This is a genomic window from Sphaerotilus sp. (assembly GCF_031429695.1).
Lineage (GTDB): Bacteria > Pseudomonadota > Gammaproteobacteria > Burkholderiales > Burkholderiaceae_C > Sphaerotilus.
This window is the reverse complement of sequence record NZ_JANPAB010000058.1, coordinates 1-113,985: the sequence shown is the minus strand read 5'-3', so window position 1 is coordinate 113,985 and position 113,985 is coordinate 1. Positions and strand designations below refer to the sequence as shown.

99 protein-coding genes (1 of these 99 only partly in view) are annotated in these 113,985 nt (G+C 68.5%); 51 read left to right on the top strand and 48 right to left on the bottom strand.

Annotation, left to right across the window (positions count from 1 at the left end):
- From RMP06_RS10935 to RMP06_RS10915, 5 genes are all read left to right on the top strand, one after another.
- Nucleotides 1-432 carry the 3' portion of a type II toxin-antitoxin system MqsA family antitoxin gene (locus RMP06_RS10935; protein ID WP_310461811.1) on the top strand. Its footprint begins 135 nt before the window's first position, so 432 of the gene's 567 nt are visible here — the last part of the coding sequence; its start codon lies off the left edge, out of view; the stop codon is at nucleotides 430-432.
- Nucleotides 423-842 (top strand): hypothetical protein, encoded by a 420-nt coding sequence (locus RMP06_RS10930; RefSeq protein ID WP_310461810.1) that lies wholly within the window; start codon nucleotides 423-425, stop codon nucleotides 840-842. The genes RMP06_RS10935 and RMP06_RS10930 overlap by 10 nt, the downstream gene beginning before the upstream one ends.
- 105 nt (nucleotides 843-947) lie before the next feature.
- A complete protein-coding gene (locus RMP06_RS10925) occupies nucleotides 948-2,411 on the top strand; it encodes a class I SAM-dependent DNA methyltransferase (protein ID WP_310461809.1) in 1,464 nt (487 codons plus the stop codon).
- The gene (locus RMP06_RS10920) at nucleotides 2,408-3,487 is read left to right on the top strand and encodes a PDDEXK nuclease domain-containing protein (protein WP_310461808.1); all 1,080 of its coding nucleotides are present in this window, start codon (nucleotides 2,408-2,410) and stop codon (nucleotides 3,485-3,487) included. Before RMP06_RS10925 ends, RMP06_RS10920 begins: the two co-directional genes overlap by 4 nt.
- Nucleotides 3,477-4,817 carry a restriction endonuclease subunit S gene (locus RMP06_RS10915; protein WP_310461807.1) on the top strand — a complete coding sequence of 447 codons (1,341 nt, stop codon included), beginning with the start codon at nucleotides 3,477-3,479 and terminating at the stop codon, nucleotides 4,815-4,817. Before RMP06_RS10920 ends, RMP06_RS10915 begins: the two co-directional genes overlap by 11 nt.
- Before the next feature lie 42 nt (nucleotides 4,818-4,859).
- Here the strand turns inward: RMP06_RS10915 and RMP06_RS10910 are convergent, their stop codons facing one another.
- The 7 genes from RMP06_RS10910 to RMP06_RS10880 all read right to left on the bottom strand — a co-directional run bounded on the left by RMP06_RS10910 (nucleotide 4,860) and on the right by RMP06_RS10880 (nucleotide 13,621).
- On the bottom strand, nucleotides 4,860-5,876 hold the full coding sequence (locus tag RMP06_RS10910) for a YeiH family protein (protein ID WP_310461806.1): 1,017 nt from the start codon (nucleotides 5,874-5,876) through the stop codon (nucleotides 4,860-4,862).
- Nucleotides 5,877-5,885: 9 nt separating this feature from the next.
- Nucleotides 5,886-6,710: an AMP-binding protein gene (locus tag RMP06_RS10905; RefSeq protein ID WP_310461805.1), complete on the bottom strand. Its 825-nt coding sequence runs from the start codon at nucleotides 6,708-6,710 to the stop codon at nucleotides 5,886-5,888.
- 23 nt (nucleotides 6,711-6,733) lie between these two features.
- Nucleotides 6,734-7,705 (bottom strand): quinone oxidoreductase family protein, encoded by a 972-nt coding sequence (locus RMP06_RS10900; protein ID WP_310461804.1) that lies wholly within the window; start codon nucleotides 7,703-7,705, stop codon nucleotides 6,734-6,736.
- A 61-nt stretch (nucleotides 7,706-7,766) separates the two neighbouring features.
- On the bottom strand, nucleotides 7,767-8,756 hold the full coding sequence (locus RMP06_RS10895; RefSeq protein ID WP_310461803.1) for a Bug family tripartite tricarboxylate transporter substrate binding protein: 990 nt from the start codon (nucleotides 8,754-8,756) through the stop codon (nucleotides 7,767-7,769).
- A gap of 54 nt (nucleotides 8,757-8,810) precedes the next feature.
- On the bottom strand, nucleotides 8,811-9,866 hold the full coding sequence (locus RMP06_RS10890; RefSeq protein ID WP_310461802.1) for a beta-keto acid cleavage family enzyme: 1,056 nt from the start codon (nucleotides 9,864-9,866) through the stop codon (nucleotides 8,811-8,813).
- Nucleotides 9,867-9,934: 68 nt separating this feature from the next.
- Entirely contained in the window at nucleotides 9,935-10,783 is an 849-nt protein-coding gene (locus RMP06_RS10885; RefSeq protein WP_409050147.1) for a TauD/TfdA dioxygenase family protein, read from the bottom strand.
- Between the two features lie 183 nt (nucleotides 10,784-10,966).
- A complete protein-coding gene (locus RMP06_RS10880; RefSeq protein WP_310461800.1) occupies nucleotides 10,967-13,621 on the bottom strand; it encodes a winged helix-turn-helix domain-containing protein in 2,655 nt (884 codons plus the stop codon).
- Between the two features lie 161 nt (nucleotides 13,622-13,782).
- On the opposite strand from RMP06_RS10880, the gene RMP06_RS10875 reads away from it, so the two are divergent.
- Complete coding sequence (locus RMP06_RS10875) at nucleotides 13,783-14,799, top strand: porin (RefSeq protein ID WP_310461799.1); 1,017 nt, start codon at nucleotides 13,783-13,785, stop codon at nucleotides 14,797-14,799.
- 28 nt (nucleotides 14,800-14,827) lie between these two features.
- On the opposite strand, the gene RMP06_RS10870 is transcribed toward RMP06_RS10875, so the two are convergent.
- The 3 genes from RMP06_RS10870 to lipB are packed head-to-tail and all read right to left on the bottom strand — an operon-like array spanning nucleotide 14,828 to nucleotide 17,585.
- Nucleotides 14,828-15,871 carry an AraC family transcriptional regulator gene (locus RMP06_RS10870; protein ID WP_310461798.1) on the bottom strand — a complete coding sequence of 348 codons (1,044 nt, stop codon included), beginning with the start codon at nucleotides 15,869-15,871 and terminating at the stop codon, nucleotides 14,828-14,830.
- A gap of 29 nt (nucleotides 15,872-15,900) precedes the next feature.
- Complete coding sequence (lipA, locus tag RMP06_RS10865; RefSeq protein WP_310461797.1) at nucleotides 15,901-16,866, bottom strand: lipoyl synthase; 966 nt, start codon at nucleotides 16,864-16,866, stop codon at nucleotides 15,901-15,903.
- 17 nt (nucleotides 16,867-16,883) lie between these two features.
- Nucleotides 16,884-17,585: a lipoyl(octanoyl) transferase LipB gene (lipB, locus tag RMP06_RS10860; RefSeq protein ID WP_310461796.1), complete on the bottom strand. Its 702-nt coding sequence runs from the start codon at nucleotides 17,583-17,585 to the stop codon at nucleotides 16,884-16,886.
- 102 nt (nucleotides 17,586-17,687) lie between these two features.
- On the opposite strand from lipB, the gene RMP06_RS10855 reads away from it, so the two are divergent.
- From RMP06_RS10855 to RMP06_RS10835, 5 genes are all read left to right on the top strand, one after another.
- Nucleotides 17,688-19,241, top strand: a complete 1,554-nt coding sequence (locus tag RMP06_RS10855) for a DUF4331 domain-containing protein (RefSeq protein ID WP_310461795.1) — start codon at nucleotides 17,688-17,690, stop codon at nucleotides 19,239-19,241.
- Nucleotides 19,242-19,287: 46 nt separating this feature from the next.
- Nucleotides 19,288-19,530: a hypothetical protein gene (locus RMP06_RS10850; protein WP_310461794.1), complete on the top strand. Its 243-nt coding sequence runs from the start codon at nucleotides 19,288-19,290 to the stop codon at nucleotides 19,528-19,530.
- Nucleotides 19,527-20,753, top strand: coding sequence for a hypothetical protein (locus RMP06_RS10845; protein WP_310461793.1), 1,227 nt, complete (start codon nucleotides 19,527-19,529; stop codon nucleotides 20,751-20,753). Before RMP06_RS10850 ends, RMP06_RS10845 begins: the two co-directional genes overlap by 4 nt.
- 12 nt (nucleotides 20,754-20,765) lie before the next feature.
- Entirely contained in the window at nucleotides 20,766-21,923 is a 1,158-nt protein-coding gene (locus RMP06_RS10840) for a HupE/UreJ family protein (protein ID WP_310461792.1), read from the top strand.
- Nucleotides 21,924-21,988: 65 nt separating this feature from the next.
- A complete protein-coding gene (locus tag RMP06_RS10835; protein ID WP_310461791.1) occupies nucleotides 21,989-22,687 on the top strand; it encodes a tetratricopeptide repeat protein in 699 nt (232 codons plus the stop codon).
- On the opposite strand, the gene RMP06_RS10830 is transcribed toward RMP06_RS10835, so the two are convergent.
- The 5 genes from RMP06_RS10830 to RMP06_RS10810 form a co-directional block, all read right to left on the bottom strand.
- Entirely contained in the window at nucleotides 22,594-23,181 is a 588-nt protein-coding gene (locus tag RMP06_RS10830; RefSeq protein WP_310461790.1) for a hypothetical protein, read from the bottom strand. The two genes, RMP06_RS10835 and RMP06_RS10830, sit on opposite strands and share 94 nt — an antisense overlap.
- A gap of 142 nt (nucleotides 23,182-23,323) precedes the next feature.
- A complete protein-coding gene (locus RMP06_RS10825; RefSeq protein ID WP_310461789.1) occupies nucleotides 23,324-24,583 on the bottom strand; it encodes a hypothetical protein in 1,260 nt (419 codons plus the stop codon).
- A gap of 144 nt (nucleotides 24,584-24,727) precedes the next feature.
- Complete coding sequence (locus tag RMP06_RS10820) at nucleotides 24,728-25,390, bottom strand: protein-methionine-sulfoxide reductase heme-binding subunit MsrQ (RefSeq protein WP_310461788.1); 663 nt, start codon at nucleotides 25,388-25,390, stop codon at nucleotides 24,728-24,730.
- 32 nt (nucleotides 25,391-25,422) lie between these two features.
- Entirely contained in the window at nucleotides 25,423-26,442 is a 1,020-nt protein-coding gene (gene msrP / locus RMP06_RS10815) for a protein-methionine-sulfoxide reductase catalytic subunit MsrP (RefSeq protein WP_310461787.1), read from the bottom strand.
- A gap of 63 nt (nucleotides 26,443-26,505) precedes the next feature.
- Nucleotides 26,506-26,895, bottom strand: coding sequence for a hypothetical protein (locus RMP06_RS10810; protein ID WP_310461786.1), 390 nt, complete (start codon nucleotides 26,893-26,895; stop codon nucleotides 26,506-26,508).
- A 126-nt stretch (nucleotides 26,896-27,021) separates the two neighbouring features.
- Here RMP06_RS10810 and RMP06_RS10805 point away from each other — a divergent pair, with 126 nt between their 5' ends.
- Genes RMP06_RS10805 through RMP06_RS10785 form a run of 5 tightly spaced genes read left to right on the top strand, consistent with a single transcriptional unit; the run spans nucleotide 27,022 to nucleotide 35,975 of the window.
- Nucleotides 27,022-29,445 (top strand): type I restriction-modification system subunit M, encoded by a 2,424-nt coding sequence (locus RMP06_RS10805; protein ID WP_310461785.1) that lies wholly within the window; start codon nucleotides 27,022-27,024, stop codon nucleotides 29,443-29,445.
- Between the two features lie 8 nt (nucleotides 29,446-29,453).
- Complete coding sequence (locus RMP06_RS10800) at nucleotides 29,454-30,668, top strand: restriction endonuclease subunit S (RefSeq protein ID WP_310461784.1); 1,215 nt, start codon at nucleotides 29,454-29,456, stop codon at nucleotides 30,666-30,668.
- Nucleotides 30,665-32,029 carry an ATP-binding protein gene (locus RMP06_RS10795; protein ID WP_310461783.1) on the top strand — a complete coding sequence of 455 codons (1,365 nt, stop codon included), beginning with the start codon at nucleotides 30,665-30,667 and terminating at the stop codon, nucleotides 32,027-32,029. Before RMP06_RS10800 ends, RMP06_RS10795 begins: the two co-directional genes overlap by 4 nt.
- Nucleotides 32,026-35,199, top strand: a complete 3,174-nt coding sequence (locus RMP06_RS10790; protein ID WP_310461782.1) for a type I restriction endonuclease subunit R — start codon at nucleotides 32,026-32,028, stop codon at nucleotides 35,197-35,199. Before RMP06_RS10795 ends, RMP06_RS10790 begins: the two co-directional genes overlap by 4 nt.
- A 14-nt stretch (nucleotides 35,200-35,213) precedes the next feature.
- A complete protein-coding gene (locus RMP06_RS10785) occupies nucleotides 35,214-35,975 on the top strand; it encodes a M48 family metallopeptidase (RefSeq protein ID WP_310461781.1) in 762 nt (253 codons plus the stop codon).
- On the opposite strand, the gene ccsB is transcribed toward RMP06_RS10785, so the two are convergent.
- The 3 genes from ccsB to RMP06_RS10770 form a co-directional block, all read right to left on the bottom strand.
- Nucleotides 35,960-37,309 carry a c-type cytochrome biogenesis protein CcsB gene (gene ccsB / locus RMP06_RS10780; RefSeq protein WP_310461780.1) on the bottom strand — a complete coding sequence of 450 codons (1,350 nt, stop codon included), beginning with the start codon at nucleotides 37,307-37,309 and terminating at the stop codon, nucleotides 35,960-35,962. The genes RMP06_RS10785 and ccsB overlap by 16 nt on opposite strands.
- Nucleotides 37,306-39,423, bottom strand: a complete 2,118-nt coding sequence (locus tag RMP06_RS10775; protein WP_310461779.1) for a cytochrome c biogenesis protein ResB — start codon at nucleotides 39,421-39,423, stop codon at nucleotides 37,306-37,308. The genes ccsB and RMP06_RS10775 overlap by 4 nt, the downstream gene beginning before the upstream one ends.
- Before the next feature lie 124 nt (nucleotides 39,424-39,547).
- Nucleotides 39,548-40,180, bottom strand: a complete 633-nt coding sequence (locus RMP06_RS10770; RefSeq protein ID WP_310461778.1) for a c-type cytochrome — start codon at nucleotides 40,178-40,180, stop codon at nucleotides 39,548-39,550.
- Nucleotides 40,181-40,231: 51 nt separating this feature from the next.
- Here RMP06_RS10770 and yihA point away from each other — a divergent pair, with 51 nt between their 5' ends.
- Nucleotides 40,232-40,984, top strand: a complete 753-nt coding sequence (gene yihA / locus RMP06_RS10765) for a ribosome biogenesis GTP-binding protein YihA/YsxC (RefSeq protein ID WP_310461777.1) — start codon at nucleotides 40,232-40,234, stop codon at nucleotides 40,982-40,984.
- Nucleotides 40,968-42,017: a LacI family DNA-binding transcriptional regulator gene (locus RMP06_RS10760; protein ID WP_310461776.1), complete on the top strand. Its 1,050-nt coding sequence runs from the start codon at nucleotides 40,968-40,970 to the stop codon at nucleotides 42,015-42,017. Before yihA ends, RMP06_RS10760 begins: the two co-directional genes overlap by 17 nt.
- Here RMP06_RS10760 and RMP06_RS10755 read toward each other — a convergent pair whose 3' ends face one another.
- Nucleotides 42,018-44,336, bottom strand: a complete 2,319-nt coding sequence (locus tag RMP06_RS10755; RefSeq protein WP_310461775.1) for a patatin-like phospholipase family protein — start codon at nucleotides 44,334-44,336, stop codon at nucleotides 42,018-42,020.
- A 37-nt stretch (nucleotides 44,337-44,373) separates the two neighbouring features.
- On the opposite strand from RMP06_RS10755, the gene RMP06_RS10750 reads away from it, so the two are divergent.
- The 6 genes from RMP06_RS10750 to RMP06_RS10725 all read left to right on the top strand — a co-directional run bounded on the left by RMP06_RS10750 (nucleotide 44,374) and on the right by RMP06_RS10725 (nucleotide 52,492).
- Nucleotides 44,374-45,612 carry an NAD(P)/FAD-dependent oxidoreductase gene (locus tag RMP06_RS10750; RefSeq protein WP_310461774.1) on the top strand — a complete coding sequence of 413 codons (1,239 nt, stop codon included), beginning with the start codon at nucleotides 44,374-44,376 and terminating at the stop codon, nucleotides 45,610-45,612.
- A 122-nt stretch (nucleotides 45,613-45,734) separates the two neighbouring features.
- Nucleotides 45,735-48,035 carry a putative bifunctional diguanylate cyclase/phosphodiesterase gene (locus RMP06_RS10745; RefSeq protein WP_310461773.1) on the top strand — a complete coding sequence of 767 codons (2,301 nt, stop codon included), beginning with the start codon at nucleotides 45,735-45,737 and terminating at the stop codon, nucleotides 48,033-48,035.
- Nucleotides 48,036-48,086: 51 nt separating this feature from the next.
- On the top strand, nucleotides 48,087-48,839 hold the full coding sequence (locus tag RMP06_RS10740; RefSeq protein WP_310461772.1) for a class II glutamine amidotransferase: 753 nt from the start codon (nucleotides 48,087-48,089) through the stop codon (nucleotides 48,837-48,839).
- On the top strand, nucleotides 48,839-49,777 hold the full coding sequence (locus RMP06_RS10735; protein WP_310461771.1) for an ABC transporter permease: 939 nt from the start codon (nucleotides 48,839-48,841) through the stop codon (nucleotides 49,775-49,777). Before RMP06_RS10740 ends, RMP06_RS10735 begins: the two co-directional genes overlap by 1 nt.
- 11 nt (nucleotides 49,778-49,788) lie before the next feature.
- Complete coding sequence (locus tag RMP06_RS10730) at nucleotides 49,789-50,838, top strand: ABC transporter permease (RefSeq protein WP_310461843.1); 1,050 nt, start codon at nucleotides 49,789-49,791, stop codon at nucleotides 50,836-50,838.
- Between the two features lie 4 nt (nucleotides 50,839-50,842).
- Entirely contained in the window at nucleotides 50,843-52,492 is a 1,650-nt protein-coding gene (locus RMP06_RS10725) for an ABC transporter ATP-binding protein (RefSeq protein ID WP_310461770.1), read from the top strand.
- 695 nt (nucleotides 52,493-53,187) lie between these two features.
- On the opposite strand, the gene RMP06_RS10720 is transcribed toward RMP06_RS10725, so the two are convergent.
- From RMP06_RS10720 to add, 3 genes are read right to left on the bottom strand one after another with little or no spacing between them, the layout of a single operon-like run.
- Nucleotides 53,188-54,102 carry a pseudouridine-5'-phosphate glycosidase gene (locus RMP06_RS10720; protein WP_310461769.1) on the bottom strand — a complete coding sequence of 305 codons (915 nt, stop codon included), beginning with the start codon at nucleotides 54,100-54,102 and terminating at the stop codon, nucleotides 53,188-53,190.
- 11 nt (nucleotides 54,103-54,113) lie between these two features.
- Nucleotides 54,114-55,049 carry a carbohydrate kinase family protein gene (locus RMP06_RS10715; RefSeq protein ID WP_310461768.1) on the bottom strand — a complete coding sequence of 312 codons (936 nt, stop codon included), beginning with the start codon at nucleotides 55,047-55,049 and terminating at the stop codon, nucleotides 54,114-54,116.
- The gene (gene add, locus RMP06_RS10710) at nucleotides 55,046-56,077 is read right to left on the bottom strand and encodes an adenosine deaminase (RefSeq protein WP_310461767.1); all 1,032 of its coding nucleotides are present in this window, start codon (nucleotides 56,075-56,077) and stop codon (nucleotides 55,046-55,048) included. Before add ends, RMP06_RS10715 begins: the two co-directional genes overlap by 4 nt.
- A gap of 190 nt (nucleotides 56,078-56,267) precedes the next feature.
- On the opposite strand from add, the gene RMP06_RS10705 reads away from it, so the two are divergent.
- From RMP06_RS10705 to RMP06_RS10650, 12 genes are read left to right on the top strand one after another with little or no spacing between them, the layout of a single operon-like run.
- Nucleotides 56,268-57,248 carry a BMP family lipoprotein gene (locus RMP06_RS10705; protein ID WP_310461766.1) on the top strand — a complete coding sequence of 327 codons (981 nt, stop codon included), beginning with the start codon at nucleotides 56,268-56,270 and terminating at the stop codon, nucleotides 57,246-57,248.
- Nucleotides 57,249-57,260: 12 nt separating this feature from the next.
- Nucleotides 57,261-58,289 (top strand): LacI family DNA-binding transcriptional regulator, encoded by a 1,029-nt coding sequence (locus RMP06_RS10700; RefSeq protein ID WP_310461765.1) that lies wholly within the window; start codon nucleotides 57,261-57,263, stop codon nucleotides 58,287-58,289.
- Complete coding sequence (locus RMP06_RS10695) at nucleotides 58,286-59,833, top strand: ABC transporter ATP-binding protein (RefSeq protein WP_310461764.1); 1,548 nt, start codon at nucleotides 58,286-58,288, stop codon at nucleotides 59,831-59,833. The genes RMP06_RS10700 and RMP06_RS10695 overlap by 4 nt, the downstream gene beginning before the upstream one ends.
- Nucleotides 59,830-60,963, top strand: a complete 1,134-nt coding sequence (locus RMP06_RS10690; protein ID WP_310461763.1) for an ABC transporter permease — start codon at nucleotides 59,830-59,832, stop codon at nucleotides 60,961-60,963. Before RMP06_RS10695 ends, RMP06_RS10690 begins: the two co-directional genes overlap by 4 nt.
- Nucleotides 60,956-61,885, top strand: coding sequence for an ABC transporter permease (locus RMP06_RS10685; RefSeq protein ID WP_310461762.1), 930 nt, complete (start codon nucleotides 60,956-60,958; stop codon nucleotides 61,883-61,885). Before RMP06_RS10690 ends, RMP06_RS10685 begins: the two co-directional genes overlap by 8 nt.
- Nucleotide 61,886: 1 nt before the next feature.
- Nucleotides 61,887-62,297: a cytidine deaminase gene (locus tag RMP06_RS10680; protein ID WP_310461761.1), complete on the top strand. Its 411-nt coding sequence runs from the start codon at nucleotides 61,887-61,889 to the stop codon at nucleotides 62,295-62,297.
- On the top strand, nucleotides 62,294-63,100 hold the full coding sequence (locus tag RMP06_RS10675) for a purine-nucleoside phosphorylase (RefSeq protein WP_310461760.1): 807 nt from the start codon (nucleotides 62,294-62,296) through the stop codon (nucleotides 63,098-63,100). The genes RMP06_RS10680 and RMP06_RS10675 overlap by 4 nt, the downstream gene beginning before the upstream one ends.
- 14 nt (nucleotides 63,101-63,114) lie before the next feature.
- A complete protein-coding gene (gene deoC, locus RMP06_RS10670) occupies nucleotides 63,115-63,888 on the top strand; it encodes a deoxyribose-phosphate aldolase (RefSeq protein ID WP_310461759.1) in 774 nt (257 codons plus the stop codon).
- Between the two features lie 8 nt (nucleotides 63,889-63,896).
- Nucleotides 63,897-65,210: a thymidine phosphorylase gene (locus RMP06_RS10665; protein WP_310461758.1), complete on the top strand. Its 1,314-nt coding sequence runs from the start codon at nucleotides 63,897-63,899 to the stop codon at nucleotides 65,208-65,210.
- Between the two features lie 18 nt (nucleotides 65,211-65,228).
- Nucleotides 65,229-66,173, top strand: coding sequence for a carbohydrate kinase family protein (locus RMP06_RS10660; RefSeq protein WP_310461757.1), 945 nt, complete (start codon nucleotides 65,229-65,231; stop codon nucleotides 66,171-66,173).
- A 16-nt stretch (nucleotides 66,174-66,189) separates the two neighbouring features.
- The gene (gene rbsK, locus RMP06_RS10655; protein ID WP_310461756.1) at nucleotides 66,190-67,116 is read left to right on the top strand and encodes a ribokinase; all 927 of its coding nucleotides are present in this window, start codon (nucleotides 66,190-66,192) and stop codon (nucleotides 67,114-67,116) included.
- A 23-nt stretch (nucleotides 67,117-67,139) separates the two neighbouring features.
- Complete coding sequence (locus RMP06_RS10650; protein ID WP_310461755.1) at nucleotides 67,140-68,093, top strand: nucleoside hydrolase; 954 nt, start codon at nucleotides 67,140-67,142, stop codon at nucleotides 68,091-68,093.
- 11 nt (nucleotides 68,094-68,104) lie between these two features.
- Here RMP06_RS10650 and RMP06_RS10645 read toward each other — a convergent pair whose 3' ends face one another.
- Nucleotides 68,105-69,103, bottom strand: a complete 999-nt coding sequence (locus RMP06_RS10645) for a Bug family tripartite tricarboxylate transporter substrate binding protein (protein WP_310461754.1) — start codon at nucleotides 69,101-69,103, stop codon at nucleotides 68,105-68,107.
- 119 nt (nucleotides 69,104-69,222) lie between these two features.
- Here RMP06_RS10645 and RMP06_RS10640 point away from each other — a divergent pair, with 119 nt between their 5' ends.
- Both RMP06_RS10640 and RMP06_RS10635 read left to right on the top strand, forming a co-directional pair.
- Entirely contained in the window at nucleotides 69,223-69,696 is a 474-nt protein-coding gene (locus RMP06_RS10640) for a DUF3237 domain-containing protein (RefSeq protein ID WP_310461753.1), read from the top strand.
- Between the two features lie 43 nt (nucleotides 69,697-69,739).
- Entirely contained in the window at nucleotides 69,740-71,605 is a 1,866-nt protein-coding gene (locus RMP06_RS10635) for a tannase/feruloyl esterase family alpha/beta hydrolase (RefSeq protein WP_310461752.1), read from the top strand.
- 90 nt (nucleotides 71,606-71,695) lie between these two features.
- On the opposite strand, the gene RMP06_RS10630 is transcribed toward RMP06_RS10635, so the two are convergent.
- The 8 genes from RMP06_RS10630 to RMP06_RS10595 all read right to left on the bottom strand — a co-directional run bounded on the left by RMP06_RS10630 (nucleotide 71,696) and on the right by RMP06_RS10595 (nucleotide 82,068).
- A complete protein-coding gene (locus tag RMP06_RS10630) occupies nucleotides 71,696-72,448 on the bottom strand; it encodes a histone H1 (RefSeq protein ID WP_310461751.1) in 753 nt (250 codons plus the stop codon).
- 151 nt (nucleotides 72,449-72,599) lie between these two features.
- A complete protein-coding gene (locus RMP06_RS10625; protein ID WP_310461750.1) occupies nucleotides 72,600-73,733 on the bottom strand; it encodes a ribonucleotide-diphosphate reductase subunit beta in 1,134 nt (377 codons plus the stop codon).
- Between the two features lie 128 nt (nucleotides 73,734-73,861).
- Nucleotides 73,862-76,780, bottom strand: coding sequence for a ribonucleoside-diphosphate reductase subunit alpha (locus tag RMP06_RS10620; protein ID WP_310461749.1), 2,919 nt, complete (start codon nucleotides 76,778-76,780; stop codon nucleotides 73,862-73,864).
- 158 nt (nucleotides 76,781-76,938) lie between these two features.
- A complete protein-coding gene (gene ampD, locus RMP06_RS10615; RefSeq protein ID WP_310461748.1) occupies nucleotides 76,939-77,565 on the bottom strand; it encodes a 1,6-anhydro-N-acetylmuramyl-L-alanine amidase AmpD in 627 nt (208 codons plus the stop codon).
- Entirely contained in the window at nucleotides 77,562-79,064 is a 1,503-nt protein-coding gene (locus tag RMP06_RS10610) for a sigma-54-dependent transcriptional regulator (protein ID WP_310461747.1), read from the bottom strand. Before RMP06_RS10610 ends, ampD begins: the two co-directional genes overlap by 4 nt.
- Nucleotides 79,061-80,926 (bottom strand): sensor histidine kinase, encoded by a 1,866-nt coding sequence (locus tag RMP06_RS10605; RefSeq protein ID WP_310461746.1) that lies wholly within the window; start codon nucleotides 80,924-80,926, stop codon nucleotides 79,061-79,063. The genes RMP06_RS10610 and RMP06_RS10605 overlap by 4 nt, the downstream gene beginning before the upstream one ends.
- A 12-nt stretch (nucleotides 80,927-80,938) precedes the next feature.
- Nucleotides 80,939-81,196 (bottom strand): PP0621 family protein, encoded by a 258-nt coding sequence (locus RMP06_RS10600; RefSeq protein WP_310461745.1) that lies wholly within the window; start codon nucleotides 81,194-81,196, stop codon nucleotides 80,939-80,941.
- Complete coding sequence (locus RMP06_RS10595; protein WP_310461744.1) at nucleotides 81,193-82,068, bottom strand: cytochrome C assembly family protein; 876 nt, start codon at nucleotides 82,066-82,068, stop codon at nucleotides 81,193-81,195. The genes RMP06_RS10600 and RMP06_RS10595 overlap by 4 nt, the downstream gene beginning before the upstream one ends.
- A 38-nt stretch (nucleotides 82,069-82,106) precedes the next feature.
- On the opposite strand from RMP06_RS10595, the gene ffh reads away from it, so the two are divergent.
- The 4 genes from ffh to RMP06_RS10575 all read left to right on the top strand — a co-directional run bounded on the left by ffh (nucleotide 82,107) and on the right by RMP06_RS10575 (nucleotide 86,762).
- The gene (gene ffh, locus RMP06_RS10590) at nucleotides 82,107-83,489 is read left to right on the top strand and encodes a signal recognition particle protein (RefSeq protein ID WP_310461743.1); all 1,383 of its coding nucleotides are present in this window, start codon (nucleotides 82,107-82,109) and stop codon (nucleotides 83,487-83,489) included.
- A gap of 117 nt (nucleotides 83,490-83,606) precedes the next feature.
- Complete coding sequence (locus RMP06_RS10585; protein ID WP_310461742.1) at nucleotides 83,607-84,410, top strand: DUF2726 domain-containing protein; 804 nt, start codon at nucleotides 83,607-83,609, stop codon at nucleotides 84,408-84,410.
- 242 nt (nucleotides 84,411-84,652) lie between these two features.
- Nucleotides 84,653-85,657: a porphobilinogen synthase gene (gene hemB, locus RMP06_RS10580; protein ID WP_310461741.1), complete on the top strand. Its 1,005-nt coding sequence runs from the start codon at nucleotides 84,653-84,655 to the stop codon at nucleotides 85,655-85,657.
- A gap of 13 nt (nucleotides 85,658-85,670) precedes the next feature.
- Entirely contained in the window at nucleotides 85,671-86,762 is a 1,092-nt protein-coding gene (locus RMP06_RS10575) for a magnesium transporter CorA family protein (RefSeq protein ID WP_310461740.1), read from the top strand.
- 7 nt (nucleotides 86,763-86,769) lie between these two features.
- On the opposite strand, the gene RMP06_RS10570 is transcribed toward RMP06_RS10575, so the two are convergent.
- Nucleotides 86,770-87,546, bottom strand: a complete 777-nt coding sequence (locus RMP06_RS10570; protein ID WP_310461739.1) for an IclR family transcriptional regulator domain-containing protein — start codon at nucleotides 87,544-87,546, stop codon at nucleotides 86,770-86,772.
- 144 nt (nucleotides 87,547-87,690) lie between these two features.
- Here RMP06_RS10570 and RMP06_RS10565 point away from each other — a divergent pair, with 144 nt between their 5' ends.
- From RMP06_RS10565 to RMP06_RS10540, 6 genes are all read left to right on the top strand, one after another.
- Complete coding sequence (locus RMP06_RS10565) at nucleotides 87,691-88,545, top strand: shikimate dehydrogenase family protein (protein WP_310461738.1); 855 nt, start codon at nucleotides 87,691-87,693, stop codon at nucleotides 88,543-88,545.
- A gap of 65 nt (nucleotides 88,546-88,610) precedes the next feature.
- Nucleotides 88,611-89,762, top strand: coding sequence for an ABC transporter substrate-binding protein (locus RMP06_RS10560; RefSeq protein ID WP_310461737.1), 1,152 nt, complete (start codon nucleotides 88,611-88,613; stop codon nucleotides 89,760-89,762).
- 95 nt (nucleotides 89,763-89,857) lie between these two features.
- Nucleotides 89,858-90,733 carry a branched-chain amino acid ABC transporter permease gene (locus tag RMP06_RS10555; RefSeq protein WP_310461736.1) on the top strand — a complete coding sequence of 292 codons (876 nt, stop codon included), beginning with the start codon at nucleotides 89,858-89,860 and terminating at the stop codon, nucleotides 90,731-90,733.
- A gap of 31 nt (nucleotides 90,734-90,764) precedes the next feature.
- Nucleotides 90,765-91,763, top strand: coding sequence for a branched-chain amino acid ABC transporter permease (locus RMP06_RS10550; RefSeq protein WP_310461735.1), 999 nt, complete (start codon nucleotides 90,765-90,767; stop codon nucleotides 91,761-91,763).
- Nucleotides 91,764-91,766: 3 nt separating this feature from the next.
- Nucleotides 91,767-92,528, top strand: coding sequence for an ABC transporter ATP-binding protein (locus RMP06_RS10545; protein WP_310461734.1), 762 nt, complete (start codon nucleotides 91,767-91,769; stop codon nucleotides 92,526-92,528).
- A 3-nt stretch (nucleotides 92,529-92,531) separates the two neighbouring features.
- Nucleotides 92,532-93,299 carry an ABC transporter ATP-binding protein gene (locus tag RMP06_RS10540; protein ID WP_310461733.1) on the top strand — a complete coding sequence of 256 codons (768 nt, stop codon included), beginning with the start codon at nucleotides 92,532-92,534 and terminating at the stop codon, nucleotides 93,297-93,299.
- 51 nt (nucleotides 93,300-93,350) lie between these two features.
- On the opposite strand, the gene RMP06_RS10535 is transcribed toward RMP06_RS10540, so the two are convergent.
- The 5 genes from RMP06_RS10535 to tsaB are packed head-to-tail and all read right to left on the bottom strand — an operon-like array spanning nucleotide 93,351 to nucleotide 97,029.
- The gene (locus RMP06_RS10535; protein WP_310461732.1) at nucleotides 93,351-93,917 is read right to left on the bottom strand and encodes a hypothetical protein; all 567 of its coding nucleotides are present in this window, start codon (nucleotides 93,915-93,917) and stop codon (nucleotides 93,351-93,353) included.
- A 60-nt stretch (nucleotides 93,918-93,977) separates the two neighbouring features.
- A complete protein-coding gene (locus RMP06_RS10530; protein WP_310461731.1) occupies nucleotides 93,978-94,958 on the bottom strand; it encodes a glycosyltransferase in 981 nt (326 codons plus the stop codon).
- A 3-nt stretch (nucleotides 94,959-94,961) separates the two neighbouring features.
- Nucleotides 94,962-95,774, bottom strand: a complete 813-nt coding sequence (locus RMP06_RS10525; protein WP_409050146.1) for a uracil-DNA glycosylase — start codon at nucleotides 95,772-95,774, stop codon at nucleotides 94,962-94,964.
- Nucleotides 95,765-96,271 (bottom strand): ribosomal protein S18-alanine N-acetyltransferase, encoded by a 507-nt coding sequence (rimI, locus tag RMP06_RS10520; RefSeq protein ID WP_310461730.1) that lies wholly within the window; start codon nucleotides 96,269-96,271, stop codon nucleotides 95,765-95,767. Before rimI ends, RMP06_RS10525 begins: the two co-directional genes overlap by 10 nt.
- Nucleotides 96,271-97,029 (bottom strand): tRNA (adenosine(37)-N6)-threonylcarbamoyltransferase complex dimerization subunit type 1 TsaB, encoded by a 759-nt coding sequence (gene tsaB / locus RMP06_RS10515; RefSeq protein WP_310461729.1) that lies wholly within the window; start codon nucleotides 97,027-97,029, stop codon nucleotides 96,271-96,273. Before tsaB ends, rimI begins: the two co-directional genes overlap by 1 nt.
- 48 nt (nucleotides 97,030-97,077) lie before the next feature.
- Here tsaB and dacB point away from each other — a divergent pair, with 48 nt between their 5' ends.
- Nucleotides 97,078-98,469, top strand: coding sequence for a D-alanyl-D-alanine carboxypeptidase/D-alanyl-D-alanine endopeptidase (gene dacB, locus RMP06_RS10510; protein ID WP_310461728.1), 1,392 nt, complete (start codon nucleotides 97,078-97,080; stop codon nucleotides 98,467-98,469).
- A 24-nt stretch (nucleotides 98,470-98,493) separates the two neighbouring features.
- On the opposite strand, the gene RMP06_RS10505 is transcribed toward dacB, so the two are convergent.
- From RMP06_RS10505 to purE, 4 genes are read right to left on the bottom strand one after another with little or no spacing between them, the layout of a single operon-like run.
- Nucleotides 98,494-99,453, bottom strand: coding sequence for an SGNH/GDSL hydrolase family protein (locus RMP06_RS10505; protein WP_310461727.1), 960 nt, complete (start codon nucleotides 99,451-99,453; stop codon nucleotides 98,494-98,496).
- A gap of 33 nt (nucleotides 99,454-99,486) precedes the next feature.
- On the bottom strand, nucleotides 99,487-100,509 hold the full coding sequence (locus RMP06_RS10500; RefSeq protein ID WP_310461726.1) for an L-threonylcarbamoyladenylate synthase: 1,023 nt from the start codon (nucleotides 100,507-100,509) through the stop codon (nucleotides 99,487-99,489).
- A gap of 12 nt (nucleotides 100,510-100,521) precedes the next feature.
- On the bottom strand, nucleotides 100,522-101,727 hold the full coding sequence (locus tag RMP06_RS10495; RefSeq protein WP_310461725.1) for a 5-(carboxyamino)imidazole ribonucleotide synthase: 1,206 nt from the start codon (nucleotides 101,725-101,727) through the stop codon (nucleotides 100,522-100,524).
- A 5-nt stretch (nucleotides 101,728-101,732) separates the two neighbouring features.
- Nucleotides 101,733-102,209, bottom strand: coding sequence for a 5-(carboxyamino)imidazole ribonucleotide mutase (gene purE, locus RMP06_RS10490; protein ID WP_310461841.1), 477 nt, complete (start codon nucleotides 102,207-102,209; stop codon nucleotides 101,733-101,735).
- Between the two features lie 126 nt (nucleotides 102,210-102,335).
- Between purE and RMP06_RS10485 the strand changes: the two genes are divergently transcribed.
- The gene (locus RMP06_RS10485; protein WP_310461724.1) at nucleotides 102,336-103,280 is read left to right on the top strand and encodes a tetratricopeptide repeat protein; all 945 of its coding nucleotides are present in this window, start codon (nucleotides 102,336-102,338) and stop codon (nucleotides 103,278-103,280) included.
- A gap of 4 nt (nucleotides 103,281-103,284) precedes the next feature.
- On the opposite strand, the gene RMP06_RS10480 is transcribed toward RMP06_RS10485, so the two are convergent.
- From RMP06_RS10480 to RMP06_RS10465, 4 genes are all read right to left on the bottom strand, one after another.
- Nucleotides 103,285-104,193 carry a phosphoribosylaminoimidazolesuccinocarboxamide synthase gene (locus tag RMP06_RS10480; protein ID WP_310461840.1) on the bottom strand — a complete coding sequence of 303 codons (909 nt, stop codon included), beginning with the start codon at nucleotides 104,191-104,193 and terminating at the stop codon, nucleotides 103,285-103,287.
- A 130-nt stretch (nucleotides 104,194-104,323) separates the two neighbouring features.
- Complete coding sequence (fba, locus tag RMP06_RS10475) at nucleotides 104,324-105,388, bottom strand: class II fructose-bisphosphate aldolase (RefSeq protein WP_310461723.1); 1,065 nt, start codon at nucleotides 105,386-105,388, stop codon at nucleotides 104,324-104,326.
- Nucleotides 105,389-105,473: 85 nt separating this feature from the next.
- Entirely contained in the window at nucleotides 105,474-106,904 is a 1,431-nt protein-coding gene (gene pyk, locus RMP06_RS10470) for a pyruvate kinase (protein WP_310461722.1), read from the bottom strand.
- A gap of 68 nt (nucleotides 106,905-106,972) precedes the next feature.
- Nucleotides 106,973-109,276, bottom strand: coding sequence for an NADP-dependent malic enzyme (locus RMP06_RS10465; RefSeq protein WP_310461721.1), 2,304 nt, complete (start codon nucleotides 109,274-109,276; stop codon nucleotides 106,973-106,975).
- 265 nt (nucleotides 109,277-109,541) lie between these two features.
- Between RMP06_RS10465 and RMP06_RS10460 the strand changes: the two genes are divergently transcribed.
- Nucleotides 109,542-109,865, top strand: coding sequence for a hypothetical protein (locus RMP06_RS10460; RefSeq protein WP_310461720.1), 324 nt, complete (start codon nucleotides 109,542-109,544; stop codon nucleotides 109,863-109,865).
- A gap of 6 nt (nucleotides 109,866-109,871) precedes the next feature.
- On the opposite strand, the gene RMP06_RS10455 is transcribed toward RMP06_RS10460, so the two are convergent.
- From RMP06_RS10455 to RMP06_RS10445, 3 genes are all read right to left on the bottom strand, one after another.
- A complete protein-coding gene (locus RMP06_RS10455; RefSeq protein WP_310461719.1) occupies nucleotides 109,872-111,497 on the bottom strand; it encodes a TonB C-terminal domain-containing protein in 1,626 nt (541 codons plus the stop codon).
- A gap of 121 nt (nucleotides 111,498-111,618) precedes the next feature.
- Entirely contained in the window at nucleotides 111,619-113,535 is a 1,917-nt protein-coding gene (locus tag RMP06_RS10450) for a class I SAM-dependent DNA methyltransferase (protein WP_310461718.1), read from the bottom strand.
- 41 nt (nucleotides 113,536-113,576) lie between these two features.
- Nucleotides 113,577-113,804 (bottom strand): hypothetical protein, encoded by a 228-nt coding sequence (locus tag RMP06_RS10445; protein ID WP_310461717.1) that lies wholly within the window; start codon nucleotides 113,802-113,804, stop codon nucleotides 113,577-113,579.
- Between the last annotated feature and the right edge of the window lie 181 nt (nucleotides 113,805-113,985).

The window sequence follows — 113,985 nt, the reverse complement described above, 5'->3', positions numbered from 1 at the left end:
GACTTTGCAGGAGCGGCTCAGGCCAAGCTGAACAAACGTGCCCTGATGGCCTGGCGCAAGCAGGTGGAGGGTCTGCTGACGGGCGCCGAGGTCGCCGCCCTGCGCGATCAGTACCACCTGACGCAAGCACTTGCCGCGCGCCTCTTTGGTGGCGGTCCGGTGGCGTTCAGCAAGTACGAGAACGATGACGTCGTCCAGTCCGAATCCATGGACACGCTGCTGCGCCTGGTGCGCCGCAGCCCGGAAGCCTTTCGGGCGCTGGCGGAAGAGAAGGGCATGACCGACGAACTGGCGCTGACGCGTCCGGTCAGCCATGTGACGCGGTCGGCCACGGTGATTGCCATCAACCGCCGGCAAGAGGAGCCGTCTCCCCACTACGTCCCCAGGGAGTTCAGAACCTTCACGGCAGCAGGAGCGCAGTCATGCAAGTAGCCGAATTGCGTCCCAGGCTGATCACGTTCCGTGTGGCAGCCTTCCAGTCCGACAACCGGGTAGAAGACAGCGGATCGCCCTGGTCACTCGAACTACAGCAGGAGATCCAGGTAGGACTGGCCGTTCCCACAGACTCCAATGGGCCGCTGCAAGCCATCGTCAAGATCACCCTCGGCGCGCAGGCGCACAGCGAGCAAGCCGCCAGCCAGACCGCTTCGTTCAAGGGCGAGTACGTCGCCAAGTTCCACTACCCGCCGGGCATCACCGAGTCAGCGGTCACACCCTTGCTGGACCAGGAACCGCACCAGTATCTGCTGGTTGCCCAGGCCTTCCCGCTGGCCATGAGCCACTTCCGGCGCGAGTTGCAGTCCACGGGCTTCGACGCACGGCAGTTGCCGCTGGGCGTGTGATGCCCCATTTGCCTGCTGGCCCAGCCTGAAACCAGGCAGCCGGATCTTCATCCCGAGCCTGGGTGCGGTTGACCGCGCACCAGGCCGTCTTTTCACTGCTGCCCCATGACCCAAAACGACATCGTCCAGAAACTCTGGAACCTCTGCGACGTGCTGCGCGACGACGGCATCAACTACAGCGACTACGTGACCGAGCTGGTGCTGCTGCTGTTCATCAAGATGGAGCAGGAGAACGCGGACAACGGCGTGCTGCAGGCGCACAAGCTGCCGGAGTTCGCGCGCTGGAAGACGCTGCTGGGCCTGAGCGGGCTGAACCTGCTGAACCACTACCGCAGTGCGTTGCTGCAGTTGAGCCAGAGCACCGATCCGCTGATCGCCGCGATCTACGCCGACGCGCAGACCCGGTTGAAGGAGGCGCGGCATCTGGAGCAGCTCATCAAGAGCCTGGAAGGCATCGACTGGTTCAGCGCGGCCAAGGACGGGCTGGGCGATCTGTACGAAGGGCTGCTGGAGAAGAACGCCAGCGAGACCAAGAGCGGCGCGGGCCAGTATTTCACCCCCCGGCCGCTGATCGACAGCATCGTCCACCTGATGCAGCCGCAGCCGGGCGAGACGATCCAGGATCCGGCGGCGGGCACGGCGGGTTTCCTGATCGCGGCCGACCGCTACATGCGCGCGCACACCGACGACTACTTCGACCTGAACGACCGCGACCGGGCGTTCCAGCGCAACCGGGCCTTCCTCGGCATGGAGCTGGTGTCGGGCACGCGGCGGCTGGCGTTGATGAACTGCCTGCTGCATGGCATGGAGGGCGATGACGCCGGGGTGGTTCACCTGGGCAACACGCTGGGCAGCGCGGGGGCGAGTTTGTCCAGGAGCGACATCATCCTGAGCAACCCGCCGTTCGGCACGGCCAAGGGCGGCGGCGGGCCGACACGCGATGACCTGACCTACCAGACCAGCAACAAGCAGTTGGCGTTCGTGCAGCACATCGTGCGGCACCTGAAGGACGACGGGCGGGCGGCGGTGGGGCTGCCGGACCCGGTGCTCTGCGTGGCGGGGGTGGGGGCGGAGATCCGGCGCGACCTGATGGACAAGTGCCGGCTGCACACGATCCTGCGGCTGCCGACGGGGATCTTCTACGCGCAGGGCGTGAAGACCAACGTGCTGTTCTTCCACAAGATCGGGCAGGCGGCCACGGGCAGCACGGACGAGGTCTGGGTCTACGACATGCGGGCGAACGCGCCCAAGTTCGGCAAGCGCACGCCGCTGACGCGGGCGCACTTCGCCGAGTTCGAGGCGGTGTTCGGCGAGGACTGCAACGGCTTCAGCCCGCGCACGGACCAGGGCGAGGCGGGGCGCTGGCGCCGGTTCAGCCGCGAGGAGGTGCGTGCGCGGGGCGACAGCCTGGACATCAGTTGGCTGAAGGACGACAACGCCGAGGACGCCGCCGACCTGCCGGAGCCGGCCGTGCTGGCGCGGGAGGCGATGGACGAGCTGAACGGGGCGCTGGAAGAACTCGAAGCGATCCTGGCGGAGCTGGGTGAGGCTCAGGAGGTGGCGGCATGACGGCGCCCATGCCGCTCGAACCGGCCGCACCGGAGACGCTGCACACCGAGCTGCGCGGGCTGATCGCGGCCAGCCAACAGCGGGTGGCCGGGGCAGTCAATGTCGAGCTGACGAGGCTTTACTGGACGGTGGGCGAGCGTCTGGGGCGCGAGGTGCTGGGACAGCAGCGCGCCGGTTACGGCGAGCGGTTGATGCAGCGGCTGGGCGGACAACTGAGCGAGGAATTCGGGCGCGGGTTTGATGCCAAGAACCTGCACCGGATGGTCCAGTTCGCCGAGGCATGCCCGGATCCGCGGATTGTCGCGACACTGTCACGACAATTGAGCTGGAGCCATGTGGTGGCGATCCTGCCGATCAAGAACACGCAGGCACGCAGCTTTTACTTGGACAGGGCGGCAATGGACGCCTGGAGCGTGCGCGAGCTGCGTCAGCAGATCACACGCAAGGCGTTCGAGCGCCACGCGATCGCGCAGGCGCAGGCCGAGACGGGCGGCGGTGGCGCCGTCGTGCCAGCCGATGCGGCGGCGGTGGGGCTGTCACCGGCGATGGTGTTCAAGGATCCCTACTTCTTCGAGTTCCTGGGACTGCGGGCGGACCATGACGAGGCGGACCTGGAAAACGCCATCCTGCGGCAGATCGAGGCGTTCATCCTGGAGCTGGGCCGGGGCTTCGCGTTTGTGGAGCGCCAGAAGCGCATGGTCATCGATGGGGAGGATTTCCATCTGGACCTGCTGTTCTTCCACCGTCGCCTGCGGCGGCTGGTCGCCATCGAGCTGAAGCTCGGGCGCTTCAAGGCGGCGCACAAGGGGCAGATGGAGCTGTACCTGAAGTGGCTGGACCGCTTCGAACGCCAGCCGGGCGAAGAGGCGCCGATCGGGCTGATCCTGTGCGCCGAGTCGAGCCGGGAGCAGGTCGAGCTGCTGGAGATGCAGCGGGACGGCATCGTCGTGGCCGAATACTGGACCGACCTGCCGCCCAAGGCGGAACTGGAGCGGCAGTTGCATCAGATGCTGGTCGAGGCGCGGGAGCGGCTGGCGCGGCGGGGTGTGCTTTTGGGAAAGACCAATGAAGAATAATGAAATTCCTACTGGCTGGGCACAGGCTGCAACCAGTGATATTTGTCAATTCAATCCCAAGACAGAAATTGCAGATGAAATCATCTGCGGATTTGTGCCCATGCAAGGTTTAGGCACAAAATTCCGCGCCCGCTTGATGGTAGAAAAACGATCTTGGGGCGAAGTAAAAAAGGCTTACACCCACTTCCAGACAGGCGATGTCTTGGTGGCCAAAGTTACCCCTTGTTTTGAAAACGGAAAAGCTGGGATTGCCAGTGGGCTGCCCAATTATATTGGAGCAGGCAGCAGCGAATTTTGTGTATTTCGTCCGTTTGCAGGTATCGACCCCCGGTATTTACTTGGTTGGTTCAGCACGGAAAATTTCAGGCAACGCGCTACAGTTTCCATGACCGGATCGGTCGGATTGAAGCGTGTACCGAAAGACGTTTTCTTATCCGAAAAATTGCCGCTGGCTCCACTGGCCGAGCAAACCCGCATCGCCGACAAACTCGACACCCTCCTCACCCGCGTGGACGCCTGCCGCGACCGCCTCGCCCGCGTGGCGCCCTTGCTCAAGCGCTTCCGGCAATCGGTGCTGGCGGCGGCGACTTCGGGGCGGTTGACGGCGGATTGGCGCACTGCGGGGGCAAATGGTTGGCGAAAAATCAGGCTGGGTGAATTAGGTGAATTGGGCAGGGGAAAATCCAAGCATCGTCCTAGAAATGATTTAAGGCTTTTTGGCGGCGCTTATCCATTTATTCAGACAGGCGACGTTGCGAATTCCAATGGGTGCATAGAACGGCATTCACAAACGTACAGTGAATTTGGCCTACTTCAGAGTAAATTATGGCCTGCCGACACTCTGTGTATTACGATTGCTGCAAATATTGCGGATACGGCAGTGCTTTCGTATCCAGCCTGTTTTCCTGATAGCGTTGTTGGTTTTGTTCCCGATCAATCACTCTGCAAGGTTAAATACATCAAATGGTCGATAGATGTATTGAAAGATGATATTGAGCGCCTTGCTCCGGCGACGGCGCAAAAGAACATCAATCTAGGGATATTGGATGATGTGAAAATAAATCTTCCATCCATCGAGGAGCAAACCGAAATTGTCCGCCGCGTCGAAACCCTGTTCGCCTTCGCCGACCGCCTCGAAGCCCGCCTGAAAACCGCTCAGACCGCCGCCGACCGCCTGACCCCCGCGCTGCTGGCCAAGGCGTTCCGGGGCGAGCTGGTGCCGCAGGATCCGAACGACGAACCGGCGGCCGAGTTGCTCCAGCGCCTGGCCGCGAGCCGCGACGCCGCGCCCAAGGCCAAGCGCGGTCGCCGCAGCGGCGCAACGGCCTGAGCCACGCTAGCCGCAAACCAGGTCATCCCGTCGGATTCCGCCTCACACCGGCCAGCCCCGCAGCGTCAGCACCCCCAGCACCAGCGCCGCCAGGAACACCGTTTCCCCGAACATCAGCAGCACCGGCCGGAGACCGACCGTCGCCAGCTCGCGCAGTTGTGTCTTCATGCCGATGGCGGCGATCGACGCGACCAGACACCAGCGCGACGCCTCGTGGCCCAGGCCGCGCACGACGTCCGGCACGACGCCCGTGCTGTTGATCGCCACCAGCACGGCAAACGCCACCGCGAACCACGGCAGCAGCGGCGGGCGGGTGCCCCCCTCGGCGCCGCTGCGTGCCCGGGTCACCAGCGCCGCGAAGACGATCACCGGCAGCAGCATCGCCACCCGCATCAGCTTGACCAGCGTGGCGACGTCTCCCGTCTGGGGCGAGAGGCTGTAGCCGGCGCCGACGACCTGGGCCACGTCATGGATGGTGGCGCCCAGGAAGATGCCGGCCGGCACGGGCCCCAGGTCGAGCGCCCTGGCGATCATCGGGTAGGCGATCATCGCCAGCGTGGACAGCGCCGACACGCCGATCACGGTGAACAGCGTGGCGCGTTCCTTCATCGGGTGCTGGGGCAAGGCCGCGGCCAGCGCGAGGGCAGCCGATGCGCCGCAGATCGCCGTGGCGCCGCCGGTGAGCAGCCCGAACAGGTCCTGGAAACCCATCAACCGTGCCACCGCCATCGACACGACGATGGTCACCACCACCGAGCCGACGACCAGCGCCACCGGTTCCCAGCCCAGCGCGGCGACCTGCGCGGTCGTGATGCGCAGCCCGAGCAGCGCCACGCCGACGCGCAGCACCTGGCGGGCGGTGAACTCGATGCCAGCGACGCAGCGCCCTTCGGTGGACAGGAAATTCATCGCCATGCCGAGCAGCAGCGCGAACAGCATGACCGGCGCGCCGTAGTGCTCGGACAGGAAGGTGGCGGCGGCGGCCACCACCACGCTGGCGATCAGGCCGGGGCCGAGGCGGTAGAACACGGGGCCGACGGCCGGGAACAGGGCGGGCATGGCAGGCTTTCAGAGGGGCCGGGCATCGCCCGGCGGTTGCACGCGGACGCCGTAGCGTGTGCGGAACACCTGTTCCAGCGCGGGCGGGCAAGGCTCCGGGCCGGTCACCAGCCGCTGCAGCGAACCGAGCCGCAGCCCGTGGGACTCGACGTGGGCCAGCAGCGCCTGCCAGGCGGACGCCGGGCCGATCGCCGCCGTCACGCCCTCGTGTGCGATCAGCCCGTGCAGCGACCGGCCGTCCAGGAACGGCCCGGGCAGCACCAGCCGGGCGGCCGACCCCCAGGTGGCCGACCCCATCGGCTGCACCAGCAGCAGCACGTCGGCCGCGTCAGGGTCCGGGTCCGGGTCACCCGGGCCATGCCGGACCCCGTGCAGCACGCCGTCGCAGGCGCTGTCGAGCCAGTCCTCGTAACACTGCAGCCCGGGCACCCGGGCCTCGACGGGCCGCCGGCTGCGGTCGCTCATCAGCACGAAGCGGCACGCCGTGCGGACCCGCGGCGCCACCGCCTCGACCAGCGGCAGGAAGCTCAGGTCGAAGAAGAGCGCCCGGGCGTCGGCGCGGTCGAGGGCGTGGGCGATCTCCGCCGGGTGCTGCCGCGGGTCGAGCGGCAGCAGCGCGGCCCCGACGGCGGGCACGGCGCAGCACAGCTCCAGGTGGCGGTGGCCGTTCCACGCGAGCGTGGCCACGCGCTGGCCAGGGCCGAGGCCGGCGGCGGTCAGGGCGCCGGCCAGCCGCCGGATGCGCGCATCGAGCTGCGGGCGGGTCAGCCGATGCACGTCCCCTTCGACGCGCCAGGACACCACGCAAGCCTCGGCGATCAGCGGTGGCTGCATGGTCCCGGCCTGCCGTTGCCGTGTCAGGGCACCAGCACGGTCGAGCCGACCGTCTTGCGCGATTCGAGCGCCCGGTGCGCCTCGGCCGCATCGGCCAGCGCGTAGCTCTGCCGCGGCTCGCCGACGATGCGCCCGGCCAGCACATGGTCGAACAGCTCCTGCGCCATCGCCAGCATCTGCGGACGCGGCGTGGCGTAGTGGACCATCGCCGGGCGGGTCAGCCACAGCGAACCCTTCACGGCCAGCAGCGTCGTGTCGATCTGCACCGGCCCGGACGAGGTGCCGTTGCTCACCAGCGTGCCGCGGGGCTGCAGGCTGTCGAGCGAGGCCATCAGGGTGTGCTTGCCCACCGAGTCGTAGACCACCGGCACGCCGCGCCCGTCCGTCAGCTCGCGCACGCGGGTGGCGATGTCCTCGCGGGAGGTGACGATGGTGTGGGTGCAGCCGTGGGCGCGGGCGACCTCGGCCTTCTCGTCGGTGGAGACGGTGCCGATCATCGTCACGCCCAGCGCCCGCGCCCACTGGCAGGCCACCAGCCCGACCCCACCGGCGGCGGCGTGGTACAGGATGGTCTCGCCGCCCCGGAGCGGGTAGACCTGCCGGAACAGGTACTGCGCCGTCATGCCCTTCATCATCAGCGTCGAAGCGGTGCGGTCCGACACGCCGTCCGGCAGCGGAATCAGCACGTCGGCCGGCATGACCCGCACGTCCGCATACGCCCCCTGCGGCCCGAGCAGGTAGCCCACCCGGTCGCCAGGTTGCAGGTCGGTCACGCCCTCGCCGACCGCTTCGACGACACCGACCGCGTCCGAGCCGAGACCGCTGGGCAACGCCGCCGGGTAGCGCCCGGTGCGGACATAGATGTCGATGAAGTTGACGGCGACATAGGTGTGGCGCACGCGGGCCTGGCCGGGGCCGGGTTCGCCGACCTCCACGGCTTCGTGGCGCAGCACGTCGGCGCCGCCGGTTTCATAAAAGCGGATGGCGTGGGCCATGTCATGAACTCCTGGGAACTCTGGAAAAAGGGGATTCAGCGGCCCGGCACGGCCACGGCGGTCACTGGTTGAGCTGGATGTTGAACGCCTTGACGATGGCGGCGTTGCGCTCGTAGTCCGCCCGTACCGACTTCGCCAGCTCCGCCGGACTCAGCGGCGTGTTCGGCTCGAAGCCGGCGGCCACCAGCCGGTCGCGCACCTTGGGCGAGCTGGCCGCCTTCAGCGTGGCGGCACTGATCTTCTCGACAAGGTCGGCCGGCACATTGGCGGACACCACCGTGCCCAGCCAATTGGAGAAGTCCAGCTCCGGGTAGCCCAGCTCGGCCGTCGTCGGCACGTCGGGCAGGTGGTGCGAGCGGGTCTTGGCGGCAACCGCGTAGGGCTGGACCTTGTTGCCACGGATCTGCGGCAGCGAGGTGACGATGCCGTCGAACATGATCGCGATCTGGCCGCCCATGACCTGCTGCAGCGCCGGGGGCGAGCCGGCGAAGGGAACGTGGGTCAGGTCCAGGCCGGCCTTCTGGTTGAGGATCATGCCGGCGTAGTGTGAGCTGGTGCCGGCGCTGTAGGAGGCGAAGCTGAGCTTGCCGGGGTTGGCCTTCAGGTACGCGATCAGGCCCTTGAAGTCCGGCGGCAGGCCAGGCGCGCCGACCAGCACGATCCCCGCCCGCGCCAGCGTGGCCACCGGGCGGATGTCCTTCAGCGGGTCGAAGGCCGTCTTCATCACATGCGGGATTTCGGTGATGACGTTGCTGGCGGTGACCATCAGCGTCTGGCCGTCGGGTGGCGCGGCGTTCATCGCCTGCACCGCCAGCGCCCCGCCCGCGCCGGGCTTGTTGTCCACGATGACCGGCTGTTTCAGGTCGCTGGAGAGCTGCTCGGCCAGGATGCGGGCCACCACGTCCATGGTGCCGCCGGCCGGCGCGGGCACGATCAGCTTGATGGGCTTGTCGGTCCAGGCGAAGGCACTGGTGCCGGTCAATGCGGCGGCCAGTGTCACGGCGAGGGTCGGCAGGTGCTTCAGGGCGGTGCGGCGGGTCAGGGTGCGCATGGGGTGGTCCTTGGTGTGCGGGGTCGAGGATCGGCGGGCGAGCGGTCAGGCGGATCAGGCGTGGTGCAGGAAACCGCGCTGGCCCGGCCGGCGGTTCGGGGGGAAGCCGTTGCGGGCCAGGGTCTCGTCGGCGCTGCCGTAGAACTCGCCGATCCGGTAGATGCGCCGCGCCTCCTGGCCGTCGGCGACCTCGCGGCCACATTCCCGCGCGATGCGCACAAGCTGCTCGATCTGCCGCACGCTGCCCATCTTGGCCTTGCGGTCCTGCTGCCAGAGGTTGTCCTCGTTGCCGCAGCGCACATGCAGGCCCAGCGCGATCGCCATCATGTTGATCGGCAGCACGTTGAGCATCGACGTTTCCAGCGTCAGCACCGCCCCGTCCGGCACCGCCCGCACGAAGTTGGCCAGGTTGTAGAGGTTGGGCGCGTCGAAGCCGCCGCCGATGGCCACCCAGGTCAGGATCAGCGGCACGTTGCACACCCCGCGGCGCATCATCCGCTCGACCGTTTCGAGCTGGGTGATGTTGGCGAGCTGGAACTGGGTCTGGATGCCCTTGGCCGACAGGCGCCGGATGTGCTCCTCGACCCACTCCGGCCCGGCCGGGATGGTCATCTCGCGGTACGCCCTGTACAGCGCCGGCTCGGCCAGCGAGGTGCCGGCGAGGTCGGCTTCGCACATCTGCTCGACCACGTTCATCTGGTTCGAATTGATGGCGATCGTCACCTGGTCAGGCACAGGGGTCAGCTCGGCGAGCATGTGGCGCGTGTCGTCGCTGAGCCACTTGGCGGACTCGCCGTCACCTTCCGGCGCGAAGCTGATCGAGCCGCCGACCTGGATCACCATGTCGGGCACCGCGTCGCGCACACCGGCGATCAGCTCGTTGAACTTCGACAGCCGCTTGCTGCCCTTGCCGTCGAGTTCGCGCACATGCAGGTGCAGCACCGTGGCGCCGGCGTGGTAGCAATCGACGGCTTTCTGGATGTGCTCGGCCATCGTCACCGGGAGGTCTTCGGGGAAGTCGGCGGGCATCCACTCGGGGCCGTAGGGGGCACAGGTGATGACGAGCTTGTCCTGGTTCTCGGGGAAGAGGGATCCGTCTTGGAAATGCATGGCGTGTCCTTGGGCAGCGAGGGCAGAAGGGGTTCTGGGTTCGGGGGCTGGGCGGGCGTGGTGCCGGGTCAGAACGGCGTGTCGCCGACGATGCCGGCGCGTTCCATCTTGCGGTGGCAGGGCGGGTAGTCCATGACCGCGTAGTGCTGGGTCGAGCGGTTGTCCCACATCGCCACGCTGTTCGGCTTCCAGCGCCAGCGGACCTGGTACTCGGGAATCTGCACCTGGCTGACGAGGTAGTTCAGCAGCAGGCTGGCGCCGGGCGCGTAGTCCAGGCCGCAGCGCACGTTGGCCGCAGTGTGGAAGTTGGTGAAGTGGGTGGTGAAGGCGTTGACGAAGAGGATCTGCTCGCCAGTCTCGGGGTGGGTGCGCACGACCGGGTGCTCGGCGTCGGGGAACTGGGCCTTCAGGGCGAGGCGGCGCTCGATCGGCATCGCCGCGCCGAAGGTCGCCTCGATGCTGTGGCGGGCGCGCAGCCCGGCGATCTGTTCCTTGAGGTGCCAAGGCAGCCGCTCGTAGGCCAGCGCCATGTTCGCCCACATCGTGTCGCCGCCCACCGGCGGGCACTCGACGCAGCGCAGCACGCAGCCGAAGGGCGGCTTGTCGCGCCAGGTGGCGTCGGTGTGCCAGCCGTTCTCGTAGCGGTCGTTGGGGGCGTCGGGCGACTTGTAGATGCGCACCAGCCCCGGGTGCTCCGGGTCGCTGCCGGCCACCGGATGGTCTTCCAGCTCGCCGAAGTGGCGGGCGAAGGCGACGTGCTCGGCCCGGGTGATGGCCTGGTCGCGGAAGAACAGCACCTTGTGGCGCAGCAGCAGCGCGCGGATCTCGGCCATCGCCAGCGGGTCACGCGAGGCCGCACCCAGGTCGAGGCCGGACAGCTCGGCGCCGATGGCACAGGTCAGCGGCTCGACGCGGATCGAGTCCGGCAGCGACGCGGCGCGGACGATCGCCGGGGCGGTGAGGTCAGGGGACATGGCGCGGGCTCCTCGGGGGACGCGGTGGACAGTGCTTGACCGCAAGGTTACCCAGCAGCCCTCCCCAAAGCCCCCCCACCGGGGAGGGGGCGCTTGCCTGGGGACAACCCCAGGCCGCGCCGACGTTCAGCCCGGCAGCGGTTCGAGCAGCCCCAGCAGCCGGGCGCGCTGCACCACCTGCTGCCGTGTGCCGGCGTCGAGCTTGGCGAAAAGGTTCTTCAGGTGCCACTTCACCGTCTCCTCGCCCACCTGCAGCGCCCGCCCGATCTCCTTGTTCGACAGGTGCCGGGCCAGCAGCGTCAGCACCTCGCGCTCCTTGGGGGTCAAGGCCGTGCCGTTGGCCGGCGCCATGGTGCGCAGCAGCGCCGGCGCGGCAGGGGGTGGCGCGGCGGCGGGCGCGGTGGTCTGCGCCTGCGCCTGCACCCAGTCCCCGAGCGCCGGATGGGCGTCGGCGAACACGCGGCGCAGGCCGTGGGCGTCGGCCAGCCCGATCGCCTCGTGCAGCAGCGCATCCGCGGGTTCGCCGCAGCGTGCCAGCACCCAGGCGCGCAGCCCGAGCAGCTCGATGTGCTGGCGCCCCAGCCGCACGGCACACGCCACCGCGTCGGCCGCGGTGAAGGCCGCCAGCGCGCCGCGCCAGTCCTGCCGGGCCAGCGCCGCCTGACCGACGGCGAGTTCGCGCAGCAGCGACGTGCTGCGCCACCACAGCGGGCCGTGCGGATGCGTGCGCTGCGCTTCCGTGCAGACACTGTCGAGGCGCTGGCACAGCGTGGTGCAGGTCTCGGTGCGCCCTTGCCGGGCGTGCAGCCGGACCTGCTCGGACAGGCTGGCCACGCACAGCCGGGGCAGGCGGCGCGCCACCCCGACGGCGTGCAGCGCCTGCAGCAACTCCAGCGCCCGGTGCTCGGCGCCGTTGGCCAACGCCACGCGGGCCAGCGTCCGGTAGGCCAGCAGCACGATCTCCGGCAGCGCGCTGTGCTCGATCACGTCGAGCCGGTTGGCCAGCAGCGCGGTGGCCTCGTCGGCCCGGTCGCGCTCCCAGCAGGCCGAGGCCAGCAGCGCTGCCAGCATGCAGGCGAACAGGCTGCGCCGGCCGAGCTGGCCTTCGGCATGGGCCAGCGTCGGGCGCAGCAACTGCTCGGCCAGCAGCACCTGCCCTTCCCACAGGTAGGTCAGTGCCGTGACCAGCTCGCCCCAGCGGTTGACGTACCCCAGCGCGGGTCCGTCGTGGCCCTGGCGCGGCGCCTGCTGCTGGCGCAGGCGGGCCAGCGCCGGGTCGCCGTCGAGCAGCGTGCGGAAGGCGGTGCGGTTGGCGTGGACCTGCAGCAGCAGCGGGTCGTGCAGGGGCGGGTGCTCGGCCCAGGGGTCGTGCAGGGCCGCGAAGCGGTCGGGTTCGTCGGCGAACACGGCCGCGCCGCCGAGGATCAGCGCACATTCGCAGCGCAGCGCGGCGTCCTCGCCCCCCGGCAGCCCCAGCAGGCGCTCCACCAGCCGGCCGGCCTCGTCGTGGCGCTCGCTCAGGGCCAGCGACCAGGCCGCGGCCAGCAGCAGGCGGGGGCGCCGCTCGACCTCTTCGGCGGGCAGCCGGGCGAGCCACTCCAGCACGGTGCCCTGGCGACCGAAGGCCATGAAGGATTCGTAGAGGCTGCGCTCGGCCAGTTCGCAGGCCAGCGCGGGGTCGCCGCAGGCGTAGGCGTGGCGGGCGGCGGCCTCGGGCTGGCCGTGCGCGGCGAGCCAGGTCGCCGCACGGGTGTGCAGCGTGGTCTGCACCGCCACCGGCAGCGCGGCAAACCGCTCGCGCAGCGCCTCGCGGGCCAGCCGGTGCATGCGCAGCCAGTCGCCCTGCTCGTCGAGCAGGAACACCGGTGTGTCGCGGGCGAGCCGGGCCAGGCGCTCTTCCGCCCCGGCGTCCGGCAGCAGGGCGCGGCACAGCGCCGGGTGCAGCGGGTCGAGCAGCGCCACCCGGATCAGGAATTCGGTGTCGGCCGGATCGAGCTTGTCGAGCAACTGCCCCACCAGCGCCTCCCGCAGCAGCGGCGCCCCGCCACCGCGCAGGTCGGCCCCCGTGGCCTGCACCGACAGCGCGAGCTGCAGGCCCAGCGGCCAGCCCTCGACCTGCTCGTGCAGCCAGGCGGTGGCATCGGCGCCGAGGCCCCCGCCATGCAGCCGCACCAGCTCGATCGTCTCCTCCAGCCGCAGCCGCAGCGCCGACGCCCCCAGCCGCACGCACAGGCCGTAGTGGATCAGGTCGTCGATCTCCACGGCGCCATCCGGCCGGGCCGCGACGATGCAGCGCAGGTTGGCGGGCAGGTTGCGCAGCAGGTAGGCCAGCGCGTGGCGACCTGCCGGGGGCAGCCGGTCGGCCTCGTCGATGAGCAGCACCAGGTCCAGCGCGGTCTGGGCCACCTCTGCCAGCCACACCGTCATCGCGGCCAGGCCGTCCGGGTCGTGGCGGCCGTCCGCCCCCTCCAGCAGCGTGTGGCCGAAGGTGGGCCGCCCGGCGCCGATCCGCACGGCCAGGGCGAGCGCCTGCACCAGCCGCGCCGGCTCGTCGCGGGACTGCGCGGACAACCACGCCACCGCACGGCCGTGGGAAAGGTGTTCGCGCCGCCACTGCGCCAGCAGCGCGGTCTTGCCGAAGCCGGGCGGGGCCTCGACCAGCAGGATCGGCGTGTCGCGCAGGGCTTCGCCGTCGACCCGCCACCGCTGGCGCACCACCAGGTGGCGCGGCGCCCGCGGGGGCATCACCTTCAGCAGCAGTTCATCGGCGGCAGTGGACACGTTCGGGGACAGCGTGGGGGCCAGGGCATGGTAGCGCCCAGCCCGGACTTTCCCGAAGCTGTCACGAAACGGCAAGTCGGCGTCACGGATTGCGCATCGGCGCCGGCCGGTGTTCCGAAGAATGGGCACAACCCCCTTCCGTTCCGATCAGGAGACCCGCCATGACAACCAAGACCTCTCGCGCCCTTCCGCTGGCCGCCTGCCTGCTGTGGGCGCTGACCGGCAGCGCCGCCGCCCAATCGACCGTGACGCTCTATGGCGTCGTGGACACCAATGTCACCTACGGCCACGGCTCGCTGCGCACCGAGAAGGCGGTCGGCACCGGCGGCCTGGCGGGCAGCCGGCTCGGTTTCCGCGGCACCGAAGACCTGGGCGGCGGCCTGCGCGCCAACTTTGCCTTCGAACACGGCTTCAACAGCGACATCGGCACCGCCACTGCGGTCTTCTGGAACCGCCAGAGCCTGATCGGGCTGGCCAGCCCCGCGGGCGAGGTGCAACTGGGCCGCCTCTACACCCCGACCTTCATGGTCCACGCGACCTACGACGCCTTTGGTCCGCAGGGCGTGGCGGCCCAGCAGGTGCTGCTGAGTTCGCTGGAGGTCAGTCAGGCCGCCAACATCCGCGCCAACAACGCGGTGCAGTACCAGACGCCCGCGACGCTGGGCGGGTTCGTGGCGCAGCTGATGACCACCGACAGCGACGGCACGCCCGGCAAGTACACCGGTGCGCGTTTCGGCTACGCAGGCGGCGCGCTGGCAGCCGATGTCGCGTTTGGCAACTACGACAACAACCCGATCGGTGACCTCAAGACCCTCACCGTGGGCGCCCGCTACAAGGTCGGCGCGCTGGCCGTGTTCGGCCTGTACGACCGTGCCCGCAGCGGGCTGGCCTCGCGCACCCAGGGCCTGCAGATGAGCATGTCCTGGACGATGGGCAGCACCGAGCTGAAGGCGTCGGTGGCCCAATCGTCGGTCCAGTCGGCGGCGGGCGCGGACATCGGCACCACGCGGCGCATCGGCGTGGGCGCGGTGCATAACCTGTCGCGCCGCACGGCCCTCTACACCTCGATGGCCCGCGTCACCAACAGCAACGGCGCCTCGACCGCGCTGAACGGCTCGGCGACTGCGGTCAACCAAGGCTCGCACGGCATCGACGTGGGCATCCGCCACGCCTTCTGATCGATCGCCCCGCCCTCACGGGGGCACGTCACAAGGGGGCGCTGGTGTCCTGACGTGCGGCGGCCCGGCTGTGCGACGGGCTGCAGCCGCACTGGCTGGTGTACCAGCGCGAGAACCCGCTCGGCACGGCAAACCCGAGCAGCGCCGCCACCTCGTGCAGCGGCCGGTCGCTCTGCGTGACATGGCGCACCGCCAGCTCCAGGCGCAGGCTGTTGACCAGTTCCGAGAAACTCAAGCCCTGGTCCGCCAGCCGGCGCTGCACCGTGCGGCAGGCCACGCCGAGGTGCGCCGCCACCTGCTCGATGCGGCAGCGCCCGCTCGGCAGCAGCAGCAGCACCGTGCGGCGCACGTCATCGAGCACGGTCGGCGCGGCGGTCGGCAGCGTGCCGCGCAGCAGGCGCTCGGCATAACGCGCCATCTGCGGATCGGCCGAGGGGTTGCGGGCGTCGAGTTCGGCCCGCGAGCAGACGAGTCCGTTGAAGTCCTGGTTGAACTCCACGCACGGCCCGAAGACCCGCAGGTGGACGCCGGGGTCGCGGGGCGCCGCGTGCATGAAACAGACCTGCCGCGGCTGCCAGTGCGGCCCCAGGAACTGCTGCACCATGCGCAGCAGCACCCCAAGGGCCAGCTCCGTCGCTTGCCGAACCGGCCGGGCCGCACCGACGATCATCTCCTCGCGGATCACCACGACGCCACCGCTCTCCTCCATCATCATCGCCAGCGACCCGTTGAGCGCCGCGTGGTAGCGGATCAGCACGGCCATCGACTCCCGCAGCGTCGGCTGGTCACGGATCACCAGGCTGACCGGGCCGAGGTTGGAGAGCTGACGCGACTCGGCCATGCGCAGGCCGAAAGTGTCCGTGCGGCTCAGGGTGGCCGAATGCTCCAGCAACTGCCGCACCCGCTCGGCCGGCACCATCAGGTCCGGCTCGTCCAGCACGCTGGCGCCCAGGCCCGCATCGGCCAGCATGCGCAGCGGGTCGAGCCCCAGGCTGCGGGCGACTTCGGGGTAATGGGTCAGGCTAGCGGCGCGGACCAGGGGGGTCTGGTGTGCTGGCGTGTCAGCGGACATGGGGTTATCCGAAGCAACACCCGGTCGGATCAAACCCCGGCGTGCGCCGCCTGCTGATCCGCGTGATAAGACGAACGCACCATGGCCCCCACCGCCGCGTGCGAGAACCCCATCTTGTACGCCTCGGCCTCGAACATCTTGAACGTGTCCGGATGCACATACCGCCGCACCGGCAGGTGGTGCCCGGACGGCGCGAGGTACTGGCCGATGGTCAGCATGTCGATGTCGTGCGCCCGCATGTCGCGCATGATCTCCAGGATCTCCTCGTCCGTCTCGCCGAGGCCCACCATCACGCCGCTCTTGGTCGGCACGTTCGGGTGCAGCGCCTTGAACTTCTTCAGCAGGTTGAGGCTGAACTGGTAGTCCGACCCCGGCCGCGCTTCCTTGTACAGGCGCTGCGTGGTTTCCAGGTTGTGGTTCATCACGTCCGGCGGCGCGGCCTTGAGAATCTCCAGCGCCCGGTCGTCGCGGCCGCGGAAGTCCGGTACGAGGATCTCGATCTGCGTCTGCGGCGACTGCTCGCGGATCAGGCGGATGCATTCGACGAAGTGCGCCGCGCCACCGTCGCGCAGGTCGTCGCGGTCCACGCTGGTGATGACCACGTACTTCAGCTTCAGCGCGGCGATCGTCTTGGCGAGGTTGGCCGGTTCGTTCACGTCCAGCGGGTCGGGCCGCCCGTGGCCGACATCGCAGAACGGGCAGCGCCGGGTGCATTTGTCGCCCATGATCATGAAGGTCGCCGTGCCCTTGCCGAAGCACTCGCCGATGTTCGGGCAGCTCGCCTCCTCGCAGACCGTGTGCAGCTTGTGCTCGCGCAGGATCTCCTTGATCTCGTAGAAGCGCGTGCTCGGCGAGCTGGCCTTGACGCGGATCCAGTCCGGCTTCTTCAGCGTCTCCGCGGGCACGATCTTGATCGGGATGCGCGAGGTCTTGGCCTGGGATTTCTGCTTGGCGGTGGCGTCGTAGGGGGCGGGGGACTGCGGATCGTGGGACATGCGGGGGGCCTCGGCGGTCAGGGGCAGAGCAGCCGGCCGAGCTGTCCGCCCAGGTGCGCGGCCACCTCGCCGGGGTCGGCGTGGACGCCGAGTGTAGCCAAATCGACCGTCTGCAACCCGGCGTAGCCGCAAGGGTTGATGCGCAGGTAGGGCGACAGGTCCATCGCCACGTTGAGCGCCACGCCGTGGTAGGTGCGGTGGTTGGCGACCTTGATGCCCAGCGCCGAGACCTTGCCCAGCCCGCGGAAGGGGTCGCGCGGATCGGCCGGCCCGCGCAGCGCGCCATGCGCGAACGGATCGTCCAGCCGCACGTAGATGCCCGGCGCACTGGCGACGCGGTGGCCGGTGACGCCGAACCCGGCCAGCGTGCGGATCACGGCTTCCTCGATGCGGTAGACGTATTCCTTGACGTAGATGCCCTGGGGACCGATCCGCTTCAGGTCGATCAGCGGGTAGGCCACGACCTGCCCGGGGCCGTGGTAGGTGACCTGGCCGCCGCGGTTGGTCTGCACGATGGGCACGCCCTCGGGGGCGAAGACGTGTTCCGGCTTGCCGGCGATGCCCTGGGTGTAGACCGGGTCGTGCTCGCAGAGCCAGAGTTCGTCCGGCGTGTCGGGCGTGCGGGCGTCGGTGAAGGCGCGCATCGCGGCGTAGGTCGGCGCGTAGGGCACGTGGCCGAGGACACGCAGCAGCGGCGAGGCGGGGGCGTCGGAAGTCATGTACGAATTTTCACACCTTGTGCCCCTGATGGCTGCATCCGATCGGCGATGGCCCGCGTAAGGAGATCTGCACCCCCACCGATCCACCCCAGGAGCTTCACCATGACCCTCGCCCTCCGCACCGCCCGCCCCCGCCACACCACCCTGGCCATCGCCGCCGCCCTGACGCTGGCCACCGGCCTGAGCCTGGCCTCCAGCCACCGCGAAGCGCCCTTCATCACCACCGCGCCCAAGGTGGACGCGACCGACTTCTACCTGTTCCGCAGCTACGAGACCGGCCGCAGCGACTACGTGACGCTGATCGCCAACTACCAGCCGCTGCAGGACGCCTACGGCGGCCCGAACTACTTCTCGATGGACCCGAACGCGCTGTACGAGATCCATGTGGACAACAACGGCGACGCGGTCGAGGACATCAGCTTCCAGTTCCGCTTCAAGAACACGCTGGCCGGCAACGGCGCGGGCGTGAATCTGCCGGTCGGCGACAAGATGGTCAACATCCCGCTGATCCAGGCCGGCCAGGTGGCCAACGTCAAGGACGCCAGCCTGCAGCTTGCCGAGACCTTCACCGTCGAGGTCAAGCGCGGCGACCGCCGCAAGGGCAGCAGCGGCGCGCTGACCAACGCCTCCAGCGGCAGCGCCACCTTCGACAAGCCGGTGGACAACATCGGCGTGAAGACGATTCCCGACTACGCCGGCTACGCCGCCAAGCACATCAACACGGTCAACATCCCCGGCTGCAGCCAGCCCGGCCGCCTCTTCGTGGGGCAGCGCCAGGATCCGTTCGCGGTCAACCTGGGCACCATCTTCGACCTGGTCAACGCGCCGGTCAGCGTCATCACCAACCCGGCCCTGATCGGCGCCGTCCCGAACCAGCTGGGCGACAAGAACGTCACCACGCTGGCGCTCGAAGTCCACAAGAGCTGCCTGACCGCCGGCAGCGAAACGGTGATCGGCGGCTGGACCACGGCCAGCCTGCGCCAGGCCCGCCTGCTCGACGGCAAGCCCGGCTCCGGCCACCACATGGGCGAGAAGGCCGGTGGCGCGTGGACGCAGGTGTCGCGCCTGGGCATGCCGCTGGTCAACGAGGTGGTGATCGGCCTGAAGGACAAGGACAAGTTCAACGCTTCCAAGCCGAAGGACGACGGTCAGTTCGCCGACTACGTGACGAACCCGACGCTGCCCAAGCTGCTGGAGATCGCGCTGAACATTCCCGGCACCGCGCCGACCAACTACCCGCGCACGGACCTGGTCACCACCTTCCTGACCGGCATCAAGGGCGTGAACCAGCCCGCCAACGTGGTCGCCTCGGAAATGCTGCGCCTGAACACGGCCATCGCGCCGGTGGCGTTTGCGCAGCAGAACCGCCTGGGCATCGTCGGCAACGTGCTGGCTGGCGGCAGCGACAACGCGGGCTACCCGAACGGGCGCCGCCCGAAGGACGACGTGGTCGATATCTCGCTGGTGGCGGTGATGGGCGGGCTGTGCATGGCCAACGGCGACACCAACGCCTTCGGCTTCGGTGCGGCGTGCAAGCCGTCGGCGGTGCCGCTGGGCGCGACGGCGTTCAAGCTGCATGACGCGGTGGACCAGGCCGTGGTCCCGCTGCTGGCCGGTTTCCCCTACCTGAACACGCCGGTCGGCGGCACGAAGTGATCCGGCCCGCCCACAGGACCAACCAGAACCCTCCAGGAGTGATGCCATGAGAACCCTTGCCCTTCTCCCCCTGCTGTTCGCCAGCGCCACGCTGGTGGCCTGCGGCGGCGGCAGCGACGACACCCCGGTGACCGCCACGGCCAACGAGGTGCCCGCCACCGCCATGGTCAGCGTCGCCGCCTTCGCCAGCTACGCCGGCATGCTGGGTGCGAGCGACGGCGCGGAGCCGCTGGACGTGTCCAGCCTGACGCCGCCGACCAGCGACACCGACGAGCCGGTGACGCTGTGAACACGCCGCTCGCCCGCGCCCTCGTGGTGGCCTTGATCGCCACCGGCCTGAGCGGGCCGAGCGGCGCCGCACCGCACACGCCCACCGACGACCAGTCGGTGGTCGCCACCCTGCCCGGCACGACCGCCGCCCGCCGACAGGCGCGGCAACTGGCGCGCCAGGTCCACGCACTGGGCACGTCGCCGGCCGCCCTGCCGGCGGCGCTGCAACAGGCCCGCGCCGCCATCGACCGCTTCCGCCGCGACGGCGATCCGCGCGAGATCGGCGTCGCCCAGGCGGCGCTCGCCCCGTGGTGGACCCAAGCCGCACCACCGCCGGCCGTGCGGCTGCTGCGGGCGTCCATCCGCCAGACACAGCATGACTTCGGCCCTGCGCTGGTCGATCTGGACGCGCTGATCGCATCGCCCCAGACGCCGCTGGCGCTGCAGGCCCAGGCCGAGCTGATCCGCCTGGCGCTGCTGCAGGCGCAGGGCCGGCTGGACGACGCCCGCCTCGGCTGCGAACGGCTGGGCAGCGCCCGCTACGCCGCGCTCGGCGATGGCGTGCGGCTGCCGGCGGCGGTCTGCGCGGCCGAACTCGCCAGCCTGATGGGCGACGAAGGCCGCGGTGCCCGCGCACTCGCTGCACTCGCCGCCCAGGTCACGCCGCAGTCCGACCCCGGCACCGCCGCCTGGCTGGCGCTGGTGCAGGGCGAACTGGCGGAGCGGCGCGGTGATCCTGCGGCACTCGGCCTGTTCGAACGTGCCCTGCAACTGCAGCCCGAGGCCTACACCCGTGCGGCGCTGGCCGACTGGCTGCTCGATCACCAGCGCCACGCCGAGGTGCTGCGCCTGACCGAGGGGCCGCTGGAAGACCTGCCCGACAGCGTGCTGCTGCGCCGCGCCATCGCGCTGAAGCGCCTGGGTGACCCGCGCGCCGCGGCCGCCGCCGACCTGCTCGGCCAGCGCCTGGACGCCACCCGCGCCCGCGGCGACACGACCCACCAGCGCGAGCAGGCGCGTTACCTGCTGGAACTGCGCGGCCAGCCGCAGGCCGCGCTGCCGCTGGCCGTGGCCAACTGGGCCGCGCAGAAGGAGCCGGCAGACGCCCGCCTGCTGCTGGACTGCGCCACCGCCGCCGGCCAGCCACAGGCGGCACACGACGTGCTGCGCCACCTGCGCGTCTACCATCAGCGCGATGCACGGCTGACCGCTGCGCTGGTCCCCCAACCGCCCAAGAACTGAACAGATCCGGCCATGTCCCAACGCCTCCTTGCCTGGCTGCTCGCGCTGACCGCTCTGTCGATCAGTCCGCTCGCCCAGGCCCACAAGCCGAGCGATGCCTACCTGAACCTGCAGGTCGAGGGCACGCAGATCGTGCAGCGGCTGGATGTCCACCTGCGCGACCTCGACCGCGAACTGGTGCTCGACCGCGACGACGACGGCCGCCTGCAATGGGCCGAGGTGCGCACCCGCTGGGACGAACTGCAGCGCTACACCGCCGAGCGTGTGCGCCTGAGTGCCGACGGCCAGCCCTGCCAGGACACCGCCGACGGCACGCCGCAGCTCGACGAGCACACCGACGGCGCCTACGCCGTGCTGCGCCGCCACTGGACCTGCCCGGCCGGCGCGCAGGCGCTGGCCATCGACTACCGCCTCTTCGCCGACAGCGACGCCAGCCACCGCGGCCTGCTGCGCCTCAGCCACGGCAATGCGGCGCCGCAGACTGCCGTGCTGGTGCCTGGCGCCGCAACCGCGGCCCTGCCGCTGAACGCTGGAGCGGCCGGCGCCGGGCCGAGCAGCTTCGCCGGCTTCGTGCTGGAGGGCATCCACCACATCCTGATCGGCACCGACCATGTGCTGTTCCTGCTGGCGCTGCTGCTGCCGGCGGTGCTGGTCACAGGGGTGGCCGGCCGGCGCGAGTCCGCACTGCAGTGGCGCCCGATGCTGGTCGAGGTGCTGAAGATCGTCACCGCGTTCACCGTGGCGCACTCGGTGACGCTGGCGCTGGCGGTGCTGGACATCGTCGATCCGCCGTCGCGCTGGGTCGAGTCGCTGATCGCCGTCTCGGTGGTTTTCACCGCGCTCGACAACCTGCGGCCGATGCTCGCACCGCGCCACCGCTGGCGGCTGACGCTGGTGTTCGGGCTGGTGCATGGCTTCGGATTCGCCGGAGCGCTGAAGGATCTGGGGCTGGGCGGCGGCTCGCTGGCCGCGTCCCTGCTGGGCTTCAACCTCGGGGTGGAGCTGGGGCAGTTGTCGCTGGTGGCGCTGTTCCTGCCGCTGGCCTGGTGGGCACGCAGCACGCGCTTCTACCAGCGCGGCGTGCTGGTCGGCGGTTCATCGGCGGTGGCGCTGATCGCGCTGGCCTGGGTGGTCGAACGGGTGTTCGACGTGACGGTCCTGGGGTCTTGACCGGCCCGGCTGACAGGTCGATCGGGCTGCGCTACCGTCAACGCATCGTCCACGGAGTGCCTCCCATGTCCTTGTCCACACCGGTTTCCCGTCCTGCCCTGCGGCGGGTCACGCTGCTCGGCTGCCTGCTGCTCGCCCTGTCGGGGCCGGCGCTTGCACTGGCGGCCACGCCGGTCCAGCAACAGCAGCTTGAGCGGGCACTGGAGGACCACGAGCAAGGCCGTTTCCTGCAGGCGCGGGCAGCCTTCGAGCGGCTGGCACGGGCCGGCATGCCCGCGGCACACCACAACCTGGCCGTGATGCACCTGAACCACGAACTGCCCGGCGCCCGCATCGCCACGGCACGGCGCCATCTGGAGGCGGCGGCCGCCGCCGGTTTTGTCACCTCGCAGGTGGCGCTGGCCGAGTTCCACGAATCCGGGCGCCATGCGCCGATCGACCTGCCGCGCGCGATGGCCTGGTACCTGCAGGCGGCCGAAGCGGGCAGCGTCGATGCGCAGGTAGCCATCGCCACCGGCCACTACCTCGGCCGAGGCGTGCCGCGGGACGAGGCCCGGGCGCTGCACTGGTACCGGATCGCCGGGCAAGGCGGCGATGTCGGAGCGCAGTACCTGCTCGGCTCGATGTACGAAACCGGCCTGGGCACCGCGCCGGACCTGCGGCTGGCGCGTTACTGGTACGACCTGGCCGCGCAGCAAGGCGACGAGGCCGCCTCGGTCAAGCGCGACGAGGTTTCGCGCAGGCTGGCCGCACCCAGCTTGTAGAACGCCCGAGCCCGCAGCGCGTGGGCGTCGCTCAGATCACCCAGCGTGTCCAGCACCTCGGCGGCCCGCAGCACCACCGAGACGCGCAACCCCAGGTCCTCGGTGCGGGCAGCGCGGCTGGACACATCGAAGGCCAGATCCCGCACCCGTTCGCGTGCCGTGTGGCATTGGCCGGGATGACCGAGCCGCTCCCAGCATTGCGAGAGCCAGCACTGGCGCTCCATCAGCTCGCACAGCAGCGTCAGGCATTCCGGATGCGTGCCACAGGCGTCGAGCGAGCACTGCGTGCGGGTGAGCAACCACTGCGCCCACTCCAGCGATTCGTCGTCATCGGCCTCCGCCATGGCAGTGTCGGCGCCATCCAGCAGCAGCCGGGCCATCTCGCGGTGGTTGCGCTCCTGGCAGGCGCGCTCCAGCCGCCGTGACCAGCCCTCGCTGCGGGAATCGTTGCCCGCGTCTGGTCGGTCGGTGTTGGTGTATTCCCTGGAAAACATGGATCCCCCCGCATTTTGGTTGCACGGTCGGCGCCTGGCCAACCGTCATCGGGACCATGTTAAGAAGGGGGAAAAAGGTGGGGAATCCCTCGCATCAGGGAGGATCCCATGCGCAAAACAGCGTGGTGTGTGATCCGCACGCTCAAAGCTGGCTGTAGGAAAGCGTCGCCAGCGTCAGGCTGACCAGCGTCCAGACCACCGCGCTGCGCATCAGGGCGTCGCGCATGTTCGGACGCTGCGCCCCCCAGCGCACCAGGCGCATCAGCAGCAGCGGCCAGAAGAAGAAGTCGATGTCTTTCAGGTACAGCGCCTGCCCGGTGGCCAGCACGGCAGCGCAGAGCGTGATCTGCGCGGTAGAGAGCCGGTAACCGACCAGCGAGGTCCAGCTCCACGCCACCACCGCCGCCATCAGTGCCGGACTGACAACGGCCACGGGCAGGAGGCCACCCTCCAGCACATCAAGCCGCGAGAAGATGAACCCGCCCCCGGCAAACGGCACCGACACCGCATAGACCGCCGTGAACAGCGGCCACAGCAGGGCGAACCGCGCCAGCAGCACGACAGCGCGGGTGCGCGTGTTGAGCCGGTCCCAGGCGTGCAGGCCGAGCGCCAGCAGCGTGAACGCCATCAGGAAGGCGCGGGTATTGATCTGGGCGGCGCGCTGCAGCGAGGGGGGCGTGAAGCCGTCCCAGACGCGGTACAGCAGATAGAGCATGGCGGAGGTGACCAGCAGCTTGAGCGCCATGTCGGCGTAGCGTTTCAGGCGCAGATCGTCCAGACAGGACGCCGCCACGACGGCAGCACCCGCCTGGTGGACCAGCACCGTCACCGGCAGCAGCCCGATCGAGACCGAGCGGTGCGCCCCCCGGCCGGCCAGCATCGTGGCGCCCAGACCGAGCATCATGAGCAGCGTCGCGAGTGCGTCCGGGTGGCCCCAGAGCGCCGGTCCGAACTGGAAGGGCGAGGCAAAGAACGCCGCCGACAGCAGCGCCGCCCGCGGCCAGGGCGCCCCGATCCGCAACGCGACCTGCAGCAACACCAGCGTGGACAGCAGGTGCATCACCAGACCGACGGCGCGCACGCCCTCGGCCGGCAGATACAGGCTGCCCACCAGCGCGTAGAACGCCGGTCCGTAGGTCGTGTGCATCTCATGCAGGAAACGGTCCCAGGGCAAGGTCTGGAACTGGTGCAGCGCGACCCGGTGGAACTGCTCGAAGGCGAATTGCGCGCCGTGGCTGGGGTTGTACGACACCGCCAGCGCCATCCAGCCGAAGACGATGAACGCCAGGGTCAGCAGGGCGATCAGATCCCAGGGCGGCTGTCCTTCGAGCGCAGCCTCTTCCCCGGGAAAGAAGCCATCACCCGGACCCACCATGCTGTTCACGTCCGCAACGCTTGCCACGCTCGCCTCCTTAACACACTGTTACGTTTGCGTTCATCGTAAGTGGGCAAAAATCACATGTCAACGATTTTGCCAACTTTGTCACGCTCACGGGTGTTTTTGTGCGAACTCAACCCCTCATTCAAGGGAATTCCGGCGAATTCATCACCCTGTTACATGGGGGTGCTGCGAAGTGATGGCGGGCTTCACCGCGCCGGCTGTCCGGAACCGGCGCCATATCCGCACACCTAGCAGCACACCGATGACCACTGCGTAAACCAGCACCTCGCCGTAGCGGTGTTTCGAGGAGCGCATCCAGAAGAAGTGCAGCAGGCCGAGGGCAGCGATGGCGTAGACCAGCCGGTGCAGACGCTGCCAGCGCGCCGCGCCCAGCGCTTTGATGGCGCGGTTGAACGAGGTCGCCGCCAGCGGGATCAGCAGCACGAAGGCAAGGAAGCCCACCAGCGCAAACGGCCGCTTGCCCAGATCCTTGGCGACCGCGGCCGGATCGAACCCCATGTCCAGCCAGGCGTAGGCCAGGAAATGCAGCACGCTGTAGAAGAACACGTACAGGCCCAGCATGCGGCGCCAGCGGGCCAGCGCGTTCAGGCCGGTCCACTGGCGCAGCGGTGTCACGGCCAGCACGACGCACAGGAAGCGCAGCGTCCACGACCCGGTGCCGCGCAAGATGGTTTCAGCGGGATTGGCACCCAGTCCGTTGTGGAAACCACCCCAGATCCAGCCAGCCAGCGGCACCAGGCACAGCAGCCACAGCAAGGGTTTGGCCGCCGGATGCAGCAGCACCCGGTTCAGAGCAGCTCGGTTCATGGCGCGGTCCGGTCAACTATCGGTCAGAAGAGTCAGAAGAACTTGCGCAGGTCCATGCCGGCGTAGAGCGACGCGACCTGCGGACCATAGCCGTTGAACATCGGCGTCGGGCGCTTCTTGGCGAACAGGCCGTCCTCGCCGATGCGGCGCTCGGTGGCCTGGCTCCAGCGCGGGTGATCGACCTCGGGGTTGACGTTGGAGAAGAAGCCGTATTCCTGCTGCGCCGCCTTGTTCCACGCCGTGCCCGGCTGCTTGTCGGTGAAGCGGATCTTGACGATCGACTTCGCGCTCTTGAAGCCGTATTTCCACGGCACCACCAGCCGCACCGGCGCGCCGTTCTGGTTCGGCAGCACCTCGCCGTACATGCCGAACGCGAGCATCGCCAGCGGGTGCATCGCCTCGTCCATGCGCAGCCCTTCGACATACGGCCAGTCGAGCACGCGCGAGCCGACCATCGGCATCTGCTTCGGATCGGCCAGCGTCACGAACTCGACGTACTTGGCGTTGCCGGTCGGCTCCACCTTGCGGATCAGCTCCGCCAGCGAGAAACCGACCCACGGGATCACCATCGACCAGCCCTCGACGCAGCGCAGGCGGTAGAGGCGCTCCTCCATCGGCGCGAGCTTGAGCAGCGACTCCAGATCGAGCACGCCGGGTTTTTTCACCTCGCCCTCGATCGCCACGGTCCACGGACGGGTCTGCAGCTTGCCGGCGTTGCGGGCGGGGTCGGCCTTGTCGGTGCCGAACTCGTAGTAGTTGTTGTAGGTGGAGGCGTCGGCGTAGGCGGTGGGTTTGTCCATCGTCATCGCGCCGGGCACCGCGCTGCGGGCGCCGGGCAGTGCCGCGAGCTTGCCGGGGCGGCCCGCCGGGCTGCTGGCGGCCTGGGCCAGCGCGTCACGGGCGGCCCAGCTGGCAAGCACCGCGCCACCCGTGCCGGCGGCAAGCTGGCGCAGCCACTGGCGGCGGCCTGCGTAGACCTCGCGCGGCGTGATCTCGCTGGGGACAGGGTGGAGAAAACCGTGGTCGGGGTGGCCGTGCGATCGTGCGGACATGGGGGGCTCCTGGGCTTGGGACTCTCCCTCAGTCGCGGCAACCGCCCGGTTTCTTACACCGGATCAGGCCCGCCGCTTCACCCGGGTGGGGGCGATCGGCATGGCGACCGTGGGAATCAGCGAATCATGGCCCAAGGGCACTTCCGGCGCACTGAGCTGCAAGGCATTCCGCTCGAAGCGCTCCCGGAAATGCTTGCGTGCGAACAGCTTCTGCTGCGCCTCGGCCGGCAGGTCGGTGATGCGCAGCACGTTGTGCCCCACCAGCACATCGACCAGATCCTCCAGCACGCGGATCAACCCGGTGTCCAGATGCGCAAAGTTCGCGCCCTTGGCCGAACCGCCCACCATCTGAATCAGCTCCGGATGTTCCGGCGGCAGGAACTCCGCGCCCGTCACGGCGTCGCGGTGGATGCGGTCGATCTGGCCGCGGGCATCTCGGTGAACGTAGGGCATGGCAGAACCTCTCTGCTCTGCCTATCGGCCGTGGGCGCGGGGGCTTGAGCCGGTGCCGCGCAGACCAGCCCTGGGACAGAATGGCGACCTTTCTTCACGCGCTTCACTCAGCAGACCGCCCGACCCATGGCCCTCAGGAAATCAGAACTCTATTCATCCCTCTGGGCCGGCTGTGACGAACTGCGCGGGGGCATGGACGCCAGCCAGTACAAGGACTACGTGCTGGTGCTGCTGTTCATCAAGTACATCAGCGACAAGTTCGCCGGGCAACCGTATGCCCCGATCGAAGTGCCGAAGGGCGCCAGCTTCGCGGACCTGGTGGCACTGAAGGGCCGCACGGACATCGGCGACCAGATCAACAAGAAGATCATCGCGCCGCTGAAGCAGGAGAACCGGCTGGCGGACCTGCCCGACTTCAACGACGCGACCAAGCTCGGCAGCGGCAAGGAGATGGTGGACCGGCTCACCAACCTGATCGCCATCTTCGAGCGGCCGGAGCTGAATTTCTCGAAGAACCGGGCCGAAGGCGACGACATCCTCGGCGATGCCTACGAATACCTGATGCGCCACTTCGCCACCGAGAGCGGCAAGAGCAAGGGGCAGTTCTACACGCCGGCCGAGGTCAGCCGGGTGATCGCGCAGCTTCTGGGCATCCGCAAGGCAAGCACCGGTCCGGACACCAGCGTGTACGACCCGACCTGTGGCTCAGGCTCGCTGCTGCTGAAGGTCGTGGACGAGGCACGCACCAAGGTGACGCTGTACGGCCAGGAGAAGGACGCCGCCACCAGCGGGCTGGCGCGCATGAACATGATCCTGCACGACAACGCCACCGCGGTCGTGCTGCAGGGCAACACGCTGGCCGATCCGAAGTTCACCGAGGGGCCGGGCGTCCTGAAGACTTTTGATTACGTCGTCGCCAACCCACCCTTTTCGGACAAACGCTGGGGGACCGGGCTGGACGCGGAACACGATCCGTTCGGCCGCTTCAGCACCTATGGCGTCCCACCGGCCAAGCAGGGCGACTATGCGTATCTGCTGCACATCGTGCGCTCGCTGAAATCCACCGGGCGCGGGGCCTGCATCCTGCCGCATGGCGTGCTGTTCCGGGGCAATGCCGAGGCGGTGATCCGGGCGCAACTGGTCAAGCACGGGCTGATCCAGGCCATCATCGGTTTGCCCGCCAACCTGTTCTACGGCACCGGCATTCCCGCCTGCATCCTCGTCCTCGACAAGGCGGGCGCCGTGTCCGGGCGGGACATCTTCATGATCGACGCCAGCCGGGGCTTCATCAAGGACGGCCCGAAGAACCGCCTGCGCGAGCGCGACCTGCACCAGATCGTCGATGTCTTCGAGCGGCGGGCGGAGGTGCCGCGCTATGCCCGGAAGGTGACGTTCGAGGAAATCCGCCAGAACGATTTCAACCTGAACCTGCCGCGCTACATCGACAGCCAGACGCCGGAGGACGTGCAGGACATCGCCGGCCACCTGCAGGGCGGCATTCCGCAGGCGGACATCGATGCGTTGCAGCCGTACTGGGCGCTGTGCCCGACGCTGCGCAAGACGCTGTTCCGTCCGTCGCGGGCGGGGTATGTCGAGCTGGCGGTGGCACCGGCGGCGATCAAGGCGACGGTCCACGCGCACCCGGAGTTCGTCGCGTTCACGGGGCGGATGCAGGCGCATTTCAAGACATGGCTCGATCAGCAGTCGGCGGGGTTGAAGGCGCTGAAGGAAGACGTGCATCCGAAGGACTTCATCGCGACGCTGGCCGATGGGCTGCTGGCGCATTACCGCGATCAGCCGCTGGTCGATCCGTATGCGGTCTACCAGCACCTGATGGACTACTGGGCGGCGACCTTGCAGGACGATGTGTACATGATCGCGGCGGAGGGCTGGAAGGCCGAGGTGCGGCAGCTCGTCGAGGTGAAGAAGGGCAAGGACGGGCAGGCGGGGAAGTCGGTGGACCGGGGCTGGGTCAACGACCTGGTGCCCAAGGCGCTGATCGTGGCGCACTACTTCGGCAAGGAACAGGCCGCCATTGATGGGCTGGCTGTGGCGCTGGAAGCCGCGTCGGCGGCGCTGGCCGAGATGGAGGAGGAGCACGGTGGCGAGGACGCGGTGTTCTCCGGTTACGACAAGATCAACAAGGCGGCGGTGGACGAGCGGGTCAAGGAAATCGGCCGGGAAGCGGATACGGACGCGGCCGAGGAACTGGCCGTACTGAAGCGGTGGTTGGCGCTCGCGGCGGATGAAGCGAAGTGCAAGAAGAAGCTCAAGGATGCCGAGGCGGCGCTGGATGCTGCTGCCAAGGCGAAGTACCCGAAGCTGAGCACGGCCGAGGTGCGGTCGCTGGTGGTGGACGAGAAGTGGCTGGCGGCCTTGCGGGCGGCGATCCACGGCGAGATGGAGCGCGTCAGCCAGCGGCTCACGCAGCGGGTGAAAGAGCTGGCCGAACGCTACGAAACGCCGCTGCCGCAGCTTGCCGACCGGGCGGCCGGGCTGGAGGCGCGGGTGAAGGCGCACCTGCTGAAGATGGGCTTCGCGTGGGCATGAGCGGACAAATGGACAGCGACATGCAGGTGAGCGAGCCGAGCGCGAAATACATGGTGAAGGCCGAGGAATACCAGCAGCCTGAAGCTGGCATCATTCCACATGAATGGACAGTCAAGCGATTGGGCGAGATCGTCACTTTTCAACGCGGGTTCGATCTTCCTCATCGGAATCGAAAATCGGGCGATTACCCGATTGTCACATCATCGGGATTTGAAGAATTTCATAATGAGTATCGCGCAAAAGCACCCGGAGTTGTCACGGGTCGATACGGGACGATAGGGCAGGTTTTTCTTGTTGCAACGGACTACTGGCCACTGAATACCACGCTTTATGTGCGAGATTTTCATGGCAATGACCCAAATTTCATTTCCCATTTACTTAGAACGGTAGATTTTCATTCGCACAGCGGAAAAAGCGGAGTTCCTGGCGTCAACAGGAATGATCTTCACGAAATCAAAACAGCCTATCCAGCAGATATAGCCGAACAACAAGCCATCGCCACCGCCCTGAGCGACACCGACGCCCTCATCGACGCGCTGGAGCAGCTCCTCGCCAAGAAGCGGCAGGTCAAGCAAGGGGCGATGCGTGAGCTGCTGACAGGCGAAAAAAGGCTCGCCGGATTTCATGGCGAATGGGCCATCAAAATTCTGGGGGATTGCCTATCAAATCCACCAGAGTATGGAATCAATGCCCCTGCAGTTGATTTTTCGGATCAATTACCAACATACATTAGAATCACAGACATCACTGACGACGGGGAATTCAGACCAAACCCTAAAGTTTCAGTCAAAACTCACAACCTCGAACAATACACTCTAAAACAGGGCGATATTTTATTCACCAGAACCGGCGCAAGCGTAGGTAAATCTTATTTGTACACAAAAAAAGATGGTCCACTTATATTTGCAGGATTCCTGATACGAGTCAGGGCCAAACAAGAAGAGTTGCTCCCCGAGTTTCTATTCGCTCTCACCAAGACAGAGAACTACTGGAAATGGGTCACTGTTATGTCTATGCGCAGCGGCCAACCAGGGATAAACGGAAACGAGTACAAGCAATTACCGATACCCGTTCCATCTATTGAAGAGCAAGCCGCCATCGCGGCGATCCTGTCCGACATGGACACCGACATCACCGAACTAGAAACCCGCCTCGGCAAGGTCCGGCAGGTCAAGCAAGGGATGATGCGCGAGCTGCTGACGGGAAGGACGCGGCTCGCATGACCAAAGAGCACCAGCACGTCGAATGGAAAGAGTCGTGGCGCGACGAGTACCTGAAATGGATCTGCGGCTTCGCCAACGCCGAGGGCGGCGTGCTGGAGATCGGCCGCAATGACGCCGGCACCATCGTCGGCCTGACCGACGCCAAACGCCTGCTCGAAGAGATCCCGAACAAGGTCCGCGACCTGCTCGGCATCCTCGTCGAGGTCAACCTGCACCAACACGCCCCCACCGGCCGCGAGTTCGTGCAGATCGTCGTCGAACCCTATCCCTACCCCGTCAGCTACAAGGGCCAGTACCACGTCCGCAGCGGCAGCACCAAGCAGGAACTCAAGGGCGCCGCGCTCGACCGCTTCCTGCTGCGCAAGCAGGGCCGCCACTGGGACGGCGTGCCCGTGCCGCATGTGGCGCTGTCCGACCTGTCCGCCCCCACGCTGGCCGACTTCCGCCAGCACGCCGCCCGCAGCAAGCGGCTTTCGACCGACCTGCTGGCCGAGCCGGACGCCGACCTGATCCACCGCCTGCACCTGACCGACGGCGCCTACCTCAAGCGGGCCGCCGTGCTGCTGTTCCACCCCGACCCGGAACGCTTCGTGACCGGCGCCTGCGTCAAGATCGGTTTTTTCCAGGCCGAAGCCGACCTGCTGTACCAGGACGAGGTGCATGGCCCCCTGTTCGAGCAAGTGCGCAAGACGCTGGAGCTGCTGCTGTCCAAGTACCTCAAGGCCCGCATCTCCTACGAGGGCGTGCAGCGGGTGGAAACCTGGCCAGTGCCCGAGGAAGCCTTGCGCGAGGCGGTGCTCAACGCCATCGCCCACAAGGACTACGCCAGCGGCGTGCCGATCCAGATCAGCGTGTTCGACGACCACCTGATGCTGTGGAACCCCGGCCCGCTGCCGCCGAACTGGACCGTGGCGCGGCTGCTGGACAAACACGCCTCGCAGCCCTTCAACCCGGACGTGGCGAATGCCTTCTTCCGCGCCGGGATGATCGAAGCCTGGGGGCGCGGCATCGAGCGGATGCGGGCGGCCTGCGTGGCGGCGGGGGTGCCGGAGCCGACATTCCGCGCTGACGATGGCAACGGGCTGTGGAGCGTCTTCCGGTTTCTACCGTCACCGGACAACGCCATGCCGGTAGAAACGCGGGTAGAAACGCGGGTAGAAATTCCCGCCACGCCGGCAGGAACACCCGCGCGCATCCTGGCCCTGCTGGCCGCAAACCCCCAGATGACACTCGTCCAGGTGGCCGCCACCCTCGGCCGCGCCCGCAGCACCATCGAGCGGGCCGTTGCCCAGCTCGTGCGCCAATCCCGCCTGCGCTTCGTCGGCCCGCGCAAGGGCGGCCATTGGGAAGTCCTGCCATGACCACCACCCCACCCAGCCCAACCGAACGCGCCACGCAGCGCCGTGTCATCCACCTGTTCCAGCACGAACTCGGCTACCGCTACCTCGGCGACTGGAGCGAACGCGGCGAGCGCAACCAGCCCGTCGAGGACGAGTTGCTGACCGCCTCGCTCGCCCACCGCGGCTACACCCCCGCCCAGATCGCCCGCACCCTCGACCTGCTGCACCGCGAAGCCGACCACCCCACCCGGCCGCTCTACGACAGCAACAAGGCGGTGTACGGCCTGCTGCGCTACGGCGTCCCGGTGAAGACCGACGCCGGCCAGCCCACCGAAACCGTCCACCTGATCGACTGGCAACACCCCGAGCGCAACGACTTCGCCCTCGCCGAAGAGGTCACGCTGCGCCGCCAAGGCACCCGCGAGCGTCGCCCCGACCTCGTGCTCTACGTCAACGGCCTCGCAATCGGCGTGCTGGAGCTGAAGAACAGCCGCGTCAGCCTCAGCGAAGGCATCCGCCAGAACCTGTCCAACCAGCAGCCCGACTTCAACGCCTGGTTCTTCACCGCGGTGCAGTTCGTCTTCGCCGGCAACGACTCGCAGGGCCTGCGCTACGGCACCCTCGGCACGCCCGAAAAACACTTCCTCGCCTGGAAGGAGGACGAACAGGACAACACCCGCTTCAAGCTCGACAAGTACCTGCTGAAGCTCTGCGCCAAGCCCCGGTTGATCGAGCTGATGCACGACTTCGTGCTCTTCGACGGCGGCGTGAAGAAGCTGCCCCGCGTCCACCAGTATTTCGGTCTCAAGGCGGCCCAGCAGCACGTCCGCGACCGGCGCGGCGGCATCCTCTGGCACACCCAGGGCGCGGGCAAGAGCATCCTGATGGTGCTGCTGGCGAAGTGGATTCTTGAAAACCGCCCCCAGGCCCGCGTGGTCATCGTCACCGACCGCAATGAACTCGACCAGCAGATCGAGCGCGTCTTCACCGACGCAGGCGAAACCCTCCAGCGCAGCCGCAGCGGCCGGGATCTGCTCGCCCAGCTCGGCCAGCCCGCGCCGCGTCTGCTGTGTGCGCTGGTCCACAAGTTCGGCCGCCGCGACGTGGACGACATCGACGCCTTCGTCAAGGACATGGCAACCCGGCCCAGCCTGACCCTCGGCGAGGTGTTCGTCTTCGTGGACGAGTGCCACCGCACCCAGGGCGGGCGGCTCAACCGCTTCATGAAAGCCGCCATGCCACAGGCGGTGTTCATCGGCTTCACCGGCACCCCGCTGCTCAAGCAGGACCAGCAGACCAGCCGCGAGGTCTTTGGCGGCTACATCCACACCTACAAGTTCACCGAGGCGGTCCAGGACGGCGTGGTGCTCGATCTGGTCTACGAGGCCCGCGACATCGACCAGCAGCTCAGCTCGCCCGAGCGGGTCGATGGGTGGTTCGAGGCCAAGACCCGCGCCTTGAACGACTGGCAGAGACACGCGCTCAAGGAACGCTGGGGCACGATGCAAAGCGTGCTCAGTTCGCGCTCGCGCATGGAGAAAGTCGTCTGCGACATCGAATACGACTTCAGCGTCAAGCCGCGCCTGTCCACCCAGCGCGGCAACGCGATCCTGGTCGCCGCCAGCATCTACGAAGCCTGCAAATACTTCGTTCTCCTGCAAAAGACCCCGCTGCGCAGCCACTGCGCAATCGTCACGTCCTACAACCCGCAAGCCCAGAACATGACCCGCGAGGAAACCGGCGCCAACAGCGAAACCGATCGGCAGTTCGTTTTCAACACCTACACCGAGCTGCTCAAGGACACGCAGCCCCGCCCCGGCCTGACCCGCACCGAAGCCTACGAGGAGGCCGTGAAGCAGCAGTTCATCAAGGAGCCGGCGCGCATGAAGCTGCTGGTGGTCGTGGACAAGCTGCTGACCGGCTTCGACGCCCCACCCTGCAGCGTTCTCTACATCGACAAGTCAATGCAGGACCACGGGCTGTTCCAGGCCATCTGCCGCACCAACCGGCTCGACGGCGACGACAAGGATTTCGGCTACATCGTTGATTACAAGGATCTGTTCAAGAAGGTCGAGAAGAGCATCGCCGTCTACACCTCGGAGATCGCCCGCGACCCGGCCGCCGGCAGCGCCGACCCGGAGGTGCTGCTGCAGACCCGGCTGAAGGCATGCCGCGAGAAACTCGATCAGGCCGTCGAGACGCTGGCGCTGCTGTGCGAGCCGGTCGAGCCGCCCCGCGACGAGCTGGCGCACATCCACTACTTCTGTGGCAACACCGACATGGCCAATGACGTGCAGGAACGCGCCCCGCGACGGGCCGGGCTGTACAAGGCCACCGCGGCGCTGGTGCGCGCCTGGGCCAACCTGGCAGACGAGATGACGGCTGCCGGCTATAGCCCTGAAGACACTGAGCGCATCCGAGCCAAGGTCAACGCCTGTGTCGATCTGCGCCAGACGATCCGCAACGCCAGTGGCGAGACGATCGACCTGAAGGCGTATGAGGCCGACATGCGCCACCTGATCGACACCTACATCGAAGCCGGCACGCCGCGCCGGATCTCGCCCTTCGATGACCTGAGCCTGCTGGCGCTGATCGTCAAGACCGGCATCGCCGATGCGGTCGCCGAACGCCTGGCCAACCTGAAGGGAAATCGGGAAGCGGTCGCCGAGACGATCGAGAACAACGTCCGCAGCAAGATCCTCCAGGACCACCTGAACGACCCGGCCTACTACGAGAAGATGTCGGCCCTGCTCGACGAACTCATCCAGACGCGCAAGGCCAAGGCGGTCGAGTACGAGGCTTACCTGAAGCAGATCGCTGAGCTGGCGGCCAAGGTCGAGACGGGCCACACCGACGAGACCTCGCAGCGGCTGGACACGCCGGGCAAGCGGGCGCTGTACAACATGCTGGTCAAGCTCAGGCAACACAGCCCATCAGCGTCGAGTCACGTCGCAGTGCATGAACCAACACCCACCGGTTTGGGCGCAGCAACGGGCGATGCGGAAGATGCCTTGCTGGGATTGGCCGTGCAGATCCACGAGACCGTCCAGCGCGTGCGCCCGGACGGCTGGCGCGGCAATCGCCCCAAGGAGCGAGTGATCCAGGGGGCGCTCTTCACGCTGCTGGGTCAGTCCAGCGAGGTCGAGCAGGTTTTTCCGATCATCCAGTCCCAACCCGAATACTGGGGTTGAAGCGGTTGAAGCCCATGCCTGCACCGACCGATGCCCCCACACCCAGCCGGCTGACGCTGGGGGACATCACGATCGACGTGGTGTTCAAGGACATCAAGAACATCCACCTGAGCGTGCATCCGCCCCTGGGTCAGGTCAGCATGGTGGCGCCGCAGCGCCTGCAGCTCGACACCCTGCGCCTGTTCGCCATCGCCCGGCTGGGTTGGATTCGCCAGCAGCGCCAGAAGATGCAGACGCAGGAACGGGAGACGCCCCGCGAGTACCTGGAACGCGAGAGCCATCGCGTCTGGGGGCAGCGTTATCTGTTGCAGGTGATCGAGACTGCCGCAGCCCCCACGGTGGCGCTGACCCCGCGCTATCTGCAACTCACCTGCCGACCAGGAACCGATGCCGCTCACCGGCAGGAGATTCTCGACGAGTGGTACCGGCAGCAGCTCCGGCAGGCGGTCACACCACTGATCGACCGATGGGCTTCAGTGATGGGGGTGCAGGTCCGCAAGGTGTTCGTGCAGCGCATGAAAACCCGCTGGGGAAGCTGCAACCCGGTGCAGGGGCATTTACGGCTCAATACCGAACTGGCCTGCAAACCACCCGAGTGCCTGGAATACATCGTCGTGCATGAGATGGCGCACCTGCTGGAGCCATCGCACAACGCCCGCTTCCACGCACTGCTGGACGGGTTCATGCCGTCATGGCGGCATCGGCGCGATCAACTCAACCGCCTGCCCGTGCGCCACCAGGACTGGACGCAGGGTCAGGCTCACAGCTCCCCGTAGGAATGCAGCCCTGACAGGAACATGTTGACCCCCAGGAACGCAAACGTCGTCACCACCAGCCCGACCAGCGCCCACCATGCCGACACCCGGCCGCGCAGGCCCTTCATCAGCCGCATGTGCAGCCAGGCGGCGTAGTTCAGCCAGACGATCAGCGCCCAGGTTTCCTTCGGATCCCAGCTCCAGTAGCCGCCCCAGGCTTCCGCCGCCCAGAAGGCGCCGAGGATGGTGGCGATGGTGAAGAAGGCGAAGCCCAGGGCGATGGCGCGGTACATCACGTCGTCGAGCACTTCCGGTGCCGGCGTGCGCGCGTTGAGGACACCCCGCACCGAAATCGTGAAGGCGAACAGCGCCACGCAGCCACCCAGCATCCGCATCGACTTCATCACTGCCGCCGAGGTCTGTGGCGTCAGGTTGCCCAGCAGCCAGAATCCCGCCAGCACCAGCAGCAGCACGCCCGGCACGCCCACCAGTCCGGTCCACAGCGAGCGCGCCGTCGCCGTCTTGACGAGGTAGGCCAGCGCCACCATCGCCGACAGCGCGAAGGTGCCGTAGCCGACGAAGTTGGCGGGAACGTGAATCTTCATCCACCAGCTCTGCAGCGCCGGCACGAGCGGCTGGATCTGGTCCGCACCACGCGACAGCGAGTACCACAGCAGGAAACCCACGGCGGCGCTGACGATCAGCATGACGAAACCACCCAGCGCGCGGGTCTTGTAGTGGCTTTCGATGTGCAGGTAGATCAGCGTGGTCAGCCAGATGAAGAGCACGAACACTTCGTAGAGGTTGCTCACCGGGATGTGGCCGATGTCGGGGCCGATCTGGTGGCTCTCGAACCAGCGCACGAAGGTGCCGACCAGCGCCATGAAGACGGCCGACCACGCGAGCCACGAACCGATGCGCTGCGCGGTGTCGCTGCCGCGGCCGATCAGCAGGCCGATCCAGTACGACAGCGTCGACATGAACACCAGCACGCACATCCACATGATGGCGCTCTGGCTGGACAACAGGTACTTGAGCCAGAACACCTTGTCGGCCGCTGCCAGATCGGCGCCAAAGGCATCCGTTTGCCGCAGGTAGAGCGAAATGGCCAGCAGACTCACCGCCCCGACCCCGAGGCTCAGCGAGCGCAGCGGCGCCCAGAACCAGCCTAGCGCGATCAGCGCCGGCACGGCGCACAGCAGGATGCCGCGCTCGTAGCCGTCCATCGAGCCGCCGTAGCGTTGCCAGACGAAGCCGGCGCCCGCGATCACGAGCAGCGCGAACAGCCAGTCGAAGGCGCTGCGCCGGCTGAGCGGCGACGCCCGGCCGAGGGTCAGGGTGGTGGTCTGGTTCATGTCTGCAGCATCCTGGTTTTCAAGGCGTCGAAATCCTTGTCCGTGTCCAGCGTCTGGCGGGTGGCCGACAGGGCCAGGGTCACGGTGGTGGACGGGGCGTCCGCCGGGCCTTCGATCCAGATCCACAGGCGGCGTTCGCGAATGTAGAGCATCGAGAACACCCCGAGAATCAGGAAGGCGCAACCCAGATAGACCAGCTTCTGGCCCGGCGCCCGGGTCACCTGGAACACGCTGGCCTGCACCTGGTCGAAATTGGTCAGCGACAGCAGCAGCGGCGCCGGGTAGGCGAACGAATCCGACAGCGACAGCACCGCCTGGCCCATGAACCGCTGGGCCTCCTCGCCGGGCACCAGCGCCGCCTGCCCGGCGCGCTCGCGCACGAGGTTGAGCAGCTCGAACAGCCCGCCGTTGAGGATGCGGATCAGCACCTCGGAAGTGCGACCGCGGTCCGCTTCCGGCACGTTGGTCTCGATGAAGTCCTGCAGCGCCTGCAAGCCGGCGCTGGGCGCGTCCTTGCGCACCACCTCGGCACCGGCGAACAGCGTCATGCCGCGCAGCACCGAGGCTTCGAGCTGCTGCGCCAGTTCGGGCTTGTCGGCCGGCGCGGACTTGCGCACGTAGCGGCGGGCGGCTTCCAGGCGGCTGGCGGGGTCGGCCAGCGCCGCTTTCATGCCCATCCAGTCGTCCAGCGTGCTGCGTTCATCCGCGGGAATGCGCAGGTAGCGGAAGGCCTGGTCTGGCGTGTCGCGCACCCCGGCGAGGAACACCTTCAGGCCATCCAGCTCGACCGGGATCATGTAGTTGCTGTATTCCCGCGCCTGGCCGGACGCATCGCGCAGCTTGTAGGTCACGGAGGGTCCGACGTTGTGCAGCTTCTTGTCGGCCTTGACGCGGGCGCCAGAGCCGAGGTGTTCGCCCAGCGAGCCGACCAGATCGACCTTGCGCACATCAGCGCCGGAGTTCGACCCGCCCGGGTTCTCGGCGGCGAGGTTCTCGACGTTGATGGTGCGCAGGCCCGTGAATTCGAGCTGGAGCCTGTCGGTCTGCGAGGCGGCGTTGGTCAGCGTGGTGGTGCCACCGACTTCACCCGTGACCTCGAACGGCGTGCCGGGCCGCCCCATCGGGCGGGCCATCAACGTCAGCTTCGAACCACCGTCCTCGAAGCTCGACTGGTAGATGGCGATGCCCTTGTGGATGAAGGGTTCGTTGACCTTGACCTTGGCCTCGGTTTTCGTGCCATCCGGGTCGTGGACGATGATGTCGCTGGCGAACAGCTTGGGCATGCCGGTGTCGTAGTACTCGACGACGAACTTCTTCAGCTCGACCTGGAACGGCAGATCCTGCAGCACGATGCCGCTGGTGAGGTTGATCACCGCAGTCCCGGCGACCGCCTTTTCGGGCACATAGAGGTTGGCGCGGAAGGTGGGGTTCGCGGTGGACAGCCGGTGCTCGGGCGCCACGTCCTTGATCAGGCCGCCACCGGCGTAGGTCGACTTGCCCAGCAAGGCCATCTGGGCGTTGACGATCAGGTCGCCATCCAGCAAGCCGCCGATGCAGATCAGCACGATGGCGCTGTGCGCGGCGATGTAGCCGAGCTTGTTGGCCGCGCCCTGGCGCGCAGCGACCATCACGCCGCCCTCGCGCACCTGCGCCTTGCCCTTCCAGCCGTCGTTGGCCAGCACCTCGTTGACGCGGGCCAGTGCCTGTTCACGCGACAGCGGCACGACGCCCTTGCCCTTGAGGTGGAACGCCAGCAGCGCGGACTCGCGGATGTTTTCCTTGTAGTTGCGCAGGTCGCCGAGGATCTTGGGGGTGTGCCGCGCCACGCACAGGCTGGTCGAGGTCACCAGGAACACCAGGATCAGCAGGAACCAGCCCGTGCTGTAGACCGCGTACAGCCCCAGGCGGCCGAACACCTCGGCCCAGAAGGGGCCGAACTGGTTGACGTAATTGACGGGCGGCTGGTGCTGCTGGACGACGGTGCCGATCACCGAAGCGATGCAGATGACCGTGAACAGCGCGATGGCAAAGCGCATCGACGACAGCAGTTCCACGGTCTCCTGCTTCCAGCGCGAACCCGCCTGGACCTGTGGGCTGGAAGGGGATGCGGACATGGCGGACGGAATTATGCGAATGAAAGCTGAATGCAGCGTAAAGAAGCAGAAAGGCCGGTCAGGGACCGGCCTTATTGATCTGCATCAACGGCGGCGGCCGTGCAGGCCAGCCGCCGTGGGGATCTCAATGCAGCCCGGCGATGTAGTCGGCGACGGCCTTGATTTCGCGGTCGTTCATCTTCGCGGTCACGCCGGTCATCACGGCGTTGTTCTTGCGGATGCCGTCGCGGAAGGCGGTCAACTGCGCAGTGGTGTAGTCGGTGTGCTGACCGGACAGACGCGGGTACTGGGCAGGGATGCCAGCGCCGGTCGGGCTGTGGCAACCGGCACAGGCGGGCACCTTGCGATCGGCGATGCCACCGCGGTAGATCTTTTCGCCCAGGACGACGAGGTCCTTGTTCTTGGCAGCGCCTGGCTTGGCCTGCTTGCTGGAATAGAAGGCGGCAACGTTCTTCATGTCCTCGTCGCTGAGCGCGGAGGCGAAGCCCTTCATGATGGCGTTGTCGCGCTTGCCGGCCTTGAATTCGGTCAGTTGCTTGACGAGGTATTCCGGGTGCTGGCCTTGCAGGATCGGGTTGGCGGGCGAACCACGCGAACCGTCAGCGGTGTGGCAGGCGCCGCAGACTTGGGTGGAGATCGCCTGCCCCTTGGCCGGATCGACCTTGGCAGCGGCGGGTTGGGACTCATTGGCAGCGAGCGGGGTGGCCATGGCGGCCGCCGCGAGCAGGGCAAGAAGCGACTTGACGTGCGATTTCATGGTTGAGCGGCGCAAAGGCAGACGTGAAACCTGAAGATTTTACAATGGCGAATGATCACCCCCCCACTTGCCCCTCTCGTCGGTGGCGCCGATGCCACGCGAACCGCCCTCGCCTGGACCCACACGGCCCGCTTTCTGACCACCGCGAGCCGTCTGGACCAGCTTCCGGCGCACGAATTGCCCGAGATCGCCTTCGTCGGCCGGTCCAACGCGGGCAAGTCCACCGCCATCAACACGCTGGCCCAGCAACGACAGCTGGCCTATGCCTCCAAGACCCCCGGCCGCACGCAGCACATCAACCTGTTCGAGGTCGGCCCGAAGGAGGCGCCGCAAGCGTACTGGGCCGACCTGCCCGGCTACGGCTACGCGGCGGTGGCCAAGGCCGCCAAGGCACGTTGGCAGGAGGTGATGGCCGATTACCTGCGCGTGCGGCGCAACCTGTCGTGCGTGGTGCAGATGGTGGATTCGCGCCACGGCTTCACGGACCTGGACCGGCAGTTGCTGGAGTTCGTCGCACCGCGGCTGGCCAATGGCGAAGTGCGGCTGCTGGTGCTGCTGACCAAGGCCGACAAGCTCAACCGCAACGAAGCCGCCGACTCGCTGCGCAAGGCGCAGGCGGTGCTGACCGCGCTGGCCACGGACCAATCCGACCTCCGCATCACGCTGTTCTCGTCGCTCAAGCGCCAGGGCGTGGGCGAGGTGGCGGAGATCCTGCATGGCTGGATGGTCCCGACCGACGCACCTGTGCCCGTGCCCGACCCGGCCCCCACCACCGACACCCCGGACCATGACCCCATCGCCTGACCCAGCGCCCGCCGAGCGCCCCGAACGCCAGCGCCTGCAGATGGCCGACATCGCCCGCATTGCCGGGGTGTCGGTTGCCACGGTGTCGCGGGCGCTCAACGGCAGCCCGGAGGTCAGCGCCGCGACGCGCCAGCGCATCTCCGAGCTGGCACGCTCGCTGAACTACACCATCAACATCGGCGCCAAGAACCTGCGACTGCGCCACAACAGGACGGTGGCGGTGGTGATTCCGTACGACCGGCGCGCGCGCCAGCATGTCTCGGACCCGTTTTTCCTGGCCATGCTCGGCAGCCTGGCCGACGCGCTGACCGACCGCGGCTTCGACATGCTGGTGTCGCGGGTGGACGCGGACCGGCTGGAACTCACCTCGCAGGCGTGGGACACCGGCACCGCGATGGGCGTGATCCTGATTGGCCAGTGGCACAGCCACGAGCAGATCAACCAGATGGCCGAGCGTGGCGTGCCGCTGGTGGTGTGGGGTGCGCAGATTCCCGTGCAGCGCTATTGCTCGGTTGGCGGCGACAACGCCACCGGTGGCTCGCTGGCCACGCAGCACCTGCTGGAACGCGGCTGCCAGCGCATCGTCTTCATGGGGGATCCGGAGCTGCCCGAAGTGGCCCAGCGCCTGCGCGGCCATCGGCAGGCACTGGCAGAAGCCGGGCTGGCCGCCGTGCCGGCGCTGGAACTGCATACCCCCTTCGATGCCAGCCAGGCGCGTGCCGACCTGTCGCGGCTGATCGAGTCCGGCACGGCCTTCGATGCGGTGTTCGCCTGCTCGGACGTGCTGGCGATGGCGGTGGTGCAGGTGCTGCGCGCACATGGCAAGGACGTGCCGCGCGATGTGGCCGTGGTCGGCTACGACGACATCGAGTGGGCCAGCCACGCCTACCCACCGCTGACCACCGTGCGCCAGCCGGTGGCGGTCGCCGGGGTCGAGATCGTCAACGCGCTGCTCGACATCGTGGCCGGCGAGGTGGTGCCGCCGCGCACGCTCGCGGTCGAGCTGGTGGTGCGGCGCAGTTCCCTGCGCTGATCAGGGCCGACCGAGCATCAGATACACGCCGGCCCGGCCCCGCGGCGCCCAGGTCAGCCCCAGGTACATCGGACCCAGCCCCGTGTCAGCGCCCAGGAAAGCACTGCCCCCCCAGCGCAGATCGCGCAGGCTGACCGCACGCGACGAGATCCACGCATTGCCCGCCTCCAGCGTGGCGCCCGCGAACACGCCGCGGGTCAGCACCGGCTGGCGGTTGAGCCGCAGCATCCAGGTCAGGCGCCCGAGCAGTGCGTCGTTGCCGGCGAGCTGGTCGATCTCATAGCCCGAGAGGTTGTGGAAGCCGCCCAGGGTGTAGTGCCCGACCTGTCCGATGGCCTCGCGCTGGCGGGCATGCCGCAGCCGCAGCGTGGTCTCCACCGTCTGGCGACCCCGGCTGGCGACCTGCGTCACATCGGCCTCGATGCGGTGGAAGGCGGCGCTGCTGGCGCCGTCCGCCGAACCACTGAGCCAACGGCGACCGGCCTGCACGCCCAGCTTCATGCGCCAGCCCTGGCGTGGAAAACTCGCGTGGTCAAGCTGGTCGATCACCAGCCCGCTGCGCAACGCCCATTCGCGGCTGCGGCCGGCCGCGAGGCTGGCGGCATCGGCGGTGCCCGCGGTGATTTCCGGATCCAGGCTCAGCACGTCGCGCACCACGCCCACGCGCCACTCGCCCAGGTCGCTCAGCGGCTGACCCAGGTCGACCCCCATCCGCACCTGTCCGCGCACCTGCCGGCCCAGCACCGTGAGCGAACGTGCGCTCTGGTCGGGCTGCAGCGGCTGGTAGGTGGTCAGGCGGCGGCGCTCGATCTCGCCCCAGCCAGCGACAAACCAGTCGCTCGCCGGACCGCTGCCGGCGCCGAGCGGCACGTACAGCTCGCTGAACCAGCGCGGCACCGAGCCGATCTGGGCCCGGTTGCGCCACTCGCTGCCGCTGTCGTCTAGCCAGTGGCGGTTGTGGCTGAGCTTGACGTTGAACTCGCCACGGCCGGCGAAGTCGCTCTGAACGTCCAGCCCGAGCCGGAAATAGTGCGGCCCCCAGGGCTTCTCCTCCACGCGGTAGACCAGCCCGGTACCGGCCGGCAGGTCTTCGACGCGGTAGTCCACATGCAGGTAATCGCCACTGGCGGCCAGCGTGCGGCTGTCGCGCTCGGCGCGTTCGACCGAGAAGGGCTGGCCGGGCTGGACGGTCAGCACGCCACGCAGCCGCTCCGGCTCGGTGATGTCCTGGCCCTCGAAGCGCACGGAGGCGATGGCCTGCGGCGGATCGTCCGGCCGGGCCTGGGCACGGCGCATCGCCTGCCAGTCGGCGTCGCCCAGACGAAGGGCCGCGAGTTGCGGCAGCAGCCCGAGGGTGTGCTGCTCACCAGCGGCGACCAGATCCACGGCACGGTCGAAGTCGCCGGAGGTGAGACGGCCCAGCGGCGGCGCGACCAGCACGTCGCGCGCCGGGTCCAGCGTGGCGATCGAGCGCTGCACGTTCTGCTCGGTGAGGATGTTGACCATCTGCGAAGTCAGCCCGAGCACGGTGCCCAGGCTGTCGCGCCCGGCCAGCGGCGTGCCGATGTTGACGGCGATGACCAGGTCCACGCCCATCGCCCGCACGACGTCCACCGGCAGGTTGTTGACCAGCCCGCCGTCGCCGAGGATGCGGTGGTCGACCTCGGTCGGCGGGAACACGCCCGGCACCGACATGCTCGCCCGCAGTGCCTGCGCCAGATCGCCCTGGCGGAAGATCACCGCCTCGCCGGATTCCATGTCGGTCGCCACCGCACGGAAGGGGATGGGCAGCGCGTCGAAGCTCGGCAGCTGCCGCACCGGCAACGTGTAGCGGCGCAGCAGCAGCTCCAGCCCCCGGCTCGACACGGAGCCCAGCGGCAGCATCAGCTCGCCGGTGACACGGCTCAGGCCGACTTCCAGCGCGGGCGAGATCTCGAAATCCTCTTCCTTGCGGCGCTCGCTCAGGGTCTCGCGGGGCAGGCGGTTGGCGAACAGCGTGGTCCAGTCCAGCGCCAGCAGCTCGCGCTCCAGGTCGTCGGCACGCAGGCCGCTGGCGTAGAGGCCGCCGATGATCGCGCCCATCGAGGTGCCGGCGATGGCGTCGATGGGGATGTGCGCGCGCTCCAGCACCTTGAGCACACCCACATGCGCCAGCCCGCGCGCCCCGCCGCCCGACAGCACCAGGCCGATGCGCGGACGGCCCAGCGTGGGGCCGACCTCGACGGTGACCAGCTCCGCAGCCACTGCCGCCCCGGGAGGCGTGAGCAGACCCATGACCACGGCAAAGCTGAACAACAGGGAGGAGCACGGACCACGCATGGCGCGGATTGTGCCGCCCGATCCTAGAATTCGCGCCATGACGCTACCCGCCCCCCTGCCCGCTCCGGTTCCTGTCGGTGAACTGCCCCCTGCCTGCGACGTGCTGGTCATCGGCGCCGGCCCGTCCGGCAGCGCCTGCGCGGCCACGCTGGCCGCGGCCGGCTGGTCGGTGTGCCTGATCGACCAGCACGACTTTCCGCGCGAAAAGATCTGCGGCGACGGCCTGATCCCGGATGCCCATGCCGCGCTGCGGCGGCTGGGCGTGCTCGACGAGGTGATGGCGCACGCCGAACACGTCGGCCATGTGCGCTGCGTGGCGCCGCGCGGCGGGCAGGTCGATGTGCCGGGCACGCTGGCCGTGCTGCCGCGCCGGGTGCTGGATTTCCTGCTGGTGCGGCACGCGCAGCGCCAGGGCGTGCGGCTGGTGACCCCGGTGAAGTTCGACGCGGTGATCGAAGAGGACGGGCGTGTCGTCGGTGCCCGCTTGCGCCAGGGCGAGGCGCGGCCTGAAGTGCGCGCGCGCTGGGTGGTGCTGGCGACAGGCGCCGGCGTGCAGCCGCTGGTCGCCACGGGCCTGTGCACGCGCCGCACGCCCAGCGGCATCGCGCTGCGCGGCTATGTGCGCAACCCGTCGCTGGCGGGCCGACAGACGACGATGGACGTGGTGTGGGACAAGGCGCTGCGGCCGGGCTACGGCTGGATCTTCCCGTGCGGCGATGACACCTACAACATCGGCGTGGGCGCCTTCTTCCGCCAGGGACAGGCCGCGGACGCCAACCTGCGCCAGATGTTCGACGACTTCACCCGCGTCTACGCCCCGGCGCGGGCGCTGATGGACGGCGGCACGCTCCAGGGCGATCTCAAGGGCGCCCCGCTGCGCTGCACGCTGGATGGCGCCGAGAGCGGACGGCCCGGCCTGCTCGCCACCGGCGAGACGCTGGGCTCGACCTACGATTTCACCGGCGAAGGCATCGGGAAGGCCCTCGAAACCGGGCTGATGGCCGCCGATGTGCTCTTGAAGGGTGCTCGCGATGGGCTGGATGAAGCCGCGGTGCGGCGGCTTTACGACACGCAGCTCGCCACGCTGCGGCCCAAGTTCGCGCTTTACGAAAAGGCCAACAGCGTCAACCGCCACCCCTGGCTGGCCGATCTGGTGATCTGGCGCGCCCGCCACAGCGCCTCGCTGCTGCTGCGCATGAGTGGCGTACTCGACGAGACCTCGAATCCCGGACACCTGCTGTCGGTGCGCGGGCTGTTCCGGCTGTTGACGCACTGAGTGCCCTCCAGGCGGAGCGCTTCAGTCGGGCAGCGCACTGCCGATAGCGTTCGCAGGCGCCACCCTTCCCTGGCGCCGCCCCGATGCTGCGCCTGCCCGCCCCATTTGCCAAAACCTCGTCCGTGTCGACCTCTTCGGGGTCGGGCATGGACGCGGCCGAGGCATGGGACCAGACTCTGCTGCTGACCCACTACCAGCACACGCCGCAGGCCGTCGTCTCTGGCATGGCCCTGTCGGCCCTGACCGCCTACGTGCTGTGGAATGCGGCGCCGCAGCAGATGCTGCTGACATGGCTGGTGGTGGTCGAGACACTGATGGGCTTGCGCCTGCTGGTGGCCCGGTATTTTCTGCATGGAGGCGGCCGCACGTGCTGGTCGATGCTGCACTGGCGCGTGGTCACACACGTGCAGACGTTTACGAGCGGCTTGGGATGGGGTTCACTGGGTCTGTTCTATGGCGTGATCGACGAACCGGTGACACGCACTGCAGTGATGATGACCTTGATGGGGGCCTGTGCGGGCAGCGCGGCACTGATCGGCGCGCTCCGAGGAACACTGCTCACCTTCGGCGTGTTGGCCATGGGGCCACTGATCGGCGTGCTGCTGACCCACGGCGCACTGGTCCAGACCTACATGGGCGTGGCATTGGTCTATTACGTCTACATGGTCATGGTCAAGGGCCCCTCCCGGATCAGCCTCGCGATGGCAGCACAGCACGCCGATCGCTGCGACCGTGACCGCCTGGTCGCCCGGCTGGAAGACGCCGAACGGGTCGGCCAGATGGGTCACCTGATCTGGCAACAGGCGTCGAAGCTCTCCACGTTGTCCGCCGAGGCACAACGCCAGCTCGGCTTTGACGGTCCGACCGTCACCGAGGCCCGCCAGATCTGGAACCGTGTCATCGATCAGGACCGCGAGCGCGTGGTCCAGCTCTCCTCGCAGGCCGTGGCGCGGGGTGACCTTGAGCTGCGCTTCGACACCACGATCCACGGTCCCTTCGGCCTGCGCGACCTGCGGGTGGTGCAGCGCTTCGACTACGACCCGCAGGGGCAGATCGTCCAGACGATGACCACCACCCAGGACATCACCGAGCTGAAGACCACCCAGCGCGAGCTGCATACGCTGGCTTTCGAGGACGTGCTGACCGGGTTGGTCAACCGCGCCGGCTTCACGCAGCGGCTCCATGAGCGTCCGGTCCAGGCGGTGCTGATGCTGGACCTGGACCACTTCAAGTACGTCAACGACACGCTCGGTCACGCCACCGGGGACCGCCTGCTGGTGATGATGGCGCAGCGCCTGGGCACCTGCCTGCGCAGCCAGGACACGGTCGCGCGGCTCGGCGGCGACGAGTTCGCCGTGCTGATCCACGATGCGGTGGACCTTGAACAGCTCGACCGCATCGCACGCCGGCTGGTCGAGGCACTCTCGGCGCCCTGCCGCATCGACGACCACGACATCTTCGTCTCGGCCAGTGTTGGCATCGCGGTGCGGGGCTGCGGGGGTGAGGCCCTCGCCGCCACCGACCCTGACACGCTGATGCAGCAGGCCGATACCGCGCTGTTCGCCGCCAAGGCGAGCGGGCGCTCGCGCCACCAGTTCCATTCCGAGGACCTCAGCCAGCGCACCCGCGATCGGGTCTCGATGGAGGCCGATCTGCGCCGCGGTCTCTCCGATCGGCAGTTCAGCGTCCATTTCCAGCCCAAGGTGGCGCTGGTCGACGGCCGCATCGTCGGCGCCGAGGCCCTGCTGCGGTGGAACCACCCGGTGCGCGGTAACGTCTCGCCCGAGGACTTCATCCCGGTCGCCGAGGACAGCGGCCTGATCGTGGCCATCGGGGCCTGGGTACTGCGCGACGCCTGCGCGGCGGCGGCCGAGTGGAACCGCGCGCGGGCGCCGGGCGAGCCGCCGCTGTGCATCGCAGTCAACCTCTCGCCGCGCCAATTCCTCAACCACGACCTGATCGGCACCGTCACTACCGCACTGGCACGCACCGGCTGCCGCGCCGAGTGGATCGAGCTGGAGATCACCGAGCGGCTGCTCCTTGACGAACGCGGCCAGGCAGGAGAGACGCTGGACGGCCTGCGCGCCATGGGCCTGACGCTGGCCATCGACGACTTCGGCACCGGCCACTCGGCGCTGAGCTACCTGACCAAGTACCCGATCAGCACGCTGAAGATCGACAAGTCCTTCATGCGCGACATCACCACGCGCACCGACCAGGCCGGTGTGGTGCGCGCCATCATCTCGATGGGACACAGCCTGCAGCTGGGGCTGGTCGCCGAAGGCGTCGAGACCACGGAGCAGGCCAATTTCCTGCGCGAACAGGGCTGCGAGCTGGCGCAGGGCTGGCTCTTCGGGCGCCCGATGCCACGCAGCGAGTTCACCGCCCTGCTGAAACAGCACACGCGGACACTGCCGGCGTGACCGCCAGCGCCAGCGCCAACGCCGCCAAGCGGCGTGGTAGTGTCTCGCCCCATGTGTCAGCTCCTCGGACTCAACGCCAACACCCCGACCGATCTGGTCTTCAGCTTCACCGGTTTCGCCCACCGCGCCGCCGAGCACAAGGACGGCTTCGGCATCGCCTTCTTCGAGGGACCGGGCGTGCGGCTGTTCGTGGACCACCAGAGCGCCGCCGAATCCCCCGTGGCCGAGATGGTTCGCCGCTACCCGATCCGCAGCCGCCACATCGTCACCCACATCCGCAAGGCCACCCAGGGCAGCGTCGCGCTGGAAAACACCCACCCCTTCATGCGCGAGTTGTGGGGCCGCTACTGGGTCTTCGCGCACAACGGCAACTTGGTGAACTTTCATCCCAAGCTGCACGCGAACTTCCATCCGGTGGGTGACACCGACAGCGAGCGCGCCTTCTGCTGGCTGCTGCAGGAACTGGCCAAGAACCACGCCCGCATGCCCAGCATCCCCGACCTGACGCAGACCCTGGCCGAGCTGACCCCGGCCATCGCCCGCCACGGCACTTTCAACTTCCTGCTCAGCCAGGGCGAGGCACTCTGGGCGCACTGCTCGACGAAGCTGCACTACGTGTTGCGCCGCCACCCCTTCGCCGCCGCGCAGCTGCAGGACGCCGACCTGACCGTGGACTTCGCCGACCTGACGACGCCGCAGGACCGCGTCGCCATCGTCGTCACCGAACCCCTCACCTGCAACGAGGACTGGGTTGCCCTGCAACCGGGCGAGCTGGCCGTGTTTGTCGATGGAGACCGACTCTGATGGGTGCCTACCTGATCCGCCGCCTCTGGCAGATGGTGCCGACGCTCGTCGGCGTCGTGCTGCTGGTGTTCTTCCTGTTCAAGTCCTTCGGGGGGGATCCGGCCGAGATCCTCGCTGGCCTGAACGCCTCCACCGCGCAGGTGGACCAGATCCGCGAGCAGCTCGGCCTGAACAAGCCGGTCTGGGAGCAGCTCTGGATCTTCGTGCAGCAGATCCTGCGCTTCGACTGGGGCAAGAGCTGGGCGACCAACGAATCGGTGTCCAGCCTGTTCGCCTCGCGGCTGCCGGCGACGCTGACGGTGATGACGCCGATCCTGGTGCTGGACGCCGTGCTGGCGATCCCGTTCGCGCTGGCGGTGGCGGCGGTGCGCGGCTCGCTGACCGACCGGGCGATCATGGTCGTGACGACGGTGGCACTGTCGATCAGCTTCCTCGTCTACGTCATCGTCGGGCAGTGGCTGTTCGCGTTCCAGCTCGGCTGGTTTCCGGTGCAGGGCTGGACCCGCAGCGTCTGGACCAACCTCACCACCTACGCACCGCTGCCGGTGCTGCTGGCGGTGATGGTCGGGATCTCGCCGCAGATGCGCCTGTACCGCAGCTTCTTCCTCGACGAGATCGGCCACGACTACGTCCGCACCGCACGCGCCAAGGGCCTGAGCGAACCGGCGGTCCTGCTCAAGCACGTCCTGCGCAACGCGCTGATTCCGATCCTCACCAATGTCTCGATGCAGTTGCCCGGCATCTTCATCGGCTCCTTCCTGATCGAGGTGTTCTTCTCGATTCCCGGCCTGGGGCGCGAGGTGTGGATGGCGGTCAACCGCAGCGACTATCCCGTCATCCAGGCGGTGACGGTCTATCTGGCGGTGATCACGATGGTCATCAACCTGCTCACGGACCTGCTCTACAAGGCGGTCGACCCCCGGGTGACGCTGAAATGAAGGCCGTGACGATGATGATGGCGTCCCACACACGCTCCGAAGGCGTCTGGTCTCTGGCCTGGAAGCGGCTGCAAGGCGACCGGGTCGGGCTGGTGTCGATGGCGGTGGTGGGACTGTTCGTGCTCCTGCTGCTGGCGGCGGCCAGCGGGCTGGTGGCGGCGAACTGGCAGGTCGAACGCGGCGTCTCCTACGCACCTCCCACGCTGCTCGGCCCCGCGCCGGAATTCGCCGCGATGCCCGGCATGGCCGCATCCGCTGCATCCGGCCCCGTGCAGCCGCTGCTCGACCTGACCTCGGTGGACCCGCTCGCCCCACGCTACGCCGAGTGGGACGCCGCCACCCAAAAGCAGTCGATCGAGACCACGGCCCAGTCGCCCACCCTGCCCTTCGGCGGCGACCGGCTGGGCCGCAGCGTGCTCGACAAGGCGATCAAGGGCTCGCAGATCTCGATCCTGGTCGGCGTGCTGGCCGCCGTGGTCGCGGCGGTGATCGGCACGGTGCTGGGGGCCTTCGGCGGCTTCTTCGGCGGGCGTGTGGGTGACCTGCTGGAGTGGGTCTACAACGTCTTCACCTCCATCCCCGGCATCCTGCTGATCCTCGCCTTCGCGGCGGTGTTCGGACGCGGCGTCACCAGCGTGGTGCTCATCCTCGGCCTCACGGGCTGGACCGGCATCTACCGGCTGGTGCGCGCCGAGTTCATGAAACACGCCGGCCGCGACTACGTGCGCGCCGCCGAGGCGATCGGCGCCAGTCCGCTGCAGCGCATGTTCCGCCACATCCTGCCCAACGTCAGCCACATCGTGCTGGTGCAGCTCTCGATCCACGTCGTCGGTTTCATCAAGTACGAGGTGATCCTGTCCTACCTGGGCCTGGGCGTGAGCGTCGACCAGGTGAGCTGGGGCACGATGCTGGCCGAGGCGCAGAGCGAGCTGATCCTGGGCTACTGGTGGCAGCTGGCCACCGCGACCGCGTTCATGGCAGTGTTCGTGACGGCGTTTTCGCTGATGACGGACACGCTGCGCGACGCACTCGACCCGAAGCTGCGCGGGCTGGAGGATTGATGCGATGAAAAATCCCGCCACATTGCTGCGCATCGACGACCTGCGGGTGCGCTTTCGCCTCGGACGCGAGCAGGGCCAGCTCCGCTGGGGCCGCGCTGTCGGTGACACGGCGGGCGGTGTCAGCTTCGACATCCCCGAGAACACCACCGTCGCCCTGGTCGGCGAATCCGGCTCGGGCAAGAGCGTCACGGCGATGTCGATCGTGAACCTGCTGCCCGATAACGCCGAACGCACCGGCCGCATCCTGTTCGACGGCCGCGATCTGCTGCAGGCCACGCCCGCAGAGGTGCGCGCGCTGCGTGGCAGCGCCATCGCCTGCGTGTTCCAGGATCCGATGGGCTCGCTCAACCCGGTCTTCACCGTCGGCGCCCAGATCGCCGAGCCGCTGCGGCTGCACCTCGGCCTGGGCCGCCGCGCCGCGCTGGCCCGCGCGGAAGAACTGCTGGCGGAAGTCGGCCTGCCCGAGCCGAAACGGCGCCTGTCCGCCTATCCGCACGAGCTGTCCGGCGGGCAGCAGCAGCGCGTGATGATCGCGATGGCGCTGGCCTGCGAACCGCGCCTGCTGATCGCCGACGAGCCGACCACCGCGCTGGACGTCACCGTGCAGCGCCAGATTCTGGAGCTGCTGGCGCGGATCAAGACCGCACGGCGCATGAGCATGCTGTTCATCAGCCACGACCTGGGTGTCGTCGGGGAGATTGCGGATCAGGTGGTGGTGCTGCGCGACGGCCAGATCCGCGAGAGCGGTCCGGTCGCCGCCATCTTCACCGCGCCGCAGGACGCCTACACGCGCGCGCTGCTGGACAGCCGGCCGCGTCTGGACGACCCGCTCCCCGCCCGATCACGCGACGCAGACGCACCGGTGCTGATCGAGGCACGCGGGCTGTGCAAGTCCTTCCCGATCCGTGCAGGGCTGTTCCGCCGGCGCGACTTCCAGGCGGTGCAGGACGTGAGCTTCACGCTGCGGCGCGGGCACACGCTGGGCGTGGTCGGCGAGTCCGGCTCGGGCAAGACGACGATGGGGCTGACGCTGCTGCGGCTGCATCAGGCGACGGCCGGCCAGGTGCTGTTCGAGGGCCGTGACCTGTTCGCCCTGCAGGGGCCGGAGCGGCAAGCGCTGCGCCGGCGCATCCAGATCGTGTTCCAGAACCCGTATGCGTCGCTGAATCCCCGCTTCACCATCGGCCAGACGCTGCTGGAGCCGATGCAGATCCACCAGATCGGCGCCGACGACACGGCGCGCGAAGCCCGGGCGCTGGCGCTGCTGGAGCGTGTCGGGCTGGATGCAACGGCGTTTGGCAAGTATCCGCACGAGTTCTCCGGCGGCCAGCGCCAGCGCATCGCCATCGCGCGGGCGCTGACGCTGTCGCCGGAGGTGCTGGTGCTCGACGAGGCGGTGTCGGCACTGGACGTGTCGGTGCAGGCCCAGGTGCTCCAACTGCTGCGGGAACTGCAGGACGAACTCGGACTGGCCTACGTCTTCATCAGCCACGACCTGGCGGTGGTGCGCAGCATGGCCGACGAGGTGCTGGTGATGCAGGACGGCCGCGTGGTCGAGCGCGCCGACGCACAGGTGCTGCTCGCCGCGCCGCGCGAGGACTACACGCGCCGGCTGCTGGGGGCGATTCCGCGGGGCTACGTCGCCGCGCAATAGCGATTCCATCCACCCCCTGTTCAGGGGATATGCAAGCACACGGTCTTGCGAAGATCTCGGCACTGAACCACGAACTCGCCGTTGCCGAGCACTGCCATGAAACCTCGCTGGACCGACTGGCTGGCCGCCGCCGCCATTGCCTTCACTCTGAGCGCCGGGGCCGCGACGACCCTGGTCGACGACCTGCCGCGGATCGCGCAAAACCGCTGAGCAGGGGTCAAACGCGATACCCGTGAGTACCGACCGTGTACTAGTGCGCGCGCACTCGATCCGGCTTGCAACAGGATGGAAAAGCCTGCACCGACTCCGTTTACGCTGATCGCTCGACTTGCCCACCCCGCAGTGCCCTGCACAACCGGAGACTGTCATGAAGTTTCGCTGGTCCGAATGGCTCACCGCCGCAGCGCTCGTCCTGGCCTTCAGCGCCTTTGCCGGCGCGGAAGCCGCTGAACAGGTGTCGGTCGAGACCGAAGCACACTGACTGACCGAACCGTGCACTGTGTCGCGACGCTGAAGATGACAATCTCGCCGCACCGGTTCATCATCGAATCTTCTCGTGTGACTCCTCCTCAGAGAAGCCTTAGGGACTGAGTTCAGTCTCAAGTCCCAGGGAGGCGGGCGTTCCGGGCTTTTGAGAGCGAGCCCCCGGAGTCCCGTCCCGCCTCCCTTCTTTTTTCCCCCAACCAGATTCCTTGTCAGACCTGCGCCAGAGCCATGGCCAGATCGGCCCCCACCTGCGCGTTGTGCTTCACCAGCGCGATGTTGGTGACCAGACTGCGGCCCTCCGTCAGCTCCTTGATGCGCGCCAGCAGGAACGGTGTCACCCGCTTGCCACTGACACCCTGCGCCGCCGCCTCGTCCAGCGCCTGGCGGGTGATGGCCTCGATCTCGACCGGCGGGATCTCGTGCGCCAAGGGCACCGGGTTGCTGAACACCACGCCGCCGCCCAGCCCCAGCGCCCATTTGGTCCGGACGAAACGCGCCTGATCGGCTGGCGCGTCGATCCGGAAATCGCACGGCAGCCCGCTGTCGCGGCTGTAGAACGCCGCGAACCGGTCCTGCCCCACGCCGACCACCGGCACGCCGTGCGTCTCCAGATACTCCAGCGTCAGCGGCAAATCCAGCACCGACTTCGCCCCCGCGCAGACCACTGCCACTGGCGTGCGGGCGAGTTCCTGCAGGTCGGCGGAGATGTCGAAGCTCTCGGGCGCGCCGCGGTGGACCCCGCCAATGCCCCCGGTCACGAACACCTCGATGCCCGCCCGCGCCGCGCAGACCATCGTCGCCGCCACCGTCGTCGCCCCTGCCCGGCCCATGGCCACGGCATACGGCAGGTCGCGGCGGCTGAGTTTCATCACGTCGCCATCGCTGGCCAGCCGTTCGAGCTGGTCGTCCGACAGCCCGATGCAGATCTGGCCGTCGAGCACGGCGATCGTGGCGGGCGTGGCGCCACGGGCGCGGATGATCGCTTCGACCTCGCGGGCGGTCTGCACGTTCTGCGGGTACGGCATGCCGTGGGCAATGATGGTGGACTCCAGCGCGACGATCGGGCGGCCGGCGTCGCGGGCGGCCTGCACCTCGGCAGAGAAACGCATCAGGGGATCGGACATCGGGGTTCCTTTCAGAAGGGAATCGGGGGAAATCGTTCGGTGTCAGGCACGACGGTCTCGGCGCTCTGGACCGTCAGCGCCGCCCGTCCCAGTGCGTGCACGCAGGTGCGTGACCAGCCTTGCTCGGCCACCGCGCCCGTCCAGAGTCCGTGGCACAGCCCGGCAGCCAGCGCATCACCGGCCCCGGTCACATCGACCACGGCCTCAGGTGGCACAGACGGCGCGGCAAGGCAGACCAGTTCGCCTGCCGCCGTGGTGTGGCAGAGCCCGGCCTCGCCCAGCGTGACGACCACATCGCGCACACCCGCTGTCCGCAGGCGTGCCACGCCGTCGGCGAGTGCGTCGGTGTCGGCCCACGCAGCGAGTTCCCCGCGGTTGAGCACCAGCAGGCGCACCCCATGCAGCCGCGGCGGCAGGCGGGCCATCTTGGCTTCGGACACGGCGACCAGCACCAGCGGCGGTGCAGCCGCCTCGGCCGCCGCCGTCACCAGCACGGCCAAGGTTGCCGCCGGCAGGTTCAGATCGGCCACCACCAGGGCCGCGCCACGGCACACGTCCGCGTGCTGCGCCAGCCAGTCCGGCGTGAGCTGCTCGCACAGGTCCATGTGGGCGAGCGCAACAAAGAGGCTGCCATCGGTGTCCAGCACGGCGGTGTAGCTGCCGGTGAGCGCACCGTCGATGGACTGCACCGCGTGAACGTCGATGCCCGCGTGTGCCGCACCGTCCAGCAGCGCGCGGCCAGCGGCGTCCTGTCCCACCGCGGAGAGCAGTTGCACCGGGACGCCGCAGCGGGCGAGGTTTTCCGCGACATTGCGGGCAACGCCGCCGAAGGTCTCGCGGGCCGTGGCCGGGTTGGAGCTGCCCGGCCGCATTGGCGCCGCCACACGCAGCTTGCGGTCCACGTTGGCGCCGCCGAGGCAAACAACGGAGCGTGTCCCCACCGTCATGCCGCGTCGATCCGCGCCAGCGCGGCAGACTTGAGCGCGTCCCCAAGGAAAGACGCCTGCACCGCCGCGCGCTGCTGCTGCATCAGCGTGTCCACGGTCAGGCCCTGGTGGACTTGCAGCGCGGCCAGCTCGCCACTGAGCGTCACCTGCGAGATCAGCCGGTTGTCCGTCGAGCACGACAGGTTCAAGCCCGCTGCGGTCATCGCGCCAAACGGGTGCGCGGCCAGGCTCGCTGCCGCCCCAGTGTGGACATTGCTGGACGGACAGACCTCGAAATGCACCCCCGACGCCCGCGCCTGCTCGACCCAGACCGGGTGGTCCATCACCCGCACGCCGTGCCCGATGCGGGTCGCGCCAAGGCGGATGGCCTCGATGACGCGGTGGCCGTCGTCCGCCTCGCCCGCGTGGCAGGTCAGGCCGAGGCCGGCGTCGTTCGCCAGATGCAGCGCCTCGCGGTGGCGCGTTGGCGGAAAGCCCCGTTCAGCGCCGGCCAGGTCGAAGCCGACCACGCCGCGGTCGGCGTAGCGCCCGGCCATCCGCGCCGCCGACGCGGTGCGCGCAGGATCGTTCATCCGCATCGCACAGACGATCAGCCCGCACGGCAGCGCACTGCGCGCCAGCCCCGCCAGCAGCGCCTCGATCGCCGCTTCCGGGCGCAGGCCGAGCGGCGCGAACAGGCTCGGCGCCATGCGGAACTCGGCCAGCACGCAGCCGTCCGCCAAGGCGTCCTCGGCCGCCTCGAAGGCCACGCGCTCGCACGCCGCCGCGCTGGCCATCGCGCCCACCGTCAGCGCGAAGCCGGCCAGATAGCGCTCCAGGCTGCCCGTGTGGGCGTTGGCCGCGAACCAGTCGCCCAGCGCATCGGCGGTGTCGGCCGGCGGTTTCAGGCCGCGGGCGCGGCACAGGTCGAGCAGCGTCTGCGGGCGCAGGCCGCCGTCCAGGTGCTCGTGCAGCAGCACCTTGGGCCGGACCGACCACGCAGCCGCATCGAGTGGCGGGCATGGGTTCTGCTTGTTGCTGGCTGACATGAACCGCCCCGGCTAGGGAAAACATGAATCGCCCGCCCGATTCGGCGAACGTTAGGATGTTGTCGATCGAACGGGAAGCAAACGTTTGCGCACCACCCGAACGCGGCATTTCACCCCATCCCGACGACCAGCGTCAACTCCGCGCCCGACACACCACGCCGCTTGCGGCACCACTTCAGCGAGACCCACGATGAAGACCCCGAAAACCCTCCTTCGCCTTGCCACGCTGTCCGTCGCCCTGAGCGCCGCCCTGTCCGCCCACGCCGACCCGGCCGTCATCTTCGACATGGGCGGCAAGTTCGACAAGTCCTTCAACGAGGCCGCCTACCGGGGCATCGAGCGGTGGAAGAAGGAAACCGGCAAGCCCTACCTCGAATTCGAGATCGCCAACGAGACCCAGCGCGAGCAGGCCATCCGCCGCATGGCCGAACGTGGCGCCAGCCCGATCATCGGCATCGGCTTCGGTCAGGCGTCGAGCATCGAGAAGGTCGCCAAGGAGTTTCCGAAGCTCAAGTTCGCCATCATCGACATGGTGGTGGACGCCCCCAACGTGCAGTCGGTCGTGTTCAAGGAGCATGAAGGCAGCTTCCTCGTCGGCATGATGGCCGCGCAGGCGAGCAAGACCGGCAAGGTCGGCTTTGTCGGCGGCATGGACATCCCGCTGATCCGCAAGTTCCAGTGCGGCTACGAGCAGGGCGCGAAGTACGCCAACCCGAAGGTCGAGACCTACGCCAACATGACCGGCACCACCGGTGCAGCCTGGAACGACCCGGCCCGTGGCGGCGAGCTGACCAAGGCGCAGTTCGCCAAGGGCGCGGACGTCGTCTTCGCAGCGGCGGGCGGCACCGGCATTGGCGTCTACCAGGCCGCCAAGGACGCCGGCAAGCTGGCCATCGGTGTCGACAGCAACCAGAACCACCTGCAGCCCGGCACGATGCTGACCTCGATGCTCAAGCGCGTGGATGTGGCCGTGTACAACGTGGCAAAGAACCACACGCCGGGCATCGCCTCGCTCGGTCTGGCCGAGGGCGGCGTGGACTACGCGGTGGACGACAACAACGCCAAGCTGGTCACCGCCGACATGAAGGCCAAGGTCGATGCGGCAAAGGCCGACATCGTCAGCGGCAAGCTGAAGGTCATCGACTACATGGCCGCCAACGCCTGCAAGTGAGCCAGTGAGTCAGTGAGCCCGAGTCCCACCATCAAGGATGTCGCGGCCCGGGCGGGCGTGTCGTTCACGACCGTCTCGCATGTGCTCAACGGCACCCGCCGGGTGAGCGAGACCTCGCGCCAGCGGGTCGAGCGGGCGGTGTCCGAGATGGGGTATGTGCCCAGCGCACTGGCACGAGCGCTCAAGACCAGCGAGACGCATGTGCTGGGCGTGCTGGTGCCCAACATCACCAATCCCTTCTTCGCCGAGCTGACGCGCGGCGTGGAGGACGCGGCGCGCGGCCAGGGCTACTCGGTGTTCCTGTGCAACTGCGACGACGAACCCGCGCGGCAGCTCGGCTATGTGCAGAGCCTGCTGGCGCGGCGCGTGGACGGGCTGCTGCTGGCGAACTCGGCCGCCGAAGCCTCCACGGTGGCGGACGCGCTGAAGCAGACCCCGGTGCCCACCGTGGTGGTGGAGCGCGCCGTCGCCGGGCTGGACGCCGACCTCGTCCGCCTGGACAACACCGGCGGCGCCCGGCTGGCGACCGAGCACCTGCTCGGCCTAGGCCACCGCCGCATCGCCTGTCTGGCCGGACCGCTGGCCTTCGAGGTCAGCCGCGCCCGCGTGGCCGGCTGGCGCGAGGCGCTGGCTGCGGCGGGCATCACCCCCGCGCCCGGCTGGCTGGTCGCAGGCCCGTACAGCCCGGCACAGGGCCACGCCGCCACGCTCGGCCTGCTCGCCGACCACCCCGAGATCACCGCGATCTGCGCCGGCAACGACCTGCTCGGCATCGGCGCGCTGCGCGCTGCGGCCGAGCGCGGTGTCGCCGTGCCGGGGCAGCTCTCGGTGATCGGCTTCGACGGCATCGAGCTGGGTGGCTTCGTCCACCCGGGCCTGACGAGCGTCGGCGAGGACATCCGCGCCATCGGTGCCCGCGCCGCCGCGGTGCTGATCGAGCGCATCCGCCGCGCCGCCACGCACCACCACGGACCGGCGCGCGAACTCGTGGTGACTCCCGCGCTGATCCTGCGCGAATCGACCGGACCCGTACCCGCATGACGCCCTACCCCGCCATCGCCGTACGCATGACCGGCATCGGCAAGCGCTTCGGCGCCGTCGCCGCCAACCAGAACGTGGACCTGGTGGTGCAGACCGGCTCGGTCCACGGCCTCGTCGGCGAGAACGGCGCCGGCAAGAGCACGCTGATGTCGATCCTCTACGGCTTCTACACCGCCGACGCGGGCAGCATCGAGGTCTTCGGCCAGCCCGCGACGATCCGCAACGCCCAGGACGCCATCGCCCGCGGCATCGGCATGGTCCACCAGCACTTCATGCTCGTGGACACGCTCAGTGCGCTGGACAACGTGATGCTCGGCGCCGAGCCGCACGCGCTGCTGCACAAGGCGGAAGGCCAGGTGCGCGAGCGGCTGCGCGGGCTGATGCAGCACACAGGCCTGAACGTGGACCTCGACGCCTTGGTGGGCGACCTGCCGGTGGGCGACCAGCAGCGGCTGGAGATCCTGAAGGCGCTGTACCGGGGCGCCCGCGTGCTGATCCTCGACGAGCCGACTGCTGTGCTGACGCCGCAGGAGACGCTGCAACTGTTCGAGGTGCTCGCCCGGCTGCGCGAAGCGGACACGACGATCATCCTGATCACGCACAAGCTCAAGGAGGTGATGCGGCTGTGCGACCGCGTCACCGTGATGCGCGCCGGGCAGGTGGTGCATGAGAGCGAGATCGCCGACGCGAGCGTGGAGTCGCTGGCCGAGGCGATGGTCGGGCGCAAGGTGGCGATGGGGCGGCAGGCGGACCACGCCCTCCAGCGCGGCGCGGTGCTGGTGCAGGCGCGTGGGCTGGGGCTGCGCGACAAGCAGGGCGTGGTGCGGCTGCGGGAGTTTTCGCTGGACCTGCACGCGGGCGAGATCGTCGGCGTGGCGGGTGTGTCGGGCAATGGGCAGAGCGAGGTGCTGGAGCTGCTGTCCGGGCTGCGGGCGTCGGCGGGTGGGACGCTCCAGGTCGGCGAGCGGCAGTTCACGCCGTCGCGCTGGCTCGACCCGCGCACCGCCCGCCGCCTCGGCATCGCCCATGTGCCCGAGGACCGCTACGCCCGCGCGATGGTGATGGGCTTCGAGGCATGGGAATCCGCCGTGCTTGGTTATGAAGGTTTGCCCGGCTACAGCCAGGGCGGCTGGATGCGCCGCGCCGCGATGAAGCTCGCCACCGCGCAGATGATGGACAAGTTCGACGTGCGTCCGCGGGATCCGCAACTGGTCAGCGGCAAGTTCTCGGGCGGCAACCAGCAGAAGCTCGTGCTGGCCCGCGAACTCGGCCAGGCACCGAAGATCCTGCTGGTCGGCCAGCCGACCCGCGGCGTGGACATCGGCGCGATCGAGTTCATCCACGGCCGGCTGCGGGCGATGCGGGACGCGGGCTGCGCGGTGCTGGTGGTGTCGAGCGAGCTGGACGAGATCCTGGCGCTGGCGGATCGGGTGCTCGTGATGAACCAGGGGCGGGTGACCGGCGAGCTGCCGATCGCCGACTGCACCGAGGCGCGGCTGGGGATGCTGATGGTCGAAGGCGCAACGGAAGGGGCTGCGGCATGAGCGCGGGTCGAAGTGCGAACGCGCCGTTGCCGCGCTGGGCGGATGTCGCACTGATGCCGGCGATCAACCTGCTGGTCGCCCTGATCGCGGCGGGCGTGGTGGTGGCGCTGGTCGGGCAGAGTCCGTGGGAGGTGCTGTCGGTGCTGATCCGCGGCGCGTTCGGCACGCCGCGCGGACTGAGCTACACGCTGTACTACGCGACGACCTTCACCTTCACCGGGCTGGCGGTGGCGGTCGCCTTCCACGGCGGGCTGTTCAACATCGGCGGCGAGGGGCAGGCCATCCTCGGCGGGCTGGGCACCGGGCTGGTGGCGCTGTGGCTCGGGCCGCACCTGCCGGCGGTGGCGGTGCTGCCGCTGATGCTGGTGGGCGGGGCGCTGTTCGGGATGGTGTGGGCGGCGGTGCCGGCGTACCTGCAGGCGTACCGGGGCAGTCACGTCGTCATCACCACCATCATGTTCAACTTCCTCGCCAGCAGCCTGCTGGTCTACCTGCTGGTGAACAAGCTCAAGCCGCCGGGGTCGATGTCGGTGGAAAGCAAGTCGTTTGCCGCGTCGGCCAAGCTGCCAGCCATGCACGAACTGCTGGGCGCGCTGGGCATCGAGTGGCCGTCGTCGCCGCTGAACCTGAGCGTGGTGCTGGCGCTGCTGGCGGCGGGGGCGGTGTACCTGTTCCTGTGGCGCAGCCGGGCGGGGTACCGGCTGCGGGCGGTCGGCTCCAGCGAAAGCGCTGCCGCGTATGCCGGGATCGAGCCGAAGCACCAGGTGCTGGTCGCGATGGGCCTGTCGGGCGCGCTGGCCGGGCTGGTCGGCATGAACGAGATCGCGGGCGTGGCCGGGCGGCTGCAGCTCGACTTCGTCGGCGGCGCGGGCTTCACCGGCATCGCCGTCGCGCTGATGGGGCGCAACCACCCGGTCGGCATCCTGCTGGCGAGCCTGCTGTTCGGCGCGCTGTTCCAGGGCGGGGCCGAGGTGGCGTTCGAGGTGTCGGGCTTCAGCCGCGAGATGGTGGTGACGCTGCAGGGCTTCATCGTGCTGTTCTCGGGCGCGATGGCGTATGTGATCGCGCCGAGGGTGGCGCGACTGCTGTTCAGTCGGATGAAGGTGCAGCAGGGAGCCGCCCATGGATGAGGCGCTGATCGGGGCGCTGGTCGCGTCCACCTTGCGGGTCGCGGCGCCGCTCATCCTGTGCGCGCTGGCGGGGCTGTTGTCCGAACGGGCCGGGGTGATCGACATCGGACTGGAGGGCAAGATGCTCTTCGCCGCCTTCGCCGCTGGCACGATCGGCGTGTGGAGCGGTTCGACGGCGGTGGCGCTGCTGGCGGCGATGGGGGTGGCGGTCGTGCTGTCGTGGCTGCATGGCGTGGCGTGTGTCAGCCACCAGGGCGATCAGGTGGTCTCGGGCGTGGCGATCAACATCATCGCGGCGGGGCTGACGGCCGTGCTCGGCATCGCGTGGTTCAAGCAAGGGGGCCAGACGCCGCCCGTCAGCGACGCCGTGCGCATCCGGGCGGTGTTCCCGTCGATGGCGGACTCGCCGCTGTTCGGCCACAACGCGCTGGTGTACCTGGCGCTGCTGCTGGTACCTGCTGTCTGGTGGCTGGTGTACCGCACGCGCTTCGGCCTGCGCCTGCGGGCGGTCGGCGAAAACCCGGCGATGGTGGACGCGGCCGGCGTGTCGGTGACGCGGCTGCGCTACGCGGCGCTGACGCTGAACGGGATGCTCTGCGGGCTGGCCGGCGCCTACCTCGTGCTGGCGCAGAACGCCTCGTTCGTGCCGAACATGACGGCAGGGCGTGGCTTCATGGCGCTGGCCGCGATGATCTTCGGGCAGTGGCACCCAGTGCGGGCGCTGTGGGCCTGCCTGCTGTTCGGGGCGCTGGACGCGATCGCGATCCGCTTGCAGGGGGTGAGCCTGCCGATGGTCGGCGAGGTGCCGGTGCAGACGGTGCAGGCGCTGCCGTATCTGCTGACTGTCGTGCTGCTGGCGGGGTTCATCGGCAAGTCGGTGGCGCCGCAGGCGCTGGGTCGGGCGTATCTGAAGGAGCGGTGACATGGTGGATAAAGCTGTCTGGAACGCCTTGATCGACGCCGCCCGTGCCGCACGCCTGCAGGCACACGCCCCCTACTCACGCTTCTTGGTCGGCGCGGCCGTGCTCGACGAACACGGCCGGCTGCACGCCGGCTGCAATGTCGAGAACGCTGCTTATCCACAGGGCGTCTGCGCTGAAGCCGGGGCACTGTCAGCCATGGTGCTGGCGGGCGGGCGGAGGCTGCAGGCTGTGGTGGTGCTGGGCGACGCAGGCAGTGCGCTGGTCACGCCCTGCGGCGGCTGCCGACAGAAGCTGCGCGAGTTCGCCGCACCCGACACGCCCATCCTCATCGCCGATCCACTGCATTCCCGCGCCCTGTTCACGATGGACGAATTGCTGCCGCACAGCTTCGGCCCGGACCACCTGACATGACCGACACAGCCCTCGACCGACTCCGCGCCCGCTGCGCCGACCAGCCGCCCCGCATCGCCGTCGTGCTCGGCTCCGGCTGGGGCGGGTTGACGGCGCGGCTGCAGGACGCCGAGCGCATCCCCTATGCCGAGCTGCCCGGCTTCCCCGTCTCGACGGTGGCCGGCCACGACGGCGCACTGTGGCTCGGCCGGCTCGGCGCGCACCGGCTCGCGGTGATGAGCGGGCGCAAGCATGTCTACGAGACAGGCGAGGCGGATGGCATGAAAACCCCGCTGCGCACGCTGCGGGCGCTGGGCTGCGAGGTGCTGGTGCAGACCAACGCGGCCGGCAGCCTGCGCCCCGCGATGCCGCCGGGCAGCCTGATGGCGATCAGCGACCACCTGAACCTGTCGCAGCGTTCGCCGCTGGTCGGCGAGCCGGGGTCGGAACGTTTCGTCAGCATGGTTGACGCCTACGACCCCGCGCTGCGTCGGCACGCCCAGACCGTCGCGCAATCACTCGGCACGCCGCTGCACGAAGGCGTGTTCGCCTGGTTCCTCGGGCCGCAGTTCGAGACGCCGGCCGAGATCCGCATGATGCAAGGCTTCGGCGCCGACGCGGTCGGCATGAGCACGGTGCCCGAGACGATCATCGCCCGCCACGCCGGGATGCGCGTGCTGGCGCTGTCGCTGCTGACGAACATGGCCGCCGGGCTGTCGAACGAACAGCTCAGCCACGCCCACACGCTGGCCCAGGCGCAGGCCGCTGGCGACACGGCGGGCGATCTGCTGGCCGCCATCCTTTCCACCTTGCCGCTGCCTTGACCTTGATGACCGCCATGACGCCCACCGAAGCCGCCCGCCTGTCGCTGGCCTGTCTCGACCTCACCAGCCTCAACGACGCCGACACCGAGGCCGACATCGCCCGCCTGTGCGAGCGGGCGCAGGCATCGATCGGGCCGGTCGCCGCCGTGTGCGTCTGGCCACGGCTGGCGGCGTTTGCGCGGGCGCATTTGCCGGCGCATATCGGCGTAGCGGCGGTCGCCAACTTTCCGGAGGGCGGCACGGACGTGGAACGCGCCGTGCGGGATGCTGGCGAGATCGTGCAGGCGGGCGCGCAGGAGGTGGACGTGGTGCTGCCGTGGCGGGCGCTTCAGTCAGGGGATGACGCTGCGGCAGCGGCGGTGCTGCGGGCCGTGCGCCGGGCGTGCGAGGGGCTGACGCTGAAGGTGATCCTCGAATCGGGCGAACTCGGTGCCACCGGCGACACGGCGCTGATCACCCGCGCCAGCCGGATCGCGCTGGCCGAAGGCGCCGACTTCCTCAAGACCAGCACCGGCAAGACCACGCGCCACGCCAGCCTGAGCGCCGCCGAGGCGATGCTGGCCGCCATCGCCAGCGATGCGCAGGCACGCGAGCGTGTCGGGCTGAAGCCGTCCGGCGGGCTGCGCACGGTGGCGGACGTGCAGCCGTATCTGGCGCTGGTGGCGCAGCACCTCGGCACCGGGGCGCTGAACCCGCAGCGGTTCCGCATCGGGGCGAGCAGCCTGTATGCGGACATCGAGGCGATCCTGTCCGGCAACAGCAACGCACCGACCGGCAGCACCTACTGACTCTGCCCATGCTCCCCCAGGAAATCATCCGCACCAAGCGCGACGGCCACCCGCTGACCGCCGCGCAGATCGACGCCTTCGTGGACGGCCTCGTCACCGGCGGCTGGAGCGATGCGCAGGCGTCCGCGCTGGCGATGGCCGTCGTGCTGCGCGGCATGGACGCCGCTGAAACCGTCGCGCTGACCCAGGCGATGACGCGCAGCGGCGAAGTCCTGCGCTGGGACGATCTCGGCGACCACCCGCCGATCCTCGACAAGCACTCGACCGGCGGCGTCGGCGACAAGGTGAGCCTGATGCTGGCGCCGATCGTGGCGGCCTGCGGCGGCTGGGTGCCGATGGTGTCGGGGCGCGGCCTCGGGCACACGGGCGGCACGCTGGACAAGCTGGAGAGCCTGCCCGGCTACCGCACACAACTCACGCGGGACGAACTCGTCGCCACGCTGCGCTCGGCCGGCTGCGCCATCGTCGGCGCCTCGCCCACCGTCGCGCCCGCCGACCGGCGGCTCTACGCGATCCGCGACGTGACCGCCACCGTCGAATCCACCGCGCTGATCACCGCCAGCATCCTGTCCAAGAAGCTCGCCGCCGGGCTGCAGGCGCTGGTGATGGACGTGAAGACCGGCGACGGGGCCTTTGCATCGACACCTGAACACGCCCGCGAACTCGCGCTGAGCCTGGTGCGCGTGGCCGAGGGCGCGGGGCTGCCGACGCGGGCCATCATCACCGACATGAACCAGGTGCTCGGCCACACCGCCGGCAACGCGCTGGAGGTGCAGGAAGCCCTCGACTACCTGCGCGGCACCCGGCGCGATCCGCGGCTGCACACGCTGACCCGCACGCTCTGCGCCGAGCTGCTGGTGCTGGGCGGACTGGCCGGCGACATGGCCGACGCCGAAACGCGGGTCGATCGCGCCCTGCGCAGCGGCGAGGCGCTGGAACGGTTCGAGCGCATGGTCCACGCACAAGGTGGCCCGGCCGATGTCGGCAGCCGCAGCCGCTTGCCCAAGGCGCCGGTGCAGCGGGTCGTGGTGGCGCCGCACGCGGGTTGGGTGCAGTCGATGGCGGTGCGCGAACTGGGGGTGCTGGTGGTGACGCTCGGGGGCGGGCGGCGCACGGCCGGAGACGTGATCGACCCCAGGGTTGGATTGAGCGAGGTGTGCCAGATCGGCGATCGGCGCGAGACCGGCGAGCCGCTGGCGATCGTCCATGCCGCCACGGAGGCCGCTGCCGACGAAGCGGTTGCGCAAGTGCGGCGACTCGTCACGTTGAGCGAGGCGCCGGTCGCAGCAGGCTCGGTTATTCTCGCCGCCGCCTGCCACTGAACCCTTGCGCCCACGCCCATGACCACCCGCGCCGCCATCGCCGCCTCCATCGCCTACGACACCATCATGGTGTTCGAGGGCCAGTTCACCGACCACATCCTCCCGGACCAGATCCACAAGATCAACCTGTCCTTCCTGTCGCCGAAGATGCGCCGCGAGTACGGCGGCTGCGCCGGCAACATCGCCTACAACTACGCGCTGCTCGGCGGCGAGGCGGTGCCGATGGGCATGGTCGGCGACGACTTCGGCCCTTACCGCGAGCACAACACCCGCACCGGCGTGGACCAGAGCTGCATCGTCACCGCCGCGGACGCCTACACCGCGCAGTGCTTCATCGTCACCGACCTGTCGAACAACCAGCTCGCCGGTTTCCACCCCGGCGCGATGGGCCGCTCGGCCGAGATCCCTCTGGCGCAGGCCGGCGCGGTCACCTGCGGCCTCGTCGGGCCGGATGCGCCGGACGCTATGACGCTGCACACCCGCGAGATGGCCGAGGCGGGCATTCCCTTCGTGCTCGATCCGGGCCAGAACATCCTGCTGTTCAGCGGCGAGCAACTGCTGGCGATGATCGACCAGGCGCCGGTACTGGTCTGCAACGACTACGAGGTCGAGCTGATCTGCGACAAGACCGGCCTGACGCTCGCTGCACTGGCCGAGCGCGTCGAGACGCTGATCGTCACCCGCGGCGGCGAAGGCTCGAACGTCTACCAGCGCGGCGAGGTCCACGCCGTCGCCCCGGTGCCGGCCGCGCAGGTGAAAGACCCGACCGGCTGCGGCGACGCCTACCGCGCCGGCCTGCTGCTGGCGCTGGCGGAAGGCAAGCCGCTGCTGCAGGGTGCGCAGCTCGGCAGCGTGCTCGGCTCGATGAAGATCGCCGTGCTGGGCTGCCAGAACCACCGCCCGAGCCGCGCCGAGATCCGCGCGCAGTTCGAGCAGCACTACGGCCCCTGGCCCTTCGCCTGACCCGGAAAGCCCCGCCATGCCCGCATCGCCCACCGTCGCCGTCATCGGCAGCCTCAACATGGACCTGCGGGTGCAGACCCCGCGCCTGCCCGTCCCGGGCGAGACGCTGATCGGCACCGGCTTCAGCACCGACAGCGGCGGCAAGGGCGCCAACCAGGCGGTGGCGGCGGCGCGGATGGGGGCGGCGGTGGCCATGCTCGGCCGGGTCGGGCGGGATGCGCATGGCGCCGCGCTGGCGCAGGCACTGCGCACGGACGACATCGACACCACCGGCGTCGGCGAGGACACCGAGGCGCCCACCGGCACTGCCGTGATCGTGCTGATGCCCGATGGCGAGAACAGCATCATCGTCATCCCTGGCGCCAACCACCGCTACACGCCGGCACACGTCACGGACAGCGCCGAGGTGCTCCGGAACGCCAAGGTCGCCGTCGCGCAACTCGAGTGCCCGCTCGACACAGTGCGCGCCGCGCTGACGTTGGCGCATGGCGCAGGCGTCTGCACGGTGCTCAACGCCGCGCCCGCGCAGCCGCTCGACGACGCGCTGCTGGCCGCCGTGGACTGGCTCGTCGTCAACGAGATCGAAGCCGCGATGCTCACCGGTCTGCCCACCGACACGCCCGTGCAGATCGAAGCCGCCGCGCACGCCCTGCGCCGGCGCGGCCCGTCACAGGTCGTGGTGACGCTCGGCGCGGCTGGCCTGCTGCACATCGGCCCGGACGGTGTGCTCGCCCTGCCCGCGCCGCGGGTCACGGCGGTGGACACGACCGGCGCGGGCGATACCTTCGTCGGCGCGCTGGCGGCGGGGCTGGCCGACGGCTTGCAGATCACCGCCGCACTGACCCGCGCCCAGGTCGCCGCCGCGCTGGCCGTGACCCGGCTCGGCACCCAATCCGCCATGCCCACCCGTGCGGAGGTCGAGGTCTTCGCGCCTGCCTCCTGAATCCTGAAGCCCGAGCCGTTCCCATGACCAAGATCCTTTTCGACACCGACCCCGGCATCGACGACGCAATGGCGCTGTACCAGCTCGCCCGCGACCCGCGCGCCGAGCTGGTCGGCATCACCACCGTGTTCGGCAATGCGTCGATCGACACCACGACCCGCAACGCGCTGGCGCTGCGCGAACGTTTCGGGCTGCGCGGGGTGCCGGTGGCGCGGGGCGCGGCGCGGGCGCTGGTCAAGCCTTCCGAGGGCTTTGCGGACTTCGTGCATGGCCAGGACGGGCTGGGCGATGCCGGCACGGCCCCGGCCTCGTCCGGACACGACGCGCTCGACGGCCGCGCCGCCGCACTGTTCATCATCGAGATGGCCCGCCGCCACTCGGGCGAGCTGGTGCTGGTGCCGGTCGGCCCGCTGACCAACATCGCCCACGCGCTGCAGATCGACCCGGAGCTGCCACGCCATGTGCGCGGCGTGGTGCTGATGGGCGGCGCGTTCGGCACCCTCGGCCACGGCGGCAACATGTCCCCGGTCGCCGAGGCCAACATCCACGGCGACCCGCACGCCGCGGACCTTGTCGCCACAGCGGACTGGCCCGTCACCTTCGTCGGGCTGGACGTGACGCACCAGATCCGCATGAGCACCGCCTACCTCGACGAGATCGGCCGAGAGGGGGGCGCGCACGGCCGCTACCTGCGCGACATCACGCGCTTCTACGAGCGTTTCTACGAACCGCGCACGGGCGGTGGCATCTACAGCCACGACGCCAGCGCGGTGGCCTGCGCGCTCGACCCCGGCCTGTTCACGCTGCGCCACGGCCCGGTGCGCGTCGTCACCGACGGCATCGCCTGCGGCCAGACCGTCCAGCGCCTGCCCGGCCGGCCCGATCCGTCGCCGCACTGGGACGGCCTGCGCGACCAGGCGGTGTGCGTGGACGTGGACAGCGAGCGGGTGTTGCGGGAGTACCGGGCGCTGTTCTGAAACCGGCGGGGTCAGTCGCCCTTGAACCCGGTCGCCTTGACGGCCGCCGCCCAGCGCGTGGCCTCGGCCTTGAGCATGCGCTCGGTGTCGGCGCGCGAAGTCCCTGACACGCTGAAGCCGGCTTCCTGCAACTTGCTGCGGGTCTCCGGCGCCTGCACGGCGGCGACGATCTGGCGGTTGAGCTGATCCAGCACCGCGGCGGGTGTCCCGGCCGGCGCGAACACCGCGAACCACGCCGAGAAGTCGATCGCCGGCATCCCGGCCTCCGCGAAGGTCGGCACCTCGGGCAGCAGCGCCGAGCGTTGCGGGGCGGTGGTCGCCAGGGCGCGCATCTTGCCGCCCTTGATCTGCGCCGCGCCGAGCGCGGTGGACACGAAGGCGCCGGACACGTCACCCGCCACGATCGCCGTGACCGCATCGCCCGTGGCGCGGTAGTGGATCGGCTCGATCTTGAAACCGGCCGCGTCCGCGAACAGCTCGGCGCCAAAGTGCCCCGGCGTGCCGGCCCCGAATGTCCCCATGTTGGTCTTGTCGCCACGCGCCTTGCTCGCCTTGACCAGATCGGCCACGGTCTTGTGTGGCGACGTGGCCGGCACGACGAGCAGGAAATCCGCCCGCACCACCTCGCTCAACCCGACCAGCTCACGCGCCGGGTCGTAGGGCAGCTTGCTGAAGGCGGGCGGCGCGATGGCGATGGAGCCGACCTCGCCGAGCAGCAGGTTGTAGCCATCCGGTGCGCTCTTGGCAACCGACTGCGCGGCGATCTGGCCCCCGGCGCCGGCCTTGTTGTCCACCACGACCTGCTGCTTGAGCAGCTCGCCGAGCTTCTGCGCCAGCAGCCGGGCCACGACGTCCGGCCCGGTGCCCGGGGGGAAACCGACGGTCAGCTTCACCGGCTTGTCGGGGAAAGCGGTCTGGGCGTGTCCGGACAGCGGCAGCATCGACGCCAGCAAGGCGGTGACGGCGGCCAGCACGCGGCGGCGGGGATGGTGGGGTGAAGAGGCGTTCATGCGGGTAACTCTCGGCGAAGGTGGCGCACCGCCGCAGCGGCGGTGCCAGAACGGGCGATGATCGCGGCTGCGGTGGAGCTGTCCATAGGGGATGGCCTGATGCCGCCCGGAGTCCCGCCATGTCCGATGCCTTTCCCCCACCCCCGCCGCTCGTGCCGATGACGCGCATCGCGTGCGAAGTCGCCAGCGTCATCAGCCTGGGCGCCCTGCCGATCGGCGAGCGGCGCTATGTCCCGCTGCGGGGCGGGCGGGTCAGCGGGCCGGAGCTGAACGGCGAGATCGCGGAAGGCGGCGTCGATTGGCAGATCCTGCGCAGCGACGGCGTGATCGAGATCGCCGCGCACTACGTGATCCGCACCGACGATGGCGCGCTGATCGAGGTGCGCAGCGAGGGGCTGCGCCACGGCTCGCCCGAGGTGCTGGCGCAGTTGGCCCGTGGCGAGCCGGTGGAGCGCGACGCGATGTACTTCCGCACCGTGGTCCGCTTCGGCACATCGGCCCCGGCGTGGCAGCATCTGAACAAGGTGCTGGCGCTGGCCTGTGGTGCGCGGGAGGCCCACCTCGTGCGGCTGGATCTGTACCGCATCACCTGACCCGACACCCGACAACCGACACCTGAGAACGAGGAGACAACCCATGAACCACACCCCCTTCCGCCCGCTCCTGGGCATCAGCATCAGCATGACCCTGGCGACGGCGCTGCTGTTGTCCGCCTGCGGCACCACAAGACCCGACCTGCCGGCCGTGGCGCTGCCGCCCCCTGGCTGTGACGACAGCCTGAAGACCGCGTTCAAGCCCGACGCGCAGACCACCGTGGTGTCGGTGCGCTCGGTCAAGAAGGGCGAAAAGCTGATCGCCGTCGACTCCCCCGCGCCGATCACCACCGCCGTGGACCTGTGCCTGGTCAAGCTGCTGGTCGGCCCCGGCTTCACCGCCGAGAAGGACAAGACCGCCCGCTCGTACTCGGAAGGCATCGGCATCGAGGTGTGGCTGCCCGCCCCGGTGCAGTGGAACGACCGCATCCGCAACTACGGCGGCGGCGGCTGGGTCGGCGGCGGCCACCGCGTCTCCGACCAGATCGGCAGCAAGGTGCCCGCCCTCGTCAACGCCAACCTGGGCTACGCCGTCGGCACCACCGACGCCGGCCAGCCCTGGTCGCAGGACGGCTCGTTCACCTTCCTCTCCAGCGGCCAGATCAACCGCGAAGGCTTCCGCGATTTCTCGTGGCGCGCGATGGTCGAGCAGGCGGTCAAGACCCAGGCGCTGGTCCGGCTCTACTACGGCCGCGCCCAGCGGTTCGCCTACTACGACGGCCATTCGCAGGGCGGGCGCCAGGGCCTGAAGGTGGCACAGGAGTACCCCGAGCTGTACGACGGCTACATGATCGCCCAGCCGGCCCTCAGCATCCCCAGCTTCGGCCCCACCGGCCTGTACGCCCAGGTGGTCATGAAAACCGACCTGGGCTACAACGCCACCGACAAGCCACGCGCCGCCGCCTTCGCCAGGAAGCTCAACGAGGCCGCGGCCCGCGCCGTCGCCCAGTGCGACCAGGCGAAGCTGGGCTTCCTGCTCGACCCCTTCAGTTGCAGCTACAACCCGGCCCGCGATGCGGCGGCGCTGTGTGCGGGTGTCGCGGGGGATGGCGTGACCGGCAGCGGCGCCGATCCGGCCGTGTGCCTGAGCCGCCCGGAGGCCGACGCCATCAACAAGATCTGGTACGGCGCGACCCGCGACGGTCGCTTCGACCCGAGCCAGACCGCCGCCGCCCGCAGCGGGTTGGCGCTCGGCGACGGCCAGCTCTGGTGGACCTTCACCCGCGGCACTGGCATCGGCGGCCTGGCCACCGGGGCCGGCACCGACAACGTGGCCACGGCACTGCAGGACGTGCGCTACGCCGCCGACGCCAGCGTGACCCGCGCCGCGCCGATCCTCAACACCTCGACCCCCGAGCGCAACCGCTGGACGCAGCTCAACTACGCCGGTCTGGCCGAGGCCGTGGACCGGGGCGTGGCACAGCAGGAACTCTTCAGCCACCTCGCCACCGACAACCCGGACCTGCGCAAGCTGCGCGACCTCGGGCGCAAGGTGGTGATGTACAACGGCCTGGCCGACGACGCCATTCCACCGGCCACCGCCGTCCACTACCTCGACCGCGTGCAGGCCCGGATGGGCGGCCATGCCGAGGTGCAGAAGTTCCTGCGCATGTACATGGTGCCCGGCATGGCCCACAGCTCGCAGGGCCGGGCGCACACCGTCGGCGGCCAGAACAACACGGTCCCGATGCCGATGCTGCCCGGCAACGCCAACCAGACCCCGACCCGTGCGCAGGATCAGATGTTCAGCGCGCTACAGGACTGGGTGGAGCGCGGCGTGGCGCCCGAGGACATGCTGATCACGTCCCGCGATGGCAGCGTCAGCTATCCCGTGTGCGTCTACCCGAAGAAGACCACCTGGAACGGCACGGGTTCGGCGAAGCTGGCCAGCAGCTACACCTGCCAGTGACCGGATGATCGGGCGTGCCCCATGAAAAAAGCCCGGCGCGAACCGGGCTTTCGATGACACGTCAGCGCAGGACGCTGGCGCGCAGGCTCCTCAGGGCTTCTCGCCCGTCGGGAACGGCCAGGCAGCTTGCGGGCTGAGCGTGGTCTTGGCGGTCGAGGACGACGCCGAGGCCGGCACCGCCTTCTTGGCGGTCTTCTTCGCGGCAGGCTTGGCAGCAGCGACTTCCTTGACGGCAGCGGCCGCCTTCTTCGGTGCAGCAGCCTTCTTGGCCGGCTTGGCGACCGGCGCGGGGGCCGGTGCTTCCACAGGCGCAGGTGCGGGTGCCGGGGCGGCGACCGCTGCGGCTTTCTTGGCAGCAGGCTTCTTCGCAGCCGTCTTGGCTGGTGCCGGTGCCGCAGCAGGCGCAGGTGCGGGTGCCGGCGCAGGGGCGGGGGCGGGGGCGGGAGCCGCCACTGCAGCGACCGGTGCAGCCTTCTTCTTCGCGGCAGCCTTCTTCGGCGCAGCGGCAGGTGCAGCCACAGCCACCGGTGCAGCGGCGACTGGCGCCGGAGCGGGTGCAGCCACCGCGGCCTTCTTCGCCGAGACCTTCTTTGCAGCGGCCTTCTTGGCCGGCGCGGCGGGTGCAGCGACCGGAGCGGGTGCAGGAGCCGGAGTGGCGGCTACCGGAGCCGCCGCCTTCTTCGGCGCAGCCTTCTTCACGGCCGCCTTCTTCACAGGCGCAGCAGCAGGCGCCGGAGCCGGCGCAGCGGCCTTGGCGGCCTTTTTCGCGGGCTTGGCAGCAGGGGATGCGGCCGGTGTTGCCGCAACAGCCTTGGTGGCCGCAGCCGTCTTCTTCGATGCCATCACAGTTCTCCTAGATGAGGATGATTTTGAACACAACACACCCGGGCGCCTGAGGGTGCTCCGGGTGATCCTCGGTCCGCGAAACAGTCTGCGGGAGACGTTCGGGTGCCTTGAATGGGGGAGCGGTCAGGCTGCACGGGATGGTGTTTCATCAATCCCAGGACAGCGCGCCGCCGGTTTGGTACTCGATCACGCGGGTCTCGAAGAAGTTCCGTTCCTTCTTCAGGTCGATCATCTCGCTCATCCACGGGAAGGGGTTCTCCTCACCCGGGAACAGCTCGTCGAGACCGATCTGCACCGCACGCCGGTTGGCGATGTAGCGCAGGTAGCCCTTGAACATCGCCGCGTTCATGCCCAGCACGCCGCGGGGCATGGTGTCTTCAGCGTAGGCGTACTCCAGATCGACCGCCTTGTGGAACAGCGCAATGATCTCGGCCTTGAACTCGGCCGTCCACAGGTGCGGGTTCTCCATTTTCAGCGCGTTGATCAGGTCGATGCCGAAGTTGCAGTGCATCGACTCGTCGCGCAGGATGTACTGGTACTGCTCGGCCGCACCGGTCATCTTGTTCTGGCGGCCCAGGGCGAGGATCTGCGTGAAGCCGACGTAGAAGAACAGACCTTCCATCAGGCACGCGAACACGATCAGCGACTTCAGCAGCGTCTGGTCGGTCTCGGGCGTGCCGGTCTTGAAGTGCGGGTCCATGATCGCCTCGATGAAGGGGATCAGGAACTCGTCCTTGTCGCGGATCGACTGGACTTCGTTGTAAGCGTTGAAGATCTCGCTCTCGTCCAGACCGAGGCTCTCGACGATGTACTGGTAGGCGTGGGTGTGGATCGCCTCCTCGAACGCCTGGCGCAGCAGGAACTGGCGGCACTCGGGCGCCGTGATGTGGCGGTAGGTGCCCAGCACGATGTTGTTGGCGGCCAGCGAGTCGGCGGTGACGAAGAAGCCGAGGTTGCGCTTGACGATGCGGCGCTCGTCTTCGGTCAGACCATTCGGGTCTTTCCACAGCGCGATGTCGCGGCTCATGTTCACTTCCTGCGGCATCCAGTGGTTGGCGCAGGTGGCGAGGTACTTGTCCCAGGCCCACTTGTACTTGAACGGGACGAGCTGGTTGACGTCGGTCTTGGCGTTGATGATGCGCTTGTCGGCAGCATTGACGCGGCGCTGGCTCACGCTGGACACGGCCGTCGAAGTGGTTTCCGAAGCGGGATGAGCACCGTTCGGTTCAGCGAAATTCGAGGGGGTGGGCGCGGAGCGCGGGGTGTCTTCCCAGACCAGCATGGCTGACTTCCTAGTGGGGGTGAATTATCGGAATGTTGTGTCCAAACACCAAGCGTTTCTTGGGAGTTTCAGGCCCCGAAGCGCTGGTGTTCGGACAGTTTCATTCCGCGGTCATGGTCAGGGTCGGATCACTGGCAGGCTTCGCAGCCCGGATCGTCGATCGCGCAGAACTTGACATCGGTGGCCGGGGTCGCGTCCGCCGCTGCCGCCATCATCGCCTGGGCCGCTGCTGCCGCCTTGTCGAAGGCGGACGGCGCACTGGCCGATCCACCCGAGCTGACCGCGTTGTGCGAGCCGGCGCCGACGGTGGACTTCTCGGCGCTGGTGGCGCTGGTCGTGCGGAGGTAGTAGGTCGTCTTCAGGCCGCGCAGCCACGCCAGCTTGTAGGTCTCGTCGAGCTTCTTGCCCGAGGCACCCGCCATGTAGATGTTGAGCGACTGCGCCTGGTCGATCCACTTCTGGCGACGCGCGCCGGCCTCCACCAGCCAGCGCGGCTCGACCTCGAACGCCGTCGCGTACAGGCGCTTCAGCTCCTCGGGCACGCGGTCGATGCGGCGCAGCGAGCCGTCGAAGTGCTTGAGGTCCATCACCATGATGTCGTCCCACAGGCCGAGCTTCTTCAGGTCGCGCACGAGGTACTCGTTGACGATGGTGAACTCGCCCGACAGGTTGGACTTGACCGACAGGTTGCCGAAGCTCGGCTCGATCGAGGCGTCCACGCCGATGATGTTGGAGATCGTCGCCGTCGGGGCGATGGCCACGCAGTTCGAGTTGCGCATGCCGACCTCGCCGATGCGGGTGCGCAGGGCGTCCCAGTCCAGCGTGGACGAGGTGTCCACCTCGACATAGCCGCCGCGCTGCTCGAACAGCAGCTTGAGCGAGTCGAGGGGAAGGATGCCGCGGTCCCACAGCGAGCCGGCGTAGCTCTGGTAACGACCACGCTCGGCGGCCAGGTCGGTCGAGGCCCAGTAGGCGTGGTAGCAGATCGCTTCCATCGAGCGGTCCGCGAACTCGACCGCTTCCTGCGACGCATACGGCACGCGCAGTTGGTACAGCGCGTCCTGGAAGCCCATCAGCCCCAGGCCGACCGGGCGGTGGCGCAGGTTCGAGTCACGCGCCTTCTTGACCGCGTAGTAGTTGATGTCGATGACGTTGTCGAGCATGCGCATCGCCGTCGAGATCGTCTTCTTCAGCTTGGCGGTGTCGAGCACGCGGGTACCGTTCGGGCCGTCCGTCAAGTGGTGGGCCAGATTGACGGAGCCGAGGTTGCAGACGGCAATCTCGCTGGCGTTGGTGTTCAGGGTAATTTCGGTGCAGAGATTAGATGAATGCACCACCCCGACATGCTGCTGCGGCGAGCGCACGTTGCAGGCGTCCTTGAACGTGATCCACGGGTGGCCGGTCTCGAACAGCATCGAGAGCATCTTGCGCCACAGGTCCACCGCCCGGATGCGCTTGAACAGCTTGATCTCGCCGCGCTGCGCCATGCCTTCGTAGCGGGTGTACGCCTGCTCGAAGGCGATGCCGAACAGGTCGTGCAGGTCCGGGCAGTTCGACGGCGAGAACAGCGTCCAGTCACCGCCCTCCATCACGCGGCGCATGAACAGGTCGGGAATCCAGTTCGCCGTATTCATGTCGTGGGTGCGGCGGCGGTCGTCGCCGGTGTTCTTGCGCAGTTCGAGGAATTCCTCGATGTCGAGGTGCCAGGACTCCAGATAGGCGCAGACCGCGCCCTTGCGTTTCCCGCCCTGGTTCACCGCCACGGCCGTGTCGTTCACCACCTTCAGGAACGGCACCACCCCCTGCGACTCGCCATTCGTCCCCTTGATGTGGCTGCCCAGCGCCCGCACCGAGGTCCAGTCGTTGCCCAGCCCGCCGGCGAACTTCGACAGCATCGCGTTGTCCTTGATCGCCTCGTAGATGCCGTCCAGGTCGTCGGGCACCGTCGTCAGGTAGCAGCTCGACAGCTGCGAGCGGCGCGTGCCGGCGTTGAACAGCGTCGGCGTGCTCGACATGAAATCGAACGTCGACAGCACTTCGTAGAATTCGATCGCCCGGCCTTCGCGGTCGATCTCGCCCAGCGACAGCCCCATCGCCACGCGCATGAAAAACGCCTGCGGCAGTTCGATGCGCTGCTTGCGGATGTGCAGGAAGTAGCGGTCGTAGAGCGTCTGCAGACCGAGGTAGTCGAAGTTCATGTCGCGCTCGGGCTTGAGCGCCGCCCCGAGGCGCACGAGGTCGAACTGCGCCATGCGCTCGTCCAGCAGCTCGGCGTCGATGCCCTTGCGGATGAACTGCGGGAAATACTCGACGTAGCGTTGCGCCATCTCGTGCTGCAGCACGTCGTCGCCGAGCACTTCGCGGCGGATCGTGTGCATCAGCAGCCGGGCCGTGACGCGGGTGTAGCCGGGATCCTTCTCGATCAGCGTGCGCGCCGCCAGGATCGCCGCCTTGTAGACCTCATCGACCGGCACGCCGTCGTACAGGTTGCGGCGCGTCTCGGCCAGCACCGGCGCGGCCGTCACCTCGTCGCCCAGATCGGCACACGCCGACTCGATCAGCAGTTGCAGCCCACCCTGGTTCAGCGGCACGCGCTGGCCGTGGTCCTGCACCACGAGTTCCGTCGGCGGCTGCGCAGGCGCCTGGCCCTTGCTCAGGCGCTCCTGGGCATGGCGCTCGCGGTAGAGCACGTAGGCCCGCGCCACGTCGTGGTGGCTGCCACGCATCAGGCCGAGTTCGACCTGGTCCTGCACGTCCTCGATGTGGAAGGTGCCGCCGCTCGGACGCGAGCGCAGCAGCGCGCGCACCACCGACTCGGTCAGCGTGTCCACCGCCTCGCGCACGCTGGCCGAGGCCGCGCCTTGCGCGCCCCGCACCGCCAGGAACGCCTTCATCATCGCCACCGCGATCTTGTGCGGCTCGAAGGCCACCACGGCGCCATTGCGGCGAATGATCTGGTAACCGGCGTAGGCCGAGGCCGTGCTGGCACCCTTAGCGGACATTGACTCGGGCTGGGAAGTGGTGGAGCTGGAGATGGCGGTGTGCATTGGTGGTCGCTCTTTCTTGTCTGGCCTAGTCGTGGCGGATCAAAGAAAAAGGCCCCTTTTTGAGAAGGCGCCTTTGGGTTTGTCTTTGTTGCGTTTCTTGCGCGCAAGAATATCACCACACTACAGGTAGTGTGATTGGTATTTTTAAAGCACTACCGCTAGTGTTCGATTGACAAATCACGGGTTGTCCGAGAATCTGATTTCATGCTACGTCGCAGCAGCCGTGCCAGCCTCCGCCAGTCGAATCCGGGGCCGGGATCACCCTTGCGACCAGGGGCCACATGTTCGTGACCAACCACTTCCGCGACAGGCCAGACGGACGCGACGTCGCGCAGCAGACGGGCTGCGGCACGGTACTGCGCAGCCTCGAAGTGCTGGCCTTCCAGGCCTTCCATCTCGATGCCCAGCGCGTAGTCGTTGCAGTTCGGCACGCCGCGCCAGACCGAGGTCCCCGCATGCCAGGCCCGGTCCCCGACGCGAACAAACTGCACCAGCTCGCCGCCTCGCCGCACCAGAAAATGTGCCGAAACCGCGACGCCAGCCAGTCCGGCGAAGTAGGGATGGCCAGCCGGATCCAGCCGATTGGTGAACAACCGCTCGACCGCGTCACCCCCGTAGATCCCGGGCGGCAGGCTGATCGAGTGCACCACGGCCAGACGCACGGGCTGCCCCGGCGGCCGCGGCCCGAAGTTGGGACTCGGCACCCGGCGCGCGGCGCGGTACCAGCCGTCCAGCCACGGCCCCCGGCGCGGTGCGTGGCGCCGGCTGCGCAGGCTGCGGCTCATGGCACCAGATCGCCCAGCGGCTCGGCGTCGTCGACGGTGAGCGCATCGCCGGCCACCTGGATGCCCAGCCGCGCCATGCGGTAGCGCATCTGGCGCAGCGTCAGGCCCATCGCAGCGCCAGCGGCAGTGCGGTTGTAACGGTGGTGTTCCAGCGCCCGCACCAGCACCTCGCGCTCGACGTCATCGAGATAGGCCACCAGATCGGCCGGCAGCGCCACCGCATCGACCACCCCCATGACCGGCTCGGCGGGCACCACCCGCGCAGGCTCGGCCGCCAGGGGAGCGGCGGACGCCTCGTGCAAGCCCAGGTCGCCCACATCGATCAGCCCGCCCGACGACAGAGCCACCGCCCGGTGCAGCAGGTTCTCCAGCTCACGCACATTGCCCGGAAACGGGTGCTGCGCCAGCGACTGCAGCGCAGCACCCGTCAGCCGCGGCACCTCCACCAGCGCCGACTCGCCCGCCACGCGGGCCAGCACCGCCTCGCACAGCAGCGGCAGGTCGTCGAGCCGCTCGCGCAGCGGCGGGACGCGGATCTGGATCACGTTGAGCCGGTAGTAGAGGTCCTGCCGAAAGCGCCCTGCCGCCACTTCGCACGCCAGATCCTTGTGTGTCGCGCTGACGATGCGCACGTCCAGTGGCAGCTCGGCCATGGCGCCCACCGGCCGCACCGCACGTTCCTGGACCACGCGCAGCAGCTTGCTCTGCATCGCCAGCGGCAAGTCACCGATCTCGTCGAGGAACAGCGTGCCGCCGCTGGCCGCCTGGAAGAAGCCCTCGCGGTCCTCGTTGGCGCCGGTGAAGGCGCCCTTGCGGTAGCCAAAGAACTCCGCCTCCAGCAACTGCTCGGGGATCGCGCCGCAATTGACCGCGATGCACGGCCCGCCCGCCCGCTGGCTGACCTGGTGGATGGCCCGCGCCACCAGTTCCTTGCCGGTGCCCGACTCGCCGTGGACCAGCACCGGCGCCATGCTGCGCGCGACCTTGTCGATCAGCACCCGCACCTGCTGCATGACCGGCGTGCGGCCACCCATGCGCTGCAGTGCATCCGCCACCACCGGCGCTGCGGCAGGCCGGGTGAGCCGCCCTGCCCCGCGCATCGCCGGGGCCGCGGCCACCGCCAGACCGCGGCCGAGCGCCGACGCCACGACGCTGCGGAACTGGCGCAGGTCCACCGGCTTGGTCAGGTAGTCATAGGCACCGGACTTGAGCGCCTGCACTGCGTTCTCGGCCGAACCGTAGGCCGTGATGACGATGGTCTTCTCGGGCCGGCCGGCCTGCTCCAGCCGTCGCAGCAGGTCCAGGCCCGTACCGTCGGGCAGGCGCATGTCGGTGATGATGGCGCTGTAGCGGGCGGCGTTCAGCAGCGTCCAGGCTTCTTCGACCGTCCCCGCCGTCTCGATGTCGTAGCCCTCGCGCAGCAGGGCCAGCTCGTAGAGCGTGCGCAGGTCGGGTTCGTCATCGACGACCAGCAGGCGAGGTGGGGCGGAAAGGCTCATGCAGTGGACTCGGCCAGTGAGAGGGTGACGCACGGCATCGCCACCAGGAAGACATTGCGGTGGCGGGCGCCCGGTCCGCGCGGCCGGAAGTCGATCGAGGCCCCGTAGCGCGCACACAGCTCGCGGCAGATGTACAGCCCCAGCCCGGTGCCGCGGCTGCGGGTGGAGAAAAAGGGCTCGAACAGGTGCGGCTCCACATCGGGGGCGATCACTTCGCCATCGCTGGCCACCGACAGCTCGATGCGGGCTTGCGCCCGGGCCGCCACACGCACCCACACCGCGTGTGGCTGGTGGCTGCCATGGCGCAGCGCGTTGTCGAGCAGGTTGACCAGCACGCGGCGCAGGTGCTCCGGGTCAAAACGGACGGGCAGCGGCTCGTCGCCAGTGTCCACGAACAGCGTGCTGCGGTCGTCGTTGGACAGTCCGGCCGTGCGGGCCCAGTCGGCGCACAACCGCCCCACTTCGGCGCCCAGCTCGATCACCGGCGCATCGCTCGACGCACCCGGCGACACCTCGGCCACATCGTCAACGATGCGCTGCAGCCGCTCGACGTTGTCGGCCACCATACGGCTCAGGCGCTGCTGGCCGGGGTCGGTGAGGTCTTCGGCCAGCAGGGCGTTGGCCTGGGCGATGGCGGCCAGCGGGTTGCGGATCTCATGGGCGATGCCTGCCGAGACCCGGCCCATCGCGGCGAGCTTTTCCTGACGCGCGCGCGCACGCAGCGTACGCACGTCCTCCAGGAACAGCACGCACAGCGCCTCACCCGAGCGCGCATCGCGCCGCCGCGTGAAGCGCATGCGCACCCGCAGTGGGCGCTCCTCGGCAGGGGAGTCCGCGCTGGACGAGGCCACGCGCAAACTGATCTCCTGTCCACCTTCGGGCCAGACGCCGCGGGCATAGCCCCGCGCCAGCGCCTCGCGCAGCGGGGCCCAAGCCGGCAGATGGTGCAGGTCAAAGGGCATGAAACGCCGCGCCTTGGGCGCACCGATGAGCTGCAATGCCGCCGGATTCGCCGCCTGCACCCGCCCCTCGCGGTCGGCAACCATGACGCCGTCCTGCATTTCCTCGATCATCAGCCGGTTCAGGCGCGCCTGCTGGCGAGCGATTTCCAGCGTGCTCCGTGCGGCCATTTCCTGCCGAGCGAGGCGGTCCGACAACTGACCCGCCAGCATCGCGATGGTGAGCACCCCGCCCCCGGCAATGCCCGCCTGCATCAGCGCTGCGGCCAGTTCGTCCGCACTGGACGCACCCCACCAGGCCTCGCCCAGCAGCAGCAGCACCACCCCGGAGGCCACGCCGTACGCCTGATGGCGCGGCATCAGCGTAGCGGCCATCAGCACTGGCAGCATGTAAAGCGCAGCCACGTTCACCGCCGGTCCCGACGCGAACAGCAGCAGCGTAAAGGCGAGCAGGTCCACCCCGATCGTCGCCAGCGCCCAGCGGTTGCGCAGGTGCCCCGAAGCCGCCATGTGGCCGGTCGGCGCCACCGGCCAGACCAGCACCGCCAGCGACGCCAGCACCTGCACGCCACACACCAGCAGCGACGCCCACACCGGCCGGCCGCTCAGGTAGGCGACCACCAGCCCCTGGATCCCCAGCAGCAGCACGCCCAGCAAGGCACGGGCGATGGTGAAGGCCCGGAAGATGCGCTGAAAAGAGGCGGGGGGATCGACCCGGCTGCTGCGGTGCGGCGGCGGCGATGGACCATTCACCGGCACAGCTTGAGGTGCAGCAACAGGGGATGGCGCAGCGGCAGCGGCAGGCCCGGGCACGGACGGGCGCGCATCGCCACGGTCCAGCGACATCGGCTGTGTGCGCTCCAGGCCGAAGCCGAGCGTCGTGAACCAGTTCTCGTCGCGCACCGGTTGCGCGCCTCAGGATCGCCCGAAAGGCGCACGCGGCCCTGCGCGCCGGTGCGCTGCCGAGCAGTACGGCTGCCCATCGCGCGACTTGGCGTCGGCCGAGGCCAGGTGCATGCCGCAGTGGGCGCAGCGCGCCAGAGTCTGCACGGCGCGGCTGGGCGGCGCTTCAACCGGTGCATCGTCCCGGCGTGCGGGCGGTGGCAGCCTGCGCGCACTGCGCAGCAGCCACACGACCGCCAGCACGGTCAGCAGGATCAGCAGCAGCTTCATGGCCCGCCACCCGACCCGACCAGCGCACTGACCACCGTGCGGTGCAGCAGCACCTCCAGCACGAAGCGCGAACCGACATAGGCCAGCAGCAACAAGGCCGCGCCCACGTACAGCCCGCGTGTGGCCAGCCGTCCGCGCCAGCCGAACGCCTGCCGCCCCGCCAGCAAGCCGGCCAGCACCAGCCAGCCGAGCAGCGAGAACACCGTCTTGTGGTCCCAGTGCCAGACCGGGGTGACCCATACGCCCAGCGCCAGCGCCAGCGACAGCACGACAAACCCCGCCCAGACGAAGCGGTAGGTCAGCTTCTCCAGCGTCAGCAGCGGCAGCGCCGGCGGCGGTGCGACCACCTCCGCGCGCAGCCCCGGCTTCTTCATGCGCAGGCGCATCGCCCGTTCCGCACGGTCCAGCCACGCTGCATGGAGCACCGCCGCCGCCACCAGCCCGTAGGAGGCCAGCCCGAGCATCCAGTGCAGCGGCGCCCAAGGTGATGCCGGATACAAGCCGCCCTCCCCCGGAAACAGCAGCGCCAGCGCCAGCGTGCCGCCGCCCAGCGCCGCCAGCAGCCGCCGCACCCCCGGCAGCGGCACGCAGCGGCTCTCCACGGCATGCACCGCCAGCACCATCCAGGCCGTCGCCGACAGTGCCGGGGCAAAGCCGAAGCGGGCGCCCTGCATCACCAGCCCGATGCCGAACAGGTGCGCCAGACCGGCCACGCCGTGGAACCCCCAGGCCAGCGGCAGCGCACGCCGCGCCAGGGCGCCGACGCCCGGCAGTGCCGCCAGCGCATAGGCCACCAGCGCCAGCAGCGACGGTGCGAGCGACCAGACAGACAGTCCGTGGGCCAGGGGGTGCGAGGGGGTCGATAAAATCACCTGCACAGTGTACTTTTCCTAGTCAACCGGGACACCCGATGGCCTCCGCCCTTTCCGAACGTCTGTCACGCCTGGTCAAGTCGATGCGCGGCCAGGCCCGCATCACCGAAGCGAACGTCCAGGACATGCTGCGCGAGGTCCGCATGGCGCTGCTGGAGGCCGACGTGGCCCTGCCGGTGGTCCGCGACTTCGTCGCCCGCGTCAAGGACCGCGCCCTCGGCGCCGAAGTGGCCAACTCGCTCTCGCCGGGCCAGGTGCTGGTGAGCATCGTCCACAAGGAACTCGCCGCCACCATGGGCGAAGGGATCTCCGACCTCAACCTCGCCACCCAGCCACCGGCGGTCATCCTGATGGCCGGTCTGCAGGGCGCCGGCAAGACGACGACCACCGCCAAGCTGGCCAAGCACCTGATCGAGCGCCGCAAGAAGAAGGTGCTGACCGTTTCGGCCGACGTCTACCGCCCGGCCGCCATCGAGCAGCTCAAGATGGTGACGAAACAGGCCGGTGCCGAATGGTTCCCCTCCACCCCGGACCAGAAACCGCACGACATCGCGCTGGCCGCCATCGACTACGCGAAGAAGCACTACTTCGACGTGCTGCTGGTGGACACCGCCGGCCGCCTCGCGATCGACGAAGCCCTGATGGCCGAGATCCGCGACCTGCACGCCACGCTGAACCCGATCGAGACGCTGTTCGTCGTCGATGCGATGCAAGGCCAGGACGCGATCAACACCGCCCGGGCGTTCAAGGAGGCCCTGCCGCTGACCGGCATCGTGCTGACGAAGCTCGACGGCGACTCGCGCGGCGGCGCGGCGCTGTCGGTGCGGCAGATCACCGGTGCACCGATCAAGTTCGCTGGTGTCTCCGAGAAGATCGACGGGCTGGAGGTGTTCGACGCCGAGCGCCATGCCGGCCGCGTGCTCGGCATGGGCGACATCGTGGCGCTGGTCGAGGAGGTCCAGAAGGGGGTGGACATCGACGCCGCCCGCAAGCTCGCCGACAAGGTCAAGAGCGGCGAGAGCTTCGATCTGAACGATTTCCTGGCCCAGATCAGCCAGATGAAGAAGATGGGTGGCCTGAGCGGCCTGCTCGACAAGCTGCCGGCCGAGCTTGCCGCCAAGGCGGGTCAGGCCGACATGGGCAAGGCCGAGAAGGACGTGCGGCGCATGGAGGGGATCATCCATTCCATGACCCCGCTGGAGCGCCGCAAGCCCGACTTGCTCAAGGCCAGCCGCAAGCGCCGCATCGCCGCCGGCGCGGGGGTGCATGTGCAGGAGATCAACCGCATGCTCAACCAGTTCGAGCAGATGCGCGACATGATGAAGAAGATGAAGGGCGGCGGGATGATGAAGATGATGAAGCGCATGGCCGGCAAGAAGGGCATGCCGGGAATGGGTGGCATGGGCGGCATGGGCTTCTGACGCTCCTTCACGGATGTAACAGTCAGACAGTGATGCAGGTACACAACCAGAACCTGTTACATCCATCACACCTTCGCCGGGATTGACGTCAGGCACCCGGACAGGTAGCTTGACGGAATGAATTTTTCATCTATCGCATCCAGCAACGCAGCTCTGCTGCTGGCGGGCTGTGTGGGCGCCGCGGCACTGCTCTGGCTATGGCGCCGACTCACCAGCCGGCCGACCGATCCGGCCCGCCTTGGCCGTCCCCGCGCCCTTGACGCCGTGGATACCGTCATTGGCTGGCCGCCAGAAGCCACACGGGTCCTGACCTTGCGCCACCAGCGCGCGCTCGAGGTTCTGCGCCGTGCGGTGCCCGAGCACATGATCCTGGCGCAGGTGCCGCTGTCGCACTTCATCAAGGTCCCGACGCGCCATTCCTACGTCGAGTGGCTGCGCCGGGTCGGCCATGTCTGCGTGGACCTGATGGTCTGCGACAGCGCCTCCAACGTGGTGGCGATCATCGAGGTGCGCCAGGCGGACAAGGTCGATTCGGAGCGTGCCCGCAAACGCCAGCAGCGCACCGAGCGGGTACTGCGCGCGGCGGGCATTCCGCTGCATGTCTGGAACGAGGCATTCCTGCCGGACCCGATCGCCGTGCGCAAGGCGCTGCTGCAGGACGAACCGGACACCGCCGCATCGCCCATGCAGGACACCGGCCCGGACACAGCACCGCTGGACACTGCCGTGCGCGGTGGACCGCGTGTGCGTCCGTTCGACGGCCAGGATCTACCGGGTTACAAGGATCCGCCACGCAGCACCTGGTTCGACGAACTCCATGCGACCCAGCCGGTGCAACTCGATGGTGTCGATGTATCGCTCGACGTCCCGATGCCGGGCATCGGCCGCGGACCGAACCGCACGGTCACTGCGCAGCGCTGAACAGACAAAAAAAGAGCCCCAGCATGTTTGCTGGGGCTTATAAGCCTTAACGCTGTCAACACGGTAAGGCACCTGCTCAGGGAGGAAAAGCAGGGAATGAGCGCCTAGCGGCGCATCACTCAGGGTAAAGTTTAACACCAAGCGCGCCTTTGACAAGGTCAGGGGTGTCCCTTAGAGCCTGGGCATTCCGCTTGATTCGACAAAACTGGCGTGCGCCGCACCGCTTTCACACTGCCCTGCCCATGTTCCCACCCGCCCGACACCCCCTGCACCGCCCCCGCCGCCTGCGCCGCGACACCTTCACCCGCAACCTCGTGCGCGAGCACCAGCTGAGTTGCAGCGACCTGATCTATCCCGTGTTCGTGCTCGAAGGCCAGGGGCTGGTGCAGGACGTGGCGTCGATGCCCGGTGTGCAGCGCCGCAGCCTCGACCAGTTGCTGCCCGTGGCGGAACAGTGCGTGTCGCTCGGCATTCCAGTGATGGCGCTGTTCCCCGTGCTGGGCAGCGCCGGCAAGACGCCCGACGGCCGCGAAGCGACCAACCCGGACGGACTGGTGCCGACGGTCGTGGCGGAGCTGAAGAAGCGATTCCCGGAACTCGGGATCATGACCGACGTGGCACTCGACCCCTACACCTCGCACGGCCAGGACGGTCTGCTCGACGACACCGGCTACGTCCTCAACGACGAGACGATCGCCGTGCTGGTGCAGCAGGCGCTGGTGCAAGCCGAGGCTGGCGTGGACATCGTGGCCCCCAGCGACATGATGGACGGCCGCATCGGCGCCATCCGCGAGGCGCTCGAAGCGAAGCGCCTGATCCACACCCGCATCATGGCCTACAGCGCCAAGTACGCCAGCGCCTTCTACGGCCCGTTCCGCGATGCGGTGGGCTCGGCCGGCAATCTGGGCAAGAGCAACAAGAAGGTCTACCAGATGGACCCCGGCAACAGCGACGAGGCGCTGCGCGAGGTGGCACTCGACATCGCGGAAGGCGCCGACATGGTGATGGTCAAACCCGGCATGCCCTACCTGGACATCGTGCGCCGCGTGAAGGACGAGTTCCGCGTGCCGACCTTCGCCTACCAGGTCAGCGGCGAGTACGCGATGCTCAAGGCCGCCGCCCTGAACGGCTGGCTCGACCACGACGCCGTGATGATGGAGTCGCTGCTGGCCTTCAAGCGCGCCGGAGCCGATGGCGTGCTGACCTACTTCGCGCTCGACGCGGCCCGGCTGATCCGCCAGGGCTGAGGCGATCGCAGCCATGCGGGTCTTCCTGATCGACGAACGCTGCACCGAACTGCCCGAGCTGCCACAGGCCTTGCCCGAACGCGGTTTCCTGTGGATTGCCTCCGCGCGGCGCGAGTTCGAAGTCCGGGTTGCGGAGGTGCAGACCGTGCTGCAGCAGTGTGCGGGCGGCCAGCTCGTGGACCTGCACATCTCCGACCTGCTGAGCAACCAGCTCCCCTCGCACTTCGACTACACCTCCTGGTACGACCTGCTGGTGTTCCGCCGACTCGCCGCAGCGCCAGGCAGCACCGGCCTGTTCCTCGACGACGCACACGGCACCGTCGCCACCGCACGCCAGGCGCTGGCATCCATCGACACCAGCCCGGTCGGCTTCGCGGTATTCGACCGCGTGCTGCTGACCGTGCATCCGGCCGACTGCCTGGTGCGGGATTTCTTCGCCACCCGCCTTGCCCAGATGACCGTCAACGGCAGTGGTGCCAGCCGGCTGCCCCCCAGCCCGGCCGACCTGATGCTGCGCATCGTCAACCACATGGTGGACGGCTATCTGGAGCTGCGCCGCCTGCTCACCCGCCAGCTCGCCACGCTGCAGCAGGCCCTGCTCAGTCCGCGCAACCGGCACATGGACTGGACGGCGCTGCTCGACTCGCGCAATACATTGCACCAGCTGGAGGACATCTGCGAGGACCAGCGCAGCGCCATCCAGGAATGGATCGACGGCCTCGACGAGTGGCCGACGGCTCCGGACGACAGCGCCCGCCGTGACCAGGAACTGCTGCGGGTGCGCTCACGCGATGTGCACGAACACATCGAGCGGGTGCTGGGGCATGTGCGGCGACTGGAGTCGTCGATCGAGAGCGCCGTGCAGATGCACTTTTCCGCCGTCGGCCAGCGCACCAACGACATCATGCGCACGCTCACGGTGCTGACCGCGATCTTTCTGCCGCTGAACCTCATCACCGGGTTCTTTGGCATGAACTTCGACGCCCTGCCGCTCATCCACACCAGTACCGGCATCTGGATCGCCGTGTCGCTGATGGTCATGATCGGCGCCGGGCTGAGTGTGTTCTTCTGGCGCAAGCGCTACCTGGGCACCACACGCGGTTGATCCGCGGTCACAACACGTCGCGCAGCACCTGCACCGTTTCGCTCAGGCGTGGCAGCAGCCGCGCGATCGCCTCGCTGCCGCGGGCGGGCGGCATGGGCATCGGCATGGTCGTGCCGAGGGCGCCGACACATTCGCCCTTGCGGTCCTTCACCGGCATGGCGATGCCGCGCAGCCCCGGCGTGAGCTGCTGCTCGGTGACCCAGTAGCCAAGGTCACGGGCACCGTGCACATCGCGCAGAAACGCCACCGGATCGGTGGTGGTGCGGGGCGTGAAGGCGCTGAACTCATGCTGTGCCACCCACTCGGCCAGCCGCGCCTCGCCGAAGGTGGACAGGATCGCCGGCCCCGGCGTCACCACGTGCGCCGGCACCCGCGCCCCGACCGGAAAGCCGATCGACACCATGCGCGTGCTGTTGCTGCGTGCCACATAGACCACCATGTGGCCGTCGAGCACGCTGAAGTTGAAGTTCTCGCCGCACTCCATCGCCAGCCGCTGCACGAAGGGCTGCACCAGCCGCGGCAGCCGCGCCGCCTCCAGATAGCTCTGCCCGAGCCGCAGCACCCGCGGCGCGAGCCAGAAGCGCTTGCCGTCCGTGTTCGCATAGCCGAAGTGGACGAGGCTGAGCAGGTAGCGGCGCGCCGCCGTGCGGGTCAGGCCGGTGCGGGCGGCGGTTTCGGCGGCGGTCAGGCGCGCGTGTTCCTCGTCGAAGGCTTCGATGACGCGCAGGCCCTTGCCGAGGCCGTCGATGATGTCCTTGCGGTCGATGCCGGTGTCTGTGTCCATGTCCTGTCCCCTCCTGCTGTGGTGTTTGCCGGGCACAGGGAAATCCCGACAAAGAGATGATCATCGCCGAATACGCGCGACTATCGCGCAAACAGGGCAAACACACCTTGTCGCCCGCCGGACAGCTCACTATCGTCCGCACCCATGCACATCAACGGCCACACCCGCGTTTTCCTGGTCCTCGGCCACCCGGTCGGGCAGGTGCGCGCCCCCGAAGTCTTCAACCCGCTGTTCCTGGCGCATGGCGTCGATGCCGTGCTCGTGCCGGCCGACGTGGCGCCGGCGCAGCTCGGTGACTTCGTGCGTGGGGCGTTCAGCGCCGCCAACGTCGGCGGCCTGTGGCTGACCATTCCGCACAAGGCCGCCGTGCTGGACCTGCTCGACCGCGTGGACCCGCTGGGCACCCGCGCCGGCGCCGTCAACGCCGTGCGCCGGCAATCGGATGGTTCGCTGGACGGCGGACTGTTCGACGGCATCGGTCTGGTCAAGTCGCTCGACCACCTGGGCGTGGCCACGGCTGGCCGGCGCGTGCTGCTGGTCGGCACGGGCGGCGCGGGCATGGCGATCGCCGTGTCCCTGGCCGAACGGGCGCTGGGCACGCTGGACCTGTTCGATGCGGTTCCCGGGCGCGCCATTGCGCTGGCCCAGCGTCTGCAGGAGGACGCCCGGTGTCCCGTGCGGGCGGCGCCGTCGAGCGATCCGGCCAGCTACGACGTCGTGGTCCACGCCACTCCGCTCGGCCTGCAAACCGACGACCCCCTGCCGTTCGACGTCAGCCGCCTCGACCCAGCCGCCACCGTCATCGACATCCTGATGAAGCCGTACGCGACACCGCTGCAGCGCGCCTGTGACGCCCGCGGCATCGTCTGCCACCCCGGTTTCGAGATGCTGGCCCAGCAGGTGCCCGACTACCTGCAGTTCTTTGGCTACCCCGAGATCGCCGCCGCGGTGCAAGGCGATCTGGACCCCGTGCGGCGCAGCCTGCGGGCACTGGTCTGACTTCCGATGACCGCGATTCGACCGCTATCCTTGACACCCTCGCCACACCACACCGGAGACAACCGATGACCCATACCCGCCACACCTTCCTCGCACTGGCCGCCCTGATCGCCCTCGGTGGCACCAGCGTCGCCCAGGCCCAGGCGATCAAGATCGCCAACATCGTCGAGCTGTCGGGCGCGGGCGCCTCGGCCGGCACCAACTTCAAGAACGGCGTCGAGCTGGCCGTCAAGGAAATCAACGCCGCGGGCGGCATCCTCGGCAAGAAGATCGAGACCACCACGCTCGACACCCAGTCCAACCCCGGCGTGGCCAAGGGCCTGACGCAGAAGGCCATCGACGACGGCGTGTTCGCCGTCTTCGGCCCGGTCTTCTCCGGCTCGATCATGGTCAGCATGGCCGAGACCCAGCGCGCCGAAGTGCCCAACTTCACCGGCGGCGAGGCGGCGGCCATCACCCAGAAGGGCAACCCCTACATCTTCCGCACCAGCTTCACGCAGACCACGGCCATGCCGAAGGTGGCGCGCTACATCGCCAACGGCCTGAAGGCCAAGACGGTGGCGGTGATGTACGTCAACAACGACTTCGGCAAGGGTGGCCGTGACGCGATCACCAAGGCACTGGAAGCCAGTGGCGTGAAGGTGGTGGCCGACATCTCGACCGACTCCGGCCAGATCGACTTCTCTGCCCCGGTGCTCAAGGCCAAGTCGGCCAACGCGGATGCGCTGTTCGTCTACACCAACGAAGAAGAGTCGGCCCGCGCGCTGCGCGAACTGCGCAAGCAGGGCTACACCAAGCCCATCGTCGGCGAGACCACGCTGACGGGCCAGAAGGTGATCGAGCTGGCCGGTGAAGCCGCCAACGGTGCAGTCGCCCACGTCGGTCTGACGGTGGATGCACCCAGCCCGCTGATGCTGAAGTTCAAGGCTAAGTTCTACCAGGACTACAAGTACATCAGCGACCACAACGGCATCAAGGGCTACACCGGCGTCTACCTGATGAAGGCCGCGATCGAGAAGGTCGGCAAGGTCGATCGCATCGAAGTCGCCAAGGCCCTGCACGGCCTGAAGGTGTCGGCCGCCAAGCACCCCGGCGTGCTGATGGACGTGGCGATGGACAACAACGGCGACCTCGACCGCGAGAGCTTCATCGTCGAAGTGAAGAACGGCAAGCAGGAAGTCAAGGAAGTCCTGCCCGCGCTGAACGCCGCGAAGTAATCCGGCGCCTCCCGCTTGCGTCCGCCCTGTCGGTGATCCGGTCAGGGCGGGCCGCAGGCTTGCTTTCTGCCCTCGACGCGCTTCGAGAGGACACCATGACCGACTTCTTCCAACTGCTGTTCTCCGGTGTCGCCACCGGCAGCATCTACGCGCTGGCCGCGCTGGGCTTCACGCTGCTGTGGCAGGCGTCGGGCACCATCAACTTCGCCCAAGGCGAGTTCGTGATGCTGCCCGCGTTCACGATGCTGGCCTTCTCTGCGTTCGGGCTGCCGCTGCCGATCGCGTTCATCGTCACCTGCGTGGTCGGCGTGGTCGTGCTCGGCTGGGGCTTCAAGCGCGGCATCGCCGATCCGCTGCTGCGCCACGGCCTGATGCCGATCGTGGTCGCCACCATCGGCCTGTCGATCGCGATGCGCAACGGCGTGCGCGCCGGCTACAGCGCCGAAGCCCACCCCTTCCCGAGCCTGTTCGGCGAGGCACTGTTCAACATCGGCGGCGTGACCATCACCGCCGCCGACGTCGGCACCCTGGTCCTGGCGCTGGCGCTGGTGCTCGGTACCCAGGCGCTCCTGGCCAAGACCGTCACCGGCCGCGCGATGCAGGCCGTCGCGCAGAACACCGAGAGCGCCACCGTGCTCGGCATCAACGTGCCGCGCATGGTGTTCTATACCTTCGCCGTGAACGCGCTGCTGGCCTGCGCCGCCGCGCTGCTGGTGACGCCGACCTACCTCGCCAAGTTCGACATGGGCGAGGGGCTGGGCAACAAGGCATTCTTCGCGGCCATCATTGGCGGCTTCAACAACTCGCGGGGCGCGCTGCTGGGCGGGATCATCGTCGGCGTGGCGGAAAACCTCGCCGCCGCCTACGTCTCGCCGGCCTACAAGGACGCGGTCGCGCTGGTCCTGTTCATGGCCGTGATCCTGTTCAAGCCGGAAGGCCTGATGGGCAAGAAGGAAATGCGCAAGGTCTGACACCCCACCGCTGCCCAAGGACACCCCCACCATGAAAACACTCCACAAGCTCGGTGCGCTGGCCATCCTGGTCCTGCTGCTCGCCGCCCCGCCGCTGCTCAAGAACTACGGCGTCTACCTCTTCACCACCTGGCTCATCTTCATCATCGCCACGATGGGCCTGAACCTGACCGTCGGCTACGCCGGCCAGAAATCGCTCGGCCACGCCGCCTTCTTCGGCATCGGCGCCTACACGGTGGCGATCCTGCTGCAGCACGGCGTGAGCTTCTGGATCGGACTGCCGAGCGCGATGGTGCTGTGCTTCGTCATCGGCGTGCTGCTGGGCTTCCCGGCGCTGCGGGTGCAGGCGATCTACCTCGCCTTTGCCACGCTGGGCTTCAACACCGCCGTCTGGCTGGTGATGCGCAACGAGGAGTGGCTGACCGGCGGCACCTTCGGCATCAACGGCATCACCCGGCCTAGCCTGTTCGGCTACTCGCTGGACGGCGCGCTGCCCTACTACTACTTCGTGCTGGCGGTGGCGCTGATCCTGGCGGGGCTGCTGTGGGGCCTGCTGCGCTCGCCGTGGGGCAAGGCGTTCACGGCGCTGCGCGACAACCCGATCCGCGCCGAGAGCCTGGGCATCAACATCCAGCGCTACACGCTGCTGGCCTTCGCGATCGGCGCGGTCTATGCCGGCGTGGCGGGCGCGCTGTTCGGCTCGCTGGTGCAGTTCATCGAGCCGGCACCGTTCACCGTGGGCGCGTCGATCATGATGTACCTGATGGTGGTGGTCGGCGGGCCGGGGTACTTCTTCGGGCCGGTGCTGGGGTCGGCGGTGGGCGTGCTGCTGCCGGAATGGCTGCGGTTCGCGCAGGCGTGGTACCTGTTCGTCTTCGGTGCGCTGGTCGTGCTGCTGATGCTGTGGCTGCCGGATGGCCTGCTGAGCATCCCCGATCGGCTCAAGGCGCGTCGCCAGGCGCGGGAAGCGTCGGCTGCCCGTGCGGCGTCCGCTGCAGCGGCCGAACAAGCTGCCAAGAAAGGCCAATGAACCATGACGGCTCCCCTGCTCAAGGTCACGGACCTGAAAAAAGCCTACGGCGCCATCCAGGCGGTCGGCGGCGTGTCGTTCGAGGTGATGCCCGGCGAGATCTTCGGCGTCATCGGCCCGAACGGCTCCGGCAAGACGACGATGTTCAACAGCGTGCTCGGCCAGATCACGCCGGACGCCGGCCAGATCGAACTCAACGGCCGCGACATCACCAAGCTCAGCCCGCTCGAACTCAACCAGCGCGGCGTCGGGAGAACCTTCCAGACGCTGCAGGTCTTCGGCAAGATGACCGTGCGCGACAACCTGATCGTCGCCGCCCAGGAACACCAGGGCACGATGTTCAGCCGCATGTTCGCGCCCGGTGACTCGGGTCTCGGCAAGAAGGCCGACGAGCTGATCGACCTGTTCCGCATCCGCCATGTCGCCGACAAGAAGGCCGGCGAGCTGAGCTACGGCCAGCAGAAGCTGGTGGACATCGCGATGGCGTTCATGAGCGAGCCGGACCTGGTGCTGCTCGACGAACCCTGTGCGGGCGTCAACCCGAGCCTGGTCGGTGGCATCAGCACCCTGCTCAAGCAGCTCAACGAGAAGGGCCGCACGGGTGGCAAGGTCAGCAGCTTCGTCGTCATCGAGCACAACATGGACTTCGTGATGGACCTGTGCCACCGCATCCTCGTCATGGTCGAAGGCAAGGTGATGGCCATCGGCACACCGGCCGAGATCCGCGCCAACAAGCAGGTGCTGGACGCCTACCTCGGGAGCTGAACCATGTCTGGACAAGCCAACACCGCCGCCGCCACGCACGCCATCGAATTCGAGAACGTGCTCGCCGGCTACGGCGACTTCATGATCCTCAACAACCTGAGCTTCAAGGCCCGGCGCGGCGCGATCACGCTGCTGATCGGCCCGAACGGCGCGGGCAAGTCCACGGTGCTGAAGACGCTGTTCGGCCTGCTGAAGGTGCGCAACGGCCACATCCGCCTCGACGGACAGGACATCACCGGGGCGAACGCCAAGGATCTGCTGGTCCAGCACGGCATCGCCTTCGTGCCGCAGGGCCGCAACCTGTTCGGCCAGCTCACCGTCTGGCAGAACCTGGAACTCGGCGGCATCACGCTGGGCATGAAGACCACGCACGAGCGCATCCCCGAGGTGCTCAAGCGCTTCCCCCGCGTCGCCGAGCGGCTGCACAGCCAGGCGTCGGCGCTCTCCGGCGGCGAGCAGAAACAGCTCGAAATCGGCCGTGCGTTGCTGATCCGCCCGAAGGTGCTGCTGATCGACGAACCGTCCATCGGGCTGTCGCCGCTGGTGGTGGCCGACGTGTTCAAGCTGCTGCGCGGGCTGGCCGACCAGGGCACGACCGTGCTGATGGTCGAGCAGAACGTCAAGAGCGCGCTGAAGATCTCGGACGAGGCGATCGCGCTGGAGTCGGGGCGGCGGGTGCTGCAGAAGCCGGCGGGCGAGCTGCTGGCGGATCCGAACATCGAGCGGTTGTTCCTGGGGGGCGCGCATGCGGCCGCAACGGTGGCGAAGTGAGGTCGCCTGACTTCCGTGGACACCCGCTCGACCCGGTCACACCGGGAAGCGTCAATTCACCAGATACCGATGTTCAAACAGCGCGGCCAGTATTTCAGGCACGTCAACAGCGGCGGGAACCATGAACATTGCCATGTTGCCGTGGCAGACATTCGGCGCCAGATGTTGTTCAACCACATGGTATTCCGGCCTGTTGCAATAATCGTCCCACAAGATCACCGCACCCGGCTTCAGATTCAACAATGAATACAGGAAACAAGGCACTCTGAAACGGCCATCGACCAGCACCAGATCCGGACTGAGCGAACGTGCCCTGATGGCAGCCCAAGCGTCCGTGTAATAACTGGGCCATTGCGCCTGATGCTGCAGGTTGCTCGGAAAACCCCATGCACCGGTTTCTCCGATGTTGGCAAACAAGAGCACCACTTGGCTGCTGGTATCAATCTTGGCAATTTCAGCCGCGGTTTTTTCACGCCATTCCTGGCTTGATTCGATCGCAACAATATTAGCCACCTTCAGCCACGCGGCCAAGGTTGTGCTGCCGCCCATGCCAAACTCCAGATACGTGTGCGCACGACGAAGCGCCTCCGTCAGCGAAGCTCGCTCGGTTTCCGGCATGTGGGGTTGTGAAAATGGGTACATGGTCATCTTTGAAGAAGATATTGCCATCAACTATTTTCAGAACAAGGATTGAATTTGTGTCGCCGGATCGCCGCTGTTGATCCATGCCTGCCAATGGCGCTTCAGGCGAGAAATCTTGTGCCCCAGAATGGCTTGGTCAACATATTGACTGATCCTGTTCTTGCTGATCAGGTGCTGGCACCAACGGTCAACATCTCGTGGGGACAACGCCCAAGCCTGCTCGATATCGGAAATCTGCCACAGCCAATAGGGCGACAAATGCCCGTGAACTTGCAGCAAGGCGGGATCAATATCGGCCCCCAAATACCCCAGCTGGCGCGCCCAGATGCCGCGCACATGGCTGTTTGCAGCTTCACCGCTGATCGCACTGCTGCGCTGCTTGGGATGCTGGCGATAACGCACCAGAGGTATCGCGAGATTGGCCAGTTTTCCATGATGGCCGAGGCGGATCATGAAATCCCAGTCCTGCGCCATGTCCATCTTGTCGGTATATTGCACCCGGCTTTTCGACCAAAGCGCGCGATTGACCATCAGTGCAGTCTGCGCCATTGCACAATAGAACAGATTATCGACACAAATATCGTCGTGGTCCGGCGGAAACAGGCGCATGAACAGCACATTGTCGTGCTCATTGAAAACCTGCAGATCGCCCGCCACGGCAATCAATTCCGGATTCTGCTGCAAGAACAAGGCCGACTTCACGAACCGATCGGGCATGCTGATGTCATCGGCATCATGCAGCGCGATCCAGTCGCCTTGTGACTCTGCCATTCCGATGTTACGGGCATGAGAAACACCCCGGTTGATCGGCAGCTCGATCAGCCGGACAGGTAGCGTCGGGCTGATGCGAGAAAAATCGGCGATTTCCTGTTGACAGCGCTCGGTACCGCCATCATTCACCAACACCAATTCAACAAAGGAAAAAATCGAGAAGTCCGCCGCCGAGATACCCGCCAGCATCTCGGAAAAATGGACCGGGTCCGGATCCTTGAATGGAACGACAATGCTCAGCTTCATGGTCTATACCGACTCGCGCAACCGAGTGGCCATCACCTCACGCGCCAGACACAAGTCGTCCCACGACCGCGCCTTGTCCAGCGGATTGCGCAGCAGGTAGGCCGGGTGGTAGGTCACGACCACCGGCACGCCGGGTATTCCCGGCACCTCGTGCAACCGCCCGCGCAGCCGCCCGATCGGCTCGCCGGTCTTCAGCAGCGACTGCACCGCAAACCGCCCCATCGCCAGGATCAGCTTCGGCTGCACCAGCGCGATCTGGCGCAGCAGGTAGGGCTCGCACTGCGCCACCTCCTGCGGCTCCGGGTTGCGGTTCTGCGGCGGGCGGCACTTGAGCACGTTGGCGATGTAGACCTGCTCGTGCGCCGGCGCCTCGCTGCGCGTCAGGCCGACGGCGCGCAGCATGCTGTCGAGCAACTGCCCTGCCTTGCCGACAAACGGCTCGCCCTGCCGGTCTTCCTGCTCGCCAGGCGCCTCGCCGATCAGCATCCACTGCGCCTGCGGGTGGCCGACACCGAACACCGTCTGCGTGCGCCGCTCGCACAGCGTGCAGGCCCGGCACGACGACACGGCCGCACGCAACTCGTCCCAGCCCATCGCCGCCACGCCGCTCGGCCGCAGGGCAACCACAGGGGCTGCAGGGACAGGCACCGACACCGACACCGAGGCGGGCACAGATGACGGCGCTGGTGGCATTGCGGCCGGGCCGGGCTCCGGCACAGAGTCGACCACCACAGGTTCCGGCGCCGGCGCCGCCCACACCCGGATGCCCATTTCCTGCAGCATCGCCCGCTGCCGCTCGGTGTACGTCACGTCCATGCCGCATCCTCCGCCGTCACCGCCGGTTGCAGCGGCAGGCGCAGCACCAGCGCATCCTCGCGCCGCCCCGCGGCGTCCGGGTAATACCCGCGGCGCACGCCGATTTCCGCAAAACCCAGGTGCGCGTACAGCCGCCGCGCCCGCACGTTGCTCGGCCGCACTTCGAGCCAGAGCCACTCGGCGCCCGTGCTGCGGGCGTGGTCGATCAGCCGGTGCAGCAACTGCGTGGCCAGCCCGCGCCCCTGGTGGTCCGGCGAGATGGTCACGTTGAGCAGGTGCCACTCCTCGAACCCGGCCATCGCGACCTGGTAGCCCAGCAGTTCGCCATCGGGCGCCACCAGGCAATGGGTGAGGTGGCCCGCGGCGATCGAATCGACGAAGTTGGCGCGGCTCCACGGAAAGGGATACGCCCGCACCTCGATGCCCACCACGGCATCCAGCAACTGGACCGCCATCGGCAGCAGCGTTGGCATCGACATTGGCATGTCCACGGGCATCAGGCCGATCCTGCGGCCACCGCGGTGGCGGCGGCCTTGATGGCTTCGCGCTCGACCGTGGTCTGGGCGACCTTGTCACGCACATACAGCGGCAGCGCCAGCGCCGGGTCGATCCACGCCCCCCGCGCCTGCGCCACCCGGGCGAGCACCGCCAGCGCCGCGCCGTCCGGCACCGCCGCCGGCCACGTTGCCAGCCCGAGCCGCACCGCCAGCGGCCCCAGCATCTCGGTCTGCACGGTCAGCGCATTGCCGGCCAGTGGCGCAGGCGCCTGCGCGATCGCCTCGGCCAGCGCGGCGGGGCTGTAGAGCGCCACCGGCACGTCAGCGGTCCAGCCACCGTCCACCCCGCGGCACCAGCGCACAGCGTAGACCTCGCCCATGCGCGCGTCGAGCACGCTCCAGACCGCATCGGCCGTCTCGCCCTGCTGCCGTGCCGATTCGGCCAGCGCAGCGAGCGTATCGAGCGCCAGCAGCGGCCGATCCGCGCCGACCGCCAGCCCCTGCGCCACCGCACAGGCCGTGCGCAGGCCGGTGAACGCGCCGGGACCGTGGCCGAAGGCGATGGCGTCCAGATCGCGCAGCGCGAGGCCCGCGGCGTCCAGCAGTGCCCGGATCGCCGGCAGCAGCGCGGCCGACGACTGCGCACCGCCGGGCAGCGCCCGCACCAGCGCATCCTCCCCCTGCACCAGGGCCAGGTGGACGGTGTCGGTGGCGGTGTCGAGGGCCAGCAGGCGGGGGGCGGATCGGGGAGCAGACATGGCCGCCAGTGTACCGGCCGACCCGGCGCACCTTCGTATGATCCCGGCATGCCGATGCCGCCCCGTTTCCTGCCCTTGCTGCTGGCCTGCGCAGCGTTCAGTCTTTGCGTCGCCGCCCAGACGCCCTTGCCCGACCCCGTGCGCGCCGCGCTGGCCCGGGCCCAACTGCCCGAGGACAGCCTGTACGCCTGGGTCGCACCCGTCGAGGGCGGCCCGGCCTGGCTGGCACACCAGTCCAGCACACGCGCACACCCCGCGTCGGTGATGAAGCTGGTCACGTCGATGGCCGCGCTGGACCGGCTCGGCCCGCTGTTCCAGTGGCACACACCGGTCTACACGGATGGCAGCCAGCTCTACGTGCAGGGCCGCGGCGATCCGCGGCTGGTCAACGAGCGGCTGTGGTTGCTGCTGCGGCAGGTGATGGCAGTGACGGGGCCGGAGCTGCGCGGTGATCTCGTGCTCGACCGCAGCGCGTTCGCGATCCCGGTGGTCGATCCCGGTGCCTTCGACGGCGAGCCGCTGAAGCCGTACAACGTGCGGCCGGATGCGCTGATGGTGAACCAGAAGAGCGTCCTGCTGACGTTCCGGCCGGACCCTGCACGCGGCGTGGCCCGGGTGTCGACGGACACGGCGCTGGCCGGCGTGCAGTGGCCGGCGACGGTGCCGCTGACGGGTGGTCCGTGTCAGGACTGGCGCACTGGGCTGAAGCTTGATGTCAGCGATCCCGTGCGGCCGCGTTTCGGTGGCGGCCTGCCTGCGGCGTGTGGCGAAACGGTGTGGCCGCTGGCCTGGCCCGATCCAGCGGGGTTCAACGCACGGGCGATCGAAGGACAGTGGCTCGCGCTGGGCGGGCGCCTGCGCGGACGGGTGCGCGAGGGCCGGGTGCCCGCCGGAGCGACGCTGGTGGTCGATGGGCTGTCGCCGGCGCTGCCCGAGGTGCTGCGCGACATGAACAAGCACAGCAACAACACCATCGCCCAGCACCTGATGCTGGCGCTCAGCCCCGGTCAGCCCGAGCAGCCGGCCACCTGGGAGGGTGCGCGTGCCGAGGTGCAGGCGCTGGTGCAGTCGCAGGGTTGCCGGGACGACGAGCTGGTGATCGACAACGGCTCCGGCCTCTCGCGCGACGAGCGCATCAGCGCCCGCTGCCTGGGCCGGCTGCTGCAATGGGCCTGGACACAGCCGTGGATGCCGGAGCTGCTGGGCTCGCTGCCGGTGGCGGGCACCGAGACGACGGCGCGGCGCGTGGTGTCCGCCAGCGGGCGAGCGCATGTGAAAACCGGCTCGCTGGCCAATGTCGCCGCGCTGGCCGGCGTGGTGCATGGCCCCGATGGCCACCGCCATGTGGTCGTGGTGATGGTGAACCACCCGCAGGCCGCCAGCGCCGAGGCGCGGGCGGTGCTGGATGCGGTGGTGGGCTGGTCGATGGCACCACGCTGACGCGGGGCACGGCAGCCGGCAGGGTCAGAACGGGTTGTTGCGCGCGCGGTTGAGTGCCGCGATGCCAACCCGGCTCTGGAACGACACACCCGGGTGCTGCGCGTCGGCCCACAGGTAGGCGGTTCCGACACCGGCAGCGCCGCTGACCATGGTGGCCGTGCTGCAGGTCGGCAGTGGGGCACTGGACAGACAGGCGGCCTCTGCGGTGTTGGTCAGCCCGTTGGCCAGCAGCTTGGTCGGGTCGGTCATGCTGATGGTCAGCTCGTCCCCGGTGATCAGCCCGGTGTAGCGGCCGTCGTTGAGCACCTGCAGGCGCAGACCCTCCGTGAAGTCGATCGTCAGCTCTTTCAGCAGCGTCGCGCGGTCGGCGTCGCCAGTGCGGGTGACTTCGGCAGTGGCGTAGGGCGAGTAGCCGAGGTTGGGCGGCGTGGCATACAGCACCCGGGCGCCGGAGCCCTGGTTGGCCATGCTGTTGACCAGCGCGCCCAGCGTCTTGCCCACCGCGGTGACCTGCGTCTTGGCCTGGGCACGGGTGAGCGTGCCGGCGTCGTAGGCCGCGTAGGCCGCCAGGATGTCGTGCTGGCCGGCCATGACCGTCACCAGCGTCTGCGGCGTGAACACGGACGTTGCCTGAAAGGCCGCGACGGCCGCGGCGACATCGGCCACCTTGGCGCCGACGCTGGCCTTCATCACCGCGACCGTGGTGGCAATGGCGTTCGGGTTGCACTCAGGAAACAACATGCCGTAACCGTCGGCGACCACCTGCGGCCAGACCGGGTAGGTGACGCAGTCGAGCGTCACGCCGTCGGCCTTGAGCGCGTTGACGGTGTACTTGCTGCCATTCGGATTGACCAGACTCAGCTCGTCACCGAAGGCCACCAGCCGGGTCGGCACATAGTTCTCGACCCGCGACGACGAACCGCCGCAGCCACCGAGCAGGGCGGCGAACAGCGCCGGGGCGAGGAGAGACTTCAGAACACGCATGCAAACTCCAGTTCGTCCGGTTCGGACTCGGGCTCAGGCCGCCGCGGCCCGCTGCAGCCGGTCACGGACGCCGTCCCACTCGGGCAACGGCGGGGGTGTTTCCACCCAGATCAGAGGCGCGCGGGTCGCATCCAGCGTCCGCAGCACCGCAAACAGTTCGTGCGCCACGGCCGCCGCGTCACCCGGCATTCGATGCAGCACCACACCCGCCACCGCCGGCCGCCGGCTGCGGGAATATACCGCCAGCGTCGGCGCCGCAGATGAAGGCTTGTTGCCGCTCGATGCCCAGACGGTCAAGGCCGCATCCAGCTGCGCCGCGGTCATCAGGCGCACCTTGGCCTGCGGCGCATAGTGCGCCTCCAGCGTGCCGGAGGCGCGCGGCGCGGTGGCGTCACGGGCACGCAGCGGCTCGCCCGCCGCCGCCTCGATCTCCGCCACCGTCAGCCGACCCGGCCGCAGCAGCACCGGGTGCCCGCGGCTGCAATCGACGATCGCCGACTCGATGCCGACGGCGCAGTCGCCGCCATCCAGCACCCGCAGGTCCGGCTCGGCCTCGAATTCGCTGGCGACGTGCGCGGCCTGGGTCGGGCTGACGCGGCCGAAACGGTTGGCGCTCGGTGCCGCCACGCCAGGCACGCCCGCATCGGCCGCCGCGCGCAGCAGCGCCAGCGCGACCGGGTGGTCCGGACAGCGCAGGCCGACCGTGTCCTGCCCCCCCGCGGCCTCGGCGCCGATGCCGGCACGGCGCGGCACGATCACCGTCAGCGGCCCCGGCCAGAACGCCGCCATCAGCCGTTGCGCGACCAGCGGCAGCTCCGCCGCAAACGCGGACGCGCCCGCCACATCGGCCACATGCACGATCAGCGGATGGTCGCTCGGGCGGCCCTTGGCCGTGAAGATCTTCGCCACCGCTCCGGCTTGGTCCGCACGCGCCCCCAGGCCGTAGACCGTCTCGGTCGGAAACGCCACCAGTTCGCCCGCCACCAGCCGCGCCACCGCGTCGGGCAATGCCGCAGCGAGGTGCGCAGCGGTGGTCGCGTCGATCAGCCGTGCCATGCCATCACCCGTTCAGAACGCCGGCAGGCCGAGCAGCGCCGCCGCCTGCAGCGCCATGTCGCGCGCCGCGGCAGGCGTCGCTGCCGTGACCGTCAGGTGGCCCATCTTGCGGCCGGGACGCGCCGATGCCTTGCCATAGAGGTGCAGATGCGCCCCCGGCAGCGCCAGCACGGCCGCCCAGTCCGGCGTCCGTTCGGCGCCTTGCGCGTCGAACCACAGGTCGCCCAGCAGGTTGAGCATCACGGTCGGCGAGTGCAGCCGCGGCTTGACCAGCGGCAGCCCGGCCATCGCGCGCACCTGCAGGTCGAACTGCGACACGTCGCACGAGTCGATCGTGTGGTGGCCGGAGTTGTGCGGGCGCGGCGCCATCTCGTTGGCGACGAGCGAACCATCGTCGAGGATGAAGAACTCGATGCACAGCACGCCGACGTAGCCCAGGTCCGCCGCGATGCGCGCCGCACAGCCGATGGCCTCGGCTTCGAGTGCAGGCGTGCCGGCCGGGGCAGGCACCGTGGTGACGGCCAGGATGCCGTCGCGGTGCAGGTTCTGCTGCAGCGGGAAAGCCACCACGCGGCCATCCCCCCCACGGGCGATCAGCACGCTGACCTCGAACGCCAGCGGCAGGCGCTTTTCCAGCACGCACACCGCGCCGCCGAGTTCGGCCCAGCCAGCGGCCAGTTCCGCCCGGTCGGCGACACGGATCTGGCCCTTGCCGTCGTAGCCCATGCGGGCGGTCTTAAGGATGCCTGGCAGCAGCTCGTCGCCGACCGCAGCCAGCGCCGCTGCGCTGTCGATCACCGCGTAAGGCGCCACCGGCACGCCGCAGTCGGTGAAATGTGCCTTCTCGTCGGCACGGTCCTGGCACACGGCCACCGCGTCGCCCGAGGGCGCCACAGGGCGGCGCGCGGCCAGCTGGCGCAGTGCGTCGGCGGGCACGTTCTCGAATTCGGTCGTGATCGCGTCAGCCTCGTCGGCCAGGCGCTGCAGGCCGGCGGCGTCGAGGTAGCCGGCGTTCACGTGGACATGGGCGACCGTGCCGGCCGGGCTGGTCGCGTCCGGCTCCAGCACCGCGGTGCGGAAGCCAAGCTGCTGTGCAGCGTGGACGAACATGCGGCCGAGCTGGCCGCCACCCATCACGCCCAGCGTCACCGGGCGGGTCGGGTCGGCGGCGCTGCAGTCACCGGGCAGGAGTCGGGGAAACCGTCCATTCAAGGCCATGCGCATCAGCCCTGACCGTCCAGCGGGCCGAGCGTCATGGCGCGGGCGGCCTCGGTCTGGCGAGCGCGGAAGGCGTCCAGCGCCTCGCGCAGCCGCTCGTCGTGGTTGGCCAGCAGCGCGACCGCGAACAGCGCCGCGTTGGCGGCACCCGCCACGCCGATGGCAAACGTCGCCACCGGCACGCCCTTGGGCATCTGCACGATCGAGTGCAGCGAGTCCACGCCCTGCAGGTGCTTGCTGGCCACCGGCACGCCGAGTACCGGCACCGGCGTCTTGGCCGCGAGCATGCCCGGCAGGTGGGCGGCGCCACCGGCACCGGCGATGATGGCCTGCAGACCGCGGGCGCGCGCCGATTCGGCGTAGCGGAACATGTCGTCGGGCATGCGGTGCGCCGAGACGACCTGGGCTTCGAAGGGCACGCCGAAGTCGGCGAGAATCTGGGCGGCGTTCTTCATGGTGTCCCAGTCGCTGTTGGACCCCATGACGATGCCGACCACGGGCGTTGCGCTGTTCAAGGCAGACTCCGGGCTGGACAAAGGCGAGATTTTAGGCGCCACCGGCCACCGGACAGTTCCCACAGGCCACGCCCCCACCCCAGGTAGACCCCGATGATCGATATCACCCTCCAGAATTTCGAAGCCGAACTGATCCAGGGCTCGATGCAGCAGCCCGTGCTGCTCGACATCTGGGCGCCGTGGTGCGGCCCGTGCAAGCAGCTCGGCCCGGTGCTCGAACAGCTCGAAACCGCCTACGAAGGCCGCTTCGTGCTGGCCAAGCTCAACGCCGACGAAGTGCCCGAGATCGCCGAACAGCTCAGCAAGATGTTCGGCGTGCGCTCGATCCCGTTCTGCGTGATGTTCAGCCAGGGCCAGCCGGTGGACGGCTTCGTCGGCGCCATCCCCGCGGCGCAGATCCGCGAGTTCCTCGACAAGCACGTCCCCAGCGCAGCCGAGGTGGAAGCCGCCGTCGAGACCGAAGAAGCCGAAGCCCTGATCGAGGACGGCGACACCGTCTCCGCGCTCAACAAGCTGCAGCAGGCGCTGGCCACCGACCCGTCCAACGACGTGACCCGCTTCGACTTCGCCCGGCTGCTGCTGCAGGACGGCCACGTCACCGAAGCGCGCCAGGTCTACGCCCCGATGGCCCCCAAGGCGATGCTGGACACCCGCATCGCCGCCCTCGGCGTGTGGCTGACCGCCTGCGAGCGGGTTGCCACGGCCCGCGACATGGCCACGCTGGACGCCGCCATTGCCACCAGCAAGCGCGATTTCGACGCCCGCTACGAGCGTGCGCAACTGCTGATGGCCTGCGAGGCCTTCACCGAGGCGATGGACGAGCTGCTGGAGATCCTGATGCGCGACAAGGCCTGGAATGACGGCTTGGCGCGCAAGACCTACGTGGCGATCCTGGAGCTGTTGACCAAGCCCGCGCCGAAGACCGCGGCACCGGAGGCCAAGAAGGGCGCGGTCGAGATCGCCGGCAAGGCCGTGGTCGTGCCGGGCGATCCGGTGATCGACCTCTACCGCCGCAAGCTCAGCATGGCGGTGTTCTGATCTCTCAGCCCATCAGCCGGTCCAGGGCTTCCTGGTACTTGGCGGTAGTGTGGGCAATGACCTCGTCCGGCAGTGCGGGCGCAGGCGCCGTCTTGCCCCAGGGGCGGCCGTCGACCTGCGCGGTGTCGAGCCAGTCGCGCAGGTACTGCTTGTCGAAGCTCGGCGGGTTGGCACCGGCCGCCAGCGCGGCGTCGTACTGCTCGACGGGCCAGTAACGCGACGAGTCGGGCGTCAGCACCTCGTCCATCAGTGTCAGCGTGCCGTCCTCGTCCAGACCGAACTCGAACTTGGTGTCGGCGATGATGATGCCGCGGGTCAGCGCGAAATCGGCCGCCGTCTGGTAAAGCTGGATCGACACGTCGCGCACGCGGGTGGCGAGGTCGAGGCCGATGATCTCGACCATGCGCGCGAAGGCGATGTTCTCGTCGTGGTCGCCCACGTCGGCCTTCGTGGCGGGCGTGAAGATCGGTGCGGGCAGCTTGGCCGCGTTGGTCAGACCAGCCGGCAGCGCAACGCCGCAGACCGACTGGCTCTCCTGGTATTCCTTCCACCCACTGCCGGCCAGGTAGCCGCGCACCACCGCCTCGACCGGCAGCGGCTTCAGGCGCTTGACCAGCATCGAGCGGTCACGCACCTGTGCCACCTCGTCCGGGGCGACCACGCTCAGCGGGTCTTCGCCGGTCAGGTGGTTCGGCACGAGGTGGCCCAGGCGCGCGAACCAGAACAGCGCCACCCGCGTCAGCAGCGCGCCCTTGCCCGGAATCGGCTCGCCCATGATCACGTCGAAGGCGGACAGGCGGTCCGTGGCGACCATCAGGATGCGGTCTTCGCCGACGGCGTAGTTGTCACGCACCTTGCCGCGGGCGAGCAGGGGCAGGGAATGGAGGCTGGAGTTGTGCAGGGCAGCGGTCACGGCAGAGGTCACGGCAGAGGGTCGGAAGGGCGGAAATCGGGGCCGATTGTAGGGCGCATGCCCATGCAAAACGGCCCGTCAGAAACGGGCCGTCGCGGATCGGGTGTGGCGCCAACGGTGGCGCCGAGGCTCAGACCACCTGCTGCGCCAGCTCGCCGCGGCTGTACATCTGGGCCACCACCGTCAGCGGGATGCCCTGGATCTTGCCGGCCTGGCCTTCGCAGCCGAACTCCAGGTAGCGCTGCTTGCAGATCTGCAGGGCGGCTTCGCGGGCGGGCTTGAGCCACTCGCGGGCGTCGAACTTGTCCGGGTTCTCGAACAGGAACTTGCGCACCGCACCGGTCATCGCCAGGCGGATGTCGGTGTCGATGTTGATCTTGCGCACGCCGAACTTGATGGCTTCCTGGATCTCCTCGACCGGCACGCCGTAGGTTTCCTTCATCTTGCCGCCGTACTGGTTGATGATCGCCAGCAGATCCTGCGGCACCGACGAGGAGCCGTGCATCACCAGGTGGGTGTTGGGGATGCGCTTGTGGATTTCCTTGACGCGGCTGATCGCCAGAATGTCACCGGTGGGCTTGCGGCTGAACTTGTAGGCGCCGTGGCTGGTGCCGATGGCGATCGCCAGTGCGTCGAGCTGCGTGGCCTTGACGAAAACAGCGGCTTCTTCGGGATCGGTCAGCATCTGGCTGTGGTCCAGCTTGCCCACGGCGCCGATGCCGTCTTCTTCGCCTGCGTCACCGGTTTCCAGGTTACCCAGGCAGCCCAGCTCACCCTCGACAGTCACACCGACCCGGTGCGCCATCTCGACGACCTTGCGGGTCACGTCCACGTTGTAGTCGAAGTCGGCCGGGGTCTTGCCGTCGGCGCGCAGCGATCCGTCCATCATCACCGAGCCGAAACCCAGGTCGATCGCGCCCTGGCAGATCGCCGGGGTCTGGCCGTGGTCCTGGTGCATGACCAGCGGGATGTGCGGATAGGCTTCGACGGCGGCCTGGATCAGGTGCTTGATGATGTGCCCGCCCGCGTACTCGCGGGCCCCGGCCGAGGCCTGCAGGATCACCGGCGCGCCGACCGCGTCGGCCGCGGCCATCACGGCCTGGACCTGCTCCAGGTTGTTGACGTTGAAAGCCGGAATACCGTAGCCGTGTTCGGCGGCGTGGTCCAGCAGTTGGCGCATGGAAACGAGGGGCATGGGAAGACCTCAGAGAGTGACAGGAACCGGCGGCAGCGGCCGTTGAAACCGCTTTGTAACTCCCCAAGATTCTAGTTCAGCCGACTCAGCCGACGCGGCAGACCTTCAGCATGTTCGTGCCGCCCGGATAGCCCATCGGCTCGCCGCAGGTGATGGCGTAGGTGTCACCCGGCTTGAGCACACCGCGCTCGACCAGCAGCGCCTCGGCCGCTGCCAGCGCCAGGTCACGGTCCTCGAACTTGGCCATCAGGATCGGGCGCACGTTGCGGTAGAGCGCCATCTTGCGCTCCGACAGCACCTGCGACGTGAGCGCATAGATCGGCACGTCGGTCTTGTAGCGGCTCATCCAGAGTGCGGTCGAGCCGGACTCGGTCAGCGCCAGGATCGCCTTGCAACCCAGGTGGTAGGCCGTGAACAGCGCGCCCATCGCGATCGACTGGTCGATGCGGGCGAAGGTCTTGTTGGTGAAGTTGGCGTCGAGCTTGACCTCTTCGGCGGCTTCGGCGGCCATGGCGATGGCGACCATCTGCTCGACTGTCTCGACCGGGTACTTGCCGGCGGCGGTCTCGGCCGAGAGCATCACCGCGTCCGTGCCGTCGAGCACCGCGTTGGCCACGTCCGACACTTCGGCGCGGGTCGGCACCGGGTTCTGGATCATCGACTCCATCATCTGCGTGGCGGTGATGGCGACCTTGTCCATCTCGCGGGCCATGCGGATCATCTTCTTCTGCAGCGCCGGCACCGCCGCGTTGCCCACTTCCACGGCCAGATCCCCGCGGGCGACCATGATGCCGTCGCTGGCCTTCATGATGGCTTCGAGCTGGGGGATGGCCTCGGTGCGCTCGATCTTGGCAATCATGCCCGGCTTGTGGCGCCACGGCTCGCCGGCCACGTTGGCCAACTGGCGCGCCATTTCCATGTCGATGGCGCTCTTGGGGAAGCTCACCGCCAGGTACTCGCACTGGAAGGACATCGCCGTCTTGATGTCCTCCATGTCCTTGGAGGTCAGCGCGGGCGCGGTCAGACCGCCGCCCTGCTTGTTGATGCCCTTGTTGTTGGACAGCTCGCCGCCAACCTTGACGACGGTATGGACCTTGTCGCCCTTGACCAGCTCGACCACCAGCACGATCAGGCCGTCGTTGAGCAGCAGCGTGTCGCCAGGGCGCACGTCGCGCGGCAGTTCCTTGTAGTCCAGGCCCACACCGTGGATGTCACCCGGCTCGGTGCGGGCGGCGTCGAGCACGAACTTCTCGCCGTTCTCCAGCTGGACCTTGCCTTCGGCGAACTTGCCGACCCGGATCTTCGGCCCCTGCAGGTCGGCCATGATCGCTACCGGCTTGCCGACGCGGGCGGCAATCTCGCGCACCAGGCTGGCGCGGTCGATGTGGTCCTGCGCCTTGCCGTGGCTGAAGTTCAGCCGTACCACGTCCACCCCGGCCCGGATCAGCCGCTCCAGCACGACCGGGTCGGACGAAGCGGGGCCGAGGGTGGCAACGATCTTGGTATTGCGGGGCATGGGGCGGTCTCCGTGGGGATCTGACAAAACAATCCGCCGATTATTGACCGCCAACTAGAACACGGTGGTTACGAAGAAAGACGTACGGCCGCCGCATCCGCCACGGCCAGCGCCGTCATGTTCACCACCCGGCGCATCGAGGCCGACGGCGTCAGGATATGCACCGGCGCCGCCGCACCCAGCAGGATCGGCCCGACCGTCACGCCCTTGCCCGCCGTCACCTTGAGCACGTTGAACAGGATGTTGGCCGCGTCGATGTTGGGCAGCACCAGCACATTGGCTGCACCCGACAGCGACGAGTCCGGCAGGATGTTGCGGCGGATGGCCTCGGACAGCGCCGCGTCCCCGTGCATCTCGCCGTCGCACTCGATCTCGGGCGAGCGGGCCACGAACAGATCCCGCGCCGCGCGCACACGCTGGGCAGACGGCCGGTGCGAGGTGCCGAACATCGAATGCGACAGGAAGGCCACCTTGGGCGGCATGCCGAAGCGGCGCACTTCCTCGGCCGCCATCAGCGCGATCTCGGCCAGCTCCTCGGCCGTGGGCTGCTCGTTGATGAAGGTGTCGGTGATGAAGAGGTTGTGCTCTTCCAGCATCAGCGCGTTCATCGTGGCGAACACCTTGGCCCCCGCCCGCTGGCCGATGACGTTCTTCACGTACTCGAAGTGGCTGTCGTAGCGCCCGTGCAGCCCGCACAGCATCGCGTCGGCGTGGCCGAGCTTGAGCAGCATGGTCGCGATCAGCGTCGTCGAGCGGCGCACCGCGGCCTTGGCCGCTTCGACCGACACACCGTCGCGCTTCATCAGGCGGTGGTATTCCTCCCAGCAGGCGCGGAAACGGGCGTCGTCCTCGGGGTTCACCACCTCGAAATCGACCCCCGGCTTCAGCCGCAGGCCGGCGCGCTCGATGCGCATCTGGATCACCGACGGACGGCCCACCAGGATCGGCTGCGCCATGCCTTCGGTCAGCACCGCCTGCACCGCGCGCAGCACGCGCTCGTCCTCGCCCTCGGCGTAGACGACACGCGACGGGTTGCGCTTGGCGGCGGCGAACACCGGGCGCATGAACATGCCGGTCTGGTAGACATAGCGGGTCAGCGATTCGCGGTAGGCGACCAGGTCGGTGATCGGGCGCTCGGCGACGCCGGACTCTGCGGCCGCGGCCGCCACCGCCGGCGCGATGCGCAGGATCAGGCGGGCGTCGAAGGGCTTCGGGATCAGGTACTCGGGGCCGAACTGCAGTTCCTGCCCGGCGTAGGCGGCCGCCACCTCGTCGCTGGTTTCTTCCTTCGCCAGCGCTGCGATCTCGCGCACGCACGCCAGCTTCATCGCCTCGGTGATCTTGGTGGCGCCGCAGTCCAGCGCGCCGCGGAAGATGTAGGGGAAGCACAGGACGTTGTTGACCTGGTTCGGGTAGTCCGAACGGCCGGTGGCGATGATGCAGTCCGGGCGCGCCGCCTTGGCGATCTCGGGGCGGATCTCTGGCTCGGGGTTGGCCAGCGCCAGGATGATCGGCTGCGTGCCCATGCTGGTGACCATCTCGCCGGTCATCACGCCCGCGGCCGAGCAGCCCAGGAACACGTCGGCGCCGACGATCACCTCGGCCAGCGTCTTCATGTCGGTCTTCTGGCAGTAGCGTTGCTTGGACTCGTCCAGCTTGTCGCCACGGCCTTCGCGGATCACGCCCTTGGAGTCGCAGACGAAGATGTTCTCGATCCGCACGCCCAGCCCGACCATCAGGTCCAGGCAGGCAATCGCCGCCGCCCCCGCGCCCGACACCACCAGCCGCACGTCGCCGATCGCCTTGCCGACCAGCTCCAGGCCGTTCAGCAGGGCGGCGCCGGAGATGATCGCGGTGCCGTGCTGGTCGTCGTGGAACACGGGGATCTTCATGCGCTCGCGCAGCTTCTTCTCGATGTAGAAGCACTCGGGCGCCTTGATGTCTTCGAGGTTGATGCCGCCGAGCGTCGGCTCCAGCGCGGCGATGATCTCGACCAGCTTGTCCGGGTCGCGCTCGGCCAGTTCGATGTCGAACACGTCGATGCCGGCGAACTTCTTGAACAGGCAGCCCTTGCCCTCCATCACCGGCTTGGACGCCAGCGGGCCGATGTCGCCCAAGCCGAGCACCGCGGTGCCGTTGGTGATGACGCCGACGTGGTTGGCGCGCGTGGTGTACTCGGCGGCGAGCGACGGGTCTTTCTCGATCGCCAGGCAGGGATAGGCGACGCCGGGCGAGTACGCCAGCGACAGGTCGCGCTGGTTCATCAGCGGCTTCAGCGGGGTGACGGCGATCTTGCCCCGTACCGGCGAGCGGTGGTATTCCAGCGCGGCTTCACGCAAAGCCAGTTCGGCGGGGGACAAGGATTGGGTCATCAGAACGCTCCTGGGGTCCGGTGGTTGCACCGGAGTTTCAAAAGGGGAGCGGAGATTACTGCGGCGGACGGCCGCGCGCATGCGTGGTTTCCGCGCCGAAGGCGGGGAAATGGGGAGTCATGCCGGCAAGGGTGGGGGTTATGCACAAGCGGCATGAAGTCACCGATGCCAAAAAGCGCACGGCGCCGGTCATCAGCGCCACGTTCTGCCGCGTTGAACCCGCATGGAAATTTCTTCCATGTCACGCAACCCCGAGGAACCTGTGATGAAGACGATTCAGACCCTGCTCAGCGCCGCCGTCCTTTTGACCGTCAGCAGCCTCGCCATGGCCACCTCGCGCATCGACCAGCGCCAGGCCCACCAGCAGCAGCGCATCGCCAACGGCGTCGCCTCCGGCCAGTTGACGCCCCGTGAAACGATCCGGCTGGAGCGACGCGAAGCGCGTATCCACAGCACCGAAGTTGCCGCCAAGGCAGACGGCACGGTCACACCCGCCGAGCGCCGCCACCTGCGCCACCAGGAAAACCGGGCCAGCCGCGCCATTCACCGGCAGAAGCACGACGCGCAGACTGTGCCGATGGCGAACTGACCGGCGTCAGTGCAGTCGGACGGCGGCGTCGAAGTACCAGGTCCGGCGGATCTCGACCACGTCGAACTCGCGGGCCAGCGCCGGCGGGAACACCGGGTAGGGCCGCTGGGTGTCGATGATGCGGCGAATGGCGTCGTCGATGTCCGCCACGCCGCTGGAAACCTCGACGGTCACCGACTCCACGGATCCATCGCTCCGGACGGCCACGGTGACCGTGGCGGGCGTGTGCGGGCGCTTCGCCACCTCGCGGACCTTGTCGGGCAAGGTGTTGAGCTGGATCTTCGAGGCCCACGCCTGCGCGTAGGCGACGAGATCGGCGTTGGGGTTGGTGTGTCCCCACAGCCTGACTCGGCGGGCGGTGCTCAGCGACAGGGGGAGCGCATTGGGCGAGCGGGCGGCGTTCGCGGCGGCGTCACGCCGGGCGTTCTCCTCGTCGAGCTGGCGCCCGATCGCCCGGAGCACGGCTTCCCGTTTCGCCGCCGCGTCTTGAACAGCCTGGATACGCGCGGCTTCTTGCTGTGCCACGGCCTTCCGCGCAGCCTCCTGGCGTTCGGCCTCCAGCCGCGTGGCCTCGGCGCGGACCGCGGCCTGACGCGCAGCCTCCTGTCGCTGCGCATCCACCAGCGCGGCGGCCCGTCGAGCGGCTTCCTGGCGTTCCGCTTCCAGCCGCGCTGCCTCGGCACGGGCTGTGGCCTGCCGAGCAGCTTCCTGCCGCTGCGCTTCCTGTTGTGCCAATTGCGCTGCCGCCTGTCGCGCCGCCTCTTGCCGTTCCGCTTCCAGCCGCACAGCCTCGGCACGGGCGGTCGACTGGCGTGCAGCTTCCTGCCGCTGGGCTTCCTGCTGGGCGGCGGCAGCCAGACGCGCGGCTTCCCTGCGTTCGGCCTCCAGCCGCGCAAGCTCGGCGCGGGCGGCGTCCTGTCGCTGTGCCTCCAGCACGGCTTCTCGCGCAGCCAGCGCGGCGGGATCAGGGCTCGACGCACTCGGCGCGACCGCGATGGGCACCGCTGGTGCGGGGGGTGCAGCCGGCACGACCGGGGTGGGTGTTTCGACTGGTTCCGCGGTGAGGACGGTCGGTTCCGGGCTCGGCCGGGGTGAAAGCGGCGGTGGCGGTGGTGGCGCACGATCGGGCACATCGGCCCGAGGAGGCACGTTCACTGGGGCCGCATCGGCCACGGTGGTGCGCACCGACTCGACCGGCGCAGCGGGCTTGGGCGCGGGCACATCGACCACCACACGGTCACGCGGTCGCGGCACGGGCGGCGCGAGTGGCTTCGGGGTTGGCACATCGACCGGCAAAGATCGGATCGACGCCCGCTGCACCGGCACCGCGCTCGCTGGGTCCGCAGGCTCGGCCAGTGGCGTGGCCGGCAGCGGGGCCAGTACCACCTGCACATCGGGCACCGCAATCCGCCGCTCCTGCCAAGGCAGCACGAAGCCCGCAAGCCCCTGCCCGTCACCGCCGACCAGTTGGCTCAGCAGCAGCACATGGAGCAGGACGGAAACCAGTAGCGCGCCGTGCAATGACCTGCGCTCCCGGTCCGTGCGCTTGACCTGCAGTGGCCCACGCCCCGGCAGGCGCGGAGAACGCTCGGGCGCCTGGTCGAAGTCATGGACGATCCATTTGTCACTCATTGCGCCCGATTCTCAGGGATGCAGGCGCAGGGGCGACCTGAGAGATCGCTGAACAAGCGGGGGCTTCTGAGAATCCGTTTGAATCGCCGGGCCATGTGGACACCCGGTATGCCCAATTCGATCAAAGGTTTCTGGAAACACCCAGTTGGCGCAGACGATCCAGGGCCATCGTTACCTGCAGGCCATGCGCCGCAATGGCATCAAGGATTTCATCGGGCGAGCGGGTGTCCCGCGTGACGCGCACATTCGGATTGACCGCCTTGAGGTCGAACGCCGCCGCATCGATCGCTGTGGCGCGGGCCTGCGCTTCACGCGCTGCCTTTTCCGCTGTCTGCCACTGCTGCTGAACCGCAAGCCACTCGGCCTCGGTTGCCTTGGCCTTCTTCAGCGCAGCCATCTGCTCCTTGAACGCCACGGACTCTTCGCGACAACGAACAGCCTCGGCCTCGTGCGGCGCCATGTCAGCACGGGCCTGGGCGCGGCGAGCAGCCAGGTCGATCGTCCAGGAAACATCGCTATCGGCCTCGGGCTTGCCGCGCCGATCCAGCAATCGGGCAAAGGTAGGGAACGGCTGGTCCGCGTGGCCTTCGCGGGTGTGCCAGTCCTCGACCAGCGAAGCCGGCAGTGCCGTGTCGTCGGTGATCAGCGTGAAATCCGGGTTCCAGCCGAAGTGCGCCAGCGTCATTGGCGACTTCTTGCCCATCTTCACGTGCGAGAGGTCGTAGTACCAGGTGCGCTCGGTCGGGCGGCCCTTGGTGAAGAACAGCAGGTTGGTCTTCACGCCCGCGCCGGCCGTCGAGAACACGCCCCCCGGCAGGCTGACGATGCACCACAGCTCGCACTCGTCCAGCAGCCGGCGCTTGGTCTCGACGAAGGCCGATTCGTTGGTGCGGAACAGCAAGCCCTCGTCGAGCACCACACCGCAGCGCCCGCCGGGCTGCTCATCGTTTGGCAGCGCCAGTTCGTCCAGCAGGTGTTGCAGGAACAGCACCTGCGTCGCGCTGGACTGGAAGCTGTAGCGGTCCTGGGTTTCGCTGCTCTCCTTGCCGCCGAAGGGCGGGTTGGTCAGGATCACGTCGAAGGTGGACGGCGCCTGTTCGAACAGGCCGGCGTAGGTCGGCTGGTCGGCCAGCGTGTTGCCGTGCCAGAGGTTGGGCTGGTCGATGCCGTGCAGCACGAGGTTGGCCAGCGCGATCGGGAAGACAAGGTTCTCCTTCTCGCGGCCGAAGAAGGTGTCGTGCTTGAGGCGCTCCAGGTCGGTGCCGGTGGCCTGATCGCCCATGCGCCGGCTCATCCACTCGTAGGACTGCGCCAGGAAGCCGCCCGTGCCGCAGCACGGGTCGTAGACGGTTTCTCCGAAGACCGGGTTCAGCGTGGCGACCATGGCGCGCACGACTTCGCGGGGCGTGAAGAACTGGCCGCCGTCGGAGTTCTTCTCGCCCATCTTCAGCAGCAGGTCTTCGTACACCTGCGACAGGGTGAAGAAATGGGTGTCGTCGATGTGATCGATCTGGATGGTGTGGATGCGGTCCAGGATGTCGTGGAAGTCGGTTTCCGAATCGACGCGCACGCGCTCGACCGCCGTCATGATGCGGCCGATGACGCGCTGCTTCGGGCTGGCGGACGGGTTCGGGCGGCCATCGGGCAGCGTGTCGAGTCCGTGCAGGTAGGGCAGCAAGTCCTTGTTGATGAAGGCGAAGAGGTCGCCCGTGCGGCCCTGCAACTGCTGGCGCTTCCAGCCGACAAGCTGGCCTTCGGGGGTGCGGTCCTCGCGTTCGACATGGCAGGGCGCAGCCCAGTCCTGCCAGCGGTACGGCGCCTGCAGCGCGGGCGTGAAGTCCTCGCCCACCGCCTCGGCTTCGTCGCGGGACTTGTTTTCCTGGGCGTCGAGGATGCGCAGGAACAGGATCCACGTCAGCTCGGGCACGTACTGCAAGGCGCTGGCGCAGTTCGAGCGCCGCATGATGTCGCAGATGGACTTGACGAAGCTGGACAGGGATTGTGTCGAGGCGATGGATTTCGGGCGGGGTTCGACCATGGGTTCTGTTGTTCTGAATGCGATGTGGTGCGAGGCGCGGGTTATTCGTCGCGCCCTTGTTCGAGGCTGGCGAACAGCGCCTCAGCCGAGGCGAAACGCGCCCGGCGGCTGGCCATGATGGTGCGGGATTCTTCCATCGCGGCGCGGGTCTCGGCGTTCGGAATGTGCTGGGCTGCGGGGTAGAGCATCCGTGCTTGTTGAAGCACTTCCTCTCGGAAATGGCTGCTCAGTTCCTGCGCGGTGCGCAGATCCACCTTGATGCCGAACACCTCGGTCAGCTCGATTTCAATGGCGCTCAGGCCGATCAGAGAGAGTGTCCGGATTTCTGTGTGTGAGGCGGTTGGTTGAACTGGCCAGTTGGCCGGGTTATCGAAAGCCGCCGTAGGCGGCGTGGGTGAACCGCTCGCCGTAGAGTATCGCGAACTGGTTCATGGCGGACTTCCAATCCTG

Coding starts and splice junctions, on each gene's coding strand:
- RMP06_RS10930 (WP_310461810.1), top strand. CDS start 423: ATGCAAGTAGCCGAATTGCGTCCCAGGCTGATCACGTTCCGTGTGGCA.
- RMP06_RS10925 (WP_310461809.1), top strand. CDS start 948: ATGACCCAAAACGACATCGTCCAGAAACTCTGGAACCTCTGCGACGTG.
- RMP06_RS10920 (WP_310461808.1), top strand. CDS start 2,408: ATGACGGCGCCCATGCCGCTCGAACCGGCCGCACCGGAGACGCTGCAC.
- RMP06_RS10915 (WP_310461807.1), top strand. CDS start 3,477: ATGAAGAATAATGAAATTCCTACTGGCTGGGCACAGGCTGCAACCAGT.
- RMP06_RS10910 (WP_310461806.1), bottom strand. CDS start 5,876: ATGCCCGCCCTGTTCCCGGCCGTCGGCCCCGTGTTCTACCGCCTCGGC.
- RMP06_RS10905 (WP_310461805.1), bottom strand. CDS start 6,710: ATGCAGCCACCGCTGATCGCCGAGGCTTGCGTGGTGTCCTGGCGCGTC.
- RMP06_RS10900 (WP_310461804.1), bottom strand. CDS start 7,705: ATGGCCCACGCCATCCGCTTTTATGAAACCGGCGGCGCCGACGTGCTG.
- RMP06_RS10895 (WP_310461803.1), bottom strand. CDS start 8,756: ATGCGCACCCTGACCCGCCGCACCGCCCTGAAGCACCTGCCGACCCTC.
- RMP06_RS10890 (WP_310461802.1), bottom strand. CDS start 9,866: ATGCATTTCCAAGACGGATCCCTCTTCCCCGAGAACCAGGACAAGCTC.
- RMP06_RS10875 (WP_310461799.1), top strand. CDS start 13,783: ATGACAACCAAGACCTCTCGCGCCCTTCCGCTGGCCGCCTGCCTGCTG.
- RMP06_RS10870 (WP_310461798.1), bottom strand. CDS start 15,871: ATGTCCGCTGACACGCCAGCACACCAGACCCCCCTGGTCCGCGCCGCT.
- lipA (WP_310461797.1), bottom strand. CDS start 16,866: ATGTCCCACGATCCGCAGTCCCCCGCCCCCTACGACGCCACCGCCAAG.
- lipB (WP_310461796.1), bottom strand. CDS start 17,585: ATGACTTCCGACGCCCCCGCCTCGCCGCTGCTGCGTGTCCTCGGCCAC.
- RMP06_RS10855 (WP_310461795.1), top strand. CDS start 17,688: ATGACCCTCGCCCTCCGCACCGCCCGCCCCCGCCACACCACCCTGGCC.
- RMP06_RS10850 (WP_310461794.1), top strand. CDS start 19,288: ATGAGAACCCTTGCCCTTCTCCCCCTGCTGTTCGCCAGCGCCACGCTG.
- RMP06_RS10840 (WP_310461792.1), top strand. CDS start 20,766: ATGTCCCAACGCCTCCTTGCCTGGCTGCTCGCGCTGACCGCTCTGTCG.
- RMP06_RS10835 (WP_310461791.1), top strand. CDS start 21,989: ATGTCCTTGTCCACACCGGTTTCCCGTCCTGCCCTGCGGCGGGTCACG.
- RMP06_RS10830 (WP_310461790.1), bottom strand. CDS start 23,181: ATGTTTTCCAGGGAATACACCAACACCGACCGACCAGACGCGGGCAAC.
- RMP06_RS10820 (WP_310461788.1), bottom strand. CDS start 25,390: ATGAACCGAGCTGCTCTGAACCGGGTGCTGCTGCATCCGGCGGCCAAA.
- msrP (WP_310461787.1), bottom strand. CDS start 26,442: ATGTCCGCACGATCGCACGGCCACCCCGACCACGGTTTTCTCCACCCT.
- RMP06_RS10810 (WP_310461786.1), bottom strand. CDS start 26,895: ATGCCCTACGTTCACCGAGATGCCCGCGGCCAGATCGACCGCATCCAC.
- RMP06_RS10805 (WP_310461785.1), top strand. CDS start 27,022: ATGGCCCTCAGGAAATCAGAACTCTATTCATCCCTCTGGGCCGGCTGT.
- RMP06_RS10800 (WP_310461784.1), top strand. CDS start 29,454: ATGGACAGCGACATGCAGGTGAGCGAGCCGAGCGCGAAATACATGGTG.
- RMP06_RS10795 (WP_310461783.1), top strand. CDS start 30,665: ATGACCAAAGAGCACCAGCACGTCGAATGGAAAGAGTCGTGGCGCGAC.
- RMP06_RS10790 (WP_310461782.1), top strand. CDS start 32,026: ATGACCACCACCCCACCCAGCCCAACCGAACGCGCCACGCAGCGCCGT.
- RMP06_RS10785 (WP_310461781.1), top strand. CDS start 35,214: ATGCCTGCACCGACCGATGCCCCCACACCCAGCCGGCTGACGCTGGGG.
- ccsB (WP_310461780.1), bottom strand. CDS start 37,309: ATGAACCAGACCACCACCCTGACCCTCGGCCGGGCGTCGCCGCTCAGC.
- RMP06_RS10775 (WP_310461779.1), bottom strand. CDS start 39,423: ATGTCCGCATCCCCTTCCAGCCCACAGGTCCAGGCGGGTTCGCGCTGG.
- RMP06_RS10770 (WP_310461778.1), bottom strand. CDS start 40,180: ATGAAATCGCACGTCAAGTCGCTTCTTGCCCTGCTCGCGGCGGCCGCC.
- yihA (WP_310461777.1), top strand. CDS start 40,232: ATGATCACCCCCCCACTTGCCCCTCTCGTCGGTGGCGCCGATGCCACG.
- RMP06_RS10760 (WP_310461776.1), top strand. CDS start 40,968: ATGACCCCATCGCCTGACCCAGCGCCCGCCGAGCGCCCCGAACGCCAG.
- RMP06_RS10755 (WP_310461775.1), bottom strand. CDS start 44,336: ATGCGTGGTCCGTGCTCCTCCCTGTTGTTCAGCTTTGCCGTGGTCATG.
- RMP06_RS10750 (WP_310461774.1), top strand. CDS start 44,374: ATGACGCTACCCGCCCCCCTGCCCGCTCCGGTTCCTGTCGGTGAACTG.
- RMP06_RS10740 (WP_310461772.1), top strand. CDS start 48,087: ATGTGTCAGCTCCTCGGACTCAACGCCAACACCCCGACCGATCTGGTC.
- RMP06_RS10735 (WP_310461771.1), top strand. CDS start 48,839: ATGGGTGCCTACCTGATCCGCCGCCTCTGGCAGATGGTGCCGACGCTC.
- RMP06_RS10730 (WP_310461843.1), top strand. CDS start 49,789: ATGATGATGGCGTCCCACACACGCTCCGAAGGCGTCTGGTCTCTGGCC.
- RMP06_RS10725 (WP_310461770.1), top strand. CDS start 50,843: ATGAAAAATCCCGCCACATTGCTGCGCATCGACGACCTGCGGGTGCGC.
- RMP06_RS10720 (WP_310461769.1), bottom strand. CDS start 54,102: ATGTCCGATCCCCTGATGCGTTTCTCTGCCGAGGTGCAGGCCGCCCGC.
- RMP06_RS10715 (WP_310461768.1), bottom strand. CDS start 55,049: ATGACGGTGGGGACACGCTCCGTTGTTTGCCTCGGCGGCGCCAACGTG.
- add (WP_310461767.1), bottom strand. CDS start 56,077: ATGTCAGCCAGCAACAAGCAGAACCCATGCCCGCCACTCGATGCGGCT.
- RMP06_RS10705 (WP_310461766.1), top strand. CDS start 56,268: ATGAAGACCCCGAAAACCCTCCTTCGCCTTGCCACGCTGTCCGTCGCC.
- RMP06_RS10695 (WP_310461764.1), top strand. CDS start 58,286: ATGACGCCCTACCCCGCCATCGCCGTACGCATGACCGGCATCGGCAAG.
- RMP06_RS10690 (WP_310461763.1), top strand. CDS start 59,830: ATGAGCGCGGGTCGAAGTGCGAACGCGCCGTTGCCGCGCTGGGCGGAT.
- RMP06_RS10685 (WP_310461762.1), top strand. CDS start 60,956: ATGGATGAGGCGCTGATCGGGGCGCTGGTCGCGTCCACCTTGCGGGTC.
- RMP06_RS10680 (WP_310461761.1), top strand. CDS start 61,887: ATGGTGGATAAAGCTGTCTGGAACGCCTTGATCGACGCCGCCCGTGCC.
- RMP06_RS10675 (WP_310461760.1), top strand. CDS start 62,294: ATGACCGACACAGCCCTCGACCGACTCCGCGCCCGCTGCGCCGACCAG.
- deoC (WP_310461759.1), top strand. CDS start 63,115: ATGACGCCCACCGAAGCCGCCCGCCTGTCGCTGGCCTGTCTCGACCTC.
- RMP06_RS10665 (WP_310461758.1), top strand. CDS start 63,897: ATGCTCCCCCAGGAAATCATCCGCACCAAGCGCGACGGCCACCCGCTG.
- RMP06_RS10660 (WP_310461757.1), top strand. CDS start 65,229: ATGACCACCCGCGCCGCCATCGCCGCCTCCATCGCCTACGACACCATC.
- rbsK (WP_310461756.1), top strand. CDS start 66,190: ATGCCCGCATCGCCCACCGTCGCCGTCATCGGCAGCCTCAACATGGAC.
- RMP06_RS10650 (WP_310461755.1), top strand. CDS start 67,140: ATGACCAAGATCCTTTTCGACACCGACCCCGGCATCGACGACGCAATG.
- RMP06_RS10645 (WP_310461754.1), bottom strand. CDS start 69,103: ATGAACGCCTCTTCACCCCACCATCCCCGCCGCCGCGTGCTGGCCGCC.
- RMP06_RS10640 (WP_310461753.1), top strand. CDS start 69,223: ATGTCCGATGCCTTTCCCCCACCCCCGCCGCTCGTGCCGATGACGCGC.
- RMP06_RS10635 (WP_310461752.1), top strand. CDS start 69,740: ATGAACCACACCCCCTTCCGCCCGCTCCTGGGCATCAGCATCAGCATG.
- RMP06_RS10630 (WP_310461751.1), bottom strand. CDS start 72,448: ATGGCATCGAAGAAGACGGCTGCGGCCACCAAGGCTGTTGCGGCAACA.
- RMP06_RS10625 (WP_310461750.1), bottom strand. CDS start 73,733: ATGCTGGTCTGGGAAGACACCCCGCGCTCCGCGCCCACCCCCTCGAAT.
- RMP06_RS10620 (WP_310461749.1), bottom strand. CDS start 76,780: ATGCACACCGCCATCTCCAGCTCCACCACTTCCCAGCCCGAGTCAATG.
- ampD (WP_310461748.1), bottom strand. CDS start 77,565: ATGAGCCGCAGCCTGCGCAGCCGGCGCCACGCACCGCGCCGGGGGCCG.
- RMP06_RS10610 (WP_310461747.1), bottom strand. CDS start 79,064: ATGAGCCTTTCCGCCCCACCTCGCCTGCTGGTCGTCGATGACGAACCC.
- RMP06_RS10600 (WP_310461745.1), bottom strand. CDS start 81,196: ATGAAGCTGCTGCTGATCCTGCTGACCGTGCTGGCGGTCGTGTGGCTG.
- ffh (WP_310461743.1), top strand. CDS start 82,107: ATGGCCTCCGCCCTTTCCGAACGTCTGTCACGCCTGGTCAAGTCGATG.
- RMP06_RS10585 (WP_310461742.1), top strand. CDS start 83,607: ATGAATTTTTCATCTATCGCATCCAGCAACGCAGCTCTGCTGCTGGCG.
- hemB (WP_310461741.1), top strand. CDS start 84,653: ATGTTCCCACCCGCCCGACACCCCCTGCACCGCCCCCGCCGCCTGCGC.
- RMP06_RS10575 (WP_310461740.1), top strand. CDS start 85,671: ATGCGGGTCTTCCTGATCGACGAACGCTGCACCGAACTGCCCGAGCTG.
- RMP06_RS10570 (WP_310461739.1), bottom strand. CDS start 87,546: ATGGACACAGACACCGGCATCGACCGCAAGGACATCATCGACGGCCTC.
- RMP06_RS10565 (WP_310461738.1), top strand. CDS start 87,691: ATGCACATCAACGGCCACACCCGCGTTTTCCTGGTCCTCGGCCACCCG.
- RMP06_RS10560 (WP_310461737.1), top strand. CDS start 88,611: ATGACCCATACCCGCCACACCTTCCTCGCACTGGCCGCCCTGATCGCC.
- RMP06_RS10555 (WP_310461736.1), top strand. CDS start 89,858: ATGACCGACTTCTTCCAACTGCTGTTCTCCGGTGTCGCCACCGGCAGC.
- RMP06_RS10550 (WP_310461735.1), top strand. CDS start 90,765: ATGAAAACACTCCACAAGCTCGGTGCGCTGGCCATCCTGGTCCTGCTG.
- RMP06_RS10545 (WP_310461734.1), top strand. CDS start 91,767: ATGACGGCTCCCCTGCTCAAGGTCACGGACCTGAAAAAAGCCTACGGC.
- RMP06_RS10540 (WP_310461733.1), top strand. CDS start 92,532: ATGTCTGGACAAGCCAACACCGCCGCCGCCACGCACGCCATCGAATTC.
- RMP06_RS10535 (WP_310461732.1), bottom strand. CDS start 93,917: ATGCCGGAAACCGAGCGAGCTTCGCTGACGGAGGCGCTTCGTCGTGCG.
- RMP06_RS10530 (WP_310461731.1), bottom strand. CDS start 94,958: ATGAAGCTGAGCATTGTCGTTCCATTCAAGGATCCGGACCCGGTCCAT.
- RMP06_RS10525 (WP_409050146.1), bottom strand. CDS start 95,774: ATGGACGTGACGTACACCGAGCGGCAGCGGGCGATGCTGCAGGAAATG.
- rimI (WP_310461730.1), bottom strand. CDS start 96,271: ATGCCCGTGGACATGCCAATGTCGATGCCAACGCTGCTGCCGATGGCG.
- tsaB (WP_310461729.1), bottom strand. CDS start 97,029: ATGTCTGCTCCCCGATCCGCCCCCCGCCTGCTGGCCCTCGACACCGCC.
- dacB (WP_310461728.1), top strand. CDS start 97,078: ATGCCGATGCCGCCCCGTTTCCTGCCCTTGCTGCTGGCCTGCGCAGCG.
- RMP06_RS10505 (WP_310461727.1), bottom strand. CDS start 99,453: ATGCGTGTTCTGAAGTCTCTCCTCGCCCCGGCGCTGTTCGCCGCCCTG.
- RMP06_RS10500 (WP_310461726.1), bottom strand. CDS start 100,509: ATGGCACGGCTGATCGACGCGACCACCGCTGCGCACCTCGCTGCGGCA.
- RMP06_RS10495 (WP_310461725.1), bottom strand. CDS start 101,727: ATGGCCTTGAATGGACGGTTTCCCCGACTCCTGCCCGGTGACTGCAGC.
- purE (WP_310461841.1), bottom strand. CDS start 102,209: ATGGGGTCCAACAGCGACTGGGACACCATGAAGAACGCCGCCCAGATT.
- RMP06_RS10485 (WP_310461724.1), top strand. CDS start 102,336: ATGATCGATATCACCCTCCAGAATTTCGAAGCCGAACTGATCCAGGGC.
- fba (WP_310461723.1), bottom strand. CDS start 105,388: ATGCCCCTCGTTTCCATGCGCCAACTGCTGGACCACGCCGCCGAACAC.
- pyk (WP_310461722.1), bottom strand. CDS start 106,904: ATGCCCCGCAATACCAAGATCGTTGCCACCCTCGGCCCCGCTTCGTCC.
- RMP06_RS10465 (WP_310461721.1), bottom strand. CDS start 109,276: ATGACCCAATCCTTGTCCCCCGCCGAACTGGCTTTGCGTGAAGCCGCG.
- RMP06_RS10460 (WP_310461720.1), top strand. CDS start 109,542: ATGAAGACGATTCAGACCCTGCTCAGCGCCGCCGTCCTTTTGACCGTC.
- RMP06_RS10455 (WP_310461719.1), bottom strand. CDS start 111,497: ATGAGTGACAAATGGATCGTCCATGACTTCGACCAGGCGCCCGAGCGT.
- RMP06_RS10450 (WP_310461718.1), bottom strand. CDS start 113,535: ATGGTCGAACCCCGCCCGAAATCCATCGCCTCGACACAATCCCTGTCC.